Below are 115343 nucleotides of genomic sequence, written 5' to 3'. Positions count from 1 at the left end.
GGTCGCGATCGTGCCCTTCGAACTGACCAGCTGCGACAGTCCGGGCACGACCACGATCGGCCACTCCAGGCCCTTGGAGGCGTGCACGGTCATCAGCTTGACGCTGTTGCTCTCGCCGACCCGCCCGGCCTCCAGCCCGAACTCCTCGCTCTCGGCCGCCTGCAGGTAGGCCAGGAACGCGCCGAGCGTCGGATCCTCCGCGTCCCCGGCGAACCTGGCGGCCGCGTCCTGGAAGGCGTCGAGGTCGGCCCTGGCGGCGAAGGCGCTGACCGTGCCGCCTCGGGCCGCCACCTCGATGTCGAGGCCCAGCCGCCGCTCCACCTCCGTGATCAGGTCGGGGAGCGGCTGGGCGGTGTGCGCCCTGAGCTGCCGCAACTCCTGGGCCAGCGCGACGAGCCTGGTCCTGGCCAGCGGCGAGAACGCCTCCAGCCACGCCTCCCTGTCGGGCAGCTCGTCGAGCGCGTCGACCAGGCTGCCGCGCTCCTCCGCCAGGTCGGCGACCACCTGCTCCAGAGGATCCTGCTCGCGGCGCGTCTCGCGGGCCTCGCGGGTCAGCTCCCTCGCGTACTCGCCCAGCACCCGCATGTCGGCGGGACCGACCCGCCAGCGCGGTCCGGCCAGCAGCCGGGCCAGGGCGTCACCGGCGGTCGGGTCGTAGAGGACCCTGAGTGTGGCGACGATGTCGTTGACCTCGGGCACGGTCAGCAACCCGCCGAGACCGACCACTTCGACCGGGATGTCGCGCTCTTCGAGCGCTCTGCGCAGCGCGGGGAACTGCGACCGCTTACGGGCGAGGATCGCCACATCCTGGGGTTGTACGGCGAGCGTCTTCTTGCGTTCCTTCTCACCCCAGGGCAGGCCGTCGGGCGCGACCTCCTGGCCGAGGATCTTGTGGATGCCGTCGGCGATCCACTTCGCCTCGTCCTCCGCGCTCTCGTGGAAGGCGCAGGTGACGCGCCCCCGGTCGACGCGGTTGGCGCCGGGGACGAGGACCGGCACCTCGCGGGCCTCCATGCGCAGCGGCAGCTGGACGCGGGCGGCGACGTCGAGGACCCGGTCGCCGTTGCGGAAGCTGACGCTGAGCTGGCGTACCGGGGCCAGGTCGCCGGTGCTCGTCCTGAAGTCCTGGGCGAAGCGCCGCAGGTTGCCCGCCGAGGCGCCGCGCCAGCCGTAGATGGACTGGCAGGGGTCGCCCACCGCGGTGACCGGGTGGCCGTTGCCGTACAGGGATCGGAGCAGGACGAGCTGGGCGTGGCTGGTGTCCTGGTATTCGTCGAGCAGCACCACCGAGAAGCGGGACCGCTCGATCTCGCCCACCTCCCGGTGGCCGGCGGCGATCCTGGCGGCCAGCGACATCTGGTCGCCGTAGTCGATGACCTCCCGGCCGCGCTTGAGCCGCTCGTACGCCTCGACCAGGGGCAGGAGCTGCCTCCGCGCGGCCTGGACGTTGATCGGCTTGCGCTGGGCCACGGTCGTCCGGCCGGTCAGCGCGGCGTACCTCTCATCGAGCCAGTCGCCGATCCGCCGCACGTCGGAGGAGGTGCGCAGGTGCTCGGACAGCTCGCCGGCCAGCTCCAGGACGGCGGCCGTGACGGACGGCGGGCCGAGCTCGATCTTGTCCATCGGCCCGTCGTACATCGCCACCACCCTGGACGCCAGCTGCCACGAGACAGCGGGCGTGACCAGGCGCATGGTGGGTTCGAGGGCCTCGCGCAGGGCGTGGTCGGTGACCAGGCGGGCGGCGTAGGCGTGGTAGGTGGAGACGGTCGGCTCGTTGTCGAGCAGCCCCGGCTCGACCAGACCGGCCTCGGCCAGGCCGTTGAGCCGTTCTCTGACGCGGGTGGCCAGCTCGGCGGCGGCCTTGCGGGTGAAGGTCAGGCCGAGCACGTTCTCGGGCTTGACCAGGCCGTTGGCCACCAGCCAGACCACGCGCCCGGCCATGGTCTCGCTCTTGCCCGAGCCCGCTCCGGCCATGACGACCATGGGTTCGAGCGGGGCCTCGATGACGCGGGACTGTTCGGGGGTGGGGGGCAGGATGCCGAGCTTCTCGGCCAGCTCGACCGGGTTCAGCACACCTGTCCCCCGTTGTCGTTGACGGGGCAGCTGGACCTGGCCGCGCAGGTGCGGCAGCCGTCGTTCACCTTGGCCTGGAAGAAGGGGCCCGACATGCCGATCGCCACGGTGTCGACCAGGTCCTTGGCCCAGCCGGGGTTCTTGTCGTCGGCCAGCGCGCCCTGCGTCTGCTCCAAGGCGTCGTTCTTGCCCGCCGCCTTGCCGACCTGGACCAGCGCGGCGCCGCCCGGCTCGGTCATGCCGTGCCGGGCGAACGCGCCGAGGAGCGCGGCGAGCTGGTAGACGCCGAGCTGCGGATGACGGTCGAGCTCGCCCGCCTTGGGCTTCGCGCTGCCGGTCTTGAGGTCGATGATCACCGCGCGGTTCTCCGCGTCGCGTTCGACGCGGTCCACCCGGCCCTTGATCTGTACGCCGTCGGAGACCGTGGCGGTGAACGCCTCTTCGAGGGCGACCAGCTCGCGTGGGTTGTCCTGGTGCCAGCGCCAGAACTTGGTGATCATCTGCTCGGCCACCTGGCGCTGCTTGCGGTTGAACCAGACACCGCCGAAGTCCAGCTCGTTCCAGATCTCGTCCAGGCGCTTGCCGAGCAGGTCCTCGCTGGGCAGGTCGGTGGCGGCGAGCACGGCCAGCGCGTGGATGACGGTGCCGAGGCCCTGGGCCGAGCTGGTGCCGGCGGCGCCGACGGCCGTCTCCAGCAGCCATCTCAGGCCGCACTTGGTGAAGCTCTCGACCGCCGAGGGCGAGATCCTGACGATGTCGTCGGGCCAGCTCAGGGGGCGGTCGTCGGTCATGGAGGTGAGGGCGTACCAGTCGTTGGGGTGTGCGCCCTGGACTCCGGCCGCGGCCAGGCGGGCGAGCTGGATGGCGGCCTTGTGCCGGATTTTTGCCGATTTAGTGGGATCGGTTACTGCGCTGCGGAGGTCCGCCACGAGCGCGGACATGTTCAGCCACCGCGCCCGGTCGTCCACCGTGGCGGCCTCGACGGCGCCCGGCATGAGCTCGCTGAGGAACCTCGACGGCCGCTCGTCGGTGTCCTCCCCGCCGACGGCCGTGACGACCAGCCTGCGGCGGGCGCGGGTGACGGCCACGTAGAACAGCCGCCGCTCCTCGGCCAGCAGCTTGGAGGCCAGCGACGCGGCGTTGGGCTTGCCACCCTCGACCAGATCGACGAGATCCTCCACGCCCAGTATCGTGCCGCGCAGCCGCAGATCGGGCCAGACGCCCTCCTGCACACCCGCGACCACCACCACGTCCCACTCCAGGCCCTTGGACCGGTGGGCGGTCAGCACCCGGACGGCGTCACCGTCGGGCGCCCGCTCGGCCAGCGTGTCACCCGGGATCTCCTGGGAGGCCAGATCGTCCAGGAACACCTCGGGGCCCGCCTTGGGCATCCTGTCCACGAACCTGGCGGCGTGGTCGAACAGGGCGACCACGGCGTCGAGATCCCGGTCGGCCTGCGCCCCTCTGGCGCCGCCCGACAGGCTGAGCTCGGTCCACCGCTCGGCCAGGCCGCTCTCGTGCCAGACGGCCCACAGCACCTCCTCGGCGCCGGCGTGGTCGCGCACGGCCTGACGTGCGGCGGCGAGCAGCTTGGCGACACGTTCGGCGGGCAGGGCCACGTGGGGCTCGATCCGGGTCAGCTCTCGCGCGTCCTTCACGGCCGCGACCAGCAGCTCTCCGGAGGTACGCGCTTGCGTGACCCCTTTCGCGGGCTCGCTCTCGGAGTCGGCAACCGTTGCCTCGCTCTCGGGCTCGGCGGCCAGTGCCTCGTTTTCGGCGATCTTCAATGCCCGCCGCAGCCGCCGTACACCGATCATGTCGGTGCCGCCGAGGGGCCCGGTCAGCAGTTCCTCGGCCACCCCCTCGTCGAGCTCGCCCGCGTCGAGGGCGATCCTGAGCATCGTCAGCAGCGGGCGTACCCCGGGCTCCTGCGCGATCGGCACCTCGTCACCGGCCACCATCGTCGGCACGCCCGCGCTGACCAGCGCGCGCCGCAGCAACGGCACCTGACGGGCCGCCGACCGCACGAGCACCGCCATCCGATGCCACGGCACGCCGTCGATCAGGTGGGCCCGCCGCAGCGTGTCGGCGACGACGGCCGCCTCCTGGCTGGTGCTGTCGGCCAGCAGCACGCGTACGTCGCCGCCCTCCATCTCGGGCAGCGACAGCAACTCACGATGCCCGTGGGAACGTCCGGCGGGTACGACATCCGGCATCGGCGCCGCGGGCAGCCGGTCGGCCACCCGCCTGGACGCCGCCAGCAGCTCGGCCCCGCTCCGGCGGCACATCCGCAGGGCCACCACCGGCGCGTCCCGCCCGTCACGGGCCGGAAACCGCTGCGGGAACCCCAGGATCCCCCGCACATCGGCCCCCCGGAACCCGTAGATCGACTGGTCCGGATCGCCCACCGCGATCAGGTCACGCCCGTCACCGGCCAGCTGCCGCAGCAGGAACTCCTGCGCCGGGTCGGTGTCCTGATATTCGTCCACGAAGACCACATCGTGCGCCGCCCGCTCCCTCCGGCGCACCTCCGGGTCGGCGAGCACGCCCGCCGCCGCCCTGATCAACTCGGCGTAGTCGAGCGACGGTTCGGGATCGAGGTCGAACCGCACTTCGTACCGCTCAAGGAACCGACCGGCCGCCACCCAGTCCGGCTTGCCGTACTGCCTGCCGAGTTCCTTCAGCCGTGGACCGCCGAGCCCGCGCTCGCCCGCGCGCGACAGGAAGTCGCGCAACTCCTCCGCGAACCCGCGCGTCTTGAGCGGCTCGCGCAACGCGACCGGCCAATCGCGCGCGCCGTCCTCCAGCTCGCCGTGCAGCAGCCGCCGGATCTCCAGCAGTTGCTCGGGCCCGGTGAGCAGCCGCGGCGGCGCCTCACCCGCCAGCACCGCCTCCCGCCGCAGCAGCGCGTAGGCGTAGCTGTGGAAGGTGAGCGCCAGGGGCGTCCTGGTCGTGCGGCGCAACCGCCCGGTGACCCGTTCCCGCAGCTCACCGGCCGCCTTGCGGCTGTACGTCAGGATGAGGACGCGTTCGGGGTCCACCCCGCGCCGCTCGATCCGGTCGACCACGCTCTCGACGATCGTCGTGGTCTTGCCGGTGCCGGGACCGGCGAGCACGAGCAACGGCCCGCTCCGGTGCTGAACCACGGCACGCTGGTGCTCATCGAGCACAGGGGCCGCAACAGGTCCCCCGCTCCCACGTCGCACCAACCGCCAGGTCTGAGCACTCACAACACTAGATTCCACCAGACCACAGGGGTAGATCGTGCCGAGTTGACCTCTCTACCGCGCGATCGGCCAACGCTACCGGCGGAAATGTCACCGCACCCACCGACACGCCGAGCCGGGCCCGATGCCCACTTTCGCGACATATCTTGACTTGACCCTGATGCGATATATCGTGACTTGAATCACCAGCAGCGCCTGGCAGAGGGGAACGACACGTCATGACCAGAACCGACAAGGGCTACAAGGGCGTCGGCATGGAAGGCACGATCGCCCGCTGGTACGCGAAGAACACCGGCAAGGACCGGTCGAGGTTCACGGAGCAGGCCCAATTGGCGCTGGAACACGCCCCGGCGAGCGGCGACGTCCTGGAGGTGGCCCCCGGCCCCGGCTACCTCGCCATCAAACTGGCCAGAACCGGCGACTACCAGGTCACCGGCCTCGACGTCAGCACCTCCTTCGTCCAGATCGCCCGCCAGAAGGCCGCCGAGGCAGGCGTCCAGGTCGACTTCCGCCACGGAAACGCCTCGGCCATGCCCTTCGACGACGAGAGCTTCGACTTCATCGTCTGCTGCGCCGCCTTCAAGAACTTCTCCGACCCGGTCGGCGCCTTACGCGAGATGCACCGCGTCCTACGCCCCGGCGGCTCGGCCTACATCAACGACCTACGCCGCGACGTCTCCAAGAAGGCGGTCGACGAGGACGTCGCCCGCATGGGCGTCGGCCCGGTCAACGCCGCCATCATCCGCTACGCGCTCCGCTCGGTCCTTCCCAGGCGGGCGTACGACAAGAAGCAGTTCGCGGCCATCATCGCCCACACGAGCTTCCGGACGTTCAACATCAAGGAGACACCGATGTCTCTCCTTGTCGACCTGCGCAAGTAACCCCGCCCGGGCGAGATACGAGGCATCGATCCGGCCGTGTGCGATAATGGCACAATGATGGAGGAGCAAGGGTGGCGCGAGGTCGGCAGGCGCGTGGCGGACGCCCGCAAGACGCGCGGGCTCAGTCAAGACGAGCTCGCCGGGCAACTGGGCCTGGAGCGCACGGCCGTAACCAAGATCGAGACCGGCCGCAGGCACATCAACTCCCTTGAGCTCGTGCGGCTCGCCGAGGTCCTCGACCGCCCTTTGCATTGGTTCGTCGCCACTCCTCCGGCTGCGATCATCAGCCGTCGCGCGGCCACCGCCGATCAACGCTGCGACCCGAACAGCGATTATGCGATCGAAGACATCGCCTACGACTTGTCCGTTCTCGTCGGCGCCAGAGCGCTCGGACCGAACCCGGCCAAGGGCGCGTTGAGCTCGGTCGGACCAGGTAGCGAGGATTGGGTTGTCGAGGCGGTCGCGACCGAGGCCAGACGGCTACTGGGAGCGGACGCGGGCTCACCCTTGTACGATCTCGCCGACCTCGTGGAAGGCGTCGGCCTGTTCTGTTATTCGCTTTCCCTGGGCAAGGCCGCCGCCGATGGCGCCTACGCCGAAGTGGACGGCCTCGGGGTAGCGGTGATCAACGGCGATCTCGAAGCCGGAAGAAGGCGCTCCACTCTCGCCCACGAACTCGGCCACCATCTCTTCGGAGACGCCTACTCCGCCGGCTGGGGCACAGACACCAGCGCCATCGAGAAGGCAATCGACTGCTTCGCCGTCAACCTGCTGTTTCCCCGCAAGGGCGTCACTCAGCAATGGCGATCCCTCCGGGAGGCACACGACCTACGGTCGGCGGCCATCATCATCAGCGCGCATTATCGAATCAGCTGGACGGCGGCGCTACGGCAGCTCAAGACCTTTGAGCTGATCTCGAAGGACGACTACAGGGCCCTCGATTCGCGCTCACCGACACGCGCAGATTATCTGGAGTGCAATCTGCGCATCACCGAGGAGCTCGAGCCGCCCTATGTCGCAACGGGGATATCCGCGGCGGCCATTCGCGCATATCGCAGCCACAAGCTGTCGGCCGAACGGGTCATCGAGATGCTGCGTGGTCAGATCGAAATCGATGACCTGCCGGCCCGCGACGAGATTCCCCTGGACGCGCTCCGAGGTGAGCTGCGTTGAGCAACGAGCAACTGGTCATCGACAGCTCACCTCTGAACTACTTCGCCCGCTCGAACCAGCTGCCCCTTCTGGGAAAGCTGCTGCCGGCCTCACGTGCCTGATCGTGCGCGCTGTGGAAGAAGAGCTGCTGAACGGCGGATCAAAGCACGCGCAGCTTTACCAGGTGTCCATGCAGCCATGGCTGACCACGGTGGACGCGACCACGCTCGACTACCTCAGCCTGTTCTCCGAATATCACGGCCGTCTTGGGCGCGGATCGCGCAACATCGGCGAAGCGGCCACGCTGGCATACGCGGAGCTGCACAACGCCACAGCGATGATCGACGATCGGGCCGGCCGTCGGCATGGCCTGGAAAGAGGCGTGTAACCGGCACGCTTGAGATCCTTTGTACGGGAGTTCGCGAGGGTGTAGTAGAGGAACAGGAGGTGGTCGCGGTGGTCGACCTGCTCCGCGATCATGAAGCCTTCCTTCCCTGCGATGGCGTCGGCTTCTTCGCGTGGGCACGCGCCGAAGGACTCCTGAACTGATCCGCCCCTTCAGGAGGAGGGGCGCCGCCAAAGTGGTCTTCTGCTTTCCTCGGGGAGTGGGCGTGTCACAGCGGTCCACTCGTTTCATAGATTGTGACCTCGGCCCTGTCTCGCCCGAAGTGCTCATGAAGAAGGTCCCGTGATCGACGTCCGCAAGCTCCGCCCGCCTGACAGAGCGGCTTGGGAGAGCCTGTTCCGCGCCTACATCGACTTCTACCAGCGAGTCGAGCCGGACCTGATGTACGACAGGGCATGGGAGGAATTCCAGGCGGACACGCGTCTACACGCCCTCGGTGCGACACTGGATGGCAGGCTCATAGGGATCACACATTTCCTCACCCATCCGAGCACCTCGGCACCGGATACTGACGTCTGCTATTTGCAGGACCTGTTCACGGCTGAGGATGTGCGTGGGCTGGGTGTGGGCCGTACGTTGATCGAGAGCGTGGTCGACTGGGCCCGGGATCGTGGTTGTGATCGCGTCTACTGGAACACCCATGAGTCGAACACCACCGCCCGGCGCCTTTACGACAAGGTGGCCGTGAACCGGGGCTTCATCAGATATCAGATCGATCTGCCGCGATAAGGATCGATCGATCCTGGGTTCTCGACGCCCATGCCGAAAGCGCCGTGAGTTCCGCGGGTATTCGGCTTCCGCAGCCGGTCGCGTCGCGTGACGGGCACTGGAATCTACAGGGCCGGGACAGCCTGCGCGATATTCCAGTGGCCCCGGCCCTCTCGTGGCTACCCGCCCCTTATGTCCGCTCTCCACCCCCTCATATTCAGCCAAAGGGGCGGCGAAGCGTTTGAAAGGGACGCCCGAGCGGAGCGAGGACCCCCACGGGGTCGGCGCGGGCGCCGACTGGAGAGGCGTCTGAGCCCATTGCGCGAAGCGCCCGCGGTGAAGCCCTTTTGCGAGCAGACGGCCACCCGCCCAGATGGGTGGGTGGCCGATCGGCTAGGAGAAGAGGTGGTCCACGACTCGGGCGGTGGCCTTGCCGTCGTCCCTGGGGGCGAAGGTGGCGCGGAAGGCGTCGTAGCGGTCCGCGTGGGCCGCGGCCACCGAGTCGATCGAGCGTAGTGCGTCGATCACCTCCGCCGACGTCGACAGCACCGGCCCTGGCGCCTGCTCCGGAAGGTCGATGTAGAGACCGCGCTTCGACGAGTATTTCGCCAGGTCGTACCCGTAGAAGACGATCGGGCGGCCGGTGGCCGCGAAGTCGAACATGACCGAGGAGTAGTCCGTGACCAGAACGTCCGTCACGAGCAACAAATCCGCCATGTCGGGATAAGTCGTGACGTCGTGGGCGATGTCGGGGACGGCGGGCATGGCTTGCATGGGGTGGGCTCTGACCAGGAGTTCGTGGTCCGCGCCCAGTGCTTCGCGGGCCTTCGCCAGGTCGAACTTCACCATCGCGTTCTTGCGGTCATAGTCCCGCCACGTCGGCGCGTACAGCACCACGCGCTTGCCCTCGACCAAACCCAGCCGCTCCCGCACCGCGGCGGCCAGCGAGTCGCGGTCCGGCGAGGTGAGCACGTCGTTGCGAGGCAGCCCGCTCTCCAGGATCTCCCCCTGGTAGCCGAACGCGCGCCGCAGCACCGGCGTGGCCCAGGGCGACTGCGACAGCAGCACGTCCCAGCCGCGCACCTCGGCCGCCTGCCGGTGCCAGATCGGCGGGCGGGGGTCGCGGGTCATGTGCGGCTGGTCGTTGCCGATGCGCTTGGCCGGCGTGCCGTTCCAGGTCTGCAGGACGACCTGGTCCTCGCGCGAGCGGAACCAAACCGGCAGGAACGCATTTGTCACGATAAATCGGGACCGGGCTAGCGCAGCGTGGTGCTCACGGCTGCCGGCACGTACCGAGGTCGTGCCCGGAGGCGGCGTGAACGCGCCGTCCTTGACGATCCAGATGTGCTCGCGGTCATCACCCCGCCGCACCCGCTCCTCGTAGATGGCCCGGACGCTGTCGGCGTAGAGGCGGCCGTCGTTGACCACGTAGACGGTCGCGTCGGTCAGCGGCTCGGTGCGCTGCGCCGGATAGAAGACCCGCCGCAGCACGTGGGTGCCCGCGACGCCCTTCTCGTCGGCCGGCCGCTCCTCTTCCACGGCCACCACCGGCACGTCGAAGCGCGTCGAGAGCATCCGGAAGGATCGCCCCTCGGACGCGCGCGGCGCCTCGTCGAGGCCCGGCAGCGCCGCGTGGTCCATGCGGACGGGGACGATCTCCCCGGACGGGTGCCGGAGCGACATGTTCCAGTTGCCGGACGACAGCGGCACCACCTCGCCGAAACGGTCCATCGACGCGGGCTCGACACGTACGGAGAACTGATCGCCCGTACGCTCCATCGGCACGTGGTAGGACAGCCCCGACCGGTGGCGCAGCGTCAGCGCGCGCGGCCCGGCCGCGTCGGGGTAGTCGCCACGCAGCACCAGCGTGAGCCCCTCCCACACCGCCGAGGTGATCACCGGGCGGATGCGGTGGGCGGAGACGAGCACGCGGTCGCGCCGGTCGCCCAGCACGGTGATCTCGCGGTCTCCGGAAGGCGTCCTGGTCTCCACCAGGTCGGCGAGCATGACGGACGCGGCGGGATCGCCCTTCGGCTCGACCCAGAGCCGCCGCCCGTCCTTCTCCTGCAACAGGGCGGACACGGCCTGGCTGACCAGCACCTCGGTGCCGTTGGCCACCGGCGTGAACTCGGCGGCCATGCGGTGGCCGCCCAGCCGGGCATGGCCCTTGGTCACCGTACGGCCGGCCAGGAAGATCTTCAGCTCCAGGCGATCGCCCTCGACGGAGACCCCGGCGAGCTCGGCGCGGTTGGGCTGGAGCACGACCTGCAGCGCCCGGTCGGAGGTCCACACCGGCCTGGCCCACCAGCCCGACCGCAGCTTGAGCCCGGCGGGACGCTCGGTGCGGCCAGGTGACGCGCCGCGCAGCAGGCCCGTCGCCCGCGCGCCGCGGCTGTAGAAGACGATCTCGGCCCGCCACGTCGTGGTGTCGTGGACGGCGGGCCGGTGGCGCATCCGCCTGCGTACGGCGTGCACGAGGCCGCGCACGGCGCCGCGCCAGCGCAGGGACCACGGGCTGAGGTCGGCGGTGAATCCGGACCAGTCGTAGTTGCAACCGGGCTCGCGCGCGCCGTGCGTGGCCTCGGGGGCCAGCACCCGGCGCGTGCGCAGGCGCACCGGAGGCAGCCAGCGCGGCCCGCGCAGCACCACGGTCGCCCAGTTGAACCGGCGGCTGCGTACGGACAGGCCCGCCAGGTAGGCGAAGCCGGTGACGCGCAGCTTGCCGTTGACCCACGCGATGTCGTCGATGTGGGTCACGGGCACCAGGTCGGCGCGCCGCAGCCGGTAGAGATCGGCGGGCAGCTCGTCACGGAAGGGCAGGTCGGCGTACCAGCGCAGACCCGCGCGGATCCGCTTGGACGGCTCGGCCGCCGCCGCCACGACCTTGGTGAGCGTGTCGCCGTCGACGAGCTCGTCGTCCGGGCGATGCTCGATGAGGTGGCAGATCAGGCGTCGCGCGGCCGGCAGGTCGCGCTTGACGCCCGCGTCCACGGCCGCCAGGTAGGGGCGCAGCAAGGTGATGAGCTCGCGCCTGCGCGCCGCGCCGCGTTTGACCGCCAGGTCCATCCGCGCGCCCAGCGGCCCGCTGAGCGCCTCGGTGTCGAACGCCGAGTCGCGACCGCCCGGTCCGACGGCCCGCATGACCGCGTCGAGCGGCTCACCCCGGTCGCAGAGATCCTGGACAGCCTTCAGGCGATCGGCGATCGGATCGCCGCCCTGACTCAGGGCTGTGACGCCGGTTGCCATCGGTAAGGCACCGCCTTTCGAACCGCCATCACTGGTTCTAGCCATCGTAAGGGGAGTCACGTGCGGCGGATTCGCCCAACGAGCGAATCCGCTGGTCAAGCTCGTTTCTGAGAATCGGCTGAACGACCGTCCCAGCGGGCCCGGCGCATGTCGACACGCTCGCCGCGAAGCGCCGTGCCCTCTTCGCGCCAGTGCTCCAGACAGCGTCGCACGTGGTCAGGGGCCGCGCCGGTGCCGTCGGAGTGCACCACGCGCCACCACGGCACGCCGCCGCCCCAGGTCGACATGACCTGCCCGACCTGACGGGGCCCGCCCTCGCCGAGATATTCGGCGATGTCGCCGTAGGACATCACCATGCCCGGCGGGATGGACTCCACCACCTCGAGGACCCGTTCGGCGAACGGGTTCATGGAGTCCATGCGTCGGGCCCCGCCTCGATCATCTCGTGGAACTTGCCGATCTCGACCACTGAACCACCGGCCACCAGTTCCACGATGCCGTCGCGCAGCGTGTAGCTCTCGCCGTCTTCGCCGACGAGCCTGGCGCCGAGGGCGGCCGCCAGCAGGACGAGCTGCGCCACTTGCCAGTCGGAGCCCGGCTCGCCGATCACCTGATCGCGCCAGTGCCCCACGACGTGCGTGTCACCGGCGTGTCCGGTGACGATCTCGTCCGGCCCGCGCAGTCCGAAACCGGCCGGCGCGATCGCCTTCGCGAGCTCGGAAAACGCCAGGGGCGCCTCACGAACCACGCGCAGCTCGTATCCCATGACGCGCGACCATAGCGGATCTTTACTCGCTACGCTGATTGAGCACGATGATGGCCCCGCAGAACATCACCAGCGCCAGCAGCACGCCTCCTCCGTAGAGCCACAGCCGCCACGGATCGGGCCCCGGGCGCGACGGCCCGGGCGAGTCCTCGCCGACGCCGAAGTGCCGGTCGTCGGGCACGGCGACCTCGCGCCGCTCCCCGGCCAGCCGTTCGGCCGCGTTGAGCGCGGCACCGGCGTCGACCACCCCGAACCCGGTCTTGTCGTCATAACCGGCGGCGGGCCGTCCCCGGGCGCTCGCGGCCAGGGCCTGCGCGACCTGCTCGGGCGCCATGGCGGGGTAGCGCGACTTGACCAGCGCGGCCACCCCGGCCACGAGCGCGCTGGCCGAACTGGTGCCCTCCGACAGCTCGTAGCCGCCCTTGCGCTTGGCGACGGGCACGCCCACCCCCGGCGCGGAGACGAGGACGGACAGGTTGTCGCTGCTGAACGTCGCGCCCTTGCCCTGCTTGTCGACGGCCGCCACGCCGATGACGCCCGAATAGCCCGCGGGGAAGCTCCAGAACGAGGTGCCGTTGTCCTTGGCGTACTTGGTCTGGCCATCGTTGCCGACGGCGGCGACCAGCACGACACCCTTGCCGAGCGCGTAGGAGACGGCCTCGCGCTCGGACTTGAGCGGCCCGTAGGAGCCGATCGACATGCTGATGACCTTGGCGTCGTGGTTGGCGGCGTAGCGGATGGCGCGGGCCAGCGGGCTCTCCAGCGCGCTCTGCTCCTCCTGCTGGGGGTCGATGGTGCCGGCGCCGGGATCCTCGTCGACGGCCAGGGCCAGGGAGAGGATGCCCGACTCGGGTGCCACGCCGATCAACCCGTCGTCGGCCCCGGACCCGGCGATGAGGGCGGCCATCGCGGTGCCGTGCTTGCCGGGCTTGGCCTGGCGCTGGACGGTGGCCTCGGTCATGTCGGGACCGGCGGTCACGCGGCCGCGCAGCTCCTTGAGCCGGCCGTCGACGCCGCTGTCGACCACGGCCACGGTGACGCCCTTGCCCTTGGTGACCGTCCACGCCTGCTCGACGTTGAGCGCGTCGAGCACCCACTGCTGCTGGTCCCTGACGGGTGCGGCCGCCGGGGCGTGCAGCATGACCAGGGCGGCGGTCAGCGCGCGTAGGGCGGTCAGCACACGTTCCCCTGAGTGCAGGGCGGAACCTTCGGCGGGTCCGCCAGGAAGTAGGCGATCTGGTTGCCGATCGACTTGGCCGCCGGCCACAGCTCACTGTGGAGCATCTCCTCGGGCGGAATGGCCGCCCGGGTCCTGCCGTCGGCATAGCCCGCCGTCGAGAACACGATGTACGGTCCGGCGCCCACCCAGCCCGTACGCTGGCGCTGGTCCGCCCCGAACCGCTCGGTCACCGTGCCGGGGAAGGCCACGGGCAGCACGCCGACCCGGTCGTCCTGGGTGAGCTGCTCCGTCGCCGAGAGCCTGGAGTCCTCGTCCTTCAGTACGGCCACGCCGACCGTGAAGACGAACATGGCCGTCTGGTCCACGTAGGTGGCGCGGAGCAGGGTCAGGCATCCGTGGTCGTCGAGGACGCCCGCCACGGACGGGTCGACGCCCTTGCCGCACTCGGTCTCGGGTGCGATGCCCACGCGCCGGGCGTACTGCTGGGCCTTGTCGAGCCCGGCGTACTTGACCTCGTCGGGGAAGACGTCCGTGGCGGGCCACGCCTGCCAGCGCCTGGCGATCTCCTCTTGTTTGTACTGGTTCTGCTCGGCGGCGGTCAGCGGGCGGGACCGGGTCTCCTCGAGCAGCCCGATCGTGCCGAGGAGCACGAGGACGGCCGACGCGACCACGATGGTGCCGACCAGCGTCACGAACAGGCGGCGGAAGCGCACACCCTGCTGGAGCACGGCCTGCTCCAGCCGCTCCTTGCCCGCCGCCCTGCCGCGGCCGGTGGCCGCCGGCCAGGAGCGCACGCGAGAACGACGGCCGGCTGGAGCACCGAGCGGGTTTCTTCGTCCCGATGTGGCTCCCCCGGCGCGCGGCAACCCTGAGGTGGACCTACGTGCCTTCACCACCGCCTCGTTCCCAGGCTCGGTTCGTGTCTATTTCGTCCCCCTTAGCAGGCGGATCATGCGTCTTGCCCGCTCTGAGCGCGACGCATGCGCCTGACCAGGGCGAATATCGCCCACACGGAGGAGAGCGCGCCGAGGGCGGCCGCCAAGGCGATCGCCCCATAGACCTTTACGCGCGCTTGGTCCCTGCTGACGACCTCGATCCGGCCCGCCGATCCGCCGGCGAGCGGCCGGGCGGGGTCCTGCGCCTGCGCCCCCACGGCCGTCTCGGTGTGCTTGGCGAGCCGGGCCGCCTCGGCGAGCGCCTTGGCGGCGTTGACCACGCCGAAGCCGGTGCCGGTGTCGTAGCCGCCAGGTGGCCGGTCGGTCGCGCTCGCCGTCATGGCCTGCGCGACCAGCGGCGGCGACATCGCCGGATATTTGGCTTTAATGAGGGCGGCCACGCCGGACACCAGCGCGGTGGCCTGGGAGGTGCCCCTGCCGACCCAGTACTCGTCGTCGGGGCCCGCGCCCATGATGTCGACGCCGGGCGCGGCCACCAGCACCGATGAGTTCCAGTTGGAGAACGTCGCCCGCCGCAGCCGCCGGTCCGTCGCGCCCACGGAGACGACACCGGGAAAAGCGGCCGGATAGGAAAAGGGGGCGAATCCCGTCTCATCGGGCTTGCCCGCGCCGTCATTGCCCGCGGCGGCCACCAGCACGACGCCCTTGGAGATCGCGTAACGCACGGCCGCCCGCTCCTCCTCGGTCGCCAGATCCTTGGAGATCGACATGTTGATCACGCGCGCCCCCCGATCGACCGCGTAGCGAATGCCCCTGGCCACCACGTTCTCGAAGCGCACGGCGGTGTTGAACTCCCTGAACCCCGGCTCCTCGTCTTCCAGTATCACCCGGACCGACAGCAGCCGCGCCTTCGGAGCCACGCCGATCACGCCGAGCCTGCCCCCGCGTCCGTGGCCATGCCCGGCGATCAGCGAGGCCATGTACGTGCCGTGCAGGCGACGCGGTGGCACGTCCGGCGGGTTGGCGCCCTCGGTGAAGTCCTTGCCGACGGTCACGGAGCCGTCCAGGTCGCGGTGGCCGGGATCGACGCCCGAGTCGAGCACGGCCACGGTGACGCCCGCGCCCTTGCTGATCCGCCACGCCTTCTTCAGCTCCAGCGTGCTGATCACCGGCTGCTGACCGCCGCGCACATCATCTGCCAGCGCGGGCGCGGCGTTGAAGAGCCCCAGCGCGGGCCCGGCGCTCAAGAGCCCCAGCGCGGGCCCGGCGCTCAAGAGCCCGAGTGCGGGCCCGGCGCTGAAGAGGAGCGTCGCCGTGATGAGCGCGGCCGCGCGGGTCAGCACCGCCACTCCTGGGAGGCGCAGTCGGGCATCCGCGGCGTGCTCAGGTCGGCCAGGATTCGCTCGGAGATCTCGCCGGCGAAGGCGAAGATGGCCGGCCGCTGCTCACCGACCGCGCGTGCCGGCCGGCCGTCGACCTGGCCGGCCGTGGTCAGCACGAGGTACGGGCCGGCCTGGCGTACCGAGCCGGCCTGACGTACGGCAGGGGTGAAACGGTCGGAGACCGTGTCCCGGAAGGCCACGGGCCGCAGGCCGGGCACGGGAGCGCCGGCGACGGAGAAGGCGGACTTGGCGCGTACGGCCTGGGGCTCGTCGGGCAGGGCCACGACGCCGACGGTGACGAGCACGCCCCGCAGGGCGTCGATGTAGGTCGCGCGCAGCACTCCCAGGCAGCCCGCCTTGCGCAGGGCCTTGGCGGCTTTGGCGTCGACGGAGTCGGCGCAGGTGATGGCCGGTGAGATGCCGATCCGGCTGGCGCGTTCGCGGCCGCCCTGCTCGGCGGAGTAGGGCAGGCTGGCGGGGAAGACACGCCCGCTCGCCCAGGTGCGCCACCGCTCGGCGACCTCGCGCCTGGCCGCCGAGTGGAGTTCGGCCGCGCTCGGGCCGCGTGACAGCTCCGCGCCCGCCGCACTGGCCGAGACTCCGGCGGCGACCGCGCAGACCATCGTCAGCACGGAGGCCGCCACGAGAGCGGGCCAGGGGCGAGCGTCGTCCACGGCATCGACCTTAATGCGGGCGACCGGGCGCCATCCGCAGAAACCAGACCCCAGTGGACGGAGTCAAGAAATGGGTATCAGTAGGAGGGCAGGCTGGGGTCGACGGTCGCGACCCAGCTGAGCACCCCGCCGCCGACGTGCACCGCGTCGGAGAACCCGGCGTTCTTGACGATCGCCAGCGCCTCCGCCGAGCGCGCGCCCGACTTGCAGTGCAGCACGATGCGCTTGTCCTGCGGCAGCTTCTCCAGGGCCGAGCCGTTGAGGAACTCGCCCTTGGGGATCAGCGTGGCGCCGGGGATGGAGACGATCTCGTACTCGTTGATCTCGCGGACGTCGACGAGGAAGATGTCGTCGCCGTTGTCCTGCATGGCCTTGAGCTCGCGGGCGGTGATCGTGGAGCCCGTCGCGGCCTCGGCGGCCTCGTCGGAGATCGCGCCGCAGAACGCCTCGTAGTCGTCGAGCAGCTGGGTGACCGTCGGGTTCTTGCCGCACAGCACGCACTCGGGGTCCTTGCGGACCTTGACGTCGCGGTACTTCATCTCCAGGGCGTCATAGATCATCAACCGCCCGACCAGCGGGTCGCCGATGCCGGTGAGCAGCTTGATCGCCTCGTTGACCTGAATGGAGCCGATCGAGGCGCACAGCACGCCCAGCACGCCGCCCTCGGCGCACGAGGGCACCATGCCGGGAGGCGGGGGCTCGGGGTAGAGGCAGCGGTAGCAGGGGCCGTGCTCGGCCCAGAACACGCTGGCCTGGCCGTCGAAGCGGTAGATCGAGCCCCAGACGTACGGCTTGCCGAGCAGCACCGCGGCGTCGTTCACCATGTAGCGCGTGGCGAAGTTGTCGGTGCCGTCGACGATGAGGTCGTAGCCGGAGAAGATCTCCATCACGTTGTCGTTGGTCAGCGCCGTGTTGTGGACGACGACATCGACCAGCGGGTTGATCTCGCGGACCGTGGCCGCGGCGCTCTCTGCCTTCGGCCGGCCCACGTCGGACTGGCCATGGATGATCTGGCGCTGCAGGTTGGACTCGTCGACGATGTCGAAGTCGATGACCCCCAGCGTGCCCACGCCCGCCGCCGCGAGATACATCAGCGCGGGCGAACCCAGGCCTCCGGCGCCCACACAGAGCACCTTGGCGTTCTTCAGCCGCTTCTGCCCGGCCATCCCCACGTCGGGAATGATCAGGTGGCGCGAGTAACGGCGCACTTCGTCGACGGTCAGCTCGGCGGCCGGCTCGACCAGCGGTGGCAACGACACTTTCTACGCTCCCGTTCGAGGGGGACCTATCCCATCCACCTGTGAAACCTAGTTGGCGAGTGGGGCATTCCCCAAGCGTGTCTCACCGATCAGACGGCGGGCCTCCGCGGCGACCACGCGGGGGGTCTCCATCATCGCCACGTGCCCGGCACGCGGCAGGAGTACCAGTCTGACCTGCCGGAACGTACGGGCGGCCTTGGCGGCCATGGCGGGGCGCACCAGGCGGTCGTGCCTGCCGTGGATGATCAGGGTGGGCGCCTCGATCAGGGCGGCCTGGCGCCACAGGTTCGCCTCGCCGCGGCGGAAGTACTCGGCCACGATGCCCCGGGCCGAGCCGATCATCGCGGCGGCGGCGTAGGCCAGCCCGTCACGCCTGCGCTGCTCCTCGATCGCGTCGCGGAGCCGTAGCGGATGGACCGCGGCGACGTCGGCCCAGACCATGGCGAAGGAGGACTTGATCCGCTGCTCGGCGGGGATCAGCCGGAGCTTGCCCGCCACCCACTCGCCCAGCCGGGGCAGCGACGCGGCGGCCACGCGTATCGGGCCGTACCTGGGCAGCAGGTCGGGCAGCGCCGGCGAGATGAGGACGAGCGAGCGCACCAGGTCGGGCCGGGTGGCGGCCACCCTGACGGCGACCGCGCCGCCCATCGAGTTGCCGAACAGGTGGGCCGGACCGGTCTCCTCCAGCAGGCCGATCACCGCGCGGGCGTGCGCGGCGATGGTGTAGTCGCCGTCCGCGGGTTCGGGCGAGAACCCCGCGCCGGGCAGGTCGATGGCGTAGCCGGTGACGAGGTCTTTCAGCTCGTCCATCAGGTCGGTCCAATTGGTGGCCGCGCCGGCCAGGCCGTGCACGAAGACCGCCTTATCGGGGGCGGTATCGGGGGTCTCCCGTACGTACACCGACCCGAACATCCGTCCTGGCCAGTGCGGGATCGGTGCTTCTGCCATGCGTCCTCCTCGCTGTCATCCAACGATAGCCGCCGTCGCCTCTATCCTACATTTCGGATAAATGCTCCTTTATTGGTATTTATCGGTACGCGATTCGCGGCGTTTGGTCGGATTTCTCGGTGGCGCCGGGCTTCCGGCATCACCGCCGCGAGCCGGGACGAGGGCGACCGTATCGCGGACCGCCCACCCCCATAAAGCGGACAAATCATTTCATTTCATTTCATAAATGCTTAATGAGAGCAATGAGAGAGTTAGCGTATAGCAAAACACAACTACGGCCGTTTATCCCGCCCGACGTCGGAAATAAATCAGCACGGATGACGCATTAGATGTCATCCCAGATATTTACCGTTCACTCCGGCAAATATCTGGAACAGGGCAACCGATCCTTTAGGGGGGAATTCAATGCCCAAGTTCAAGAGTGTCATCGCAGGGCTTGTGATCAGCACGGGTATGTCCGGCGGCCTCATCAGCCTCGGCGCCCTGACCACCGCCACCTCCGCCAGCGCCACGACCGCCTCCGCCAGCACCAGCGCCTCCACCTTCTCGTGGGGCTGTGGCCGCCGCTGCGGCGGCTGGGGCGGCTGGGGCGGCTGGGGCCGTCGCAACCACGGCCGCAGTGGCCGGGTCAAGGTCCACATCCACCTGCACAACAACAACCAGAACACCGTGCGCACGGACTCTGACGCCGACGCCAACGCTCGCTCGTTCAACTTCGAGCGTGAGGAAGAGGAGCGCGCTCGTCGCGAGGCGCTCCAGTAACAAGGCGGAGACGGCCGATCCGGTCGCGGAGATGACCATGCAACCGGTTATGCGGTTGAGGTGAGCTCCGGACGCGCCGCCGAGTGCCTGTGTTCTCGATAACGGACACAGGCACTCGGAAAAGTCACCACGCCAATGCGTCCGGGCTCGGCGGGAATTAATCCCATGGCATTTCAGGGGGAGCGGCGAAGCGGAATTCCTCCGACCAAGCATCCCTCTCCGATAAATGCGAGGCGCCTTCGACATTACTGCCGAAGGCGCCTCTGCATTTGTGCGCGCCGCCCGATATGCCTTCGGCGCGCACCACACGCTCGGCCTTCGGCGCGCACCACACGCTCGGCCTTGTGCGCGCACCACACGCTCGGCCTTGTGCGCGCACCACACGCTCGGCCTTGTGCGCGCACCACACGACCAGCTTTGTGAGCTAACTGCCGGATCAGGCGGATTTGCGGGCCTTGCGCTTGGGGGCGGCCTTCTCCCCCGCGTCCTTTTCCCCCGCGTCCTTCTCACCCGCGTCCTTTGACGCCTTGGTGGCCCTCTTAGGCTTGGCGGACTCGCCGGAACGCTCGCGCTTGGCCGCATCGACGCTCGCCCGCAGCGCGGCCATGAGGTCGACGGCGGGACCCGCCTCCTCCTCGCCCTCCGGCGGCGCGATGACCTCCCTGCCCTCCACCTTGGCCTCGATCACCTGCTGCAGCGCCTCGCGGTAGGCGTCGTGGTGCTCGGTGGCGTCGAAGTCCGCCTTCATCGTGGTGATGAGCGACTCGGCCATCTTGAGCTCCTGGGGCCGCACCTCGATGTCCTCTTCGAGGAACCCGAAGTCGGGCACGCGGATCTCGTCCGGCCAGTACATGGTCTCCAGCACGAACACCCCGTCACGCACCCTGAGCGTGGCCAGCGACTCCCGCTGCCGCAGCGCCACCTTGACGACCGCGACCTGCCCCGAGCTCTCCAGGGCGTTGCGCAGCAGCACGTACGGCTTGTCGCCCTGGCCGTCCGGTTCGAGGTAGTACGACTTGGCGAAGTAGATCGGGTCGATCTGGTCGGCCGGCGTGAACTGGAGGACGTCGATCCTGCGCGAGGTGCTGAGCGGCAGATCCTCGAAGTCCTCGTCCGTCAGGACCACGATCTCTCCGGTGGCCAGCTCGTAGCCCTTGGCGATGTCGGAGTAGGGGACCTCTTCACCGTCGACCGTGCACACGCGCTTGTAGCGGATCCTGCCGCCGTCCTCGCGGTGTACCTGGTGGAAGGTCACGTCCTTCTGCTCGGTCGCCGAGTAGAGCTTCACCGGGATCGTGACGAGGCCGAAGGAGATCGCCCCTTTCCAGATGCTGCGCATGGGCACTCCTCAGCTCTAGCGGGCTCGCCCTATGGGCACATACCCGGCATGGTGCAACCAATGCCATACCCCATCGAACCAATGCTCGCCGTACCGGCCGCGCACCCGCTCGCCGTGGTGGATCAAGGTGAAGCGGTGTGGCGTGGGCTGCGCCCGGACAAGCTCCCTTCGGAGGTGACGTTGTGAGCCCAGCGAAGGTCCCGGTGCGGGTCGACGGGCGGCAGCTGGTGCTGACCAACCTGGACAAGGTGCTCTATCCCGAGGCCGGCTTCACCAAGGCCGAGGTGATCGATTACTACAGCCGCGTCGCCCCCGCGCTCCTGCCGCACCTGGAAGGCCGGCCACTCACCGTCAAGCGCTACCCGAACGGGGTGACCGGCCAGTCCTTCTTTGAGAAGAACGCCCCCGACCACACCCCGGACTGGGTCAGGAGGGCCACCCTGCCCGTGCCGGGCAGCACCAAGAACCGCGAGGAGATCGACTTCGCCGTGATCGAGGGCCTGCCCTCGCTCGTCTACTACGCCAACCTGGCGGCCCTGGAGCTGCACGTGCCCCAGTGGCGGGTGTCCGACGACGGCAAGGCGCTGCCGCCCGACACCCTCGTGTTCGACCTCGACCCCGGGGCTCCGGCGACCATCGTCGAGTGCTGCCGGGTGGCCCTCATCCTGCGCGAGGTGCTGCGCGCCGACGGCCTCACCGCCCGCCCGAAGACCAGCGGCAACAAGGGCATGCAGCTGTACGCGGACTGGGACGGACGCGAGGAGCCCTCGGCGTACGCCAAGAGGCTGGCCCAGGTGCTGGAGAAGGCCCACCGCGACCAGGTGGTCAGCGTGATGGCCAAGAAGGCCCGCCCCGGCAAGGTGTTCATCGACTGGAGCCAGAACAACCCGGCCAAGACCACCGTCGCCCCCTATTCCCTGCGCGCCGGGCCGCGGCCCACGGTCTCGACACCGCTGCTGTGGAAGGAGGTCGAGGGCTGCGAGCACCCGGAGGACCTGGTGTTCACGACACACGACGTACTGGCCAGAGTCGAGGAACACGGCGACCTTTTCGCTCAGGCGTAGTCTGGTTCCGTCCGCACCTAAGAAGGGGACTGCAATGTCGGAGATGGACGTACGTGGGGACGACCTCCCCTTCGACGAGATGGAAGAGCTGTCGATCGAGGCCCCCGAGGCCGACGCCGCCGAGCAGCACCGTGATGTGCGCGACGCGGCGGGCGGGACTCCCCGCGAGACCCCGCTGGAGGTCGATCCGGCCGACGCCGCCGAGCAGTATCGCGAGGTGGACCTCGATGATGACGACTATCGCTGATGACGACTACCGCGATGAGTCGTTGAGTCGCACGTAGGATGTCCGAACAGCCGACTCGGAGCCCCATGGAGACCAGCGTGACCGCAACCCCGGACGCCAAGCCCCGGGGCACTCGGCTGCCCCGACTAGCCCGCCGTCGGCAGCTGCTCAGCGCCGCGCAGGAAGTGTTCGTGGAGAACGGCTATCACGCGGCCGCCATGGACGAGATCGCCGATCGGGCCGGGGTCAGCAAACCCGTCCTGTACCAGCACTTCCCCGGCAAGCTGGAGCTCTACCTCGCGCTGCTCGACCTGCACGTGGACGACATGGTCAACCGCTGCCGCGAGGCGCTGGCCTCCACGCACGAGAACAAACTCCGTGTCCAGGCCACGTTCAGCGCGTTCTACTCCTTCGTCTCCACCCAGGGCGAGGCGTTCCGGCTCGTCTTCGAGTCCGACCTGCGCAACGTGGCGCCGGTGCGTCAGCGGGTGGAGCGCTCCCTGCGCGAATGCGCCGAGATGGTCAGCGCGGTGATCCAGGAGGACACCGGCTGCACCAGCGACGAGGCCCACCTGCTCGGCGTCGGACTGGTCGGCATGGCCGAGGTGAGCGCCCGCTACTGGGTGACCACGCAGGGCTCCATCCCGAAGGACGCCGCCGAACAGCTCATGGCCCGGCTGGCCTGGCGGGGCATCAGCGGTTTTCCGCGTACGGCTTAAACCCGTTCGCTGGGCGCGATCACCGGCGTTTCCCGGCCCACCAGCGGCGACGATGGGGGGAGCCAGCCCCGTCGAAAGGGAGCATGATGGAAGTCAAGATCGGCGTACGCTCCGTACACCGCGAACTCGTTGTCGAGACCGAGCTGTCGTCCGAGCAGGTCGAAGAGGAGATCAGAAAGGCGCTGGCCGCTGATCGCGGTGTCTTCTCCATCACCGACGCGAAGGGGCGGCGGGTGATCGTGCCGGTCGCGTCGATCGGCTTCATCGAGATCGGCGAGGACGAGTCGAGGCCCGTCGGCTTCGGCGGCACCCTCTAGCGACTGTCCAGCGACTCAAGAGCGGCTCAAGCGGGGTGCGGCGGCACACGCCGTACCCTCGCTCGAGCGGCGCGCCCGCACGGGGCGCGTCAGAGGCCGAGGGCGGCCATCCGCTTGCCGTGCTCCTCGGTCAGCTTGGCGAACAGGCGAGAGATCTGCGTCTGGTCCTCGGCCGCCGAGCCGACCACCAGCAGCGCCAGCTCCGGCCGGGCCGCCGCGACCTGCTGCCCCTGGCTGAGCGCCTCGCCGACGAGCCGCCGCGCCCACAGCGCCAGCCGGCCGCTCACCGCCGGGTCGGCCGCGACCCCGGCCCTGACCCGCTCCACCACGAACTCCGAGCGGCCCTCGTCCACGAGCACCTCGTCGACCAGCTTCGCGATCGACGGTTCGAGGTGCCTGGCCGCCTCCCGGTAGAAGTCGAGCGCGATGCCCACGCCCACGTACGCCTTGACCAACGCCTGCAGCCAGTCGGCCGGGGCCGTCTGGGTGTGCCAGGCGTCCAGCGCCTCGACGAACGGCGACATCGACTGCTCGGGATCGGCGCCAAGCTCGGTCAGCCGGTCGTGCAGGAGACGGAAGTGGGCATATTCGGCTACGGCCAGCTCGCTGAGCGCGGCCTGATCGGCCAAGGAGGGGGCCAGGGAGGCCGCGTCCTCGGTCATCCGCGCGAAGGCGCTGAGCTCGGCATAGGCCAGCACACCGAGCAGATCGACGACTCCTGGAGACTCGTTCATGGAAGGCAGCGTACTTCGGGAACATTCGGAAACTCGGCCAACGTTGTGGTATCGAGTACACTGCTCTGTGAAAGTGCGACCGCACTGTGTTAATTCGGGGGAATTCCCCGTTAACCCCCCGCTTCCGGGCTGCGGTCGCGATGACGCGAGAGGGCTGGCTCTACCGCGAGGACCCAGGCACGGGATTTGTTTTCCGCCCGTCGGTCCCGGCAGGCCCGCCTTCATTTGAGACTGAGGCAGGCCACGCTGACGACTTTCCGAGACCTCGGAGTCACACCAGAGATCGCTGATGCCCTCGAGACCGAGGGCATCACCACACCGTTCCCCATCCAAGAGATGGCACTCCCGCTCGCGCTGAGCGGCCAGGACCTGATCGGTCAGGCACGCACAGGCACGGGAAAGACCTACGCGTTCGGCATCGCGATGCTCCAGGGCATCGGCAAACCGCGTAAGAACCGTAAGAAGCCACGCGGGCTGGTCGTCGTGCCGACCCGCGAGCTGGCCGTACAGGTCAGCGAAGACCTGGTCACCGCGGCCGGCAAGCTCGGCTCGCGGGTCCTGACCGTCTACGGCGGCCGGGCGTACGAGCCGCAGGTCGAAGCGCTCAAGGCCGGCGTCGACGTCATCGTCGGCACCCCCGGTCGTCTGCTCGACCTGGTCAAGCAGAAGCACCTCGACCTCAGCCAGATCACCTCGCTGGTGCTCGACGAGGCCGACCGCATGCTCGATCTGGGCTTCCTGCCCGACATCGAGCGGATCTTCAAGCTGATCCCCGCCGAGCGGCAGACCATGCTTTTCTCGGCGACCATGCCCGGCGAGATCGTCGCGCTGTCGCGCAAATACCTCAACCGGCCCACGCACGTGCGGGCCGAGCACGAGAACGGCGAGGGCGGCGAGGGCATCCCGCACCCGCAGGTACGCCAGATCGTCTGGCGCGTCCACCGGATGGACAAGATCGAGATCGTCGCCCGGCTGCTCCAGGCCGAGGGCCGCGGGCTCACCATGGTCTTCTGTGAGACCAAGCGGGCCTGCGACATGGTCGCGGAGCAGCTCGAGACGCGCGGCTTCGCGGTCGCGGCCGTCCACGGCGACCTCGGCCAGGGCCAGCGCGAGCAGGCCCTGCGCGCGTTCCGCGCCGGCAAGATCGACGTGCTGGTCGCCACCGACGTGGCGGCGCGTGGCATCGACATCGACGACGTCACCCACGTGGTCAACTACGACTGCCCCACCGAGGACAAGACGTACGTGCACCGCACCGGCCGCACCGGCCGGGCCGGGCGCACGGGCATCGCGGTCACGTTCGTGGAGTGGGAGGAGATGACCCGCTGGAAGATGATCAACCAGATGCTCGGGCTCGACTTCGCCGAGCCCGAGGAGACCTACTCCACCTCGCCGCACGTCTTCACCGAGCTCAACATCCCTGAGGGCACCAAGGGCGTCCTGCCGCATGCCAGCCGTTCGCGGGCGGGCCTGTCGGCGGAGCGCATCGAGGACCTCGGCGAGACCGGCAGGACCCGCACGCGTAACGGCGGCCGCCGCCGTGACGAGCGGGAGGGTCGCCGCGACGAGCGGGAGGAGCGTCCGCCGCGCACGCCGCGCCAGCGCCGCCGCACCCGCGGTGGCATGCCCACGGAAGAGGGCACCGCACCCGTCGAGACGCCCGAGGTCGAGCCTGTGCCCAGTCGCTCCAGCAAGGCGAGCGCCCGAAAGACGGAGGAGACACCCGCCATCATCTCAGCGGACGAGATCGAGGCGGCCGCCGAGCCGCGGCGCGGTCGTACTCGCAGGGGGGCCGCGACGGCCGCCATCGAGAACGCCCTCGCCGAGGCCCCGGAGGCCCCGCTCGCTGACCGTGAGCCGGTCACCGAGCAGAAGCCGGCCCGCAGAGCCCGCGCGTCGGCCCGTGCGTCGACCCGTGAGCCGGTCGCCGAGCAGGCCACTGAGCAGGCCGTTGAGCAGGCTCAGGTCAGCGAGCGCAGGCCGGCCCGTGCACGCAAGCCCGCCGCCGAGCGCGGGCAGGTCGTCGAGCAGGCTCCCACCGTGGAGCGGATTGTGGAGAAGCAGATCGCGAAGGAGCAGGTCGTGGAGGAGCGGGTCATGGAGCGTGCACCGATCGCCGAGACGAGCTTCCTGTCCACGCCGCAGCCTGCGGCGCGCCAGGAGCCGGAGCGCATCGTGCCGGCCAGCCCGTTCATGGTGATCTTCCAGTCACCCGACCTGGCCACGGACGACGACGACATCGCCCCGTCCGCGGCCACGGAGCGCAAGCAGCAGCGCCGCCAGCCGCGTGGCGGTAACAACGGCGGCGGTGGCAACCGCCGTCGCACCGGCTAAGAGCTGTTTCTAGCTGACAGGCGCAGGCGCGCACCGCATCCCGCGGTGCGCGCCTGCGCCGTTTTGCACCAGCGTAGTGAGTATGCCGGTGTCGAGGCGCTGACCTCTGGGTATTGTTGCCTCACGTGAGTACGCCGCGCTTCCTCGACCTGCCTCCTGGCGTTGCACCACAAAAGATAGAAACGTCCCAGGGCACCTTCGCGGCCCTTGAGGCGCTTCCGGTCAGTGGTGTGGTGGAGCGCTGGCCCGCGCTCCTGGTCCCCGGGCTGACCGGCAGCAAGGAAGACTTCATCGCGATCCTGCAGACCCTGGCCCAGTCGGGCCGCCGGGTGGTGGCCGTCGACCTGCGTGGGCAGTACGAGACGCCCGGCCCCGACGATCCCGCCGCCTACTCCTTCGCCGCGCTCGGCGCCGACGTCGACCTGCTGGCCCAGACGCTCAGCGGGGCCGAGCCGATGCACCTGGTCGGGCACTCCTTCGGCGGCCTGGTCGCGCGCGAGGCGGTCATCGACGGCCGGACGAAGTTCGCCTCGTTCACGCTGATGAGCTCGGGGCCGTCCGGCATCGTGGGCGAGCGGGCGCGCAGTGGCAAGACGATCATGAAGGAGCTCCCCACCCTGGGGCTCGAACAGCTCTGGTCCACGAGGTTCGAGCCCGAGGCGCTGGCCAACGGCGTGCCCGACGAGATCATCGCCTTTCTTCACAAGCGCCTGCTCGCCAACTCCCCCACCGCCCTGTCACGCATGGCCGAGCAGGTGCTGGGCGCGCCCGACCGTACCGACGAGCTCAGGCAGATCGAGGTGCCCACGCTGGTCCTCTACGGCGAGCGCGACGACGGCTGGCCGGCCGAGCTGCAGTCGGAGATGGCGGCCCGGCTGGAGGCGGAGTGCATGGTGCTGCCCGGCGCGGCCCACTCGCCGGCCGTGGAGGCTCCGGAGACCACGGCCACCGCGCTGGTCCGGTTCTGGAACGCCGCGGAGCATCGGCAATTGGACATCCGATCCAATGATCTGTAACCATGTACTTACTATGACGAGCATCGAAGAGATCGTCGTCCAGCCGCCGCACAGCGTGACCTGGCTGGTGCACCTCGACCGAGCCATGTGGGTCGGCGGCGTGCGCGGACTGATGCTCCAGGCGCTGCATCCCCTCGCGATGCGCGGCGTCTGGCAGAACTCCAATTTCCAGGAGGACCCGTTCGGCCGTCTGCGCCGCACCGCCGACTTCGTGGGCCGCACGACGTTCGGCAGTCCGGTCGAGGCCGACGAGATCGGCCGGCGGGTGCGCGGGATCCACAAGAGCCTGCGCATCAGCGACCCCGACACCGGCCGGACGCATCGGGTGGACGATCCCGAGCTGCTGCTCTGGGTGCACTGCGCGGAGGTCTCGTCCTACCTGGAGGTGGCCAGGCGCGGCGGGCTGGGGCTCACCGAGCGCCAGGCCGACGCCTACCTGCGGGAGCAGCGCAAGAGCGCCTCCTACGTCGGCCTGCACCCCGAGGACGTGCCCGGCTCGTGCGCGGAGATGGACGCCTACTTCAAGCGGGTACGTCCCGCGCTGCGCATCACCGAGGAGGCCGCCGCGACCGTACGGTTCCTGCTGTGGCCGAGGCTGCCGCAGGAGTTGCGGGCGCTCACGCCGGGCAAACCCGCCTATTTCCCGTTCGGCGCGCTGTGCTACTACTCGCTGCCGGAGTGGGCCAGGCGGATGTACGGCGTGCTGCCGACGGTGCCGCGGGCCACGGTGACGGCCGGGCTGAGAGCGTTCCGGCTGGCCATGAACTCCTTGCCCGAGCCGCTGCACGACCACGCGTTCATGCCGGCGACCAGGGAGATGTTGCGGGCCGCCCGCGAGCGGCTCGCCGCGGCCGGTTACGACACGGGCAAGGGGCTCAGGGGGTTGACCGATCCGCGCCGCCGGCCGAAAGCGCTGGCCGCCTGACGTTGCCCCTGCCGCCATCGGCCGAAGGCGCCCTGAAGGTCTCCGTGTCGGCGGCCACCGTGGGCGCCGGTCGCCTGAAGGTCCACCTGCCGCCGCCGGCCAGCTCGTCCAGAAGATGGTGGTCGGGTGACAGCCGGCAGGCCGGGTCGGTGCGGCTCGCGTCGCCGGTGAGCGCGTACGCCTGGCAGCGGCAGCCGCCGAAGTCGAGCTCCTTGCGCGGGCAGCTCGCGCAGGGCTCGCGCATCCAGGCGGTGCCCCGGTAGGCGTTGAAGGCGGGTGAGTGCTCCCAGATCCAGCCGATCGAGTGGTCACGGACGTTCGGCAGCTCCAGGGGCAGGGCGTAGGCCGCCGGGCAGGGCAGCACCCGGCCGTCGGGCGCGACGGTGATCGAGATCGCGCCCCAGCCGCCCATGCAGGGCTTCGGCACGCCGTCGAAGTAATCGGGGATCACCCAGATCAGCTCAACATCCGTCTTTTCCCGATATTTCGTGACTGTGGCCTCGGCGCGGGCGAGTTGCTCCCTGGCGGGCAGCAGCGCGGTCCTGTTGAGCATCCCCCACCCGTAGAACTGGGTGTTGGCCAGCTCGATGCGCTCCACGCCCCACGCCAGCCCGAGCTCGATGATCTCGCCGACGGCGTCGAGATTCTCCGGGTGCAGCACCACGTTGAGCCCGAACGGCAGCCCGCTCGCCGCCACGGCGTCGGCGGCCCGCTCCTTCCACGCGAACGAGGCGACTCCGGCGATCCGATCCGACTCCGCGCTCGTCGCCGACTGGACCGAGAGCTGCACGCTGCGCAGTCCCGCCGCGGCGAGTTCGCCGAGCCGTCGTTCCGTGAGCCCGACGCCGCTGGTGACCAGCTGGGTGTAGACGCCCTCCCCCGCGGCCGCCGCCACGATCGCCGCCAGATCCGGCCTGAGCAGCGGCTCGCCACCGGACAGGTGGGCGTGCACCACGCCGAGCGCCGCCGACTCGGCGAACACCCGCTGCCACTCGCCGGTGCTCAGCTCGCTCGATCTGGCCGCCAGCTCGGTCGGGTTGGAGCAGTACGGGCAGCGCAGCGGGCACGCGTGCGTGAGCTCGGCCAGCATGGCCCAAGGAGCGCTCACCGCAGCCACCCCTCCGCGCGCACCCGGTCCAGGAACTCCACCACGTCGGCCGCCACGCCCTCGGGTAGCTCGGCGACGATGTCGGCCACGGTCCGCTCGCCGTCGCAGAGGCCGACGATGGCCGCCGCCTCCTCGTTCAGCACGACGATCCGCTCGGGGACGATCAGCAGGTCGGCCTGCCGTACCGGATCGTGGCGCAGCATGGCCGCGCGGGACAGCACCGGGCGCCAGGGCGGCCTGGTCGTCGGCCCAGTTGTCGGCTCGGTCATCGGTAGGCCCCGTCCACCGCGTCGAGCAACGCCCACAGCACGTCGCACTTGTAGCCGAGCGCCGCAATGGCCCTCTCCTGGTCCGTACGGGTCGTCGCCCACTCCTGGACCAGGGCCAGTGCTTCGCCGCTGTCCTGGCGGCCCTGAGAGACGCGTACGCGGAAGTAACGCAGCCCCTCGGGGTCGATCCACGGGTAGTGCCGCTCGAAGGCGGCGATCCGGGTGCGCATCAGGTCCGGCGCGAACAGCTCCGTCAACGAGGCGGCCACGGCTTCCAGCGTGGAGCCGTTGCGGCACAGGTTCACGTAGCCGTCGACGGCCATCCGTACACCCGGCAGCACGCCCTCGCCCGACAGCAGCAGGGCCCGCTCCAGTCCGGCCGCCTCGCCGAGCCGCAGCCACCGCTCGATGCCGCCCTCGCCCGGCGTGGTGCCGTCGTGGTCCTGGATGCGGCGCAGCCACGTCCTGCGCAGCTCGGGCGTGGCCAGCTTGGCGAGGATGAACGCGTCCTTGATCGGGATGTGCCGCTGGTAGTGGAAGCGGTTGAGTATCCAGCCCCGCAGCTCCTCACGGGTCAGCTCGCCCGCGTGCATGCGCTGGTTGAAGGGGTGCAGGTGGTGGTAGCGCTTCTCCGGTACGGCACGCAGCTCGGCCTCGAAGCCGTTCACAGGTCGATCACCATCCCGTCGGCGGCCACCTCGATCCCCAACTCGGCGAGCACCTTGTGCTGCTGCGCCGCCGGGTCCACGAGGGGGTTGGTGTTGTTGAGGTGGGTGTACAGGCGGCGGCCCGGCAGCCGGGACAGGCGCTCCATGGTCGCCTCTATCGGGAGGTGACCCATCTGGGTGGCGGTCTTCGCCGAGATCCCGCTGCGGCGGGGCTCCTCGTCGTCCCAGAACGTGCCGTCGATGATGACGCAGTCGGCCTCGTCCAGTGCTTCGGGCCACACGCCCATGGCGGGCGCGTACACCACGGCTCTCCCCATGAGGCGCAGGGCCGACACCCAGTCCGGTGCCTCCGGGGAGTCGGCGTACCGGGGTCTCTTCGCCGATATCGGGATGAGGTCGGCGTCGGCCCAGGAGAGCCGCACGTACGGGCGGAGGATGTCGGCGACGGGCCGTAGCGCCTGCCGTACCACCGGGGTGCAGCGGACCTCCAGCTCGTCCGCCTCCCTGAGCCTGAGCAGGCCGATCGTGTGGTCGAGCTCGGCGTCGGTGAGGATCACGCCCTTCAGCGGCGATTCGCGCTGTCCCGGCCCCGGCCGCAGCCACGCGCACGCCTCGATCTGCTCGGCGATGTCGGGCGTGGCGTTGACGACGTAACACCCGTCGTCCAGTTGTACGGCCAGGCTGGCGTGGCGTCTGCGGCGGCCCGGATGAGCGCGTGCCCCGGAGCAGCCAGGGCACGCGCAGTTCCACTGGGGCACGCCGCCACCGGCCGCGGTGCCGAGCACCTGCAGTCGCATGGCGGTGCCCGGTTACCTGGTGGCCAGGAAGTACGCGGTCATCTCCATCGACGCCTCGACGACCTGGTAGTCGGGCTTGTGCCAGGTCATCTCCTCGCCGCGGGCCCTGACCTTCTTCTCATGGATCCTGCGTGGTCGCGTCTTGCCCTGTTCCTTCGGCTGGGACATGCGTACCTGCCTTCCATAGGGGTTACACCCCGATATGACCGCTATGGAAGCTTGGCGTCAATGGCTTAGATCGGAGCTATGTTCTTGAATTTCGCCCCATTTTTGGTTTTTAGCTCTTTTGGCGGGATTCTTCATCCGATGTCTCGACGGGGATGATAAATCCGGCGAGCAGGATGAGCGTCGAGGCCGTGACCATGACCCAGCGCATAACCGGATGTCTCACCATGGTCACCTGGCCACCCGGCCGGGGCGCTGTACGGCCACCGACCTGGTGCCAGGTTGTCGGTGTTATTCGGCCAGGCCGTCCCAGGGGCGGCGCTCGGGTGCGGCGGCCAAGCCTTCGGGGCAGTGGCGCCGGAAGTCGCACCAGCCGCAGATCGGGCCGGGGGTGGGGGCGAACATCGCATCCAGCTCGGCTGACACGGCCGGGGGCCCGACGTGCGGCCGCTCCCTGGGACCGCTCGCCGCCTCCGAGACAGTCCCGCCCGCGTCACGGCCACTCTTGCCATCCGCGGTGTCGGCGGGTGCCGCGCGGGAGGAGCGGGCGCGTACCGGGCCCGGTGCGCCCATCACCTCGCGGTAGCGTTCGTCGGCGGTGGCGGCCTCGACCGCGACCTCCTCCGCCCGCCCCAGGTGACGGCCGAGGGACTCGTCCGTGTGGCGCCATTCGACGATCTCGCCGGTCGGCAGGTGGTGCAGCTCGACCGAGTGGCAAGGCGTACGCATCATCCTGGAGGCCGCGATCGCGTAGATGGCCAGCGCGAGCGAGGACCGCGCGTCGTCCTGGGTGAGGGGCCGCCGCCCGGTCTTGTAGTCGACCACGACCAGCTCGTCGCCCCGCCGATCGAGCCGGTCGATGCGGCCGGACACGGCGATGACCTTGGTGCGGGTGGCCACCGTACGCTCGACGCCGACCGGATCATCCGACGGATCCAGTGTGCCGACATATCCGGACACGAGGTCGCGGGCGCGCCCGAGCCACTGCGCCGACTGCTCGGCGTCCCTGAACCCCTCGGTGATCCACCCGTTACTCAGCAGGATGGCCGCCGTCAGCGGCGTCCGCCGCTCATAGGGCTCGCGCCACCAGGCCGCCAGCGCGTTGTGCACGCTGGCCCCGACGCTGTTGTGCGCCCACCCCGGCCCCTTGGACGGCTGCGGCCGGTCCAGATAGGTGAACCGGTAGCGGCGACGGCAGTCGAGCCAGGCGTTCAGCCGCGACGGCGTACACGAATAGAGCCGTCGCGGCATCCCTTCCAGCGGCAGCTGGTCATACACCTCGGCCGTCATTCGGGTCGAGCCTGATCCCGGCGGCCTTCGTGCCGTCGGTCAGCGGGCCCTCGTCCGCGTCGTCCGGCTCGATGATGCGCCAGTCGCCGAAGTGCGGCTCCAGGTCGCCGACCGTCACCTCGTCGCCGTGGGCGGCCAGCACCCGCGTCTCGGGGGGCAGCGTGAACAGCCGCGCCCCGATCGCGTTGAGCTGGAAGTTGAGGTCGGGGTATTCGCCACCGATCTTGCCGGGCCCGTCGGCCTGCAGCGTCTCGCCGCTGAACACCACCCCGAGCGCCTCGCAGTAGAGCGAGACTCCGCCGGGCGTGACGCCGGGCGTCTCCATGACGTCGAGCCGGACGTCGGCCACCTCGAAGATGCCGTCGTCCTCCATGTCGATGTCGGGCCAGGTCTGCGACCAGGTCTCCCGCCAGAGCGGCTTGTCCTTGGGGTGGAGGGCGATCACCGCCTCGTCCCTGCTGGCCACCTCGATGGCCGCGCCGACGTGGTCAGGCAGACCGTGGGTGCAGATCACGGCGAGCACCTCTCGCTCGCCGACCTTCTCCAGGATCTTGTCGGCGTCACGCGCCGGGTCGATCACGATCACCTCTTCGTCGTCGCCGACGATCCAGATGTTGTTCTCGACCTTGTGCTCGATGCCGTCGACGTCGACGACACCCTCGCTCACCACTCGCTCGATACGCGCTGTCACGCCTCCGCACTCTAGTCCGTCTGAGTGACGACGCGAATCGCGTAGACCGTGCCACGTTCGAGAAGCGTCCGTACGGACTACCTCAGCCTCGGCGAGAAGGCGCCGAAAGGCAGGTCGAGCTCGAGGTCGCGCAGGTCGTGGAGGCTCAGCTCGGCCAGCGCGATGAGGCACCCGGCCTCGGCGGGCCAGGCGATCGTCCACAGCCAGTTTCCCATCGCCTCGCCGGCGTAGACGGCCCGGTCGGCGCCCGCGCCCACGTACCACAGCGCGGTCGGATGTCCGAGCACCACGATCTTCGCGTTCGGCGGCCCGGTGTCGAACCCCTCGCCGGGATCGGGCCCGTCCAGCCCCGCGAACGCGGCCCCCAGCCCGACGCCGGGCTCCTCGGCGATGACCAGCAGGTCGGCGGGCCCCCGCGTCAGCGAAGGGCCGCACAGCGCGACCACGCTGGCGCGACCCCCCGTACGCTCGTCGCCCGCCTCCGCGAACCCGGTGACGAGCCAGCCGGACGGCAAGGGCCACGGCAGCCAGACGGGCACCATCGAGCTCTTCCGCATCGCCTCCACCCCCCCGGCGGTCGGGGGCCAAGGCGGCTGGTAGGGCAGGACATCACCGTGCGCGTCACATCGCCACGCGCTCGACCACGCACTTGGCTCGTGAAGCGCGCCAAAACACCGTGGGCAGGTAGGTACCGCTCTCACAGCTACTCACGCTGCGTCCTCGGGCACCACCCCGTCAAGGCCGCATCCTGTTGTCCAGCCGTAATCTTGACCATGTGCGCGTAAATTGCGTGGGCGCCATCATCGGCGACGCCTCAGGCCGGCTCCTGCTGATCAAGCGCGGCCGGCCGCCGGGCGCGGGCCTGTGGTCGATCCCGGGCGGGCGGGTGGAGCCCGCCGAGACGGACGCCGCCGCCCTGCGCCGCGAGATCCTGGAGGAAACCGGTCTGCACGTCACGATCGGCCCTCTCGTGGGCACCGTGGACCGCCCGGGCCCCGGCGGAGTGACGTACGAGATCCGCGACTACCGCGCCACCGTCACGGACGGCACGCTCGCGGCGGGCGACGACGCCGCCGACGCCCGCTGGTGCTCACGGGAGGACCTGGTACGGCTCCCGCTCACGGACGGCCTGCTGGAGGCGCTCACGTCCTGGGACGCGCTGCCTGGGCAGGTGTCCAGAGCCGATCCATCGGCATGACGTAGAGCCGGTCGTCATGGCGGAACGACTGTTGTCCACGAGGGCGTCCGGATCCATCACTCTGCCCTCCTGACCTGGCATAACTCTGGACTGTCCCTTGTTTTATATCAGGATCGTCCCCACTTTTATGCGGGATCTGTCCCCGGTTTTATGCGGGATCTGTCCCTGCCCGGTCAGCCGCGCAGTTCCTCTCGGTGGTCGTTCCCGCGCAGGCCGGCCAGTGCCACGGCGCTGACGACGCAGGCCGCCACGACGTAGTAGGCCGGGATGTCCACGTCCTTGGTCGTCTTGATCAGCTCGGTGATGATCAGCCCCGCCGACCCGGAGAAGACCGCGTTCGACAGCGAGTACGCCAGCCCCAGCCCCGTGTAGCGGACCGTGGTCGGGAACATCTCCGCCAGCATCGCGGGCCCCGGCCCCGCCATCAGGCCGACAGCCACCCCGGCCACCAGTACGGCCAGCCCCTTGGCCCAGCTCGGGGCGCCAGGGTCCTGGAGCAGGTTCAGCAGGGGGAAGGCGAGCACGATGACCGAGATCGCCCCCGTCAGCATGACCGGCCGCCTGCCGACCCGGTCGCTCAGCACGCCCGCCGGGATGATCGCCAGCGCGAACCCCAGGTTGGCCAGCACCGTGGCCACCAGCGCCTGCTGGAAAGTGGCGTTCAGCGTGGTCTGGAGGTAGGAGGGCATGACGACCAGGAACGTGTACCCGGCGGCCGACCAGCCCATGAGCCGTCCGATGCCGAGCACAATCGCCTTGGTCACTTCACCGGCGCTCGGCTTCGTGAGCGGCCCCGCCGTACGCGCCCGCTCGAACGACGGCGTCTCCTCAAGCCGCAGCCGCAGCCAGAGCGCCACGAGACCGAGCGGGAGGGCCAGCAGGAACGGCACCCGCCATCCCCAGTCCGCCAGGTCCTGCGCCGGCAGCGCGGTCGCGAGCACGGCCGCCGCGCCGGCTCCTCCGAGCAGCCCCAGCGCCACGGTGAACGACTGCCACGACCCGTACAGCCCCCGCCTGCCACGCGGCGCGAACTCCGTCATGACCGAAACCGCGCCCCCGAACTCCCCTCCGGCCGACAGCCCCTGCACGATGCGGACCAGCGTCAGCAGCCACGGGGCCGCCGCGCCGATCGTGGCGTACGTCGGGAGCACGCCGATGAGCGTCGTGGCGCCCGACATGAGCAGGACGACCAGGATGAGCAGGGGCTTACGGCCGATCCGGTCACCGAGCCGGCCGAAGAGCGCGGCGCCGAGCGGGCGGAAGAAGAACGCCAGGGCGAACGAGGCGTACGTCTTGACCAGCGCTTCCATGTCGCTCGCGCCGTCTGGGGTGAAGAAGTTGGCGGCGATGATGGTGGCGAAATAGCCGTAGACGCCGAACTCGTACCACTCGATGAAGTTGCCGACCGAGCCGGCGATGAGGGCCCGGCGGGAGCGGGCGGGGTCGGTGTGCTGGGGGTCGGGGGCCGTCGCCGTCATGTGGTGCCCTTTCGGCTGTCCGATATGACGACAAGCTTCATAGATGCCTATGAGTGTGTCAATTACCTTCAGTGGGCTGCCTAAAGCGGTTGCGATCAGGACGTTCGGGGCGACAGGCTGCCCGGATGATCGAATCGCAGGAGCTGTCGGCCGATGACTGGGCCCTCTGGCGAGAGCTTCGGCTCGTCGCGCTGGAGGAGGCGCCGTACGCGTTCGGAGTCCCGCTCGCGGAGTGGCAGGGCGACGGCGACCGGGAGGAGCGGTGGCGGGACCGCCTGAGCATCCCCGGCTCGCGGAACCTGATCGCCCTGCTCGACGGCAAGCCCGCGGGGATGGCCAGCGGCATCCCGGGCGAACGGGACGGTGTGACCGAACTGATCTCGATGTGGGTCGTTCCGGAAGCGCGGGGGCACGGGGTCGGCGATCACCTGATGCGCGCCGTGGAGGCGTGGGCCGTGGAGGTGGGGGCCGAGGTCCTGGAGCTGGCGGTCGCGCCGGGCAACGAGAAGGCGATCGCGCTGTATCGGCGGCACGGGTTCGAGGACACTTCGCAGCTCGGTGACGAGCTGCCGAACGGGCTGCGGGAGCTGGTGATGGCGAAGAAGCTGCCCGTCTGAGACGACGCTGTCGCAGGATGACTTCAGGCATCCGTAACCGGCTGCCCTTCTCAGCGTCTTTTAGGCCAACCGAATGGCCGGACGACTCCACGCCGGGTGCCGAAGGCATGCCCGCCTCGACACTCGGCGTGGAGACTGTTCACCGCTGAGGCAGGTCCACCGTCATGGCGCGGTAGCGGGCTGTCTCCTGCTCAGTGCTCCACCGCTCGAAACCGGCCTTTTCCAGCACCCGGATCGAGGGCGGGTTCGACAGTTCCACGTTGGCGTACACGGTGTGCACACCTGGTGCGGTGAGAGCGTGCGCCGTCATGGCCCGGGTGGCCTCGGGGGCGTAGCCGCGGCCACGCCGGGAGGCCACGATGCCGTACCCGAGCTCAAGAGTTCCGTCGCTGGGCGGCCAGAACAGGCCGATCGAGCCGACCACCAGGCCGCTTTCGCGCTCGATGACCTGCCGGTGGCCGTACTCGCCCAGCCAGGCGGGATGCTCGGCGAAGAGGCCGACGATGACGCTGTCGCCCTCGGCGGGGAAGTCCGCGGCCCAGTGCGCCTGCCGGGTGCCGTCCAGGACGGCGGCGGCCTCGCCGTCGGTCCACGCCCGCAGGATGAGGCGGGCCGTGGTCAGATCGGGGTGGGTCGCTGAAGGGGAAGATGACACGTGAGGCTCCTGGTCGTTTCGTACGACCCGGACCGCGCTAGCTTCGCGCGGGCCGGACAAGGGCATGCTGATGAGAGCTGCTGGCAGCCATATTCATCAACCTCCCTCGTCACACGGCGATCACGCGTCCCTCGCGCAGGCGCGATGCTATCGACGTGTGGACGGGTCGGGCAAATCGTTGTTTCGCCAGAATTCGTCCGCTCACGATGTCGAACCGGGTCGCTCGGCCTCGACGTCCCTGACACATGGAGGTCGTGATGAGCGAGCACTGCTTTCGCTCTCCACGTGTACTCCTCGTCCTCATAGGCGTCACGCTCGAAGACGTCGCGAAGGGAGACTTCGATGTCTGAACTGCGTACCTGGCTCACCGGCCTCGGGCTGCTGGAGTCGCCGCGCTGGTACGACGGCCGCCTGTACTTCTCCGACTGGACCGCGCACGAGGTGATCGCGCTGGACCTCGACGGCAAGCACGAGGTCGTGGCCCGGGTGGAGTCGATACCCCTCTGCACGGCCTGGCGGCCTGACGGGCGGCTGGTGATCGTCGACTCCGCGCGGGCCCTGCTGCTGCGCATGGAACCCGACGGCTCGCTGGTGACCCACGCCGACCTGAGCGGCGTCGGGCAGGGCTGGAACGACATCGTCATCGACGGCCGCGGCAACATCTACGTCGACCGCGCGGGCTTCGACATGCTCAGCGGCGCCGAGTTCGCTCCCGGGGCGGTCACGCACGTCGGCCCCGACGGCCTGGCACGTGACGTGGCCGACGGCATCTCGTTCCCCAATGGGCTGGCCGTGACGCCGGACAACGCAACACTGATCGTCGCCGACTCCTACGGCAAGAGGCTCATGGGCTACGACATCGGGCCCGACGGCAGCCTCGCGAACGGCCGGGTCTGGGCCGACCTCGGTGACGGCGTACCCGACGGGATCTGCGTCGACGCCGAGAACGCCGTCTGGTACGCCGACGTACCCAACCGGCAGTGCGTACGCGTCCGCGAAGGCGGAGAGAAGGTGCGGACCATCCAGCTCGACCGCGGCGCCTTCGCCTGCGAGCTCGGCGGCGAGAACCGCTCGACGCTCTTCATCGTGGCCGCGGAATGGCGCGGCATGCCGGAAATGGTGCCGCCCGGAACCGGCCAAGTCCTCTCCACCGAGGTGGAGGTCCCCGGCGCCGGCTGGCCGTAAAGCGGTGTCCGGCGCCGGATCGCCGCGTATGTCGAGCGATCATTGCCTGAGGGGTCTACCGCACTCCCTCACTCACCTGCCGGCCGCCGGAACAGGGCGGCCAGGAGGAAGGGAACGCCGAAGACGGGCGCGTCGGGGGCCTGCTCCTCCATGGGCCGCAGCTCGATCTCGGTGTAGTCCGAGAAGATCCAGCGCAGCGCCTCAGGCGTATAGGCCAGCCCTCCGTCCAGACGGCCCTGACGATAGAACTCCTCGTCCGGCAGCTCGGAGCCCATGACACCGGCGGCGAAACAGGTGAGGCCAAGATGACCGCCGGGGGCGAGCAGACGCTCCAGCAGGCTCAGATAACTCACCCGCCGATGCGGCGGCAGGTGGTGGAGGCAGCCGGAGTCATAGACCAGGTCGTAGTGCCCAGGCGGCAGGTCGACGGAGAAGATGTCGCCGCAGTGGAAGCGGACCTCGACGCCCGCCTCGCGGGCCCGCTCCTGACCCCAGGTGACGGCGGCCGGAGAAAGATCGACGGCGTCCACCTCGAACCCGAGCGAGGCGAGGTGAACGGCGTTGCGCCCTGGTCCACAGCCGAGGTCCAGGGCTCGGCCCGGGGTGAGCAGGCCGCGATCGAGGTAGGACACCAGGCTCTCGTCCGGCTTGTCGACGAAGAAGGGGATCGGCGTGGAGCGGTCGGAGTAGAACGCGTCCCACCAGGAGGAGGCGTTCGGCGTCCATCGGTCGGCATCGGCGGCGAAAAGGCGGTCCAACATGGACAGGACGTCGTCCATCGTACGGATATCCCGGTTCACTCACAGCCTCCTCAGACCCCCGCCGCCCATGCGACCGGGTCCTTGAATTTTAGCCGCCATGGGCCGCATTTGCCCACGTCAGAGGCCATTTTCGAGATCATCCGGCAGCGCCCCAAGCGACGACAGAGCGACGTGGGGAGCCCGCCGTTCCTCTCCCTTGGAGAGGGCTGTCCTTGCCCGGCAACGCCCGCGTCAGAGGCGCCCATGGGGCTTCTGAGCGTCACGCCAAGACCCCGTTCTACGGCAGCGGTCGAATTTCTTCGCACAGACCGCCGGCGAGGCGCCCTTGTCGTCCCGGGTGCGGCACCGGGCGACGGGGTAAGGGCACCTGGTCCGCCCTTACCCCGCGCCCGTTGGAGCCGGCAGCTCCAGGTAGCTCCCGTGACGCCGTGACGCCCGTGCGGTCGCGGTGATCAGGCGGCCTCGCCGCGGGCGATGTAGAGGTTCATGTCGGTGAAGTCGACGGTGATGTTGTAGGGCTTCCAGAAGCAGTGGGAGAACCAGCCCATCGCGTCGAACCCTGTCCCATAGGGCCAGGGCACGTTGATCTGCGAGTTGGGGTTGGTGTAGCAGTAGACCTCCTTGGCGACGGCGTTGCCGAGGCGGATCTCCTTGGGGTAGCAGGGGTAGACGACGGCCGGATGGCTGTTGCCGAAGGTTCCGATCTCGCGGTCGTAGTCGCTGCGGATTCCCAACTGCTCGCCAGTTTTTCCGCGTATGCCCGCGGCGATCTCGCTGGTCCCGCCGAAGTTGACGCCCACCACGCCGGTGCGGGAGCCGGTGGCGCCGGCGAAGCTGCCCGTGCTGTGCAGGTATTGCTCACGGGCCAGCCACATCGGCAGGGGTTGTGCGCCCGCCGATGTGGCGGCGGCGCGTGCCTCCTTGGCCGCTTCGGGAGTGCGGCGGCGCAGGATCAGCGACCGGCCCGCATAGTCGAAGGTGGTCAGCAGGTGGTAGAAGACCCACGTGCCGATCAGCCCGTCGCTGTCGGTGCCGACATCTTCGCCCGACTCCGTCGCCGACCAGCCCACCCGGACGTTGCGCAGTTCGATGCCGCCCAGTTTGAAGGAGTCCAGTATCCCGTAGTGCGCCCAGATGGGGATGCCCTCGTAATCGGTCTTCTGACTGGCGACGGGGCTCAGCCCGGCCTCCTTGGCCACCGACGCGCGCATGCTCAGATTCGGGGCGCCGGTGTAGAACATGAACCGCTTCGTCGGTCCGCCGTTGACCGAGACCTCGACCAGCGGTATCGGGTCCATCTGCTGGATGGGCACCCGCGCGCTCTCGCCGTGGATCTGGTAGGCCTCGCCACTGACCGCCGCGAACCACTTGGCGTAGCTTTCTTCGCCGGCCGCTTGCCAGTGTGGTGCGGACAGGGCGAACTTGTCCTGCCGGATGTAGCAGTCGCCCAGGAGCTGGTTGGTCTCCTTGTCGTCGGGCGCCAGGTTCAAGGCCATCTTGAGGTATTTCTCGGCGTCGGGGAACTTGTTGGCCAGCAGCCCGACATAGCCGCGCTGGCGGGCCGCCTGAAGGCTCTTGGGGTCCTTCTTGAGGATCTCCTCGTACGCGCGGCCGGCCTGCTCGAACTTGCCGGCTTTGAACAGCGCGTCCGCGTCACCGCTGCCGGCCAGCGCCGTGGCCGCACCGCCCAGCAACGGAGCGGCCGCGGCGGCACCGGTCAGCACGGCGGCGCCCCGCAGCAGCGAACGCCGGTCCCATTGCCTGTCATCAGCCACGCCTTCTCCTTTTCATGATCACCTTCGCCATGACCTTCTGTCCGACGGACGGGCACAACAGCTCCGGCCGGTTCCTCTCGCCCTGCTTGAAGAGGGCGACGCCGTGGTGCCGGGGCCATCCGGGCCGTACAGCGCCGTCCCGGCGCGGGCGGCCGGATCGCCTCACAGCGCGCTCCGTACTCGCCCGCCGGCCGTCCCCGTCCACTGTCGGCCAGCCCTATCCCCGCCTCGTCCGCGCCTTGTCATGGTCGTGTCACAGCCGGAAGCGACGGTGGCAACCGTCGACGAACCGAGACATGCGGCCGACAGCTGCGGCGGTTCCTCGGCTTCGCCGACGGGCCGTGGGCCGCTAGCCGGACCCGGGCATCCCGATCCGGCTAGCCCTGGCTGGTTTGTGGTCCTACACCCAGTGCAGCGTGGCCTCACCGGTATAGGTCTGGGTGCCGGACGGTTGCCAGACAGGCCGGACCCCTGGGTCCGGCCCGATCGCGCCGCTCCGGCGCGGATCGTCCCGGGCGTGCCTGGTGTGCCTGGTGTGCCTGGTGTGCCTGGTGTGCGGCGGCGGGTTCATCCGCGGCCGGCACGCTCCCCATCAGGGCCCGAAGGTCTCCGGCTCGCCGACCGTCCCGGTGCCGCCCCGTACTTCGCCGCCGGCGGCGGCCTCGATGCCGTCGAGCAGCCAGGCGAGACCCAGCGTGAAGCCCGAATCCCAGTCGTCGCCCGCCACCATCGGACCGTGCTCCGCGAGGCTCGGGTAACTGTCCCGGCTGGTGCGCAAGTGTTCGCGAGCGGCCTGCCTGATGTCCGGGTCGGCGTTCGTCTGCCAGGTCGCCTGCATCAGGGCGGAGCCGATGATGTAGTTGGACAGGCCGTACGCCGCGGCGGTGAGGGATGGCCCGCCGACCCCCGCCTTGATCAGCGTGGAGTACAGGAACTCGCTGCGTGCCAGCACGTTGGGGCCCAGCATCGGCCGGCCCAGCAGCACGGCCGACCAGGGATGCTTCAGCAGGACGGAACGCCACCGGCCGGCCAGTGTGGTGACGGCGGCCCGCCAGCCCTCGTCCTCATCAGGGATCTCGATCTCCCCGAAGATCATGTCGAGGGTCAGATCCAGGACGTCTTCCTTGGTCTTGACGTGCCAGTAGAGGGTGGTGGAGCCGGTGCCGAGGCGCTCGGCGAGCCTGCGCATGGTCAGCCGGTCGACGCCCTCCCCGTCCAGCAGGGCCAGGGCCTCGGCGGCGATGCGCTCCCGGGTGAGCGGTGGCCCTTCGCGGCCCGCCCGCGTGGCCGGCCGCAGCCACACGTCTCCGGCCGCTCCCTTGGTGGTTGGTCCCGCCTTGCTCATGTCCACGGACACAAGCCTAATATGGTGATCGGGTTCTGGATCGCTGATCCTGTTCTAGACCAATGATCGAGTACTCCTGAGGAGGAGCGGCCGTGGCGGGACATGTGGAGGTGGACGGACTGACCTACGTGCTGCCCGACGGGCGGCTGCTGCTGAACGAGGTCTCGTTCCGCGTCGGTGACGGAGCCAAGGCCGGTCTCGTGGGACCCAACGGCGCGGGCAAGACCACGCTGCTGCGCCTGATCGCCGGGGACCTCCAGCCGGAGGCCGGTCGCGTGGTCTCCTCGGGCGGCCTGGGCGTGATGCGGCAGTTCATCGGCAGCATCCGCGATGACCGCACCGTGCACGACCTGCTGCTGTCCATCGCGCCTGAGCGGATCCGCGCCGGGGCGGCGGCTCTGGCGCGGGCGGAAGAGGCGATGGCCGCGCACGACGACGAGGCGGTCCAACTCGCCTACGCGCAGGCCACCGCGGACTACGCCGATCTCGGCGGCTACGACATGGAGGTCGTCTGGGACGTCTGCGTCACCGAGTCCATGGGCCTGACCTACGACGCGATCCGCGACCGCCCGGTGACCACCCTGTCGGGCGGAGAGCAGAAACGCCTGGTTCTGGAGGCGCTGCTACGGGGCCCCGACGAGGTCCTGCTGCTGGACGAGCCCGACAACTACCTCGACGTGGCCGGCAAGCAGTGGCTGGAGAGTCGGTTGCGAGCGGCGTCCAAGACCGTGCTGCTGATCTCCCACGACCGCCAGCTTCTGGCCAACGCCGCCGACCGGATCGTCACCGTGGAGGACCGCGGCGTCTGGACGCACGGGGGCGGCTTCGCCACGTACGCCAAGGCCCGCGAGGAGCGCGTCAACCGGCTGGAGGAGCGGCGCCGCCGCTGGAACGAAGAGCACGCCAGGCTGCGGCAGATGGTCAGCACTCTGCGGCAGACCGCGGCCAACAACGACGCGCTGGCCTCGTCCTACCGGGCCGCCCGCACCCGGCTGATCCGCTTCGAGGAGGCCGGCCCGCCGCAGCGCCCGCCCAAGCGGCAGAACGTGCGGATACGGCTGCGCGGCGGCCGTACCGGCAAACGCGCCGTCATCTGCGCGAACCTGGAGATCACCGGTCTGACTCGGCCGTTCGGCACCGAGATCTGGTACGGCGAACGCGTCGGCGTGCTCGGCTCGAACGGCACGGGCAAGTCCCACTTCCTGCAGATACTGGAACAGGCCGCGGACGGCGCGGTGCCCGCGATGAGCCACAGCGGTACGGTGCGGCTGGGCGCGCGGGTGGTGCCCGGCCGGTTCGTGCAGACCCACGCCCGTCCGGACCTGCACGGCCGCACCCCGGTCGAGCTGATCATGACCGGCCACCCCCCGTCCTGAACGAGTCGATGGCGGCGCTGGCCCGCTACGAGCTCGCTCCCGCCGCGAACCAGAAATTCGACACCCTCTCCGGCGGCCAGCAGGCCCGGCTGCAGATCCTGCTGCTGGAGCTGTCCGGTGCAACCCTGCTGCTGCTGGACGAGCCCACCGACAACCTCGACCTGGCGAGTGCGGAGGCCCTGCAACAGGGGCTCAATGATTTTTCCGGCACGGTGCTGGCGGTCACCCACGACCGGTGGTTCGCCGCCGACTTCGACAGGTTCCTCATATTCGGCGCCGACGGCACGATCCAGGAGAGCGACGAGCCCGTCTGGCACGAGGGGCGCGGCGAGCGCGCCCCCGGAAGGCGAGCCGCCGACCTGGGCTGACGCAGAAGATATTGCAGGGTGAGCCGCGTGACGGCCATGCGTAGCCGCCCTCGACCGACGTTCCCTCGTCTCGCTAAGCAATCGACTCACGAAGCGGCCTGTCCGGTGTCGAAGCAATCACGTTCCTCCACCTGATCGGTTGGGCGATTCGGGTTCCGTCCCGGCGAAGCGGGGCGCGGGCGGAGCCCGCGCTGGGAAGGCGTCCGAGCGGAGCGAGGTCCTCCAGGGGCCGGGGCTTTGGCCCGGCTGGGGGGAACGTCTGAGCGCCCACGCGCGGAGCGCCCAGGGCGAAGCCCGTTGTGCGCCGGAGGCGCCCCCAGAAGAGCGCCCGGAGCGGAGCGGAGGCCCTTTGGCTCAGCGGTCAGAGGACAGGGAAGACGTCCAAAGGATCATGTGGTCGGCGTTATAGGTCGTTGAACGGCCCAATGCCACCACCTCCGATCCCATCACCGTCACCGCCGCCAGCCACTGCATCCCCGCCCCCGCCAGCCGCCCCTTCGTCAGGTCCACCCGGTTCCAGGACAAACCATCCTCAGACAGCCAGACCGCGCTGTCCCCCTCCCCCGGTGTGCCGTGCCAGCCGACCGCCACCAGCCCCTGGTCGGCCGCCGAGAGGTCGTACACGGCCGCCGCCTGGTCGGCCGGCAGCCAGGCCGTACGCCAGGTCGTACCATCGTCTTCCGAGACCGCGGCGAAGGCGCGGCGCGAGCCGGGTGTCTGGGCTGTCCCGATCGCGATGATCTTGTCCTGGTACGCCACCACCTCCCGCAATCCGGCAGAGCCGGCCTCCGGTGGCGAGACGCGGTTGCGGGACTTCCAGTTGACGCCGTCCTCCGAGAACCAGACCACGGCGCTCTCCCGGTCGCCGCTGTCTGAGCCGCCGATGGCGACATATCCGGATGGTGTGGCGGCCACGTCGTACACGCGCACACCGGAGCCCCCCTGCGGCAGCTTCTTCGACCGGGTGAACTTGCGCAGGTCAGGCGTGAACCAGAGCGCGGCGCCCGAAATGCCCGCCGCGTTGCGGTCCTCGCCGGCGAGCACGTAGCCCGACTCGCCGGCGGCCACGACGTGGAGGGCCAGGTACGGATGATCCTGGGTACGGGCCAGGTCACCGGAGGCCGTCATCTTCTTCCAGGTGCGGCCGTCCTCGGAGGACACCAGGAGCGGCTCGGTGACCGACGTGTCCGCCTGGGTACTGCCGACGGCCAGCCAGCCGCGGCGGCCGTGGGCGACGTCGTCGAGGGTCTGCTGGTTCGTCCCGCCGAGGCTCATGGAGGTCCAGGACTGCCAGTTCAGGCTGGTCCAGATGCCGGCGTCGCCGGAGGCCGAGCCGACCGCGACGTACCGGCCGTCGAAACCGGCCAGGCGGTTGGTCTGGCGGGCGATCCGTGACAGGCCGTCGACGCCGGCCAGCCGTACGCGCGTCGCGTCGCCGCGCGGGGGCGCGGTCATGAGGACGAGCTGGTTCTCGACGTCCGCCGTGGCCTGGTCGCCGCCCGCGAACAGGGTGCCCGAGTCGGAGATCGTGAAGCCGCGCAGCGTGGCGCCCGGCAGGTTGCCGAGGTCGGTCCGCTTGGCCCAGCCGCGCCCGTCGGCGCTGGTCAGGATGGAGTACTTGCCGAGGTCCGCCTGGCTGACCGCGGCGATCCCCGACGGGTAGCTGATCAGCGAGTCGATGCCGGGGCTCGTACCGCTCAGGCCGCGGATCGAGCCGCACTGCGCCCACTGCGCGCCGGTCGGCGAGCAGTAGACGCGGACGTCGCCGGTGATCGTTCGCTGCCTGGTGGGGACGAGGACGAACTGCTTGGGCAGTACGGCCAGCGACGACCCGGTTCTCGCCTCGGGCAACTGGAACCCGGTGGCCTGGTAGGTGGCGCCGCCGTCGCTCGACCGGATCACCCTTGAGCCGTCGCCCGGGGCGGACTCGGCGATGGCCACGACGGTGTTCCCCTTGGCCACGACCGCCTTGAGCTCGCGTACGTTCAGCCCGCCCGTGTCCACGCGCTCCCACGCGCGCCCGTCCGGCGACTGCCAGGCCGCGGGTCCCGTTCCGCCGCCGTTGAGCGTCGTACGGCCGACCGCCACGAATCCCGACGACGTCCTGGCTATGCCGGAGATCAGGTCGCCGTTCCTGAACGCGGACAGACCGCTCTGCTCCACGGCCGCCCAGGTGAACCCGTCGCTGCTCGTCCACAGGCCGCGCTCGGCGCCCACCCCGTCGCCGCCGCTGGCCAGCCAGCGCCCGTCGCCGCCCACGACCCGCTGGACCGTCGGCGTGGTCGACCCGTTGACCTGGCCGAGCTGCCACGTCTTCCCGCTGTCCGGCGAGAACAGGAACAGCGGCCGCGGCGTCGGGCTCGTCGTGTCGCTGCCGACGGCCACCACGGCACGGCCCACGGAGGTCATGTCGTTGAGCTTCTGATCGGAGCCGTCACCGGCCGACGGCACCGTGAACAGCTCGTCGCCCGAGCGTTCCGTGCCCTCGGACAGCGCCAGTCCGGGCTTGTCGGAGGAGCGCCACTGCCACACGAGCACGCCTCCGGCCACGAGCAGCACCAGCGCCAGGGCGATGGCCATCGGCGCGGCCAGGCTGCGCCGCCGTACCGGACTCGACCGGCGGACCGCCGACGGCGCGGGGCCGCGGTGGTGCCTGCCGCTGGAGCCGCCGGGACGCGGCGGGCCCGACGCGACGAGGCGGTCCGGTCTGGTGGGGCGGCCGGCGGGCGGGCGCCCGACGCGCCGCACCTCGGGCTCGTCGAGGTCCTCGGGGTCGTCTTCCGGGTCGTCCGGCGTGCTGTACGGGGCCTCGTATTGGGGCTCGTATTGGGGCCCGTCCTCGTGCCGAGGCCGGTCCTCATGCGAGGGCTGGTCCTCGTACGGGGGCTGATCCTCGTACGGGGGCTGATCCTCGTACGGGGGCTGATCCTCGTACGGGGGCTGATCCTCGTGCTGCGGCTGGTCCTCTGTCTCGAACCAGGATCGGGGTGTGATCTCAGGGGGCTCATGCTCGGCCTGGGGCTCGGCCTCAGACCGGGGTGGGCCGCCGGCCACGAGCTTGTCGGGATGGTTCACGACCCGGCGGGGGCGGCGGCGCGGCTCCGTCTCGGGTTCCGCGGTCGGGGAGCTGTACGGCCGGCGCCCCTTCGGCGGGTCAGGAGGCTCGTCCTCAGGGACCGGGGAGGAGAACGGCGGCATACCCCACGGTGAGGCCACAGGCAGGCCACGAGCCCGATCGTCGGTGGGGCCCGGCGGGGAGTGCCGGATCCGGGGCTCGTTGTCGGCATGGGGGTCGGCGGCTCCCTCGGGCCGCGGGTCGTCATCACCCGGCGGTCGCCGTGGCGGGTCGCTGGGGCCGGAGGCCACGCGTCGCACCTCCTAGTACGTACTGATCGAACTGAGCGAACGACCCGGTAGAGAGAGGTATGCCGAATCGTTCCAGGGCAGCCTGTCCACGTTTATGCGTTTATTTCGTTTTTTATGGCACTGCAGCTTGAAATATCGCACATGAGTGCTAGTTACCCTGTCTCGCCGAGATGATCACCTCCCGGAATCCTCGCCCACCCACTGGATCCAGAGCAACACGACTGAGCCCGAATGGCGAGACCTCTCTAGCGAGATTCCTGGCACCAGCTAGCTATTTATCCTGAAACATCGCTAACTGACCGTTTTTTAGCCAAGTACAACACCCCAACCGCGTACGTCCCCAACTGCACCACGGTTCCCGCCAACGCCTGCCAGGGCACCTCCCCCTGCTGCAGCGCCTTCTCCAGATGCCCGGCGGCCGCGCTGATCCCGAACGCCAGAATGTTGTTCGTCACGTGCAGGGCGATCGGGGCCTCCAGCCCTCCGGTCCGTACCGCCAGCCACGCCATGAGGGCGCCGAAGCAGAAGACGTCGATGAGCCCGATCCACGAATACCCGTGCAGGGACGCGAACAGCGCCGAACCCAGCACGATCCCCCATATCGGGCTCCGCAGATGCGCTCCGAACGCCTGCATGATCCAGCCGCGGAAGATGTACTCCTCGGTGGCGGCCTGAAGCGGCACGAGCAGCACGATCGCGATCAGCGGGGGAAGGAACGCGCTCCACCCGGCCCAGCCGAACATGTTCGCGACCGGCTCCCTGGTCACCATCATCGCGGCGGTCTGGGCGGCCTGCCCCAGCACCAGGGCAATGACCGCCACTGCCAGGCAGCGCAGCAGCCACCCCCACCGCAGCCGCCCGGCGACCGAGGAGAGCGACCCGGGGCGCCGCCGCTGGATGAGCGCGGCCGTACCGAACACCGCCGGGAGCACGGCCGCGATCGAGAGCAGCAGCACCACCAGCGAGAACACCGGATCGCTGAACAGTTCCCCGGTCGTCAGCGACGAGCGAATGCCGAGGATCGTCGCCAGCAGCACGCCGACGCCTATGACCACCGCCCCGACGACGAAGAACGCGACGCCCACCATGATCGTCCCGACGATCTCCGGCCAGGCACCGCGATCACCCACTCGGGCCAGGTAGTCGTACCGCGCGCCTCTGGGCATCGGCCGGAACCACGGCTCCCGCGCGGGTGCGGGCGGCGGCTGGTACGGGTAGGCCGGCCGGCCCGGCGGCTGTGTCCCGTACGGAAGCTGGGGTCCAGGATTTTCCTGCATCTCTACATTCTGTCTGGGAGATGAGCATTAGTTCACAGACGATCCGTTAGTTTGAGCGGATGCTCGGTGGAGTAAGCATTTCGACCCTGGGAGCAGTTCATGTCAAGGCTGGGACCTGTCATCACCCTGACAGCGGGCGCCGCGCTCGCCGTCGGGCTGGGTGTCGCCAGCATCACCGCGACACCGGCGGCGAACTCAACGGCTGCCGCCACCTCCAACGAACCCTCCGCGACCGAGACCACCGCCGCGGCTGAACCTTCGGCGGAACCCGCCGCCACCGCCGCCACCGTTACCCCCGAACCCACCGAAACCGCCGAAGCCGCCCCGAAGACCATCGACAAAGCGGACTACGGAGGCTACGTACGGGGCAAGGGCGGCCTGATCGCCATCTCCACCCGCGACGGCAAGACCATCGGCTACTTCTGTGACGGCAAGTCCGAGGCCTGGTTCAAGGGCAACGAGAAAGACGGAAAGATCACCCTGCGGGGCTTCGGCGCCGCGGCCGTCGGCGGCACCCTCGGCGGTGGCAAAGCCACCGGCTGGCTGAAGATCGGCGGCAAGAAGTGGACCTTCGCCGCGAACACCGTCGTCAAGCCCTCCGGCCTCTACCGGGCGACCGCCCAGGTAAGGGGCGCCAAGCTACGAGCCGGCTGGATCGTACTGAAGCGCCCGCAAGGCGGCTTCACGCAGGTCGGCGCCGCGTTCGCGGACGAGAAGCAGCTGCAGATCCCGCAGCTGAACGCCTACCAGCCGACCGAGCCGGTACCGCTCGACGACGACACCACCCTCTACCCGAAGGACGTCGACGGCTTCATTCAGGAGATGCAATGAGCGTCACCGCGCACCGGCCGACCAGCTCCTTTCCCCTGTTAGTGCCGCTGCTGATCGGCGGACTGGTGGTGATGGCCCTCGGCGTCTTCGGGCGCGTCCACGCCCCCACCGGCTTCGCGGTCGGCCCCGCCGGTTTCTCCGCCGCGCTGCCGATGAAGGCGTGGCTGACGACGGGCGCGCTCGTGCTCGCCGCCGTCCAGGTCGTCTCCGCCCTGTCGATGTGGGGCAAGCTCGGGGTCTCCATTCCGCCGGCCGTCCATCGCTGGTCGGGCCGGCTGGCCTTCCTGCTGACCATCCCCGTCGCCTTCCACTGCCTGTACGCCCTGGGGCTGCAGTACGACGTGCCCAGGGTACTCGCGCACTCGCTGCTCGGCTGCTTCTTCTACGGGTTGTTCACGGCCAAGATGCTGGCCCTGCCCAAGCGGGGCACGCCCGGCTGGACACTGCCCTTGATCGGCGGGCTCGCGTTCACCGCGCTGGTCGGACTCTGGCTCACGTCGTCGTTCTGGTTCTTCACCACGATCGGCTTCAAGATCTGACGGCTCCAACACCTTGACGGCTCCAAGACCTTGACGACCTGACGGCTCTAGCTCTCCGGGCTGAACGTCTTCGTACGGCTCAGCCCGGCAGCCCGCCCCTTCGCCACCACGACGAGCGCCATCTTGCGCGAGGCCTCGTCGATCATCTCGTCCCCCAGCATGACCGCGCCGCGCTTCTCCACGGTCGTGTAGTAGTCGTACGCCTCCAGGATGAGCTCGGCGTGGTCGTAGTCCTGCTGCGTCGGCGAGAACACCTCATTGGCCGCCTCCACCTGCGACGGATGGAGCACCCACTTCCCGTCGAACCCGAGCGCCGCCGCCCGCCCGGCCACCCGCTTGAACCCCTCGACGTCCCGGATCTGCAGGTACGGCCCATCGACCACCTGCAGATCGTGCATCCGCGCCGCCATCAGCAGACGCATCAGGATGTAGTGGTACGCGTCGCCCTCGGTGTATCCCGGTGGCTGCTCCCCCACGACCATCGTGCGCATGTTCACCGACGCCATGAAGTCGGCCGGCCCGAACACCAGCGCCTCCAGCCGCCTGGACGCCCCCGCGATGGCGTCCACATTGACCAGCCCGCGCGCGTTCTCGATCTGCGCCTCGATACCGATCCGCCCTACCCCCAGCCCCATCGTCTTCTCGATCTGGGTGAGCAACGTGTCGAGCCAGACGACCTCGGTCGAATCCTGCACCTTGGGCAGAATCAGGCAGTCGAGTTTGTCCCCCGCACCCTCCACCACCTCGATGACGTCACGATAGGTCCACTGCGTGGACAGATCATTCACGCGTACGACCCGCGTCTTCCCCGTCCAGTCACCCTCCCGCAACGCGGTCACGACGTTCTTACGAGCCTCATCCTTGACCAGAGGCGCGACAGAATCCTCCAGATCGAGAAACACCTCATCGACCGGCAGACTCTGAGCCTTCTCGAGGAACCTCGGGCTACTACCCGGGACGGCGAGAACGGATCGACGTGAACGCATGCGCACACGCTAGCCCCCTCGCCTCCACCCTTTCGCACCCCCACCCACCGCGCCCCCACCCGTTACCCACTTACCGGCTTGACCGCCTGATGCCCGCCCCTCCACAAAGGCCTTCCCATTGGGCGCTTCGCGCACTGGGCTCAGACGCTTCTCCCAGTCGGGCTAAGGCCCGACCCCTGCAGGCCCTCGCTCCGCTCGGACGCCCCATCGGCGCGGGCTCCGCCCGCGCACTCTCCGGCTCCTCGGCCATCTGCTTCGAAAGGCCGCTGTGGCCAGGAGGAGTGGCGTAGACCATGTTTCATTGTTCGATGCAATCCAACATCGTGAGCGATTGAATCCAACAATGCGTCACGCGGTAGCACCCTTGACCCGTCGCTCCCACCCGCACGCACCGCTCGAGGAGCCTTAGGGCCTGCCCTGCGGATCACGTGACTTCTAGGCAGCGACGATAGACCGCCTAACCGACGTGCCCGAGAGCTTCGCCCAGCCTGCGGATCGGGACCAGGTGAATGACTACGACGGTTTCGCCGAGGCGTACTCGGCGGAGAATGAGCACAACCTCGTGAACGCGTACTACGAGCGGACCGCGATGTTAGCCTCGCCGGAGACGTGGCCGGCCGTCGGATCCTGGATGCCTGTTGCGGCTCGGAACCCCTGTCCCCCGCGCTACGCGACCGCAGTGCGGTCGTCACCCTATACGCCCGAGGCAATCCCTTTTCTGAAGGGCGACACCGCCACGCGGAAGGCACCCGCACGGCTCGCTCCCAGGCTGAAGAAGCGACCACCGACCCGGCGAACCTATGCGGTCACAACCCGGAAGTCCTTCAGGGCGTTGATGGTCCGCTCCACTTCGTTCCTGTGCTTGTAGATCCTCTTGTCGAAGTGCGTGAGGGATGGACCGCTGAGTTCGGTTCGATAGACGTGGCGTTCCCGGGCTGGGCCGACCATCGGTGAGCTACGCACGTTATCGGCGCCTGACGTGGCCGAGCACAGGTAGCCGACCGGGAAGTCTACCCACCCCGCACGTCCAAACCCTGGCAATATCCGCAGGATGGAAGATCCCACCGCTCGGACCACCGCCAGCCGTCGAAGCCAGTAGGGGGTTCCATGTCTCTGCGTCGATACGTCGGCAGTCTGAGCATTCACGATTGGCTTGTGGTGCCGAGCATCCACAGCGATGACATGGGCAAGGCTCTCAGCCTCTCGCCGAACGACAAGCTCTGTTCGCCGGTATACAGGACGAATCCCGCCCGAAACCGTCCTCCGAGCCGGTCGGCCAAATGGCGCAGTCCTCGGAAGTCATCACCGCGTACGGTTTCCGCGGCTTTGACTTCCAGGCCGATCACTTCGCCGGAGGCGTGCTCCAGGACCATGTCCACCTCGATTTGGTCGCGGTCCCGGTAGTGGAACAGCTGGACGGATTCGTCGGCCCAGGTGAGCTGACGGGCTACCTCGCCGATCGCGAAATTCTCCAGCAGCGGGCCGATGGGCGCTGTGACATCCCTGGCGCGCTCAGGCGACATGCCGATGAGCCGACCGCCGAGCCCGCTGTCTGTGACGATCAGTTTGGGGGTGGAGATGGCGCGCCTGGTGAGATTCGACGACCAGGCCGGTATGCGCTTGATGACGAAGATCAATTCCAGAAGATCCAGATAGCGCGCAAGCGTCACTCTGGGGAGCCCAACGTCGCCGGCAATCGACTGGACCACGGCCAACCCGCTCATCCGGGCCCCGATGACGCTGAGCAGCCTGCGCATCTCCGCTGGACGTTCGATGTCGGAGATCTGGCGCACATCACGAGTGACCAGGTCGGTGATGTAGGAATCGAAGAACCTGTTGCGCCTGCGTCCGGGATCCCTCCGGACGGCCTCCGGGTAACCGCCGCGCAGTGCCCGGTCCACGTAGTCAGGCTTGCGGAGTGGGGAGGGGCTCATGGTGACATCGGCGCCATGCGTAAAGACATGGTCCACGAATCCGTCCGGAGTGCTGTCGATCTCTCCTTGGGACAGTGGCCACAACTCGATGGTCTCCGTCCTCCCGGGCAGAGCGTCCGGGAGATCGCGTAGGCCCAATAGGCGCGCGGAACCGGTGAGGAGAAAGCGGCCCGCACGTGGATGCCGATCAACCTCGTGTTTGATCGGCAGAAGCAGCTGCGGGGTGCGCTGAATCTCATCGATCATCAGAAGTCCGTCGTGCTGGATGAAGGCAACGGGGTCCTCCTCGGCCGCAGCCAGGGTCGCTGGATCATCCAGATAGAGCTGGCGGGCATTGTCCGCCCGCGTGGCGATCAAGCTCGCCAGCGTGCTCTTGCCCACTTGCCGAGCGCCGTTCACGACGACGACTCGCGTGTCCGCCAGCGCTTCGAGTGCCATTGCCTCGGCACGTCGCGGGAACAGAGACGGATCCATCACGCGATGCACGTTACCGCAGTTGAATGCGGTTGTGTGGGCGTTCTGCCGGAGGGTCCATGGGCGTTCTGCCGCAAAGAGCGTGGGCGTTCTGCCGCCGGGTCTGCGGGCGGTCTGCCGCAAGGAGCGTGGGCGTTCTGCCGGGGGGTCCGTGGGCGTTCTGAGCGAGGTGGTGGCTCGCGCCACCGGCATCCTGCACCGGTCGCGCGGGAAGCGGAAGTTGCCTTTGGGAGGAACCGAAACAAACCAGATGATTTGCTGACCCAGGAGCCGCCACAATCTCCGCATGACGATCACCCGCCTGAACCCCGACGGACTGCACAAGACTCCCGGCTACAGCCATGTCACCGTGGTCGAGGCCGGGCGGACAGCGTTCCTGGCCGGACAGTGTCCGCTGGATGCGACCGGCGCCCTGGTCGGCGACGGAGACGTGAACGCCCAGGTGGACCAGATCGTCGCCAACGCCCTGATCGCGCTCGCGGCCGTGAATGCCCGCCCGGAGCAGGTGGTCCGCTCGGTCATCTACGTGGTGAGCCAGGACACCACTCCGCTCGGGGGAGTATGGCAGCGCCTGCTCGACTCGCCTCTCGCCGCCGCCTTCACCACCGCGAGCACGTTGCTGGGGGTTGCCCGGCTCGGCTTCACCGGTCAACTCGTCGAACTCGACCTGACCGTCGCCCTCGGCGCGTACAGCCCCGGTACAGTCGAGGCGTGAGCGACATTTCCGCGGCCATCGAAGAGGGCGCGAAGAAGTCCGGTGTCCTCTGGCTCACCCTCGATCGCCCGCGCCTGGCCTGGCATGCCTGGCACGAGGGTGCCATCTACCTTGTCACGGGCGGCGGCGAGCAGCAGTTGCCGGGTATCGAGGGGCTCGACACCGTCCAGGTCATCCTGCGCAGCAAGGACAACGGCGCCAGGCTGGCCGACTTCGAGGCCGATGTCCGGGTGGTGGACCAGGCGGCGGAGCCCGAGGCCGTGGCCGCGCTGGCCAAGGAGCGGCTCAACGCCACTGACAGCGAGCATCTGACCGACCGCTGGGCGCGCGAGTCGACCGTACTGAAGCTCACCCGCCGCTGAAGCTCGCACGGCGCCAAACCAAAGCTCACTCCACTCTGGCCGACCAGAAACTCACATCACACCGACCGGAAACTCACACCACGCCGACCGGCTGCTCGAGATCGTCCGGGCTGGGCTTTGTGCCAGGCTCCGGCCGTTGTTCGGTTGCGGTCTGGGCGAGCAGGGCGCCGGTGAGGACGATCAGGCCGCCCACGATCTGGAACACGCCCAGCGTCTCCCCCACCAGCGCCCATGCGACCACCGCGCCGCCGATGACCTCCAGTGAGGCCACCGTGGCGCCCACCGCCGCCGACAGTCGGCGGACCGCGTTCACACCCAGGATGTACGCCGCGACCGTGGCGATCAGGACCATCCACAGATACGCCCCGAGCACCGGCAGCGTGTGCGCGCCCGCCGAGGGAGAGACGGTACGGGTGAAGGCGTCCCACGGGATGTTCCACGGGCGGGCGAAGGGCACCAGGATCACGGCCGACCCGATCAGGCCCCAGCCGATCAGGCCGAGGGGGTCGACGTCGTCGCCGAAGCTGTCGCTCATCAGGAAGTAGCCCGCGCAGCAGGCTCCGGCGAGCAGGCCGAGGAGCAGGCCCAGGGCATCGAGTCGCAGGCCCTGCCAGGCCTCCACGACGATCGCGAGGCCGGCCACGGCGGTTACGGCGCCGACGAAGGCCGCGCGGGCCAGGCGTACCCGGCGGACGAAACGTACCCAGAGCACCACCATCACCGGCGCCATGAACTCCAGCAGCAACGCGATCCCCACCGGCAACCGCGTGATGGCCACGAAGTACAGCGACTGAACCGCCGCCACCGCCACGATCGCGTACATGGCGAAGAACGGCAGCCGCGCGCGCGGGATCCGCAGGGCGCGCGGCTTGACCAGGGCCAATACGATCACCATGAGCACGCCCGCGCCCGCCATGCGCGTCCAGACCGCCTCGATCGGGGCCAGCCCGGCGGCGATCAGGTACTTGGCCATCGGGCCCGAGAACGCGAAACAGCACGAGGACACGAAAGCCAGCGCGAGCCCTGGGTACTTCACGATCAACCTCAAATTCGTAATCACCGTAATATACGTTTGATACTGACACGTCAGGCGTCCGGAGCGCAATGGAAGGGCACTGTTAGCCTGCTGACGTGAAGATCTTCGTGGCCCGCCTGGCGGGGACCCCGGTCTTCGACCCCGCGGGCGATCAGATCGGCCGCATCAGAGACGTCGTGGTCGGGCCGCACGACGGCAATCCGCCGAGCGTGCATGGCATGGTGGTCGAGATCCAGCCGCGGCGCCGGGTCTTCCTGCCCCTCACCAGGGTGCGCGGCATCGAAGCGGGCGCGGTGGTCTTCACGGGCCGGCTGAACATGCGCAGGTTCGAGCAGCGCGACACCGAGACGCTGGTCATCGCCCAGATGCTCGACCTCACCGTGCAACTCGGCGGCGAGCCGGTCACCGTCTACGACGTGGCGATGGAGGAGACCAAGCCGTCGTTCTGGCAGATCACCAAGGTGGCCGTCTACCGGGGCAGGCGGCGGCGCGAGACGAGGATCGTCGACTGGAGCGAGGTGTCGGGGTTCGGCGTCCTGCAGAAGGACCAAGGGGCCGCCGGGCTGATCGCCGCCTTCGAGTCGATGCGGGCCGCCGACCTGGCCAGTGCCCTGCACGACCTGCCGGACAAGCGCAAGATCGAGATCGCCCGCGCCCTCGACGACGACCGGCTCGCCGACACCTTGCAGGAGCTGCCGCCCAACGACCAGATCGCCATCCTGCGGTCACTGGAGGTGGAGCGGGCGGCCGACGTACTGGAGGCGATGGACCCCGACGACGCCGCCGACCTGCTGCACGATCTGCCCAGCGAGCAGGCCACCCAGCTGCTCGCGCTGATGGAGCCCCAGGAGGCGGCGCCCGTACGGCGGCTGCTCACCTATGCCGACGACACCGCGGGCGGCATGATGACCAGCGAGCCGCTGATCCTGCCGCCCACCGCCACGGTCGCGGAGGCGCTGGCCCACATGCGGCAGAAGGATCTGACGCCCGCCGTCGCGGCGCAGGTCTACGTGACCAGGCCGCCCACCGAGACGCCGACGGGCGCCTACCTGGGGATGGCCCACTTCCAGCGGCTGCTGCGCGAACCGCCGTCCACGCTGCTCGGCTCGGTCATCGACCCTTCGGTCGACCCGATCAGGCCGGAGCTGACCGTGCACGAGGTCGCCTCCTACCTGGCGAACTACAACCTGCTGGCGGCTCCGGTCGTGAACGAGCTGGGCAGGCTCGTCGGCGCGGTGACGGTCGACGACGTACTCGACCACATGCTTCCCAAGGACTGGCGCGAGAGGGCACACCGTGACGACTGAACGCCTCGACCAGCCACGCGCGCTGCGCCGCTCGCTGCGCCCGCACTACGACCCCGAGGCGTTCGGCCGCCTGTCGGAGCAGATCGCCCGCTTCCTCGGCACGGCCAGGTTCCTCGTCTACATGACGGGGTTCGTCGCGATCTGGGTGGCCTGGAACATCCTCGCGCCCGCCGGCCTGCAGTTCGACCCCTATCCGTTCATCTTCCTCACGCTCATCCTGTCCCTGCAGGCGTCGTACGCCGCGCCGCTGATCCTGCTGGCCCAGAACCGGCAGGACGACAGGGACCGCGTCCAGTACGAGCAGGACCGGGCGGCGGCCGACCGCAACCAGGCCGACGTCGAATATCTGACCCGCGAGATCGCCGGGCTCCGGCTGGCGATCGGCGAGGTGGCCACCCGGGACTATCTCCGCTCGGAGCTGCAGCGACTGGCGGAGGAGCTCAACTCAAGGAACGGCAGTGAGCACGGCGGCGCTTAAGGACGCTTAAGGACGCTTGAGAAAAGGAACGGCGGTGAGCGCGGCGGCGCTTAAGGAGCGGCGGTGATGGGCAGTTTGGCGAGCATCTCGCGGACCAGGCGGATCTCGCCGGGCCCCAGCAGGTCGAGGAACTCGGATCTGATTCCGCGCAGGTAGGTGGGGGTGGCCTCGGTCAGCCGGGCCGCGCCCTGATCCGTCAGCACCGCGAACAGCCCCCGCGCGTCGCTCGCGCATGCCTCGCGCGCCACCAGGCCGTCACGCTGGAGCCGGTCGATGAGCCTGGTCAGGCCGCTGCGGGAGAGCAGCACCCGGCCGGCCAGGTCGTTCATCCGCAGTCGCCGGTCCGGCGCCTCGGCCAGCTGCGTCAGTACGTCATAGGAGGCCAGCGGCAGTCCGTGGGCCACGAGCAGCTCTGCCTCCAGGTGGCGGGTGATGTGTACCTGAGCCCGCTGCAGCATCCGCCAGACCGCCAGCTCTTCGGTGGTGAGGGCGGTGGTGAGGCCGGGGGTGCGGCCGGGGGTGCGGCCCTCGTCGCGCAGAAGAGTCACGGAGTAACCTTAGAACGTTGCACGGACACCTAAACAGCACGGATTATCCGCACGGGGTCCCTGGTTCATACGATGGAGGGGCATCCTCACCGGCGTGCAGCGCCAGGTCACACATATACGACTAAGGAGGGACGGCACTCCCTCGTGCCGAGACTTAGATGGCACCAACACAGGAACAGGTGACGGCCGCTCTCGCCACCGTCATCGACCCCGAGATCCGTCGCCCGATCACCGATCTCGGTATGGTCAAGAGCATCGATATCGGTGCCGACGGTGTCGTTCGCGTGGGTGTCTACCTCACCGTGGCCGGATGTCCGATGAAGGACACGATCCGCCGCGACGTCGCCACTTCGGTGACCAAACTTGAGGGTGTCACGGGCGTCGAGATCGAGCTCGACGTGATGAGCACCGAGCAGCGCAAGACGCTCCAGACCACGTTGCGCGGCGATCGGGGTCCCGAGAAGGAGATCCCCTTCAACCAGCCGGGCTCGCTGACCCGCGTGTTCGCGGTGGCCAGCGGTAAGGGCGGGGTCGGCAAGTCGTCCGTCACCGTCAACCTGGCCGCCTCCATGGCCGCCAGTGGGCTCAAGGTCGGCATCGTCGACGCCGACATCTACGGGCACAGCGTCCCGCGCATGCTCGGCGCCTCGGAGCGCCCCACCAAGGTCGAAGACATGATCATGCCGCCGATGGCGCATGACATCAAGGTCATCTCGGTGGGCATGTTCAAGCCCGAGGGCAACAGCGCGGTGGTCTGGCGCGGGCCGATGCTCGACCGCGCGCTCCACCAGTTCCTCGCGGACGTCTACTGGGGCGACCTCGACGTCCTGCTGCTCGACCTGCCGCCGGGCACCGGCGACATCGCCATCTCGGTGGCGCAGCGGCTGCCGTCGGCCGAACTCCTCATCGTCACCACCCCGCAGATGGCCGCCGCCGAGGTGGCCGAGCGGGCGGGCTCGATCGCCGCGCAGACGCACCAGCAGATCGCCGGCGTCATCGAGAACATGGCCTGGCTGCCGTGCCCGCACTGCGACGAGCGCATCTCGGTCTTCGGGGAGGGCGGCGGCCAGACGGTGGCCGACGCCCTGACCCGGACGCTGGGCACTCGGGTGCCCCTCCTGGGGCAGGTACCCATCGACCTGCGCCTCCGCGAGGGCGGGGACGAGGGCAAGCCGCTGGTCCTGACCGACCCCGACTCTCCGGCCGCGGCCGAGCTCCGCACGATCGCCGCCGGTCTGAGCAAGCGTTCCAGCAGCCTGAAGGGCCTCCAGCTGGGCCTGTCCCCCAACCGCTGACGTCCGACATCCACAGGGGCCCGCTCTCCAGAGCGGGCCCCTATAAGCGACGGCGGATTTCGGGGAAGCCCCAACCGTTCACCCCCTGCCGGGCGTCTTGTCTATATGACGGATTCCGAGGCGTTCGAGGCCTTCGTCGCCGCCTGGCACCCGCGGCTGCTGCGTGCCGCCATCCTCATCAGCGGTGACAGGCATCTGGCCGAGGATGTACTTCAGGACGCCCTGATCAAACTGGCGCGCCGCTGGTCGAACGTGCATACCGATCCCGTCAATTACGTGCGTACCACCCTGTACAGGGACGTGGCGTCCACGTGGCGGAGGCGGCGGGAATTCGCCTACGGGGAGCCGCCCGACCAGGCGGACCATGACACCTCGGGAGCGTCGGACCTGAAGGTGGTGTTCGCCCGCGCGCTGGCCAGGCTGCCGGTGAAGCAGCGGGCGGTGCTGGTGCTGCGCTTCTACGAGGATCTGCCGGTCGGGGAGGTCGCCGCGATCCTCCGGGTCTCGCCGGGGACGGTGAAGAGCCAGACGCACGCGGCACTGAAGCGGTTGCGCGAGGTCGCTCCCGAGCTGGAAGAGGTGTTGATATGACGGACCAGGGGCTGCGGGAGCTCTTCAACGATCTGGCCGAGACGCTGCCTGAGGGGTCGTCCCGCGCGGGCGAGCTGTGGCGGCGGGGCACGCGGAGCCGTATCCGCCGCCGCCGGTGGGCGGTGGTCGCGGTGGCCGCAGCGGCCGCGACCGTCACCGTGCTCGTCGTGGTGGGGATCGTCGTGTCCCCGGAGCCGGTCGAGCGCGGCGTCACCGTGCATTCCAGCGTCACACCCACGCCTACGGTTCCGCCGACGGCCGCCATGGACACAGCGCCACCGCCCAGCGGTGAGGCGGGGCTGCCCACGCTGGCGACCGCGCTGCCGGAGAAGTGGGCCGACATCCCCGTCGTGACCGCGGTTTCCGGCCCTGTCCTGGCGCTGGCCGAGTTCGGCGACGGGCGGATCTACATGATGAAATCCGGCGGTCGCCTCCCTCTCGATGTGAAGCTGGAGGATTCCGTCGACTCGGCCGGTCACGGCGGGACGCCGCTGAAGCCCAACTCGCTCGCCCCCGACGGGACGATGGCCGCCTTCCCGCAGAAGGACGAGGTGGTGGTCGTCGACCTCGTGATCGGCCAGATCAGGCGCTACCCGGTGCCGGGGGTCAACGAGATGGTGCTCTGGCGGGGCGAGCAACTCCTCGTCGAGCAGGAGAAGGCGAACTACCTGCTCGACCTGGCCACGGGGAAGGCGCGGCGGCAGCCGTACAAGGGCTTCACGGGTGTCGCGGGCTACCGCGATCTCAGGATCGTCTCGCCCGACCAAGGCGGCTGGACGGTCATCCAGGAGGGCGGGTCGGAGGTGGCGCTGAACCTCCAGTACATCACCAGCAAGGGCGGCATGCCCGTGGGCAACCTGGGCAACCACGGATGGCAGCGTGACGGTCTTGTCGCCAGGTCCGCGTTCGCCCACCACGATCAGGCGAAGGAGGCCGACGTGGTCGTCGTGGCCGACATCGCCACGGGACGGGTGGTCAGGACGCTGCTCCTGCCCTGGGGCGATTCCCCTGACAGGAGGTGCGGGAAGGGCGGCTGTCCCGTGCGCGGCTGGATCGGCCAGGACACGGTGATCGTCGAGAGCGCGGACAGGCTGCTCGGCTGGAACATCAATACCGGCGCGCTGTCACGCGTCGCCGACCTGCCCAAGGGTGTGACCGCTTACTCCCTGCGCAGTGGATGAGCCGCCAGATAAATGGCACGTGTCTTACCAGGGGCTTTGTTGCGCCTGGAATTCCCCTCCAGTCAGATCGGAAATAGCACCAATTCGCGCATTCTTATCACTGAATGCACTCAGACAATCACATACCTTCCTTAACTCGCATGATGTGATTAAACTCACGTTGATGACGACGCATCCAGTCCGTTACCTCACACCGATGGAAGACAGCTCCCGGTGGGACGCGTTCGAATTCCGGCCCGGCGATATTGTCATTAATTCGCCGGCGAAATGCGGCACCACCTGGACCCAGACGATCTGCGCGCTCCTGATCTTTCAGACGCCCCAACTACCCGCGCCACTGTCGAGCCTCTCACCGTGGATCGACATGCTCGTGCGTCCGAAACAGGAGGTTTGGGACAACCTGGCCGCGCAGAAACACCGCCGTTTCATCAAAACCCACATCCCGCTCGACGGCATCCCGGTCGATCCGCAGGTCACCTACATCACGGTGGGACGGGACCCGCGCGATGTCGCCATCTCCCTGCGCAGCCACGGCAAGAATCTCAAGCGTGACGTGATTCGTCGATTGATTCATCAGGCCGCCCACCCCGGCAACGCGGCGGCCGAAGTCCAGGTCGACGATCATGACGAGAGGGACTTCCTCGACGAACGGGAGTACTTATTACGTTGGGTGGACAACGACGACTCGCCCTACGACAATCTCGACTCACTGCGTGCGCTGGTCTGGACGCAGAGCCGCGCATGGGTTCGCCGCGCGGAGCCGAACGTCATCCTGCTGCACTACGCCGACCTCTCCAACGACCTCGCCGGCCAGATGCGACGGCTCGCCGCACGGCTCGACATCGAGATCGACGAGAGCAAGTGGCCGGAACTGGTCGAGGCCGCCACGTTCCAGCAGATGCGCAATCGCGCGGATGAGCTCGCACCCGACGAGCAGCTGGGCTACATCCGCGATCACAAACGCTTTTTCCGCAGTGGTAAGTCGGGCCAATGGCAGCAGTTCCTCACCGATGAGGATCGAGCACACTACGACCGTCGGATAGCCGAGCTCGCGGAGCCAGACTTGCGCGAATGGCTCCATCACGGGGCCAGGTGAGCGCATGACTGCCGGGTTTCGATGAAGCATCAGGAAATTCCAGAAATGTCGCCAGATGCGGCAGGACGGCTCGTGACGGTCGAGCGTGTCCCCTCGTTGGACGACGTTGCCGGGTATGCGTGGAATGACGTCGCCGACCCGCAGGACATGTTCCAGAGCCGTGCGTGGCTGCGGGCTCTCGAGCAATCCGGCGACGGACCCGTCACGTATCTGATCGCCCGAGAACCCGGGCACCCTCGCATCCTCGGTGCCCTTCCCCTCTATGACTCGCTCCCCAGTCGTGGTGACTACCTGTACTGGCCGGAGCTCCACTTCCAGGACCTGCTGCACGCCGCGAGTTCGCTCGATGGCCGGCTGGGATTGCTGGCCGGGTCCTGTGCGGGATTCAGTACGCGGCTCATCGTGGACCGCACTCTGCCGACTTCGACCAGGACAGTGGTCCTGCACGCACTTAGGGATGCCGCCTGCGCCGTCGCGGTCGAGCGCGGGCTCCCGTACACCTTCTTCTTGTTCCTCGATGCCGCCGCGTGGAGAGACCTCGCTCCGATCGTCGGCGACGGAGATCAGCACCGATTGGCGAGCGTCGCACAGACCGAGCTGGAGCTCCCCGGTGGGGACTTCGAGGATTATCTGGCGACGCTGCCACGGAACACACGCACCAGCGCCCGCAGGGAGGTGGGGCTCTTCGCCAAGGAGTGCGCGACCGAGACCGTACCTCTCCGTGAGGCCATCACGACCATCGCGCCGATGATCGTGAACGTGCGGGCCAAGTACGGAATGGCGTACAGCGTGGACGCGGTCACGCGACGCCTCTCGGCGTACTCGTCCGCACTGGGAAACGCCTCGTCGGTGGCCCTGCTGTGCCGCGTGCGGGGTCGTCTCGTCGGGACCGGAGTCATGTGCCGCTGGCATGACCGGCTGTACGTGACGGACTTCGGGCGTCTCGATGACGAAGAGGACGAAGCGCCGGACCCGTTCGTGTACTTCAACGCGGCGATCTACGAGCCCATCAAGTACGCCTATTCGGTGGGGCTGTCGACAGTCGTCACCGGCGCCGGGGCGGAGCTGGGCAAGGCCCGGCGTGGTTCGGCCGTGCTCCCGCTGGTGCACCTGGCGTGGGCGGCGGCCGGAGGTAGCCCCAACGGCCAGATCGACACCACAGCGGCGGAGAACCGAAGGCAGCACTGGCACAAGCTACGCAGCGTTCACCCCAGGTACTTTCACTCGGCGTGGGATGAGCTGCTGGGACGCGACATCGAACGACGGGCTGGACATCATGCCCGCGAGGGAGGTTAGCGTGAGCCGAGGGGACGAGCCGACTGGCCCCGTCCATGACACGACCAGCACCGCGACCAACACCACAATCAACACCGCGACCAGCACCGCGACCAGCACTGCCCCGCCGGGGTTTCTCGGACGGGTGCCTCGTGACCTGAACAGGGTCGCCCTGGTCCACGAGGATCGTGAGATCTCCTTCGGCGACGTTGCCGCACTCAGCGAGGACGTCAGCGTCGTCGTGCGGGATCACCGCCTGGAGCGCCGCGTGGTGGGTGTGCCGGCGGACCGGAGCCCGGAGTTCGTCGCGCGGATCGTGGGGCTCTGGAGCGCGGGCGCCGTTCCGGCGATCTTGGGAGACTGGGGCGCTGAGCGGGTACGCGGAGCATTGATGGCCACCGGCGCCGTGGCGGCCTTCGGGCCGTCTGGTCTGGAGCTTCTGAACACCGTCGGGAATGACGGTGTGCCGTCACCCTCGCGCCTCGACGGACTCGACGGACTCGACGGGCTCGACGTGCTCGGTGGAGAGGGCGGGCTCGGTGGAGAGGGCGGGCTCGGTGGAGAGGGCGGGCTCGGTGGAGAGGGCGGGCTCGGTGGAGAGGGCGTGGGAGGAGTCAGTCATATCCTCTTCACGTCCGGCACGACGGGCAGGCCCAAGGGGATCGTCGTCGGGCGAGCGGCCTTCGAGGCCGCCGGTGTGGCGTTCTTCAAGGAACTGCCCATGGACGAATCCGATCGGGTCGCCTTTCTCAGCAGACCCGGCCACGACCCGAGCCTGCGGGAGCTGATCGCGCCCTGGCTCACCGGTGCGACGTTGTTCATTCCCGACAGTCGCACGGCCGCGGATCCCCGGCTGATGGCGGCCTGGCTGTCGAAGCATTCCATCACCGTGCTCCAGGGCTCGCCGGTCCTCCTCCAGCTCATGGCGGGCACGTCGCGGCTTCCCGTCGACAGCCTGCGGCTGGTCTGCTCGGTGGGGGCCCGGCTCACGGCCGCGGCGCTGCGGTCGACCGCACGGTTCGCCCCCTATGCCACCATCGCCAACTGCTACGGCGCGTCGGAGACCCCGCAGGTCGTGTGCGTGCACCAGGTACCGCCCGGTAAGGGGGTCGCGAGCGAGGACCCGATTCCCATCGGACGCGCGCTCGGCCATGCCGTTGTCAAGATCGTTCCCGTCAACGCGTCCGACGGTGAAAGTCCGGAGGGCCGGCTGCACGTGGAGGCCGCTGCCTGCGCACTCGGCTACACGGACGGAACCCCGCTACTGAATCCCGACCATGACCGCCCTAACGGCCGACGCTGGTACGACACCGGCGACATCGTCCGTCGATTACCGGACGGCTCGATGTGCTTCGTACGGCGGGCCGACCGGCAGGTCCAGGTCAACGGCACGCGTGTGGAGCTGGACGAGATCGAGGGCGCGGCCGCCCTGGTCGCCGGCGTCGCCGGCTCGGTGGCGACGTTCGTCGAAGACAGCAGCGGAGTCGGATCCGTACGCCTGACCGTCGTCCGGAGTTCCACGACGGCGCTCGACAGCGACGAGCTTCGTGCGGTGCTCCACGAGCATCTGGACCCCGCGGTGGTGCCCTCAAGCATTGAGGTGCGTGACTCATCGCCGGAGAACAACGGGGGAAAGCCGGCCCAATCGGCGGTCGTGGACGCCGCGCAGGATGAGGACCGGGCGGCGGCGCTGTGGGAGGTGCTTCACGAGAGCGCGCGGTCCGCTCTCGGCCGAGGCCGCAGCGACGGCCGGGTCGACCCTGACGGCGGCTTCTTCGAGGCCGGCTTCACCTCGATGTCCCTCATGCGCTTCGTGTCGGAGGTCTCCGTGCAGCTCGGAACGGAGATCTCTCCCCTACTGGTCTTTCGCTATCCCACCCTGAATGCCTTTGCCAATTACCTGCGGGAGAACCTGGACGACTTGTCCTGACCCGCGACGGCTCGCTCCCCGTACGGAGCGGCAGCAAGCGAATCGAAGGGTGGACGATATGGGCAACCTCGTTGAGCCGATCGCGATCATCGGGATGGCCGGTCGTTTCCCAGGAGCGGTCGACACCCAGCAGCTCTGGAAGAACCTCGTGGCCGGGGAGGAGTCGGTGCGCTTCCCGTCCGAGGACGAGCTCCGGTCGAGCGGCGTGTCGCGTGAGGCGCTGGACGACCAGGCTTACGTGCGGGCGGTGGCGGAGCCTGAGGGCATCGATCTGTTCGACGCCGGGTTCTTCGGCCTGAACCGGCGTGAGGCCGAGGCGTGCGACCCGCAGCTACGGCTGTACCTGGAGACCTCGCACGCCGCCATCGAGAACGCCGGCTATGACGCCTTGAGACTCGGCAGAGCAGGCGTGTTCTCGTCCGTCGCCGCGAACCGCTACGGGATCGGCCGCGTCGTCGGAAACCTTGAGGCACTCCGGAGCGCCACCGGCATGGCGGCCGGCATGTGGAACAACCCCGACAGCGCGTCCACACTGGTCTCGTACAAGCTGAACCTGCACGGCCCCAGCATGACCGTGCAGACCGCGTGTTCGAGCTCGCTCGTGGCCGTACATCTCGCCGTGAACGCGCTCCGCCTCCACGAGTGCGACGTCGCTCTGGCCGGTGGTGCCGACGTCGAGTTCCCCGTCGGTCACGGGTACTGGTGGGCCCAGGACGGCCCGCTGAGCCGGGACGGCCACTGCCGCCCCTTCGACGCGGCGGCCAGCGGCACGATCTTCGGCAGCGGCGTCGGCGTCGTGGTGCTCAAGCGGCTCGCCGACGCCATGGCCGACGGCGATCGGATCACCGCGGTGATCCGGGCCGTGGCCGTCAACAACGACGGCGCGAACAAGGTCGGCTTCACCGCGCCCAGTGCCGATCAGCAGGCGGAGGTCGTGCTGAGCGCCATGGAGGCCGCCGGCGTGGGTCCCGAGGACATCGGGTACGTGGAGGCACACGCCACCGCCACTCGACTGGGTGACGCCATCGAGATCGCGGCGCTGAGAAAGGCGTTCAGCGCTCGGGCAACGTCGGGACTCGCACCCGGGCGGTGTCCCATCGGATCGATCAAGGGAAATGTGGGCCACCTGGGTCACGCGTCAGGGATCACCTCGCTGATCAAGGCCGCTCTGTCGCTGGGCCATGAGCAGATCCCCGCGAGCGTCAACTTCACGGAGGTCAACCCGTTCCTCGAACTCGCGGACTCACCGTTCTTCGTCAACGACACGCTGCGGCCCTGGCCTCGATCGGCCGGTCACCGACGCCTGGCCGGGGTCAGCTCCTTCGGAATCGGTGGCACGAACGCGCACGCGATCCTCGAAGAGGCGCCGACCCGCGCGGTCGACCCGGCTCCGGAGCCCACGCAGCTGATCATGTGGTCAGGACGGACGCCGGCCGCGGCCGAGGCGTACCCGGAGCGGCTTGCCCGATCCTTCAAGGAGAGCGCGGACTCGCTCTCCAGCGTCTCGTTCACGCTGCGAATGGGGCGCACGCCGCACCCGGTCCGAGGCGCTGTGGTGGTCGAGAGCATGTCCGACGCGGCCGCCGCCGTGCGTGACCACGGCAGGCGAGTCGTCACCCCGGAAGAGCGGGCAGAGCGAAGCACCGTGTTCCTGTTCCCGGGAGAAGGGGCGCAGCACGCCCACATGGCGGCGGAGCTCTATCGCACCGAACCGGCGTTCAGCGAGGCACTCGACGAGTGCTTCGCCCTCTTCGATGCCTGCGGCCTGCCACAGCGACAGATCTGGGAGCGGGCGCCGGAAGAGCCGGCGCTCTTCAGCGTCGAGTACGCGCTGGGGCGGCTGTGGCTGGCGCTGGGCATCGAGCCCGACGCGCTGCTCGGCGACGGCATCGGGGAGTTCGCGGCCGCCACGCTCGCCGAGGTGTTCACCCTCCCGGAAGCAGTACGGCTGGTGAGCGCCCGAACCCGAGCGATGGGCGAGTCACCCAGAGGCACGCAGTTCCGGCTGGCCTTCGACGGCATCGCATTACGTCGTCCTCGGTGGAAGATCTACTCCGCGTCCACAGGTGGCCTCGTGGATGCGGCACAGGTGAGCAGCGTGGACTTCTGGCAGCTCACCCGGCCCGTCCTGGTCAAGCAGGCGCTCGAGGCCGTGCTGTCCGACGGTGACCGCGTACTGATGGAGGTGGGCCCCGGGCGGACGCTCACCACCCTGGCACGCGCACATCCCCAGGTGCGCGCCAAGCGGCACCTGACGGTGCCGACGCTCCCGAGCGGGCCGTCGAAGGGCGCCACCGAACGCACCTCGTTCCTTCATGCGCTGGCCCGGCTGTGGACCCTGGGCGCCGAGGTGAACTGGTCGGCGCTGGCCGCGACGGGTGAACGCGTACCTCTGCCGGGCTACCCGTACCAGCGCGAGCGGTACTGGATCGAGTCTCCGAGCGGCCCCGCGCCCGTCCGCGAGGCGGGGGAACCAGCGGGTCGTGCGGTGTTCCGTCTGCCCACGTGGGTGGAGGCCGCGCCGGCCGGGCAGCGCGACACCGACGTGCGGGACCGGTCGCTGGTGTTCCTGCCCGACGATGCGCGACGAGCCGGCGAGCTGGTCGCCCTGCTCGGCAGGGCTGGGTGGGACGATGCGTTGCTGGTGCGGCACGGTTCCTCCTATTCGGGTTCGGGAGCTCGGAGCTCGGAGTTCGTGATCCGCCCCCGGCACTCGGCGGACGTCGTTCGGCTGCTGGACGAGCTGAGAGACTCGCGGCGATACCCGGAGCTCATCATCGACGCGACGCAGCTCGGCGGCCTGGCCGAACCTGACCTGAGCGACATCGACCACCAGCTCGACGCCGGTTTCCAGCGAATCGTCGAGCTGCTGCAGGAAGCGGCGCGACGGGCGCCCGACAAGCGCGCTCGCGGCGTCCTGGTCGTCACCGAGCTGTCCGCGGACGTGACGGGCGGCGAGACCGTGCACCCGGTGCGGGCCATGCTGCTCGGGCTTGTGCGGAGCTACATGCTCGAGAACCCGCGCGCCATGTGCAAGCTGGTCGACGTCCAGGGCGGCGTGACCGACGATCGGCTGGTCGCGGAGCTACGCGGCCGGAAGCGATCCGAGATCGTCGCCCTGCGAGGGGATCGGCGTTGGGTCCCCGGCGAGCGGGAGCTCGTCCCTGACGGTGTGGGCCCTGTCGACCTGCGTCACAGGGGTGCCTACGTCATCACCGGCGGGCTCGGTGGCCTCGGTCTGGCCGTGGCGCGTGGCCTGGCGGACACCGGCCGGCAACCACGGTTGCTGCTGCTGGGTCGTCATGCGGCAGACAGGCACGACGCCGAGCTCGCCGAAATCCGGGCTCTCGGCGCCGAGTGCCGCATCGAGGCATGCGACGTGACCGACGTGGACGCGCTGCGGCGCGTGATCGACCAGGCGTCGGACTCCTTCGGGGGCATCAACGGGGTCTTCCACCTCGCCGGCGTGGCGGGAGGGGGCATGCTCCAGTTCCGGACGCGGGAGCAGGTGTCGCGAACCCTCGCGCCGAAGGTCCACGGCACGTTGGCGCTGGTCGAGGTGCTGCGGGGCCGGGCGGACCTCGACTTCTTCGTGGCCTTCTCCAGCCGCGCGGCGCTCAGGGGCTTGGTGGGCAGTGCTGACTACGCCGCGGCGAACGCCTTCCTCGACGCGGTGGTGCGGCGGCAGCCCTTGGCAGGCTGCGCCTCGATGGCCATCAACTGGCCGTCCTGGGCCGAGGTCGGCATGGCCGCCCGCCAAGGGCGGTCGCCGCAAGCCGGGCGCGCCGAATCGGGGGCGGATGTGCGTTGGTGGTCGACTCCGCTGTCGGCCGAGAACTATCCGATCCTGGACGAACACCGTATGGACGGCGTCCCGGTACTGCCGGGCACGGCCCAGGTCGACTTCGTCCTGCGCGCCTTCCACGAGGCGATCGATCGCCCGAACGGAGGGTCCGCGCAGCTGCGCCACATGGTCTTCCGGAAGCCGATCACCACCCCGGAGCCTGTGTCGCTCGAGGTCGGCTTCGAACCGCACGAGGACCTCTGGCGATTCACCGTTCGCACCACACCGCTCTCCCCAGGCTCCCCTGACGGCCACCGCGTGCACACCACGGGTGAGATCCGGCTGGTGGACGACAGGGCGGACACGGTGGACCTGGACGGGCTGCGCGCGTCGCTGCCCGAGCGGCGGATACCCGTGAACGACGCTGACAACCGGCTGTTCACCATCGGTCCACGATGGCCGGGAGAGGAGATCTGGACCTCCGGGGAGGACATCAGCACGAAGCTCGCCGTACTCACCTTTCCCGAAGCGTTCGACCATGAGCTCGACGAGCACGCGCTGCATCCCACCCTCCTGGACGCGGCGGTGTCACTGGCGCGGGACCCTGATCATGAGCCTCCGCACGCACCCTTCGCGTACCAGTCGATCGTCGTGCACCGCTCGATACCGGGTCTCGCGTACAGCCACATCCGCCGGCGCCCGAGCGGGTCGGACACGATCGTGGCGGACATCGACGTGCTGACGGCCGGCGGTGACGTCGCCGTCGAGGTCAGGGGCTTCACGATGCGCCGCGTCGACGAGTCCATGGTCGCCCCCGAGACCTCTGGTGAACAGCGAGGCACCGATGCCGGGTCGTCGCCCGACGACGGGATCACGCCCGCGACCGGGGTCAGCATGTTGCTGCGCCTCCTGGGCCGGCCCGGTCACAGGCAAGTGGCGATCACCGTGTCGGGGGAGGACGCGGTCCTGAAGAACTCCCCCGAGGACATGCCCCATGACGTCGGCGCCGACGCCGAGCAGCCGGGCGCGTCGGCCATGGCACGTGCGCGGCCCGGTTCACCTGGGCGGGTCTCGGGTGGAGCGCCATCGGACGAGGCGTCGCTCGAGGCTCGGTTGACGGAGATGTGGTGCGCCGAATTCGGGGTGGAGTCGGTCCGCCCCGACGAGGACTTCTTCGAGCTGGGCGGCGACTCCTTCGCCGCGGTGGGTCTGGTCGAGGAGATCCGCAGGGCTTTCAGCGTGGACGTCGGCATCGCGGTGATCTTCGACCACCCGACGGTGGCCGAGCTGGCCGCCGAGCTGCGACGGCTGACCGAGTGACGCGCCGGTCGGGTGGTGTTCAGCCACGGCTGGTGTTCAGCCACGGGTGGTGTTCAGCCACGTGATGGTGTTCAGCCACGGACCTTCCTGACCCATTCGTGAAGAGTCTCGGGGGGCATTTGCTCGACGATCTGGTGGCCGCCGTCGACCAGGTGAACCGACAGCCACTCGGTCGTGTACTGGCTCCAGTCATTGAGGCATTCGGTGTTCCAGGAGCTCGCGTCATTCGTGGCGCCGACCGCGATTATCGGCGCATTGAGCATGGGGCGCGGATCTGCCTCCAGATAGCGATTGAGCAGCTGATATTCAGAGCGCCAAAGACGTGCGTACTCGGGGAGGGCCGCCGTGTCCATGATGTGTGACGGCGCCTCGAGCTCCTCGGCCAATGCCCGGTCCGGCAGCTCCGCCAGAGGTGAGAGCGGCGTGCGATGCGGCGGGTACTGACACATGATGACGGTGCCGCGAAGCTGTCGCTCCAGGTGCTTGGCCGCCTCCAGGCAGACCAGACCACCCATGCTGTGGCCCACGAGCACGACATCCGTGGCACCAGAGTCCGCGACGAGGGCCGCGAGCGCCGCGCCACGCTCGTCAACGGAGGGCACATTCATCGGCTCGCTCCAGTTGGCCCGGCGGATGACAGGTTCCCGGCCCGGCTCGTTCCACCGCTCCACGAACTTCGTCCGGCCGCCCAGACCGGGAACGAAGATGACAGCCTGGTCACCATCGAGTGCCGGGCTGACAATGTAGCTCGCAGGCTCCTGACCACCCATTTCATTCACTCCTATTGACAATCGACGAAGTGCGAGAGCAAGCCTCACCAACTATTTACCGACGCCTAACTAGCCGATCCCTGACAGTCTCCATATACCGCCGCACCAACCGCCAGAGGCAAATTTTCTGAGAATACTGGTTCATTTCAGTAGATCATGGCAAAGTGTGGCAGGTGTCCACGCTGCTAGCTGCCGCCGTGATTATCCTGATCGCTTCAACAGTGCACGCGGTGACCGGATTCGGGTACGCCCTCGTCGCCACTCCGCTGCTGGCCTTCACAGTCGACCCTCATACTGCGGTGGTCGCCACCACGATGTCCGCCCTGGCCATGACCGTCACGATCGCCGTGCGTCAGCGTCACCACGCCGAGTGGAAGGTGGCCATGATCGCCATGGCCGGCATTGTGCTGGGCATGCCGCTCGGCCTCTGGGTGTACGGAGTGACGTCTGAGCGGGTGCTCACGGCACTCATCGGGGTCGGAGTCCTGGGCTGCACCCTGATGGTGTGGCGGCGCGTGAAGGTGCCCGGGAATGTTCCCGTGCTGGTGGGCGTCGGCTTCATCTCCGGCGCACTCTCCACCTCAACCGGCACCAATGGGCCGCCGATGGTCGCCGCCTTCCAGGGCATGGGCTATGACCCGACCAAGTTCCGCGCCACCCTCTCGGTGGTGTTCGCCGGCACCAGCGTGCTCAGCCTGGTCGGATTCGCCGTGGCCGGCGAGGTGAACACCCAGTCGATCTGGATCGGGGTGGTGGGCCTGCCGATCGTGCAGCTGGGGTGGTTCGCCGGCAACGCGGTCTTCCGCCGCATCGATCCGGAACGCTTCCGCAAGGTGGTGCTGGCGGCCCTCCTCGTCAGCGCGGTGGTAACCCTCTCCGCCGCACTGAACGGCTGATGTCGGCCAGGCCCGTGCGACGAGACGGCGAGACCGCGTTACGGCTTTTCTATCCTTTACGGCAGGCACGGTGGGCCCCAACCACCGCACGGGGTCGGGGTCTGTCCAGGGGGACGCTCCTCCGGTGGAGGTGGCCGGCCGCCGCGACGAGACGGTGAGACCGCCCGCGTGCACTCCCCGGCCCATCTGGCCTCCGAGTGGCCGGGAGGCAACTCCCCCGGCTCAGGCGCTTCCACGCCGTAGGAAGGCTACTTGCCTGGCCCAGGTGCTTCCACGCCGTAGCAAGGCTCTCCCCCGGGCTCAGGCGGCTTCCAGGCCGTAGCAAGGCAGCTCCCGGCTCAAGCGGCGCGTCGCCGGGAGGTGGGTCCCCGGCTCAGATCGCTTCCGCGTCGGCCGGGGAGGTAGTGGATCGCGATGGCGCGGCCGGGTGAACCCGTGTCCAGCGTCTGGCGCCAAGGCGTCAGTGGCTGCCACCCGCCAGGTTGAGACCGACAACGCCGAGGAGGATCAGCGCGATGGAGGCGATCTTGATGAGGGACACGCCTTCTCCCAGCACGATCATGCCGAGAGCGGCCGTGCCGACGGCACCGATGCCGGTCCAGACCGCGTAGGCCGTACCGACCTCGAGGGTCTTGAGCGCCAATGCCAGAAGGCCGAAGCTGAGCCCGGCGAAGACGACGAAGCCGATGCTCGGCAGCAGTACGGAGAATCCGTTGCTGTGCTTGAGCGAGTAGGCCATGGCGACCTCGAACAGACCGGCGACAATGATCATAAGCCAGGCCATGACGGCCCCTTTCTTTCAAGGAGCGTCGTCTTCGCAGGCCGGGTACGGCGCGTCTCGTCCGGGCGGGACCCGATCGGCCCCGCACCCCTGACAACGGCCTCGACCACGTGCGGATTCCCGGCCACTCTCGGCCTTCGCGCAGGCTGAGGGCGCGGGCCGGCTCACGTGGTCATCGGCCTGGGCCGCCTGATCGGCTGGACCAACATCGCCGCCGCCACCAACCACTCACTACCGCAGCCCCTGGTCGCCTGGCGGCGCATAGGAACCCTGGTCAACTCGTGCTGGGTTCGTAAGAGGACGCCGAATGCGTCTGGGGGCCGCCGACGGCGAGGAGGCGGTGCAGGACTCGTTGTCCCGGACCCTGCGGTTCGCGGGCTACACCGTCTTCGTCGGTGCCCTCAACCGCCGGGTCTCACCGAGCCCGTGGATCACCGGCGCCTTCGACAACAGCTCTGCCCGCAGCCACTCATCGACCGCTCAGGTCGCTTCCGCGTCGTAGGGAGGCAACTCGCCGTAGCTCAGGTCGCTTCCGCGTCGTAGGGAGGCAACTCGCCGTAGCTCAGGTCGCTTCCGCGTCGTAGGGAGGCAACTCGCCGTAGCTCAGCTCGTCGACCGGCTCAGGATCGTAAGAAGTGGTGACGGATTCGAGCTGCTGGGGCTTGTTGTTCCAGTCGTCGTCGTCCTCCAGCAGGTGCTTGCGGACGAAGTTTTTGGGGTTGAGGTCGCTGGGGTCGAAGTTGGAGAACTCCGGGCCCAGGCCCGCCCGCAGGTCATCGCGCGCGCTGTTGGCCATCCGGCGCAGGTTGCGCAGCGTCTTACCAGCCTGCGAAGCCGCCTGAGGCAGCTTGTCGGGACCGAAGACGAGCAGCGCGATGACGACCAGCGCGCAGATCTCCATCCACCCGAGTCCGAACACCGTTTGCTCCTACCGCAGTCCAACCAAACCGGGGACAACCCGGCTCCTCAAGACTAAGGCCAAACCACCCCGGGCAGGTCGCCAGCCCCCGTCTCGGTTCAGCAAGACCTCGCGGGCGGTCTCACCGTCTCGTCGCGGCGGCCTGCCCCGCATCACCGGAGGAGCGTCCCCCTGGACAGACCCCGGCCCCGCACGGTGGGTGGGGCCCACCGTGCCTGCCGTAAGGGCGGTGAAAGAAAAGCTTGTGGAGACGTCAGGACGGCGTCGGAGCCGGGGTCTCATCGGCAGTAACCGTAAGGGTGGCGGTGCGGTCCTGGCCGGCGCGTTGGTATTTGATGGTGATCTTGGATCCAGGAGACTTGCTGCGGATCAGGGCGATCAGCTCGTTGCCGTCCTGCAGCATCAGCCCGTCGATCTCCATGATCACGTCGCCCGCCTTGAGGCCCGCCTTGGCGGCGGGGCCGCCCGCGTCGACCGGCTGCCGGCCCTCGGTCGGGCCCGAGGCGATGCGTACGCCCTGACCCTTGTAGTCCTTGTCGAGGACGATGCCGATCTTCGGGCGCTTGGCCTTGCCGGTTGTGATGATCTCCTCGGCGACGCGGCGCGCCTGGTTGACCGGGATGGCGAAGCCGAGGCCGATGCTGCCGCCCTGGCTGCTCATGGAGCGGCTCAAGGTGGCGATCGCGGAGTTGACGCCCACGACCTCGCCCTTGCCGTTGACCAGCGGGCCGCCCGAGTTGCCGGGATTGATCGCGGCGTCGGTCTGGATCGCGCTGATGTAGGCGGGCTCCTCGGTGCTGGTGCCGCTCTCGTCGCCCGCGATGACCGGGCGGTTCAGGGAGCTGACGATGCCGGTCGTCACCGTGCCGGTGAGGCCCAGCGGGGAGCCGATCGCGATGACCGGGTCGCCCACGACCACCTGGTCGGAGTTGCCAAGGGTGATCTCGGGCGTGCCGAACGTCTCCTCCGGCTTGACCACGGCCAGGTCGGAGCCCGGGTCACGGCCGACGATGCGGCCCTTCGTGGTCTTGCGGTTGTTGAACATGATCTGGATGTCGCCGCCCTTGGCGGCCGGGGCGACCACGTGGTTGTTGGTGACCACGTAGCCGTCCTTGATCAGGAAGCCGGAGCCCGACACGCCCTCGGCGCTGTTGGCGTTGACCTCCAGCGAGACCACGCTGGAGCGGGCGCGGGCGGCCACTCCGGCGACGGAGTCGGGGGCCCGGTTCGTGGCGCCGCTCGGGATGGGACCGAGGCTGTAGGAAGGGTCGGTGCCGCTGCTGCTCGATCGGGTCAGCAGGTAGGTGCCGACGCTGCCCAGGCCCGAGGCGACCAGGGCGATGACGACGGCCAGGACGATCAGGACGCCGGTGCCGGGACCGCGTCTGAGAGCGGGTGCCGACCCCAGGCCGCCGGGCGGCGGGGCCCAGCCCGCGCCCATGCCGAGCGCGTTGGGCGGCGGGGGCGGGCGCTTGTCGCCCCCGAACGGCGGCGGGCCCGCCGAGTTGCCGAAGAACGGGCTCTCGTAGGAGCGGGTGCTGTTGGGCGGCGGCGGCTCCTCAGCCGGTGCCTGGCCCGAGGCCGGAGCCGCGTACGAGGCCGGAGCCGGGTAGGAGGGGCTGCCATAGGACGCGGTGTCTCCAGGACGGCCTGACGGGTCACCCCACCGGCCGCTCTCGAAAGAGGCCGTCTCGGACCGCCATCCAGACTGTTCGGCCTGGTCGTCGGCCGGCAGGAACTCCGGCCGCCCCTGTGGCTCAGGGAAGTCCGACGGCATGCGTCCTTCTGGTGGGCGCGTCTCGTCGGTCATCTAGATCTCACCACTCCTTGCCTCGGACACCGCAATCCTGGCGTGAACGGCATACGAGAGTCGTAAAGCAATTGTCAGGCAATGAGCCAACATATGTGGACACCTGACAGATTCCCGAACTCAAATCGTATGCCCCAGACGCCGTCGACTACGCCACTCGAGTATCCCAGGCATTCCTGAGAGCGGGCGTTAGATCAGGGCGTGGCGGTGGGCAGAGTAGTGGTGGGCGATGAGGTGGGTGTGTGCCGCGCCTGCTCGAACAGCTCGACCGGTGGCGCCTGAGCGCTCTGGCCGACCCCCGAGACGGCGAAGAAGGTGCCGAGCGCGACGGCCGCGGAGACCACGCCGACCGCCACGTACGCGCCGCGCCGCCTACCCCCGCGGCCAGGGCCCGAACCGCCACCAGTTGCGTCCCTGCGCGGGCGGTTGTCCAGCGGAGCGATGCTGTGCGGCCCAGGGATGGGCACTCCGCCGAACGTCCGGGTAGGGAAAGGCCGCTCCCTGGGGGGCAACGGGCCACCGGGCTCGGACATCCGCAGCAACGACATGGTGAGATCGGCCGGCATCACCGGTCCGTCGAGCGAGCGCAGGCGCGACTTCAGCGCCCGCATCGACTCGACCTCCCGCCTGCAGTCGCCACAGAAGGTCAGATGAGCTAGAGCGCGGTCGCGTTCGGTGTGATTCAACTCACCGTCCACGAGCGCGGAAACGCGTTCTCCAAGATGCGACATATCAGACTTCCTCCCCACGGGTACCCGACGGGAATGATGGCGGGGGAAGTTGGGAATTACGGGGGGCCCGGTGATCGAGCGCCTCCCGCAACTGCGCCCGGCCACGGTGAATACGGCTTCGGACCGTACCCAGCTTGACGCCGAGCGTGGCCGCGATCTCCTCGTACGACAGACCTTCGATGTCACACAGCACGATCGCGGCCCGGAACTCCGGTGCGAGCGCGTCGAGCGCGGCCTGGATGTCCGGCTCAAGGTGAGCGTCGTCGAACGCCTGCGCCGGTGACGGCTCGCGCCCGCGCAGCCGTTCGGCCGCGTCGTCGGCGAGCCCCTCGAACCGGATGCGCTGCTTGCGCCGCGCCATGTCGAGGAACAGGTTCGTCGTGATCCGGTGCAGCCAGCCCTCGAACGTTCCGGGGGTGTAACTCGACAGGGACCTGAAGACCCGCACGAAGACCTCTTGGGTGAGATCTTCGGCATCGTGGACATTGCCGGTCAGGCGATACGCCAGCCGGTATACACGTGCGGAATGAGTCCGCACCACTTCCTCCCAGGTGGGAGGCGTCCAGTCAGACACGGGAGTATCGGCCTGGTGGTCACTTTCGTCCACCAGAACTCCTCTCATTGGGACCACCGCTACCGCCATAGTGCCTGGTTTCGTCCCTTCGTGCGTACTGCCTACCCTCCGGACCGGCAAAGCCCGTTTAAACCTGCAACGCCTCACGGTCGTCTTGAGTTCCCGTCCCGGCGTGTCTCCCCTAGGCTGCGATCGGTGACCAATCGCACGAAAGTGGGGGGAGGAGGCCGATGACCAGTCCGGTAGAGGCCACTCTGGCCTATGCGGAGCAGTTCCATCATGAGGATGAGATCCTGCACGCGGCGCGCCTGCGCGGCCTGGAAATGGGCGCCACGCCCATCCTTCCCGGGGGCGGGGCGGCACTCTGCTTCCTCGCCACGGCCGTCAACGCCAAGTCGGTCGTCGAGATCGGCACGGGCTGCGGCGTCTCCGGTCTGTGGATGCTGCGCGGCATGCGCCCCGACGGAACGCTGACCAGCGTCGACGTGGAGCCGGAGCACCAGCGGCTGGCCAGGCAGGCCTTCGCCGAAGCCGGGTTCTCCGGCGGGCGGGTGCGGCTGATCACCGGCCGGGCCCTCGACGTGCTGCCCCGGCTCTCCGACGGCGGCTATGACATGGTCTTCGCCGACGGGGCCAAGCAGGAGTACGCCGACTACCTGGCCGAGGCCGTCAGGCTGCTGCGCGTGGGCGGCATCGTCGCCTTCGACAACGTCCTGTGGCACAACCGCGTGGCCGACCCGGCGCAACGCGACCCCGACACGGTCGCGCTGCGCGAAGTGGGCAAGCTGGTGCAGTCCGACGACCGCCTGCGCTCGCTGCTGATGCCCCTGGGCGACGGGCTGCTCGCCGCCGTCAAGATCGCCTCATAGCGCCGAGCCTGCGGCGCGTACTCCAGGCGCGTCAGCCACGCCCGCGGCACGCGTACTCCTAGCGCGTCAGCCACGCCCGCGGCACGCGTACTCCTAGCGCGTCAGCCACGCCCGCGGCACGCGTACTCCTAGCGCGTCAGCCACTCCAGCAGCACGCGCACCCCGAACCCGGTCGCGCCCTTGGTGAGCACGCCCTCGTTCACGGTGCTGCGTCCGACGCCCGCGATGTCCAGGTGCGCCCACGACCGCTTGCCCGCGAACTCCCTCAGAAACAGCGCCGCCGTGATCGACCCGGCCCCGTAGGTGGAACCGCTCTCGACGTTGGCCAGGTCCGCGATCGAGGACTCCAGCGCCGGCGCGTAGTCGTCGATCAGCGGCATCCGCCACAGCCGGTCGTCACTGGCCTGCCCCGCCTCGACCAGCCGCTGGGCGAGGTCGTCGTCGGTGGCGTAGACGGCGCCATAGCCGCGGCCGAGCGCGACGGTGATCGCCCCGGTGAGCGTGGCGATGTCCACCACCTCATCCGGGTCGAGCTCGGCGTCGGCGTAGGCGAGCGCGTCGGCCAGCACCAGCCGCCCCTCCGCGTCGGTGTTGAGCACCTCCACCGTGCGGCCGCCGTAGTGCTTGATGACGTCGCTGGGCCGCTGGGCCGTACCGGAAGGCATGTTCTCGGCCGCCGCGATCAGGCCGGTCACCCGCACAGGCGCGCCCAGCCGGGCGAGCGCGGAGATGACCGCGATCACCACGGCGCCGCCCGCCATGTCGGTCTTCTGGGTCTTCATGTTCTCGTTCGGCTTGAGCGACAGGCCGCCCGAGTCGAACGTGATGCCCTTGCCCACCAGCACGACATGCCGGTCGCTCGGCTCGGGCGGGGTGTAGGAGAGCTGGATGAGGCGGGGCGGGTTGGCCGAGCCCCGGCCGACGGCCAGGATGCCGCCGAAGCCGCCCGCCTGCAGTTGCTCCTCGTCCCAGACGCGTACCGGCACGTCCTGCTCGGCCGCGCGCTCGGCCAGCCAGAGCGGGTTCTTGACCGACGCGGGCGTGTTGGTCAGGTCGCGGGCCAGCGCCACCGCCTGGGCGACGGTCTGGCCGCGCCGCACCGCGTCCTCGTCGGCGCCGACGAATGTCAGCGCCCGCACGGACGGCTTGCCCGGCTCACCGATCTTGAAGGTGTACGCCGCCAGCAACGCGGCCTCGGTGAAGGCCGTCACGTCGCCCGCCGGCGTCACCACGACCAGCGCCTGCCTGCCCTTGGCCTTGCGGGTGAGCGCGGCCGCGGCCTTGCGCAACGCGCGCGGCGAGCCGTCGCCGACCCCGTACAGGAGCACCCGGCCGACCCCGTCGGCCCGCGCGACCGGGATTTCCACCACCTCACCCGCCTCTCCCTTGGCGTCGTAGTGCGCCAGCAGGGCGGCCGTCGGCACGTGCAGATCCAGCTCGACGGCGGGAGCGAGCTCCGCGTCATAGGGCACGGCGAGCAGCTCGACGTCGGCTGGGACGTCGGCCACCACCGACGTCGTGGTCTCAATGGGCACGGAAATCCCCCTCAAACGTCAGCGGCCCTGGCGCGGACGCACGCCAGGGCCGTGGAACGACCTGTATCTCGGGAGCTCTCAGCCGACGACGTTCTTCAACGCTTCGCCGAGCGCCTTTGCCTCGTCGGCGGAAATCTCCACGACGAGCCGGCCGCCACCCTCCAGGGGGACCCGCATGACAATGCCGCGCCCTTCCTTGGTGACTTCCAGCGGACCATCGCCGGTCCGCGGCTTCATCGCCGCCATGCGTGCATCCCTTCCTGCCTTGGGCTCCCGCGGCCCGCGGTTTCCGGCCGCCCCTGAGGATGGCCGACGCATTCACGTCATCTGTGATGTCCTATTCTCCCGCATCGAGAGCGCTCATGGGTAACGATCTCCTCCCAGAATGCGTTGTCCATGCTGGCGAAGGCGGCCAAACTGGACTTCGTGCATGCTCGCGCCGCTCTGTTCGACCTCTATGGAGACCACCTGCGCTCGCGCGGTGGACAGGCATCCGTGGCCGCGCTCGTACGGCTCATGAAGCCCCTCGAAATCGCCGCCCCAGCCGTGCGGACGGCCGTTTCCCGCATGGTGCGGCAAGGCTGGTTGCAGCCCGTCAGGCTGCCCCAAGGCGCCGGTTACGGACTTACGCCGAAGTGCGTCAGACGTCTGGACGAAGCCGCCTTGAGAATTTACCGAGCCGGAACTTTGAGCTGGCGTGGCCGGTGGCACCTGATCGTCTTCGGGCCGGTCAAGGACCGTCCGCGCAGGGAACGGCTCCGCGCCGACCTCACCTTCCTGGGGTACGCCGCGCTGTCGGAGACGACCTGGATCGGCCCGCGTTCGTCGATCGAGCTGGACAACCTGCTGGAGGGTGAGGGCGTGCGCGCCGACAGGTTCGACGCGGCGCTCGAGGGCGATCCGCGCGAGCTGGTGGCCCGCGCCTGGGATCTGACCGCCATCGGCGCGGCGTACGAGCACTGGCTGTCGGAAGCTGTCACTCTGGTCGGCGCGCTGCCCGGCGGCGCCCCGGCGGATCAGGTGTTCGCGACCAGGAGCAGACTCGTGCACGGATGGCGCAACTTCCTGTTCCGGGACCCCGGCCTCCCCCCGGAGCTGCTGCCAACCGCCTGGCCGGGCGAGAAGGCCAGGGCCTACTTCGAGCAGGAGGCGGTCCGCCTGCTGCCCGCGGCCGCCGCGTTCGTCGACAGGGAGCTGCCTTGATCCGCTATGACGTGACCGATGCCGTCGCCACCATCACCCTCGACCGGCCCGACGCGATGAACTCGCTGACGGCCGAGGTGAAGGCGGCCCTGCTCGACGCGCTGCGCCGCGCCGCCGCCGATCCCGAGGTCCGCGCGGTGCTGCTCACCGGCTCGGGACGGGCCTTCTGCGCGGGACAGGACCTGCGCGAGCACGCCGACAACCTGGAGGCCGGCCGTGGCCTGGCCGACACGGTCCGCGCGCACTACAACCCCATCGTCGAGCTGATCACCACGATGGCCAAGCCGGTCGTGGCGGCGGTCAACGGCGTGGCCGCCGGGGCGGGCGCCTCACTGGCCTTCGCCTGCGACCTGCGGGTGGCTTCGGACAAGGCGAAGTTCGCGATGGCGTTCGCCGGGGTGGGCCTGGCGCCCGACTCGGGCGCGTCGTGGACGCTGGCCCGTCTGGTGGGTCTGGGCCGGGCGACCGAGCTGCTGCTGCTCGGCGAGCCGCTCACCGCGGCCCGCGCGCTCGAACTGGGCGTGGTCACGCGCGTCGTGCCCGCCGAGGACGTGCTCAAGACCGCCCATGAGCTGGCCGTACGGCTGGCGGCGGGGCCCACCAAGGCGTTCGCGGCCACGAAGCGGGCGGTGGCCTACGCCGCGACGCACTCGCTGCCCGAGACGCTGGCTGTGGAGGCCGACCTGCAGGACGAGTGCGTGGCCACCCAGGACCACCTCGACGCCACGCGGGCCTTCCTGGTCAAGCAGGCACCGACGTTCCACGGCCGCTGAATGCGCCCTGCTACGGCTGTGCCTGCCGGGCGACGCAGCCCTCGATGTGGTCGTTGACCAGGCCGATGGCCTGCATGAGGGCGTACGCGGTGGTCGGGCCGACGAATCTGAAGCCGCGCTTCTTGAGGTCCTTGGCCAGGGCCTTGGAGGCCGGCGTGATGGCCGGGACGTCGGTCATCGACCGGTAGACCGGGGACTCGGCGTCGGCGTACTGCCAGACCAGGTCGGACAGACCGCCGGGCAGGTCCAGTGCGACCCGCGCGTTGGCGATGGTCGCCTCCACCTTGGCGCGGTTGCGTACGATGCCGGGGTCGCCGAGGAGGCGGGTCACGTCCTGCTCGGTGTACGCGGCGACCTTGGGGATGGAGAACTGGTCGAAGGCGGCGCGGAAGTTCTCCCGCTTGCGCAGGATGGTCAGCCACGACAGGCCCGACTGGAAGGCTTCGAGGGAGACCCGCTCGAAGACACCGTCGTCGCCCCGGACCGGGCGGCCCCACTCCTCGTCGTGGTAGGTGGTGTAGATCGGGTCCGCCATCCCCGGCCAGCTACAGCGGATCACTTCGGCCACTTGCGTCACTTGCGTTCGTCCCTGTCCTCGCCCGGCGCGACCCGCACCGGCTCACTCTCGCGCTCCAGCCCCTTGTCGCTCGACTGGGCCGGGATCGGCTCCCCGTCACGGACCGGGTCACCGTCGCGGTCCTGCTCGTCTTCCGTCGCCGCGGCCGAAGCGTCGAACGCGGCCGTGTGATCGGCCGGCGCCTCGGATGGCGTGGCGTCGTCTTCCGGCTCCGCCACGACGTCCGGCTCCACCACGACGTCCGGCTCCACCACGACGTCCGGCTCCACCACCGCGTCCGGCTGGCCGGCCACCGCCTCCGGCTGGCCGGGCACCGCCTCCGGCTGGTCGGGGACCGCCGCCGCGTCCTCAGGCTCGTCCGTGGACGGCTCAGCGTGCTGGTCTCCCAGGGCGTGCGGCTCGGCTGCCGAGTCCCCCTCCTGAGAGAGGTCCCAGGGGGCGGCCGGTGGCTCGTGGTCGGTGCGCAGGCCGGCGCCCGGAGCCGCGTAGACCTCCTGGCGCGCGTACAGCCGACTCGACAGCAGCTCGGAGACCCGCTGTTCGAGCACCGCGATCCTGGTGTCCCGAGCGCTGATCGCCGTCGCCGCCCTGCGCAGGGTCTCGTCGACACTCTGCGTGTGATAGCCGACCAGGTTGACCGGCAGCTGCAGCGCCATGAAGTCCACCGCCGTGAGCTGCCCAGGCTCCGGCAGGTCGAGAGGCGGCACATCCGGCGGGAACTCGGTCAGCTCCCCGCCCCTTCCGAGGGAGACCAGGACCACGCAGGCCAGAATGGCGAGCGCGGCTATGGCGAGTACGACCAGCACATTGGCATCGTACTCATACGATCGAGGCACGAGTCCCGCACTTGCCGCGCCTGTTACGTCTTGGGACTCCCCGGGACGGGTCAGCCGGTGGACTCGCCGAGCTCCTCCACGCTGGGCCGAACCGGCGTGCTAGCGGCCTCCAGGTGCGCGAACGCCTCCTCGACCGTGCTGGTCCAGGAGATGGCGTCGAAGATGTTGGCCCGGGTGAAGCCCGCCTCGTACATGTTCTCGATGAGCTGTCGCAGCGGCGTGTACAGGCCCCACGGGTCGAGGATCACCAGCGGACGGTCGTGGATGCCGAGGACGCGGGCCGTCCAGATCTCGAAGAGCTCCTCCAGCGTGCCGATGCCGCCGGGCAGGACGAGGAAGGCGTCGGAGCGCTCGTCCATGGCGGCCTTGCGCTCGCGCATGCCGGTGGTGACGATCAGCTCGTCGGAGTTCGTGTCGGCGACCTCGATGTCGACCAGGACCTGGGGGATCACGCCGATGGTCCGCCCGCCGGAGGCGCGGGTGGCGGCGGTGACAGCGCCCATGCACGAGACGGTGGCGCCGCCGCTCACCAGCGTGTGACCACGCTGGGCGAGCTCGGCGCCGACCTCTGTGGCGAGTTGGAGGTACTTCTCGTCAATCTTCTGACTGGACGCGCAAAACACGCAGATATTCACGCATTTGAGCTTATTGGGGTTCGGCCGGCTGGGCGGCGACGGCCTTCTGCTCCTCCCGGAGCTGCTCGGACCGCTTGAGGTCGGCGTCGACGATGATGCGCACGGCCTCCTCGACGTCGTCGGTCACGGTGATGAGGTCGAGATCCTGCTCAGCGATCTTGCCGGAGTCCAGGAGCGTGCCCTTGATCCAGTCCATCAGGCCGCCCCAGAACTCCGAGCCCATCAGCACGACGGGAAAGGACGTCACCTTCTGCGTCTGCACCAGCGTGAGCGCCTCGAACAGCTCGTCGAGCGTGCCGAACCCACCGGGCAGCGCGATGAAGCCGCACGAGTATTTGACGAACATCGTCTTGCGGACGAAGAAGTAGCGGAACTCGATGCCGAGGTCCACGTAGTCGTTCATCCGCTGCTCGAAGGGCAGCTCGATGCCGAGCCCCACCGACACGGCGCCCTCGACGTCCAGGGCTCCCCGGTTGGCCGCCTCCATGATCCCGGGGCCGCCGCCGGTGATCACCGCGTATCCGGCCTGGGCCAGCGCACGGCCGAGCGCGCGGCCCACGCCGTAGTCGGCGGAGTCCTTGGGCGTGCGGGCGGAGCCGAAGACGGTGACCGCCGGGGGCAGCTCGGCCAGCTGCCCGAAACCCTCCACGAACTCCGCCTGGATGCGCAGTACCCGCCACGGATCCATGTGCACCCAGTCGGCGGGGCCCTGGCGGTCGAGCAGCCGCTGATCATGGGTGGTTTGCAGCGCGAGACTGCCGCGGACCACGGCCTGCCCCTGACGGCGTTCCGGACGTGTCTGTTCCATGCGGTCACGCTAGCCCAACGCCGGGCGCCCTCGCGCACAACGAGGACTAGTCACCCGTTAGAGGCACTCTGCGGCAAATGCCCTGGTAGATGGCGCTAAGAACCCGCGTAAAAAATCTTGGAAGAAGCAGGAACCAGATTTCGACCTGCCTGCGTCTAACTGCCGAGGGTGCTGCTCGGGACTGAAAGTGGCTTTCCCCGCCAAATGGCCGGCGAGGAAAGCCACTTTCACTTTGTCAGCCAGTCCAGCAGGGCCCGCTCGCTCTCCACGATCTTCGGAAGCGACACGTACTCCCCCTGCTGATGCGCCAGGTTCGGGTCACCGGGACCGTAGTTCACGGCCGGCACCCCCAGTGTGGAGAAGCGCGCGACATCCGTCCAGCCCAGTTTGGCCCGCGGCGTGCCACCGACCGCGGCGGTGAAGGCCGCCGCCACCGGGTGGGTGAGGCCGGGCCGCGCGGCCGGGGCCCCGTCGGTGAAGCGGACCTCGAACCCGTCGAACACCTCGCGTACGTGCGCCTGCGCATCCTCGATCGACAGGTCGGGCGCGAACCGGTAGTTGACCGTGACCACGCACTCGTCCGGGATCACGTTGCCCGCCACGCCGCCGCGTACGCCGACCGCGTTGAGTCCCTCGTGGTAGGCGAGCCCGTCGACCACGGGCTGCCGGGCCTCGTAGGCGTTGAGCCGGGCCAGGACCGGCTCGATGCCGTGAATGGCGTTGACCCCGAGCCACGACCTGGCACTGTGCGCGCGCTTGCCGGCCACGGTGATCTCGGCCCGCAGGGTGCCCTGGCAGCCGCCCTCGATCACCCCGTCGGTGGGCTCCATGAGCACCGCGAAGTCGGCCGCCAGCCAGTCGGGGTGCTCGCGCGCCACCCTCGTCAGCCCGTTGCGCTCGGCCTCGATCTCCTCGCAGTCGTAGAAGACGTAGGTGACGTCGCGGTTGGGCGCGGGCACGGTGGCCGCCAGTTTGAGCGCGACCGCCACCCCCGCCTTCATGTCCGACGTGCCGCAGCCGAAGAGCAGGTCGCCTTCGACGCGGCTGGGCAGGTTGCCGGCGACCGGCACTGTGTCGAGGTGCCCGGCGATCAGCACCCGCTCGCCGCGGCCCAGTTCCGTGCGCGCGACGAGCGTCTCGCCCGATCTGTCGACCTTGAGGTACGGCAACGCCACCAGCGCCTGCTCGACCGCGTCGGTCAGCGCCCGCTCGTCGCCGCTCACCGACTCGATGTCCACGATGGCCGCGGTCAGCGTCCGTACGTCCTGCGTCAGGTCCAGCATCAGGTGTTCACTCCGTGTTCGCGCAGCACCTCGTTGAGCGCTGCCTTGTCATGACGCTGCCCCGGCTCCAGGCGCTTGATCACCAGCACGCAGGGCAATCCGAACGTGCCGCCGGGGAACTCCTTCTGGCGGGTGCCGCCGACGGCGACGCACCAGTCGGGTACGCGGCCGCGGGCCAGCTCCTCGCCGGTCCGCACATCGATCACCGGGATGGAGGCCGACAGGATCGTGCCCGCCCCGATGACGGCGCCGCGTCCCACCCGGGCGCCTTCGACCAGCATCGCACGGCTGCCGATGAGCGCGTCGTCCTCCACGACCACCGGCACGGCGTTGGGCGGCTCCAGCACCCCGCCGATCCCGACGCCGCCCGACAAATGAACATTTTTTCCGATCTGGGCACAGGAACCGACCGTGGCCCAGGTGTCGACCATCGTGCCTTCGCCGACGTACGCGCCGATGTTCGTGAACGACGGCATCAGCACCACACCGGGCGCCAGATAGGAACCCCAGCGCGCGATCGCTCCCGGAACCACCCGCACCCCGTCGAGCGTGGTCTTGAGCGGATGCCGGTCGTGGTGCTGGAAGTCGCCCACCTGCGACCTGGCCAGGCCGAGCACCTGGAAACTGAGCAGGATCGCCCGTTTGGCCCGCTCGTCCACGACCACCTCGCCGTCCGACAACCGGGCGGCCCGCGCCTGTCCCCTGTCGAGCAGGTCGATCGCGCTCACCACCACGTTGCGCGCGTCGAGGTCGCGGGGTGACAGCTCCCCGCGACGCGCCCACAGCTCGTCCACCGCGGATACGATCGGTGACACACCGCTCACGTGCCTCATGGGCACGGAGCTTATCTGGCCGGGTAGGTTTCTCAGGGTGCGCCTGCGCTTCTCCCGCGGAGTCATCACCATCGCGGTCATCGTTCTGCTGCTCGCGGTGGGGATCTCCGTCGGCCTCTATCACCTGCTCAAAAAGACCGAGCCGCTGGCCGTTCCCGAAGCCCACTGCAGCGTCAAGACCCCCGTGGGCGACCGGGATCTCGACATCGAGCAGGCCCAGATATCGGCCACCATCGCGGCCGTCGCGGAGCGCCGCAAGCTGCCCGAACGGGCGGTGGTGATCGCCTACGCGACCGCGCTGCAGGAGTCGAAGCTCTACAACCTGAGCTACGGCGACCGCGACTCCGTCGGCGTGTTCCAGCAGCGCCAGTCGCAGGGGTGGGGCAAGCGCAAGCAGCTCCTCGACCCCGTCTACGCGACCAACCGGTTCTTCGCCGCGCTGGTCAAGGTCAAGAACTACCGGAAGCTCCCGCTGGAGGAGGCCGCCCAGGCCGTGCAGCGCTCGGCGGGCGGCTACGCCTACGCCCAGCACGAGGAGGACGCCAAGATCCTCGCGGCGGCGTTCACCGGCCGTGTCCCGAAGGCCGTGCACTGCTGGTACCCACCGCCCAAGGCGAGCACGCCCGCCCCCCAGGCCAAGACCGCCGAGGCGCGGCGCCAGCTCGCCCGGGCGCTCGGCGACCCGTCCATCTCGACGCGGAAGCGCGGCTGGCTGATCGCCGCCTGGTCGGTGGCCCACGCGCAGAAGTACGGACTCAAGCACGTCGGCTTCAACGGCGCCACCTGGACCAACGACGTGAACCTGGAGGGCTGGCAGTCGGGCGGCAAGGCGACCGACAGCAAGGTGGACATCTCCTAGACGGACACGCCTTACGACGTGGCGCGGCTGACGATGCTGATCGAGCCGGGCGGCAGCGGCCGGGCGTAGCTGGCCGTCCATCTGCCGCCCTGGATCCGTTCGAAGGAGAGCAGCCGCCCGTCGGAGGCGCGGTAGTCGGCGAAGTCGAGCAGGCCCCGCTCGGCGTTGCCGGTGTTGCCCTCCGACCTGAACGCGGCCGTGCCCCGCTCGATCGGGTGGAACTCGACGCCCTCCATGATCAGCATGCTCTTGGCCGGCACCATGCCCTCGGTGGGCACCTCGGTCCAGATGAGCACCTCCAGGTGCGACGCCTCGCCCTCGGCCTGCCGAACCTGCACCGACAGCCACTGCGTGCGACGGGAGCCGTCACGCAGCCGGTATTCGACCCACTGCATGCCCTGCCACGAGATGTACATGGCACCGAGCACTCGCGCGGGCGATCCGTGCACCTCTATCCGGTCACCGACCTTGATGGTGCGGGGATCGACATAGTCGGATCCCGCGTACCCGGGCATGCTCACCGGTGCCGGCAGCGGGGCCTCGGTGGCCGCGATCTCGACCGGCTGTGCGGTCGCGCGACCCTTCCTTTCCTGGCGCATGGTGGCCAGGAAGGCACCCAGCAGCAGGAGGACGGTGGCGATGCTCAGCCCGAGTACGACCACGAAGGTCATGCTCATCGATCAGCTCGCTCCACTCGCGGTCTGCCTCAGCAAACGCCGTTATCAACTTATGTGTGCCCTGCTTCGCGGGGGATCCTACTGGAGGCGGCGAACCGCCGCACTGATGCGTTCATCAGTGGCGGTCATGGCGATACGGATATGCCGTCCACCTGCCGATCCGTAGAATTCCCCCGGAGCAACCAAAATACCGATTTCGGAGAGCTTACTGACCTGTTCCCAAGAACTGGTCCCGTCCGTCGCCCAGAAATACAGGCCGGCGGTCGAGTGCTCGATGCTCCAGCCCGCCTTCTCCAGCACCGGCCGCAGCAGGACGCGCCGCCTGGCGTAGCGCTCGCGCTGCTCCTCGGCGTGCGCGTCGTCGCCCAGCGCGGCCGTCATGGCGGCCTGTACGGGGGCCGGCATGAGCATCCCCGCGTGCTTGCGGATCTCCAGGAGCCGCTTGACCAGAGCCGGGTCGCCGGTCACGAACCCGGCGCGGTAACCGGCCAGGTTGGAGCGCTTGGACAGCGAGTGGACCGCGAGCAGCCCCTCATGGGAGCCCTCGCAGACGTCGGGATGCAGGATGGAGACGGGTCGCTCCTCCCAGCCCAGCTCGATGTAGCACTCGTCGGAGGCGACGACCGCGCCGCGCTCGCGTGCCCAGGCCACCACCTTGCGCAGGTGCTCGACGGGCAGCACCCGGCCCGTGGGATTGCCGGGCGAGTTGACCCAGACGAGGTCCACGTGCTGGGGTCCCAGCGCGAGCAGGCCGTCGGAGGCCGTCGCCTCCGCTCCGGCCAGCCGGGCGCCCACGTCGTAGGTGGGATAGGCCAGCTCGGGGAAGACGACCCGCCGGGCGCCCAGGTAGCTGGGCAGCCAGGCGACGAACTCCTTCGAGCCGATCAGCGGCAGCACGTCGCGCGGCTCGACGGTGACCTCGTGCCTGCGGCGCAGCCAGCCGGCGGCGGCCTCGCGCAGCGCCTTCGTCCCATGGGTGAGCGGGTAGCCGGGGCTGTTGGCGGCCTCGACGAGCGCGCTCTGGACGAGCGGCGGCACCGGGTCGACGGGCGTGCCGACCGACAGGTCGACGATGCCGTCGGGGTGCGCCAGCGCACGCGCCTTGTACGGCTCCAGCCGGTCCCAAGGGAAGTCGGGCAGGTTGTTCACGGTTCTCCAGGTATCAGGCGTGCACGTCTCCAGCCATCAGACACGCGCGCCGTACGCCCGGCAGCGGGGCCCGCCGTTCGGGCGCCCCGCTGCGGGGTACGGGCTAGTGCTCTTCGGCCTGCGGCGGCAGCGCGGCGACGACCGGGTGATCCTTGTCGATCTTGCCGACCTTGGAGGCGCCACCGGGCGAGCCCAGGTCCTCGAAGAAGTCGACGTTCGCCTTGTAGTAGTCCTTCCACTGCTCGGGAAGGTCGTCTTCGTAGAAAATGGCCTCGACGGGGCACACTGGCTCACAAGCGCCGCAGTCCACGCACTCGTCGGGGTGGATGTAAAGCATGCGCTCGCCCTCGTAGATGCAATCAACGGGGCACTCCTCGATGCACGCCTTGTCCAGGACGTCCACGCAAGGCTGCGCGATGACGTAGGTCACCTCGAGCTCCTTCTTCTCCGCACCATGGCATGACTCTGACGGCGGTCTGCTAGCCCTAGTATTGCCGTGCTTGCCAACTGGCCGAAACGGAGGGTGGCAAACTCGTGGCCGCTCGCCTGGTGATCGCGATCACAACCGCGGACGTCGGCGCCCGGATCACCACCCGCAGGCGGGTTCCGGAAGGCTTCCGTGACGCCGTCGGGATTCTCGAATCCTGGGACGACGGCGTGTTGCGCGTCCGCAAGAGGGACGGCACTCTGGTGGAGATCTCCGAAGAGACACTGGTGGCGGCCAAGGTCGTTCCGGCCGCGCCTCCTCGACCTGAACGATAGTAGCGGCGAGTATTCCTCATGTGACCGTACGTACCTGCGCCGCCGTAGCCGCCCTGATCGCCAGCGCCGGATGCGGCGCGTCATCGTCCCCGGCCGAGAAGCCGCTTCCGCCGGTGAACGTCAAGGCCGCCTCCATGAAGCAGGGTTTCACGACCCTCGACAACCTCGCCGCGACCGCCAAGCGGGAAGGCTCGCTCACCGTGATCGGGCTTCCCCGCGACTGGGTCAACTACGGCGCGATCATCGACACCTTTACCGACAAATACGGCATCAAGGTCAACGAACTCGAACCCGGCGCCAGCAGCCGGCGCGAGATCGAGGCCGCCGCCCAGCTCAAGCCCGATGTGTTCGACCTCACCCTCGACGTCGCGGTGGCCGACGCCGCCAAGTTCGCCCCGTACAAGGTGCAGGGCTGGCAGGACCTGCCCGATCACATCAAGGACCCGGCCGGCGCCTGGTACGGCGTCTACGGCGCCTACATGTCGCTCGGCTACGACCCGCGCAAGGTCCCCGCCCCCGCCTCCTTCGCCGATCTGGCCGCCAAGCCGGGCTACCTGGTCGCGCTCGACGGCGATCCGCTGCACTCGGCGGCGGCCTTCGACGGCGTGATGGCCGCCTCGCTGGTCTCGGGCGCGCCACAGCCGCAGCGCGGCGTCGAGCTGTTCGCCAAGCTCAGGCAGGCGGGCCGGCTCACGGACCCGGCCAAGGCCAACGTGATCGTGGACTGGGACCACCTCAACGCCGCCCGCAGCGCCCGCGACGCGGCGGCGTGGAAGGTGACGATCCCGCGTGACGCGCCGCTGGGCGACTACCACGTGCAGGCGATCAGCAAGGACGCGCCGCATCCCGCCGCGGCCCGTCTCTGGCAGGAGTTCCTGTTCTCCGACGAGGGCCAGAACCTGCTGCAGAAGGGCTGGGCCCGCCCCGCCCGCGGGGAGGCGATGCTGATGCGCGGCACGCTCGACACGGAGCAGGCCGCCAAGATGCCCGTCGCCCCGGGGCCGCCGGTGCTGCTCACGATTCCGCAGACAGATGCCGGAAAGTCCTACCTCAAGAAGCGATGGACGCAAAGTGTGCGATGAGACCATTGTGACTTGATATGTCGCGGAGACAATCAACCTCTAAAGTGAACAGACAGCACGGCCGCAGGGGGCCCGATGTCTGACGAATGAGAGCTGATCGTCTTGCGATACGACACACCGAGCTTGGAGCGGTGGAGCAGTCGCGCCTACGACGGCAGTTTCGGCTACGTCTCGACGCAAGGCGCGCCTCTGGTGGACCTGCTGGATCCGCGGCCGGGAGAGCGCGTGCTCGATCTCGGCTGCGGCACCGGTGTGCTGACCGCCCAGATCGCCTCGCGGGGCGCCGACGTCCTTGGGATAGACGGCTCCCCCGCCATGATCGAGAAGGCCCTGGCCCTGTATCCCGGTGTCGACTTCATCGTCGGCGACGGGCACGACTTCAGCGTGGCACTGGCCTATGACGCCGTCTTCTCCAACGCCGCGCTGCACTGGATGAGCCGCGACCCCATCTCCGTCATCGCCAACGTGCATGAGGCGCTCACGCCCGGCGGCCGGTTCGTGGCCGAGATGGGCGGCGCGGGCAACTGCGCGGAACTCACCGCCGCCATGCACACCGCCTGGCGGGAGTACGGTCTGCGCGAGCCCGACCTGCCCTGGTACTTCCCCACGCCGGCCGAGTACGCCCGCCGGCTTGAGCAGGAGGGCTTCGTGGTCCGGCTGCTCGAGTACTTCGACCGGCCGACGCCGCTCGAGGAGTGCCCGCAGGGGGCCGCCGACTGGGTACGCATGTTCGCGTCCTCGGTCATCGAAGGGCTGCCGCCGGACATCGTCGAGCCGCTGCTCCAGCGGGTCAACGAGCTCGCCGCACCCGCTCTGCGCAGGGAGACGGGCTGGATGGCCGACTACGTCCGTCTACGCTTCGCCGCCGTCCGGCGCTGATACGTAGTGGATGATGCGTAGGGGAGTTTTGCCGGACTATGGTCTGTTCGTGGGCGGCGGAAAGAGTGGCGGAGAGAGTAAGGCTGCACCGCTGACGAAGTTGGGGAGCCTTGCGACGACACGGCGGCGTGAGGGGCTGGTGAACGGAACGGGATGAATTTCTGCCTGAGCGACCTCGTACCACCGTTGAGGTGGAGCGACGCGTCCACGATCACGCTGCTCACCGGGCAGCCGGAGCTTCCGGACGCCTGGTGGCGCAGCCTGCCCATGCCTCTCGTGCTCGCGGCCATCGGCCCCGAGTCGCTGGCCGAGTTGCTCACGGAGATCGCGCTTGAGCACTGGCCGGCCGCCGCCGTGGGCGACGTGCTGCCGGCGCTGCACGTCCTGGACCCGGACGAGGCCGACGAGCCGCAGGTGGCCATCGCGCTCGACCGCGCCGGGTCGTGGTCGGGGCTGCTCGCGCTGACCGGCAGAGAGCTGGTGGACCAGCCGTTCATCCAGGCGCGTCCGGTGCTCAACACGCTGTTCTCCGCGGCCCTGGTACACCTCGCACCCCAGCTCCACCGCCCGTCCGCGGCGGTATCCGCCCCTGCCCTCGCGTACGAGGCCGCGCCGGTCGCGCTGCCCGTAGAGGCGCCGCCGAGCGCCGAGCAGGCCCGCGTCGCCGAGCAGGCCCGCGTCGCTGAGCAGGCCCGCGTCGCTGAGCAGGCCCGCGTCACTGAGGAAGCGCCGGACGCCGAAGAGGCAGTGGCCGCCGAAGAGGCGATGGAGCCCCGAGAGGCCGTGGCGGACGAGGACGCGGCGGGGGCCGAGGAGCCGGTGCTCGACGCCGACGACGAGCCCGCCATCGAGGAGGCCGCCGAGCCGGAGGCCGAGCCCGAGCCCGTCCTGGACGCCGACGACGAGCCCGCGCCGGAGCCCGCCGCCGAGGAGGCCGCCGCGCTCCAAGCCGAGGGCGCGGAGCCGGAGGCGGTGCCCGAACCGCAGGACGCCGAAGCCGTACCAGAAGCCGAGGCCGCTCCCGAAGAGGCGAAACCCAAGTACGACACCCCGGACTTCGAGGCGGCCGAGTCAGAGGACCCGGAGCCGGAGGAGCCCGCGGGGCATGAGCTGCCCGAGCTGATCGAGGCCGCGTTCGCCGGTCTGGACGACAAGAGCTGGGCCGTCGCCCAGAACCGGGTCTTCACCGACCAGCCGTCCGCCGTGGACCAGCTCGCCAAGCTGTTCGCCGTGCCCCCCGCCGACATCTCCGCCACCGAGACCGAGCTGCGGGCCCGCCTCGGCCAGTGGCTGGCCAGCGAGGAGGCGGCGCCGTACCGGGCGCATCTGGACGAGCTGCGCCGGACGATCGGCCCGGCCGCGCCCAAGGAGCAGCTGATCGGCGCGGCCGACTGGCACGCCCAGGAGATCCGCGCGCTGGAGGTCCCCGCCTGGCAGTTCGTGCTGGCCACGCTGCCGTCGGAGGCGCCCGCCGTGCCGCCGGAGCCGCCGGCTCCGGAGCCGCAGGTCGTGGAGGTTGCCGAGCGGCCGGCCTCCGCGTTCGCCCAGGTGCCGCCGATCCCGTCGCCGCCGCCGGGGACGCCGCAGTTCCAGGCGTTCGCTCCGGCCGAGGTCATGGTGGGCGAGGGCAACGGGGCGTCGAACGAACCGGCCAAGCCGTACCAGCCGCTGAAGGACGTCTCGCAGACCAGGCGGTGCTTCCGCCAGCCGGACGGCCGGTGGTGGCTGCGGATCGACGTGACGGCCGAGCAGCTCGGCGGCGGCGAGTGCGCGCTGCCCACGGGGTTCGCCACGTACCTCGGACTGTCGCCAGGGGAGAGCAGGACCGTGCGGAGCGCGGCCGGCGAGCTGACCATGGTCTGGCATGGCAGGCCGGTGCTCGAATCCGTCGAGCGGCTGCTCGCGGACGTCGGCGCGAAGGAGGGCGGGCACCTGTTCCTCACGCTGTCGGACGAGGGCGTGTTGCGGGCCAGGCACCTGCCGGTGGCCGCGCAGGGGGCCGAGAAGATCACCAAGGCGCTGCGCCTGGTCGGTTACACCGCCCCCGGCGGGACCCGCGACCAAGCCGCCAGGGTGATCGCCACCAGGATCGGGATGACCGGACCTGTCGGACTGCCCGACCTGCTCACCAGGCTCCGCGAACGCGGGGACCGCGACCTGCTGCAACTCTTGGACTGAGCCGTGCCGCGGCTGGCGATCGCCCCGGACTTCCCCCGGGACCTCAGCGCACTGGCACAGCCGGTGCGCAGGGACGCCGTGGTCGCACTCCGCCGCCTGCTGCTGAACGTCTCGGGCGCCCCGCATCCCGAGCGGGTCAGGGGCGCCAGGGACCCGCGGGTCGCGACGCTCCGCCTCACCTCGGGCCATCGGGGGGTGGTGGTGCGTCAGCGGGACGTGTACTGGCTGCGTACCGTGCTCCCGGATCCCGAGGCGTGGTCGTACGCGCAGCGCCACCGCTACGGGATCAACCCGGTGATCGGCGTCGTCGAGGAGTGGGACGCCGAGGCGCTCGAACGGGTCGAGCCGGCGTTACGGCGTTCGGCGAGTGTCTCGGGGTTGTTCGCCGCGATCTGCGATGGTGATCTGCTCGCGCTGGGCATCGACGTGCACGCGCTGCCGCTGGTGCGGCTCATCAGCAACGAGGCCGACGTGGAGGCGCTCGAACCGCTGCTCCCCCCGTCCCAGCACGCGCCGCTCGCGGTGCTGGCCCGGGGCGGCACGCTCACCGAGGCTTGGCGGGAGCTGGACGCCTGCCGAGCCAAAGACGCGGACGCCGACCTGATCGATGTAAACGACTTCCACGCGGCGCTGCGGCGCAGCCCGGACCGGGCGGTGTTCGTCGCCGACAAGGTGGAGCTGGAACGGATCCTCGACGCGCCGGAATGGTGCGTGTTCCCGCGTCCGGAACAGCACCGGCTGGCCCGCGCCGCGCGCTACGAGCACCCGGTGCTGGTGATCGGCGGGCCGGGCACCGGCAAGACGATCATCGCGCTGCACCGGGCGGCCCATCTGGCCGCGCACGGGAGCGGGCCGGTGCTGCTGGTGACGTACTCGCAGGGGCTGGGCGAGGACCTGTCCGCCCGGCTCGACCAGTTGATCGACGACGGGGTGACGCGCAAGCGGGTCGACGTGGACAACGCCGAGCGGCTGGCGATGCGCGTCGTGGCCAGCGCGGAGGGTCAGCGCCCGGCGCTGATCGGCCCAGGCGCGCGCACGCTGGCCGAGCTGACCGACGAGGCGCTCCGGCAGTTGTCGAGGGCCACCGGCGACCTGCTCGACGACATCGAGCCGGGCCGCAAGCCGTACCGGCACGTCGTGGTGGACGAGGCGCAGGACATCAGCGCGTCGCAGTGGCAGCTACTGCGGGCGGTGGCGCCGCGGGCGCACAACGACCTGTTCATCGTCGGCGACCCGCACCAGCGGATCACCGACACGCGCGTGACGCTCGGCTCGGTGGGCATCCCGGCGCTGCAGCACACGCTCAAGGTGTCCTACCGGCTGCCGCATGAGCTGCTGTCGTTCGCGGTCCGGCTGCGCGGCGGCGGGCCCGTCGACGGACTGGTCAGGGGCATGTCCCCGCTGTACGGACTGCGCGCGCTGCGCAACGGCGAGCGGCCGGTGCTCAGGGCGTACGACTCGCCGGAGGCGGAGCTGGCCGGGCTGGTGGCCACGGTCGTCTCCTGGCTGGAGGACGGTGTCCCTGCCGGTGAGATCGCCGTCGGCGCGCGCACGCCGAAGCTGGTCCGTGAGGCGCGCAAGGCGCTCGGGCGGGCGGACGTGCGGGTGTCGGCGTTCCAGAATCTGAAGGGGCTGGAGTTCGAGCGGGTCGCGCTCATCGGCGTGGCGGAGGGCGTGGTGCCCGAACCGCCGCCCGACGAACCGGGCGCCCGGGCGAGAGCGCTGCAACGGGAACGGAGCATGCTGTACGTGGCCTGCACGCGGGCCCGATCCATGCTCTATATCTCCCATTCAGGAAGAGGTAGCCCCTTTCTGTCGCTCTGATCACATAGTCTGAACTGCGGATATATTCCCATTGCCGGTTGGACCTCAATGAACCTCAGCCTGAGCGACCTCGCGCCACCGCTGCGCTGGACTTCTCCTGTGCAGATAGCGCCGATCGTGGAGGAGCCCCAGCTGCCCGAGGCTTGGTGGCAGACGATCCCCCTCGACCGCGCGTGCGCCGTCATCACCACGCAGACCGTGGCGGGTCATCTCGCCGATCTCGCCGTGGCCTGCTGGGGGCACCTGCTGGTCGGCGACATCCTGCCGCTGCTGCGTTTCTCCGACCCCGCCGAGGCCGAGCGTACGCCGGAGATGCTGGGCAAGGACGTGGTGCAGAAGCTGTTCTGCGGGGTGTTCGAGCGGCTGCTCGAACCTCCGTCGGAGGCGGTCGTCACGCCCGTGGCACGGCCGGACAAGCCACTGCCCGAATCGATCGACGCCCTGTTCGCGGCGCTGGACGAGCGGCAGCGGGCGATCGCCCGCGACCGCCTGTACGCCTCGCAGCGGGCCACACTTGACGAGCTGGCGCAGCGCTTCTCGGTCACCCGAGAGCGGATCCGGCAGATCGAACGCGACCTGCGCGACCATGTCGAAGCCTGGCTCGGCGGCCCGGAGGCGGTCTCGCTCGTCGCGCACGTCACCTGGCTGCGCGGCCGGCTCGGCTCGGCCGTACCCGCCGACGACCTGGCCGCGGCCGTGCCATGGCACCGCGGCGAGCTGCGCACGCTGGGCATCCCCGTCTGGCGGTTCGTCCGCACCCTGCTGACCGGGTACGAGCAGGCCGACGGCTGGCTGATCGCGGGCGCGGACGAGCTGAGGGAGAAGACGCGCCAGCTGTTCACCGACGGGCCGCGGCCGCTCGGCGAGGCCGTCACCATGGTCACGCAGCTCGGCATCCGCGAGGACGTGGCCGAGCGGTGGATCCTGGCCGTGCCGCAGCTGCGGGTGCTGGACCAGCACGTGGTGCCGTGGCCGCGCAGCATCAACGAGAAGGCGGAGGCGGTCCTGGCGGTGGCCGGGCGGCCGTTGACGCCGGAGGAGATCCAGGAGCGCATCGGCGAGGACTACAGCCTGGTCGGCATCCGCAACCAGCTCACCGCCGACGAACGGTTCCGCCGCGTGGACCGGAACAAGTACGGGCTGACCAGATGGGGCGGCGACGAATACCTGGGGATCAGGGAGATGATCGCCAGGGAGATCGAGCGCGCCGGCGGCGAGGCGTCGGTCAGCACGATCGTCTCGAACCTGACCTCCCGCTACGACGTCAGCGAGAGCTCGGTGCGCGCCTACTCGGGCGGTCCCGGGTTCGAGCGGACACAGCGGGGCTGGATCCGGGTGGCGGGCACCTCGCCGACCGGTGACGCCGAGCCGTACCAGCCGCGCAGGGACGTGTCGGAGACCCGGCGCAGCTTCCGCAGCCGCGACGGCCGCTGGTGGCACCGCGTCGACGTCAACGCCGAGCACCTGCGCGGGTCGGGGTCGCCGCTGCCGACGGGGTTCGCGGCGTACCTGGGAATGGCTCCCGGCGGGCAGCTCACGGCCGCGACGCCGTCCGGGGACGTGGTGGTCAGCTGGCACAACCAGCCGACCATGGGGTCCATCAGGAACGTGCTGGCGGACTTCAAGGCCGGGGAGGGCGACCACGTCTTCCTCACCGTGTCCGACGGGGGCGAGCTGCTGACCCGCTACCTGCCCGCCGCGGCTCCGGGGATACCGCCGTTGAACCGGGCGCTCTATCTGATCGGTTACACCGCTCCGGTCACCTCGGAGATGGAGGGGCTGCGGCTGATCGGGGCGCGCATCGGGTTGCCGGACACTGCGACGCGCGAAGAGGTGCTGGCGCGGCTGCGGGAGCGGGGGGACCGGGACATCGTCGGCTTCCTGGGCGGCTGACGTCTGAGCGTCTCTTTGGGCGTCTGGGCGTTGGGCGTCTCTTTGGGCGTCTGGGCGTCAGTTTGAGCATCTGGGCGCCAGTTTGGGCGTCTGGGGTTCCTCGGAGGCCTTCCCTGGAGGTCGGAGGCTAGGCTCGGGGGATGTTGCGGATCTACGACACGCGCGCCAGGCAGGTCGAGGAGATCGCCCCCGCCCGCGCCATGCGCATGTACTCCTGCGGGCCGACGGTCTACCGCCATGCGCACGTCGGCAACCTGCGCTCCCAGCTGCTGTCCGACCTGATCCGGCGGGTCCTGGAGCGGCAGCGGGTCCGCATGGTGGTCTGCCAGAACATCACCGATGTGGGCCATCTGGCCGACGACTCGGAGGCCGGCGAGGACAAGGTGCTCATGCGGGCGCAAGCCGAGGGACGCTCGCCGCGTGACCTGGCCCGCTACTACGAGGACGCTTTCAAGCGGGACACCGCCGCCCTGAACATGCGGCCGCCGGAGCACATGCCCCGCGCGAGCGAGACGATCGACCTGATGATCGAGCTGATCGCCAAGCTGATCGAGCGGGGACACGCGTACGCGCTGCCGGACGGGGCGGTGTACTTCGACGCCACGTCCTTCCCAACTTACGGTGAAATTTCCGGCAACCGCCTCGACTCCCTCCGTCCCGAGGCCACCGACCCCCGCAAGCGCTTCCACGCCGACTGGGCCCTCTGGAAGCCCTCCGACGGCGAACTGTCCTGGGAGGCCCCCTGGGGCCGCGGCTTCCCCGGCTGGCACATCGAGTGCTCGGCCATGTCGCTGCACTTCCTCGGCGAGCGCATCGACCTCCACACTGCCGGCATCGACCTGCGCTTCCCCCACCACGAGGACGAGCGGGCCCAGTCGAACGCGGCGGTCGGCCACGAGGTGGTGCGTCATTGGGTGCACGGGGAGCACCTGCTGTTCGATGGCCGGAAGATGGCCAAGTCCACCGGCAACGTGGTGCTCCTGTCGGACGTGACCGAGGCGGGCCTCGACCCGCTGGCCGTACGCCTGGCGTTCCTGGAACACCGTTACCGGCAGCAACTCAACCTCACTTGGGACACCCTGCACGCGGCCGACAGGACCGTACGGCGGTGGCGGGCACGGGTGGCGGAGTGGTCGGAGTCGCCCAGCGCGCCGATGGCGGCCGACCACGTGCGGCGGGCGGAGTCGGCCTTCGACGACGACCTCGACACGCCGACCGCGCTGCGTGCGCTGCGGGAGCTGGAGCGGGACGAGTCGGTGGCGCCGGGGGCGAAGCTGGAGTCGTTCCTGCATCTGGACCAGGTGCTGGGGCTGGACCTGGCCGTCGAGATCGGGCGGTCTCGACGGTCGGCGTTGCCGGCGGGGGCGGCGGAGCTGCTGGCCGAACGGGCGCGGGCCCGGGAGGCCGGGGATTGGGCGGCGTCGGACCGGCTGCGCGAGTCCCTTGTAGGGATGGGTGTCCGGGTTTCCGATACGCCCTCCGGACAGGTGTGGGAGTAGTCGGCCCTTCGTTCCCCCTGTCTGACTGTCCTCATGTGCTGGAACCCCGTAGGCGCCGGTGTTTCAGGTGGGGCTCGTGGGGCGGGAGTAGTGATCGTGGGCTGTCAGACTTGAGGGGCTGCGCGAGAGATGGAGGTCTTAGTGAGGTTGCGGCCCTACGCCTGGATGCCCTGGCCGTTCCGGTGGGTGGCGCGCGCACTGACCGTGGTCCTCGTCCTCGCGCTGGTGCTCGCCGGGGTGCTCGTGTACACGGCGCGACGGTCGTTCCCTCAGATGGACGGAGCCGTACGGCTACCCGGTCTAACCGGGAATGTGGAGATTTATCGTGATAAAGCGGGAATTCCACAAATCTACGCGGATACGGCCGATGACCTGTTCATGGCACAGGGGTTCGTCCACGCGCAGGACCGGTTCTGGGAGATGGACTTCCGGCGGCACGTGACCTCAGGGCGGCTGTCGGAGCTGTTCGGCAAGGCGACGCTCGACAACGACAAGGCCATCCGGACCATGGGCTGGCGCAAGGTGGCCGAGCAGGAGCTGCCCGAGCTGAGCGAGAGTACCCGCCGCTACCTCGACGCGTACGCCAAGGGCGTCAACGCCTGGCTCCAGGCCAACCCCAACGCCTCCGACCGGAGCCTCGAATACTCGGTGCTCAAGGTGCAGAACGGGTCCTACCAGCCCGAACCGTGGACCGCGCTCGACTCCGTCGCCTGGCTCAAGGCCATGGCCTGGGACCTGCGTTCCAACATGGAAGACGAGATCGACCGCGCCTTGGCGCTTACGAAGCTGCCTCGGGCTCGGGTCGAGCAGCTGTACCCGGATTACCCGTACGACAGCCATATGCCGATCGTCACCCAGGGCACGATCGCCGACGACCGCTTCGACCAGCGCGACCGCCTGCCCGCACGCGACACCACCGGCACTGCTCCACGCGGGACCACCGGCACCACTCCACGCGGGACCACTCCGCGCGGGACCACTCCACGCGGCCAAGGTGCCGCCAGGGCGCTCGCCCAAGCCGCGAAGACGCTCGACGCGGTGCCCGGCACGATGAGCACCGCGGACCGCGAGGGCATCGGGTCGAACTCGTGGGTGGTCTCCGGCGAGCACACGGCCAGCGGCAAGCCCTTGCTGGCGAACGACCCGCACCTGTTGGCGCAGATGCCGTCCGTCTGGTACCAGGTCGGGCTGCACTGCCGGAAGATCACGGAATCCTGCGCCTATGACGTGACCGGGTTCAGCTTCTCCGGCGTCCCCGGCGTGGTCATCGGCCACACCGACAAGATCGCCTGGGGCTTCACCAACCTGGGCCCCGACGTGGCCGACCTGTTCCTGGAGCGGGTGAAGGGCGACACGTACCTGTACAAGGGCGAGTCGGTGAAGCTGGAGACCAGGCAGGAAAAGATCAAGGTGGCCGGCGGCGCCACGGTCACGCTGAACGTCAGGAGCACCCGGCACGGCCCACTGATCAACGAGGTGATGGGCGACGTCAAACCGAGCGACGGCGCGAACGCCGTGGCTCTCCAGTGGACCGCTCTGACGCCCGGCACCACGGTCGACGCGATCTTCGCACTGAACGCGGCCACCGACTGGCAGGAATTCCGCGCCGCGGCCTCGCTCTTCGACGTGCCCGCGCAGAACCTGGTGTACGCCGACACCGAGGGCCACATCGGCTACCAGGCGCCCGGCCGGATCCCCGTACGCGAGAAGGGCGACGGCACGTGGCCGGTCCCCGGCTGGACCGGCGAGTACGACTGGCGCACGGCCCCCATCCCCTACGACCAGCTGCCCTCCATGGAGGACCCCGCCGACGGCTACATCGTGACGGCCAACAACGCCGTCATCGACCCCAGGCAGTACCGGCCGCTGCTGACCAAGGACTGGGCGTACGGCTATCGCTCCCAGCGCATCATCGACCGGCTCAACCAGGAGATCGAGAAGGGCAAGGTCGACGCCGCGACCATGTCCAAGATCCAGCAGGACACCCAGAACGGCCTGGCCAAGACCCTGGTCCCCGCCCTGATGCGGGTGCCACTGGCGGGGCCGGCCGTACAGGCCAGGCAGCTGCTGAAGGACTGGGACGGCTCGCAGGGCGTCGACTCGGCTCCCGCGGCGTACTTCAACGCGGTCTGGCGGCAGCTGCTCAAGCTGACGTTCGACGACGACCTGCCCGCCGGTGCCAGGCCGAACGGCGGCGACCGCTGGTACGAGGTGACCAAGCGGCTGCTCGAAAGCCCCGACGACCCCTTCTGGGACGACACCATGACCAAGGGCCGTACCGAGACCCGCGACGACATCGTCCAGCAGGCGCTGGCCTCGGCCTACCAGGAGGTGTCCGACCGGCTCGGCACAGACGTCACGGCCTGGCGCTGGGGCGACCTGCACCAGCTGACACTCACCAACGGCTCGCTCGGCACATCGGGCATCGCGCCCATCGAGGCGCTCTTCAACCGGGGCCCGTTCGAGGTGCCGGGCAGCAAGGACGCCCCGAACGCCACCGGCTGGAACGCGCAGCGCGACTACACGGTGACTTCGGTGCCGTCGATGCGGATGATCGTCGATCTAGGCGATCTGGACAAGTCTGGGTGGATCAACCTGACGGGGGCTTCGGGGCACGCGTTCCACGACAACTACTGGGACCAGGCGCCGCTGTGGGCAAAGGGAGAATTACTCCCGATGTACTCGAAACCGGCAACCGTCAAGAAGGCCGCCGTCCACACGTTGCGCCTCACTCCTTGACCCTGGCCTGGCTCCTCTCCCGCGTCCACCCGTCCGAACAGACCCGCCTGCGTGTCGTACGACTGGCGATCTGGACGTACATCACCGTCTCCGCGATCATCTCGGCCCTGGCCCGCCCACCGGCGCGAAGCCCACAACCATCAGGAGAGGAAGGAGCGTGACTCCCCGATCGCCAGATCCCATAGACCCTCTCGTGGCAAGCTCTGGGCACGCCAAGCGGACCGTGCGGCCTCGATCGGCGCCAGCAGCGGCTCTCCCGACAGCACGAACGTGCCCCAGTGCATGGTGGCCATCCGTCGCGCCCCGACGTCCAGACAGCCCCGCACAGCCTCCTCGGGATTGACGTGCGCGGCCTTCATGAACCAGTGCGGCTCATACGCCCCCACCGGCATGAGCGCCAGGTCCAGCCCACCGAACCTGTCCCCGATCTGCGCCAGCCGGTCCCCATAGCCGGTGTCGCCCGCGAAGTAGACCGAGCCGTCGATCACCCACCCACCCCAAAGCGTCTTGCACGTGTCCCAGACGGTCCGCCGACTCCAGTGGTGGGCGGGTACGAAGTCGAACGTGACATCGCCGATCGACGTGGACTCCCACCAGTCCAACTCCGTCACCCGGGTGAAGCCGCGCCGGTCGAACCAGGCCTTCAGCCGGGCGGGCACGAGGATCGGCGTGTCCCTCGGCAGCTTGCGCATGGTGGGCGCGTCCAGGTGGTCGTAGTGGTTGTGGCTGATCACCACGGCGTCGATCCTCGGCAGGTCGCTCCAGGCGACACCCGGAGGCGTCAGCCGCTGCCGTACCCCGGGAATCCTGCGCGACCACACCGGATCGGTCAGGATCGTCAACCCTCTGATCTGCAGGACGAATGTGGAGTGACCCACCCAGGTGACCATGGTCTCGCCGGTGGCGGCCCGAGGAAGACCGCCGTTGCGCAGCACCGGAATCTGGTCGGCGTCACCGATGTCCGGACGGAACGCGCCGTGCCAGGTGACGCTCAGCAGCTCACGAAACTCGGGGAGGGGGGCGGTGAGGCGGTCCTTGAAGCTGTCCGGCCAGTGCGGGACTTCGATCGTCTGCGTCATACGCGTCGCTCTGCCCTACGTAGCGGATCAGTCACTCCCACCAGTCCCGACCTGCACCCCTTCCCCACCAGAGGGGTACACGGATCACCCAGACCCACCGCGACCCGCGCCCCTTCTCCACCAGAGGGGTGCGCGTGGGTATCCACCGTCGTCGAGTCCGGCCAGCCGTTCGAAGACGTTGTACGAGGCCTGGTGCCCACAGACCACTACGGACATGAGCATGGCAACCAAGTAGAGCGGAAGCATCGGCAGGCCGGCGCACCAGGCCCACTGGGTGGCGTGCCGGCCCTCGTGCCGGATGAGCTGGTCTTCGAGCGAGTCGCGCCTGGTCAGGACGACATTTCCGACGGTGAAGGCCCCGGCGATGGGGAAGCGGTAGCGGTAGCCGAACGCGAGAACGAGGCCGTTGGGCCCACTCTGCCTCGTGGCACCGCCCACGACGGAGATCAGCAGGCCGAGCGGGGTGGAGAGGTTGACGTAGTTCACCGCCCGCCGGAACCGATAGCGCCTGTTCATGCGTTTCAGCCTTGACCAATCTTGACAAGACGGAATAATGATCCGCGTCCTGAAATCTCCCCCAAGAGCAGGATTATGAGATTCACCATCGTGGGCGCGCTGCTCGGCACCATGGCCTTGGCCGGAGCCGGCGGAGTCGCGATCACCCAGACGTCAGCGTCCGATCCCCTCAATTCCACTGGCCCTCCTCTCCGCGTAGAGGTGGCGTTACCCGCCGCCGCCCCGACGACGACCCCCACCCCTAAGGTCGGGAAGTACACCGCGAAGACGAAGGTCGTCAAGAAGAAGGGCGTCTCGTATCTGGATGTCTCCATCAAGTACGACGGAGCGGCCAGGTTCAGCGTGAAACAGAAGGTCTGCAAGGGCAAGTCGTGCAAGACGACGGCCACCGACCTCCCCGTGACCACCGGCGCCGGCCAGACCAGCAAGAAGATCGGCAAGGGTAGCTACAAGGTCAAGGGCAAAGCCGGCATCAAGGTCAAGGTCCTGCCCTGGCCCACCCGCACCGTGACAGCCAGCCCAACGGCGACGGCCACGGCGACGATCACCGGCACCCCTGGCACCAGCGATTCGGCAACAAATACGGCGACCGCGACAGTGACCGAAACGGCCACGGCGACTACCACGGTCACCCAGCAGGCCACGGTCACGGTCACTGAAGCCGCCCCAGCGGCCACTGTCACCGCCACGGCCACCTTCACCTGCCAACCCAGCACCGCAGAACCGTTGGCCCCTACCGAAACCCCGACAACCCCAGAAACCCCGACAGACTCGCCAATCCCGACAACCTCGGCAACCCCGGAACCCACCCCGACCCCGACCCCGACCCCGCCGGTCACGGCGTCGAACACGACGTCTGAGACAGCGGCCGAGACAGCGGCCGAGACAGCGGCCGAGACAGCGGCCGAGACAGCGGCCGAGACTGCGCCGAGCACGGCGCCCGAGACGGCGCCCGAGACGGCGCCCGAGACGGCGGCATCGACCGAGTCCGCTGCAGACCCGGTCCCCACGTGCCCGCCAGCAGCGGAAACGCCGTCGGCAACCCCCACGGCGGAAACACCGGCGCCCACGGACACAGCGTCCGAAACACCGGCGCCAACGGGCACGACCCCAACAACCGAGGCCCAATAACCCCGACCCGCCGACCCGGCTCCCCCTCCGGCGCCGGGTCGGCGGTGCTCCTACAGGTGCTAACGCAATGCAGCGTTGGTTTGCCGCCGGCCAGCCCGGTCGGATAGGAAGCTCGCATGCTAAAGGGGAGCAAAGTCGGGCTCAGGGCCCGGCACGCGGACGACATCCCGATCCTGCAGGTCGAGCTCTACGACGACGTGGTGACCCACTCGCGGGCCCAAGGACGGCCGTGGCGGCCGATCACGCCCGGCTCAAGGGACTCGCCGCTCGTGGTGGACGACAAGGAGCAGGGGCACGTCCCGTTCTCCGTGGTGGAGCTGGACGGCGGCACGCTGGTCGGCACCGCGGTGCTGTGGGGCATCGACAACCACAACCGGTCCGCGCACATCGGGCTGGGGCTGCTGCCGTCCTCCCGCGGCAAGGGCTACGGCACCGACGTGGTCGCGGTGCTGTGCCACTACGGTTTCGTCGTGCGCGGCCTGCAGCGGCTGCAGATCGAGACGCTCTCGGACAACGCCGCGATGCTGCGTTCCGCCGAGCGCAACGGCTTCGTCCGCGAGGGCGTGCTGCGCTCTTCGGCCTGGGTGATGGGCGAGTTCCTGGACGAGGTGCTGCTCGGGCTCCTCGTCCAGGACTGGAAGCCGGACTCGAAGGGCTAGGCTTCCGCCTCGCCCACGTACGGACTGGCAAGCGGGCAAGCGGGCAAGCGGGCAGGCGGGCAGGCGGGCAGGCGGGCAGGCGAAATGATCATCCTTGAGCCCCCGCTGGATTATTCATTTCAAATGGAGTTGAGCGTAATGCAGGTGTACTACCCCAAGCTCATCGCGCCGCTACGGAGAGTGGGGAGGCGTGAATTCGATCTGGCGCGACACATAGTCGTGATGGGAATCGTGAATCGCACGCCGAACTCGGGCCTGGATCCGAATCGTTCGATGGAGCTTGGTGCGGCGATCACGACGGCGGAGCGGGCGCTACGGGATGGCGCGGAATGGCTTGACGTAGGGGGTCGGGCGTTCCGCTCTGATCAGCCACCGCTGTCGGGAGCGGAAGAGATGGACCGAGTGGTGCCCGTGATCAAAGGCATCCGGGAGAAGAGCGACGCCGTGATCAGCGTGGACACTCACCTCCCGGAGGTCGCGGAGGCGGCTTACAGAGCGGGTGCCGATGTGATCAATGACACGAACGGGCTCCGTTCGCCGGGGATGGCGAGCCTTATTGCCGAGACGGGGATGAGCGTTGTCATTACACACAGCATCGGAGGGCCGGGGGAGGTAGTAGCGGGTCCCCAATATGGGGATATCGTCAGCGAGGTGACGGAATTCCTGCGTCAACGGGCGGACGCCGCGGTTGGGCACGGCATCAAGCCGGAGAAAATCTTCATCGACCCGGGTCACGACCTGAACAAGACCACCGAGCACTCGAACACGATGACCCGCCGCCTGGGAGAGATCGCGGCGATTGGCTATCCCGTACTAGTGGCCTGCAGCAATAAGCACTTCATTCGGGAAAGCCTCGGGGTAGGGCGAGATAGCGAAGCACTGAAGGCAGGGACGATCGCGGCGAACACGATGTGCGTTCATCAGGGCGCGCGGGTCGTACGGGTCCATGATGTTGCCGGGAATGTCGCCGCGATGAGAGCGGCGGAATCACTGCTCGGTTTGGCGTAAATCTGTGCCGTGGAAGCCAAGCCGGCCGCCAAAGGCGTAGCACCCGAAGGGCGGGCGTTGAGCGAGTTGGACCGGCGGTTTGGCGGACATCTTCTGACATGCGCGGCCGGTACGTCATAAGGTCTTGTAGCGGCCCTGGTGGTAAAGCAGCGGACGGCCGTCGGCCCGCGCGCCGAGCGCGGTAACCGCACCCACCACGATCGAGTGGTCGCCGCCCTCATGGACGGAGGTCGTCCGGACCTCCAGCGTCGCCACGGCGTCGGTGAAGAGCGCCACGCCCGATTCGCCCCGATGATGCGCCCAGCGTGCCAGTTGCCCGTCGAGCTCCCGCCCCCGGTGCGCGAAGAACCGCGACGCGTCCTCCATGGAGGCCGGTAGCACCGACACCCCCCACACACCCGCCTCCACCACGGCGTCGTGGAACCGGGCGACCTTCTCCGCGCAGAACAGTACGAGCAACGGGTCCAGTGACACGGACGTGAACGAGTTCACGGTCATCGCGTGATCGATCCCGTCGAGCCTGGTCGTGACGATCGCGACGCCGGTGGCGAACCGGCCGACCACCTTGCGGTAGCTGTCCCGATCGACGTGCTGCTCTGTGGAACCATGGTGCACGATCGCTACTTTATGCCTCTAAGTCGGGTTCCTTGGCTGCTGGCCATGCAACAACCAGGAACCGCCGCCCGACGAGGGCGCCAGCCAGAAGGCCACGAGCACCGCCGCCATGCCTCCATAGAGGTAGACGAACCCGGCGGGGCCGTTACCGGAGATCACCAGGTCGCCCTGCGACAGCTTGAGCGAGAAGGGCATGGACACCAGCAGCCACCCGAGCGCCGTCACCGACACTCCGAGGCGCGAACCCATGAGCTTGCCCGCCCCGAGGCAGACACCGAAGAGCGCGAGCATCCAGCCGATCGCCGAACCCGGGATCAGCCCGACGAACGGGACAGGACCGACGTGCCATATCGCCTGCGTGAATCCGCCCACGATGCCCATGACCAGCCCCAACACGAACAGCATGCCGTAGGCGGCCCCACCCAACGCCGACTCGGCCTGGCTGCGTTGCTCCATGAAGAACGAGGTTAGTGGATGCCTGCAAAGAGATCGTTCTCGCGGGTGTGCGGCGCTCCCATCCCGCCCGCCTCGATCGGCGCGCCGGGCATCGCGTGGCCAGGCGTGCCGAGCGCCAGGATGTAGTGCTCGACGCCCTGCGCCTCCTGGCCGATGTTGTTCGAGAGCGCGAACCACGGGTCGTCCACACTGATCTGCGTGGCGTGCGCGCGCATGGCGTCCAGCTTGTTGCCGACCCACGGCCGCGCGTCGATCTCCGTGGTGATCACCTCGTCGGGGCTGGCGAACGGCATGTCGTCGACGTCCTCGACGAGAAAGCCGACGTCGGCCGCGCGCAGCGCCTCAGCCATACGGCGCATCACCGACCTGGCGGCGGCCGTGTGGTAGAACTTCGTGATCCGCCACGGCGCGCCCTCCCCGAAGCGCGGGTCGGCGGCGAGTTCGTACGCCCGCCGCGAAACGCGATGTGCCTGGATGTGGTCGGGGTGCCCATAGAAGCCGTTGTCGTCATAAGTGACCAGCACCTGGGGCCGTACCTCGCGGATGACCTTGACCAGCTCGCCCGCCGCCTCGTCGAGGTCGGCCTGCCAGAACGCGTTGGGCCGGTCATTGGAGGCGACGCCCATCATGCCCGAATCGCGCCAGCGGCCCGGCGCGCCCAGGAAGCGGTGGTCCTCGACGCCGAGCGCCTTGCAGGCCATCGCGAGTTCGGCGATGCGGTGCGTGCCCAGCGTGTCCTCGCGGTCGGCGGCCAGGTGGGCGAGCTCCGCGGGGATGACCTCCCCCTCCTCGCCGAGCGTGCAGGTCACGAGCGTGACGTGCGCGCCCTCCGCCGCGTACTTGGCCATCGTCGCGCCGGTGCCGATCGACTCGTCGTCGGGGTGGGCGTGCACCAGCAGCAGCCGTCGGTCCGTCATGCGTTCGAGCGTACTGGCAGGATTAGGGCATGAGTGAGAGCTTCCCGCGCCTGTCGGCCAGGACCCGCAGGTTCACCCTCGGAGTGCCCAGGGGCTTCACGATCTCCCCCGACGGCGGCAAAGTCGTGTTCCTGCGTACGAAGTCCGGCACCGACCCCGTGACGTGCCTATGGGAACTCGACACCGAGACTCACGTCGAGCGCCTCGTGGTCGACCCGCGCACGCTCGACGCCGACGACGGCGACCTCCCGCCCGAGGAACGCGCCCGGCGCGAGCGCAGCCGCGAGCAGGCGGGCGGCGTGGTCGGCTACAGCACCGACTCCTCGGTGACCCGGGCCGCCTTCGCACTGGCCGGCGGCCTGTACGTCACCGACCTGCCCACCGGCGGGACCCGGCGGCTGGAGACGCCGGGCGCGGTCATCGACCCTCGCATCTCCCCCGACGGCCGGCGGGTCGCGTACGTCAGCGGGGGCGCCCTACGGGTGCACGACCTGGCGACGGATGACGACCGCGCCCTCGCGGAGCCCGAGTCGCCGACCGTCACGTACGGCCTGGCCGAGTTCATCGCCGCCGAGGAGATGGACCGGATGCGCGGCCACTGGTGGTCGCCGTCGAGCGACGCGCTCCTGGTCGAACGGGCCGATGAGGCGCCGGTCCACACCTGGCACATCGCCGACCCGGCCAACCCGGACCGGCCCGCGACGGCCCAGCGCTATCCGGCCGCCGGCACGCCGAACGCGGTGACCCAGTTGTTCGTGCTCGGAGTCGACGGGTCGCGCGTGGCGGTGCCGTACGAGGACGAATACCTCACGACGGCCGCCTGGAGCTCCCATGCGCTGTCGATCGTGACCATGTCGCGTGATCAGAAGAGGCTGCGCCTGTTCGCGGTCGATCCGGCGACGGGCGTGTCCACGCTGGTCCGCGAGGACACCGATCCGGCGTGGGTCGACGTCGTCACCGGCGTGCCCGCGCACCTCGACGACGGCTCGCTGGTCTGGGTGGCCACCGCCGACGGCGGCAATCGCCTGTTCGTGGGTGACCGCGCCGTCACCCCGCCCACTCTGCAGGTACGCGCGGTGCTCGACGTCGACCACGACAGCGTGCTGTTCAGCGCGAGCGGCGACCCCACCGAGATCCAGCTGTGGACCTGGGACGGCCACTCGCTGTTGCCCGTGTCGACCCGGTCCGGCGTGTTCTCTGGGCGGATGTCCGGCGGCGTCGGCGTACTGACCGAGCAGAGCCTCGACGCCGAGGGCGTGTCCACCACGGTCGTACGGCGTGACGGCATGGCCGTCCCGATCCCCTCGCTGGCCGAGCGCCCCGGCCTCGACCTGCGGGTCTCACTCGGCCGCTCCGGCCGCCGCGACCTCTCCACCGCCGTGGTACTGCCCTCCTGGCACGAGCAGGGCTCGCGGAAGCTGCCGGTCCTGATGGATCCGTACGGCGGGCCGCACGCGCAGCGGGTGCTCAACCGTCGCGGCGGCTACCTGGAGAGCCAGTGGTTCGCCGAGCAGGGCTTCGCCGTCATCGTGGCCGACGGCCGCGGCACCCCGGGCAGGGGCCCCGCCTTCGAACGCGCCGTACTGAACGACCTGGCCACGCCGCCGCTGGAGGACCAGATCGACGCCCTGCAAGGGGTGGCCGAGCAATACCCCGATGACCTCGACCTGACGAAGGTGGCCATCAGGGGCTGGTCGTTCGGCGGCTTCCTGGCGGCACTGGCCGTGCTGCGCCGGCCCGATGTGTTCCACGCCGCGGTGGCGGGGGCGCCGGTGACGGACTGGCGGTTGTACGACACGTGTTACACGGAGCGGTACCTGGGGCATCCGGACGAGCAGGCTGACGTGTACGACAACTCCTCGTTGTTCGGCGATGCGGCCAAGCTGGAGCGGCCGCTGCTGCTGATCCACGGGCTGGCCGACGACAACGTCGTGGCCGCGCACACGCTTCGCTTGTCGTCGGCGCTCCTGGCGGCGGGGCGGCAGCACAGCGTGCTCCCACTGTCGGGCGTCACCCATATGACGCCGCAGGAGGTCGTGGCGGAGAACTTGCTGCTGCTGCAGGTGGAGTTCCTGAAGAGGTCCTTGGGCGTGTGACCGCCTGGGGAGGGCCGTGGCCCGAACTCCTGTGCTGTAGGTGAAGCTCGTCGGTCGACCACTTCGAGTAGGCCACGTCTCAGGTGTCGTCAGCCCGTGGCATGACATGCCACGGGCTGATCCGCCCCCTCCCAGATCAGCCCGTGGTCCGATGTGCCCGAAACCCCCTCTGCGGGATCGTCGTGCGCATGCTCAAGCACTTCTCCCTCTCCATCGCCATCGCCCTCCTCGGCTCCGGCGTCCAGTCCCAGCAGGCGGCCACCCTCGACTGGACCGCCTGCCCCACCGACAAGGCCGGGATGACCTGCGCCGACCTCCAGGTCCCCGCCGACTGGCAGAAACCCGACGGCCGCAAGATCACCCTCAAGCTGGGCCGGCTGAAGGCCACCGGCACCACCTCCGAAGGGTCGGTCCTGGTGGCCTACGGCGGCCCCGGCGGCCCCGGCATCGCTTTGACCCAGACCTACGCGGACCTCTGGACCAAGCTGCGCGAACGCATGGACGTCATCACCTGGGACACCCGCGGCTACGGCGCGCAGTTCGGCGGCCTCAGCACCGGGCTGGCCTGCACCTGGACCCGAGTCCCGCTGCCCGACTTCCCCAAAGACGACGCCGACTTCGGACGGCTCTCCGACACCAACCGCGGCTACGCGGAGGCCTGCCGCAACAAGGACCCCGAGCTGTTCGCCAACATGAGCTCGGCCGACAACGCCAGAGACATGGAGGCCATCAGAAAGGCCCTGGGCGACGGCAAGCTCAACTTCTACGGCGCCTCCTACGCCGGGATCTACGCGCAGGACTACGCCCGGCTCTTCCCCGGCCAGGTGCGCACCATGGTGATCGACGGCACGATCAGTCACAGCGGCACCGACTGGACCGCTGACATGGTCGAGATGGCCAAGGACAATGAGACGTCCTTCAGCCGCTTCTTCACCTGGTGCGCCGGTGCGGGCAAGTGCCGAGAGCTGTCCACCCAGTGGCGCGGCCTGGTTGCCAAGGCCGACCGCTCCCCGGTGCCCGCCAAGTCGGCAGGCATCGCCTATACGGGCCGCGACCTGCAATCCCTCGCCTTGGGATTCGCCCAGCAGGGCCCCGACAGCTATCCCAAGCTGGCGGAGGCCCTCCGCAAGACCGTAGGCGGCGACGCCTCCGGCTTCGTCCCCGCCCGCGGCTCCCGCTACCCCGACCAGTCGACCGGGGTCACCGAATGCACCGACTGGCCACGCCCCTCCAGCCGCGCCGAGCTCGACAAGACGATCACCCGGCTCCGCAAGATCGCCCCCAACGCGGGCGCGGCCAACACTTTGGCGACGGGCACGCTCGGCTGCATCGGCTGGCCGGTATCAGTGACCAACCCGCCCGCACCTCTCCCCAAGGGCCTGCCGCCGATGCTCGGCGCTGGTGCCTGGCGCGAGTCCGACGCGGTCGCCCGGATTCTCACGCAGGTACCGGGCAGCGCCACCATCCGTCATGAAGGCCCAGGACACACGCTCTTCGCCTTCAACGAGTGCGCCCGCAACCACATGATCCGCTACTTCACGGACCGCACCTTGCCGTCCCCTGACACGAAGTGCTGACCACCCCCGGAAACCGACTCATCGACGGCCAAAGAGTGGCCCATCAAAAGCCGATGACCGAGAGCCATCGACCAGAACCGAGATCAAGTGTCGGTGACCGGGACTAGACGGTCAGGAATGCTGTGCCAGCCACTCTGCCGACTCGTCTGTGGCCAGGGGGCGGGTGGTGGCCGGAGTCCCGTGCCAGCTACTCCACAGGGCCGCGTACGAGCCGCCCTCAGCCACCAGCTCATCGTGCGACCCGAGCTCGGTGATCCGTCCGTCCTCGACCACCGCCACCCGGTCCGCGTCGTGCGCCGTGTAGAGGCGGTGGGCGATGGCGATCACCGTGCGACCGTCGAGCACCGCCGCCAGCGACCGCTCCAGGTGCCGGGCGGCTCGGGGGTCGATGAGCGAGGTGGCCTCGTCCAGCACCAGCGTGTGCGGGTCCGCCAGCACCAGGCGGGCCAGCGCCAGCTGCTGGGCGTGGGCAGGAGAGACGGTCATCCCACCGGACCCGACGACCGTGTCGAGTCCGTCGGGCAGGGCGAGCACCCAGTCGAGCGAGTCGACCGCCGCGAGGGCCGCGCGCACGGCGGTGTCGTCGGCGTCCGGGCGGGCGATCAGCAGGTTGTCGCGGAGCGTGCCCTTGAAGACGTGGTGTTCCTGGGTGACCAGCGCGACGTGGCCGCGCAGGTCGTCGAGGGGCAGGTCGACCAGGGGCACACCGCCCACCGACACCGCGCCCGTACGCGGGCCGTGGATACCCGCCAGCAGCCTGCCGAGCGTCGACTTGCCCGCGCCGGAAGGGCCGACCATGGCCAGCCGCTCTCCCGGCCGGACGGTCAGCGACACGCCGTGCAGCACGTCGCGGCCTTCACGGTAGGCGTAACGGACGTCGTCGGCCTCCAGCAGTTCGCCCGTGGGCCGTGCGGTGGAGGCGGTCCGGTCGTCGGGCACGTTCGCCACGCCGAGCAGCCGGGCCATGGCGGCCCCGCCCACCTGCAACTCCTCGATCCACATGAGAAAGCGGTCGAGCGGGTCGATGAGCTGCTGCGCGTACAGGATGGCGGCGGTGACCTGGGCCAGCGACACCCAGCCGTTGGTGTAGAACAGGCCGCCGATGAGCAGGGTCGAGGCGACCGGGATCACATAGCCCAGCTCGACGGCGGGATACCAGATCGTGCGCAGCCACAGCGTGTAGCGTTCGGCGGCGAACGAGCCGCGGATGTCGTTCGCGGTCCGCGCCTCCCGCCGGCGCTGGAGGCCGAGCGCCTCCACGGCCCTGGCGCCCTCGACGGTCTCGGCCAGTCCCTCGGTCATGTCCGCGTAGGCGGCGTTCTCGCGCAGGTAGCCGTCGCGGGCCCGGTTGAGGTACCAGCGGGTGGAGATCCAGAGCAGTGGCACCGCGATCAGCATCGGCAGCATGAGCAGCGGGCTGACCAGCACCACCGCACCCACGGTGATCGTGAACGTGACGCTCGCGATCAGCGTCTCGGGCACGGCGTGCCGGACGGTCTGGGAGAGGGAGTCGACGTCGCGGGAGGTCCTGGTGATCAGGTCGCCGGAGCCGGCCCGCTCCACCGTCGACAGCGGCAGGCCGAGCACCCGGTCGACGAACTCCTCACGCAGCTCGGCGAGGACTTTCTCGCCGAGCTTGGCCGAGGCGAGCACCGCGTAACGCACCAGAGCGCCCTGCCCGAACAGGAACGCGCCGATGCCGGCGGCGAAGAGCAGCACGTTGACGTGGCCGTTGTCCTGGACGTTCTGCACCAGCTTGCCGAGTTGCCAGGGCACGGCCAGGCCCACGATCGCCGCGAGCCCGTGCAGGGCCAGCACGACGGTGAGCTGGCGCGGATACTTGAGCGTCAGCCGCCTGGCGTAGGCGCGCACCTGTCTCTGGTCGGCGACCGGCAGGATCTCGCGGGCCATCGTCAGTCCTCCCCTCTCGTCACGGTCGTGGTGTATTCCGGCGAGGTCGCCAGCAGGTCGCGGTGCGTGCCTTCGGCGAGCACCCTGCCGTTCTCGACGTAGAGCACGTGGTCGGCGCGGTCGAGCACCAGCGGGCTGGTCGTGCAGACCAGCGTGGTCTTGCCGACGCGGGCCTTGGCCAACCGCTCGCCGATGCGGGCCTCGCTGTGGGCGTCCACCGCGCTGGTCGGCTCGACCAGGATGAGCACCTCCGGATCGGCGAGCAGCGCCCTGACCAGTCGGAGTCGCTGCTGCTGCCCGCCGGAGAACTCCCGGCCGGCCTCGGCCACCAGGGCGTCGAGCCCGTCGGGCAGGGCCTCGACGATGTCCTCGGCGCAGGCGGCGTACAGCGCCTGCTCCACCCGCTCGCCGGAAGCGTCGCCGCGGACGTCGAGCTCGTCGCGGAGCCTGCCGGTGAACAGGCGGGCGCCGTTGTCGGCGACCAGGATGCGCTCACGGATCTCGGCCATCGGCAGCCTCGCCAGGTCTGCCCCGCCAAAAGTGACGTCGCCGTCCGCGTAGCGGCCCAGCCGGTCGGCGATGGCGATGGCGTCCTCCGGCAGAGCGGCCGCGATCGCGGTCAGGATGCCCGGCTGGACGGTGACGCCGCTGTAGGAGTCGCGCAGCACTCCGCCATCACTGGTGCCGGTGCCCCCTGACACCTCGGGTTCGATGGACAGGATGCGCACCACGCGGCGGGCCGCCACATGGCCCTTGGTCACCTTGTCGGCGACCTCGGTGAGCGTACGCATCGGGCCGATCAGGAAGACCGCGTAGCCGTAGAAGGCGACGAGCTGACCCGTGGTGATCTCGCCGCCGATGGCGAACGAGGCGCCTATCCCGGTGACGACCGCGATGAGCACTCCGGGCAGCAGGATCTGCGCGCCTTCGAGCAGCGATTCGATCTTGGAAACGTTGACGCCCGCGTGTCGTACGCCCTGGGACTCCTCGCGGTAGCGCGCGGCGAACACCTGCTCGCCGCCGATGCCGCGCAGCACCCGCAGGCCCGCCACGATGTCGGCCGACCTGGTGGACAGCTCGCCCATCAGGTCGCGCTGGGCCTTCTGCCGCCTGTGCAGCGGCTTGAGCAGCGGCCCGATCGCGACGGCCATCAGCGGCACGCCGAACATCACCAGCAGGCCCAACGGCAGCGAAGTGGAGATGAGGATCACGGTGACCGCGATGATCGCCACGACGGAGCCGGTGCCACGCGGCAGGACCTCCATCGAGTTGCCGATGTGGGAGATATCGGAGTTGCCGACGCTGACGACCTCGCCGGTCGAGACCCGCTTGGGCAGCGTGGCACCGAGCCGCGCGGCCTGCCGGGCGGTCACTTGTACGGTGCGGTAGGCGGCGGCCAGCCAGTTGTAGACCGCCATCCGGTGCCGCATGATCCCGGTGAACGCCTGCAGCATGCCGATCACAAGCATGATCGCCGACCAGGTCAGCAGCGCGTCGGTGTCCTTGGCCGTGACGGCGTCGATGCCCTTGCCGAGCACGGCGGGGACCAGCGCCTGCAAGAGCCACCAGGCGGTGGCGAAACCGATGCCGCCCAGCAATGCCGGAGCCTGGGCACGCGCGTTCCACCACAGGTACCGGAGCGGGCTGCGGATGTCGGGCATGCCGAAATCGGCTTCTGGAAGGGATCGCATAGCTCATC

Annotated in this window: 105 protein-coding genes, 2 pseudogenes and 1 riboswitch (1 of these 108 only partly in view); of the genes and pseudogenes, 50 read left to right on the top strand and 57 right to left on the bottom strand. The window is 69.3% G+C overall.

The annotated features are described in order from the left end of the window. Positions 1–2073 carry the 5' portion of an ATP-dependent DNA helicase gene (locus AB0H88_RS34745; protein WP_357652029.1) on the bottom strand. The gene continues 1182 nt to the left of window position 1, outside the view, so 2073 of the gene's 3255 nt are visible here — the first part of the coding sequence; the start codon lies at positions 2071–2073; its stop codon lies off the left edge, out of view. After that, positions 2067–5303 carry an ATP-dependent DNA helicase gene (locus AB0H88_RS34740; RefSeq protein WP_357652028.1) on the bottom strand — a complete coding sequence of 1079 codons (3237 nt, stop codon included), beginning with the start codon at positions 5301–5303 and terminating at the stop codon, positions 2067–2069. The genes AB0H88_RS34745 and AB0H88_RS34740 overlap by 7 nt, the downstream gene beginning before the upstream one ends. Before the next feature lie 215 nt (positions 5304–5518). Here AB0H88_RS34740 and AB0H88_RS34735 point away from each other — a divergent pair, with 215 nt between their 5' ends. From AB0H88_RS34735 to AB0H88_RS34720, 4 genes are all read left to right on the top strand, one after another. Then, a complete protein-coding gene (locus tag AB0H88_RS34735) occupies positions 5519–6181 on the top strand; it encodes a methyltransferase domain-containing protein (RefSeq protein ID WP_357652026.1) in 663 nt (220 codons plus the stop codon). Between the two features lie 54 nt (positions 6182–6235). After that, positions 6236–7354 (top strand): XRE family transcriptional regulator, encoded by a 1119-nt coding sequence (locus tag AB0H88_RS34730; protein ID WP_357652024.1) that lies wholly within the window; start codon positions 6236–6238, stop codon positions 7352–7354. Positions 7355–7466: 112 nt separating this feature from the next. Beyond that, positions 7467–7721 carry a hypothetical protein gene (locus AB0H88_RS34725; RefSeq protein WP_357652022.1) on the top strand — a complete coding sequence of 85 codons (255 nt, stop codon included), beginning with the start codon at positions 7467–7469 and terminating at the stop codon, positions 7719–7721. A gap of 300 nt (positions 7722–8021) precedes the next feature. After that, the gene (locus tag AB0H88_RS34720; RefSeq protein ID WP_357652020.1) at positions 8022–8468 is read left to right on the top strand and encodes a GNAT family N-acetyltransferase; all 447 of its coding nucleotides are present in this window, start codon (positions 8022–8024) and stop codon (positions 8466–8468) included. Positions 8469–8840: 372 nt separating this feature from the next. Here the strand turns inward: AB0H88_RS34720 and AB0H88_RS34715 are convergent, their stop codons facing one another. From AB0H88_RS34715 to AB0H88_RS34675, 9 genes are all read right to left on the bottom strand, one after another. Next, entirely contained in the window at positions 8841–11693 is a 2853-nt protein-coding gene (locus tag AB0H88_RS34715; protein ID WP_357652018.1) for a CDP-glycerol glycerophosphotransferase family protein, read from the bottom strand. Between the two features lie 95 nt (positions 11694–11788). Next, entirely contained in the window at positions 11789–12112 is a 324-nt protein-coding gene (locus tag AB0H88_RS34710) for an MGMT family protein (RefSeq protein ID WP_357652016.1), read from the bottom strand. Continuing rightward, the gene (locus tag AB0H88_RS34705; protein WP_357652015.1) at positions 12100–12459 is read right to left on the bottom strand and encodes a hypothetical protein; all 360 of its coding nucleotides are present in this window, start codon (positions 12457–12459) and stop codon (positions 12100–12102) included. The genes AB0H88_RS34710 and AB0H88_RS34705 overlap by 13 nt, the downstream gene beginning before the upstream one ends. Positions 12460–12481: 22 nt before the next feature. Then, complete coding sequence (locus AB0H88_RS34700) at positions 12482–13639, bottom strand: S8 family serine peptidase (RefSeq protein ID WP_357652013.1); 1158 nt, start codon at positions 13637–13639, stop codon at positions 12482–12484. After that, the gene (locus AB0H88_RS34695; protein ID WP_357652011.1) at positions 13633–14433 is read right to left on the bottom strand and encodes a hypothetical protein; all 801 of its coding nucleotides are present in this window, start codon (positions 14431–14433) and stop codon (positions 13633–13635) included. Before AB0H88_RS34695 ends, AB0H88_RS34700 begins: the two co-directional genes overlap by 7 nt. A 155-nt stretch (positions 14434–14588) precedes the next feature. Next, positions 14589–15878, bottom strand: coding sequence for a S8 family serine peptidase (locus AB0H88_RS34690; RefSeq protein WP_357652009.1), 1290 nt, complete (start codon positions 15876–15878; stop codon positions 14589–14591). After that, positions 15872–16591: a hypothetical protein gene (locus AB0H88_RS34685; RefSeq protein WP_357652007.1), complete on the bottom strand. Its 720-nt coding sequence runs from the start codon at positions 16589–16591 to the stop codon at positions 15872–15874. Before AB0H88_RS34685 ends, AB0H88_RS34690 begins: the two co-directional genes overlap by 7 nt. Before the next feature lie 77 nt (positions 16592–16668). Next, complete coding sequence (gene moeZ, locus AB0H88_RS34680; protein ID WP_357652006.1) at positions 16669–17850, bottom strand: adenylyltransferase/sulfurtransferase MoeZ; 1182 nt, start codon at positions 17848–17850, stop codon at positions 16669–16671. A gap of 48 nt (positions 17851–17898) precedes the next feature. Beyond that, positions 17899–18798: an alpha/beta hydrolase gene (locus AB0H88_RS34675; protein WP_357652004.1), complete on the bottom strand. Its 900-nt coding sequence runs from the start codon at positions 18796–18798 to the stop codon at positions 17899–17901. Positions 18799–19203: 405 nt separating this feature from the next. Between AB0H88_RS34675 and AB0H88_RS34670 the strand changes: the two genes are divergently transcribed. After that, complete coding sequence (locus AB0H88_RS34670) at positions 19204–19560, top strand: hypothetical protein (RefSeq protein ID WP_357652003.1); 357 nt, start codon at positions 19204–19206, stop codon at positions 19558–19560. A 436-nt stretch (positions 19561–19996) separates the two neighbouring features. Here AB0H88_RS34670 and AB0H88_RS34665 read toward each other — a convergent pair whose 3' ends face one another. Further along, positions 19997–20899 (bottom strand): Ku protein, encoded by a 903-nt coding sequence (locus AB0H88_RS34665; protein WP_357652001.1) that lies wholly within the window; start codon positions 20897–20899, stop codon positions 19997–19999. Positions 20900–20959: 60 nt separating this feature from the next. Here AB0H88_RS34665 and AB0H88_RS34660 point away from each other — a divergent pair, with 60 nt between their 5' ends. The 5 genes from AB0H88_RS34660 to AB0H88_RS34640 all read left to right on the top strand — a co-directional run bounded on the left by AB0H88_RS34660 (position 20960) and on the right by AB0H88_RS34640 (position 23225). Next, positions 20960–21085 carry a hypothetical protein gene (locus tag AB0H88_RS34660; RefSeq protein ID WP_357651999.1) on the top strand — a complete coding sequence of 42 codons (126 nt, stop codon included), beginning with the start codon at positions 20960–20962 and terminating at the stop codon, positions 21083–21085. Further along, entirely contained in the window at positions 21082–21963 is an 882-nt protein-coding gene (gene ligD / locus AB0H88_RS34655) for a non-homologous end-joining DNA ligase (RefSeq protein ID WP_357651997.1), read from the top strand. Before AB0H88_RS34660 ends, ligD begins: the two co-directional genes overlap by 4 nt. A gap of 34 nt (positions 21964–21997) precedes the next feature. Next, positions 21998–22210: a hypothetical protein gene (locus AB0H88_RS34650; protein ID WP_357651995.1), complete on the top strand. Its 213-nt coding sequence runs from the start codon at positions 21998–22000 to the stop codon at positions 22208–22210. Positions 22211–22287: 77 nt separating this feature from the next. Next, complete coding sequence (locus AB0H88_RS34645) at positions 22288–22908, top strand: TetR/AcrR family transcriptional regulator (RefSeq protein WP_225300629.1); 621 nt, start codon at positions 22288–22290, stop codon at positions 22906–22908. An 83-nt stretch (positions 22909–22991) separates the two neighbouring features. After that, complete coding sequence (locus tag AB0H88_RS34640) at positions 22992–23225, top strand: DUF3107 domain-containing protein (RefSeq protein WP_357651993.1); 234 nt, start codon at positions 22992–22994, stop codon at positions 23223–23225. Between the two features lie 89 nt (positions 23226–23314). Here the strand turns inward: AB0H88_RS34640 and AB0H88_RS34635 are convergent, their stop codons facing one another. Then, positions 23315–23959, bottom strand: coding sequence for a ferritin-like fold-containing protein (locus tag AB0H88_RS34635; protein ID WP_357651991.1), 645 nt, complete (start codon positions 23957–23959; stop codon positions 23315–23317). A gap of 336 nt (positions 23960–24295) precedes the next feature. On the opposite strand from AB0H88_RS34635, the gene AB0H88_RS34630 reads away from it, so the two are divergent. The 3 genes from AB0H88_RS34630 to AB0H88_RS34620 all read left to right on the top strand — a co-directional run bounded on the left by AB0H88_RS34630 (position 24296) and on the right by AB0H88_RS34620 (position 28234). Beyond that, entirely contained in the window at positions 24296–26293 is a 1998-nt protein-coding gene (locus AB0H88_RS34630; RefSeq protein WP_357651989.1) for a DEAD/DEAH box helicase, read from the top strand. A gap of 125 nt (positions 26294–26418) precedes the next feature. Then, a complete protein-coding gene (locus AB0H88_RS34625; protein WP_357651987.1) occupies positions 26419–27309 on the top strand; it encodes an alpha/beta hydrolase in 891 nt (296 codons plus the stop codon). 13 nt (positions 27310–27322) lie between these two features. Further along, complete coding sequence (locus AB0H88_RS34620) at positions 27323–28234, top strand: oxygenase MpaB family protein (RefSeq protein ID WP_357651985.1); 912 nt, start codon at positions 27323–27325, stop codon at positions 28232–28234. Here the strand turns inward: AB0H88_RS34620 and pqqE are convergent. From pqqE to AB0H88_RS34580, 8 genes are all read right to left on the bottom strand, one after another. Then, entirely contained in the window at positions 28185–29342 is a 1158-nt protein-coding gene (gene pqqE, locus AB0H88_RS34615) for a pyrroloquinoline quinone biosynthesis protein PqqE (RefSeq protein WP_357651983.1), read from the bottom strand. The two genes, AB0H88_RS34620 and pqqE, sit on opposite strands and share 50 nt — an antisense overlap. After that, the gene (gene pqqD, locus AB0H88_RS34610) at positions 29339–29611 is read right to left on the bottom strand and encodes a pyrroloquinoline quinone biosynthesis peptide chaperone PqqD (RefSeq protein ID WP_357651982.1); all 273 of its coding nucleotides are present in this window, start codon (positions 29609–29611) and stop codon (positions 29339–29341) included. The genes pqqE and pqqD overlap by 4 nt, the downstream gene beginning before the upstream one ends. Further along, on the bottom strand, positions 29608–30279 hold the full coding sequence (pqqC, locus tag AB0H88_RS34605) for a pyrroloquinoline-quinone synthase PqqC (RefSeq protein WP_357651980.1): 672 nt from the start codon (positions 30277–30279) through the stop codon (positions 29608–29610). The genes pqqD and pqqC overlap by 4 nt, the downstream gene beginning before the upstream one ends. Beyond that, the gene (locus AB0H88_RS34600; RefSeq protein WP_357651978.1) at positions 30276–31076 is read right to left on the bottom strand and encodes an MBL fold metallo-hydrolase; all 801 of its coding nucleotides are present in this window, start codon (positions 31074–31076) and stop codon (positions 30276–30278) included. The genes pqqC and AB0H88_RS34600 overlap by 4 nt, the downstream gene beginning before the upstream one ends. A 12-nt stretch (positions 31077–31088) precedes the next feature. Continuing rightward, positions 31089–31244 (bottom strand): pyrroloquinoline quinone precursor peptide PqqA, encoded by a 156-nt coding sequence (gene pqqA, locus AB0H88_RS34595; RefSeq protein WP_357651976.1) that lies wholly within the window; start codon positions 31242–31244, stop codon positions 31089–31091. A 288-nt stretch (positions 31245–31532) separates the two neighbouring features. Further along, positions 31533–32531, bottom strand: coding sequence for a PD-(D/E)XK nuclease family protein (locus AB0H88_RS34590; RefSeq protein WP_357651974.1), 999 nt, complete (start codon positions 32529–32531; stop codon positions 31533–31535). Further along, positions 32512–33222 carry an MBL fold metallo-hydrolase gene (locus AB0H88_RS34585; protein WP_357651972.1) on the bottom strand — a complete coding sequence of 237 codons (711 nt, stop codon included), beginning with the start codon at positions 33220–33222 and terminating at the stop codon, positions 32512–32514. The genes AB0H88_RS34590 and AB0H88_RS34585 overlap by 20 nt, the downstream gene beginning before the upstream one ends. A 77-nt stretch (positions 33223–33299) precedes the next feature. Next, on the bottom strand, positions 33300–33923 hold the full coding sequence (locus AB0H88_RS34580; RefSeq protein ID WP_357651970.1) for a DUF6758 family protein: 624 nt from the start codon (positions 33921–33923) through the stop codon (positions 33300–33302). A 74-nt stretch (positions 33924–33997) separates the two neighbouring features. Between AB0H88_RS34580 and AB0H88_RS34575 the strand changes: the two genes are divergently transcribed. Beyond that, on the top strand, positions 33998–34420 hold the full coding sequence (locus tag AB0H88_RS34575; protein ID WP_357651968.1) for an NUDIX domain-containing protein: 423 nt from the start codon (positions 33998–34000) through the stop codon (positions 34418–34420). A 173-nt stretch (positions 34421–34593) separates the two neighbouring features. Here the strand turns inward: AB0H88_RS34575 and AB0H88_RS34570 are convergent, their stop codons facing one another. Then, on the bottom strand, positions 34594–35898 hold the full coding sequence (locus AB0H88_RS34570; RefSeq protein WP_357651967.1) for an MFS transporter: 1305 nt from the start codon (positions 35896–35898) through the stop codon (positions 34594–34596). 125 nt (positions 35899–36023) lie between these two features. On the opposite strand from AB0H88_RS34570, the gene AB0H88_RS34565 reads away from it, so the two are divergent. Further along, positions 36024–36515, top strand: coding sequence for a GNAT family N-acetyltransferase (locus AB0H88_RS34565; protein WP_357651965.1), 492 nt, complete (start codon positions 36024–36026; stop codon positions 36513–36515). A gap of 139 nt (positions 36516–36654) precedes the next feature. Here AB0H88_RS34565 and AB0H88_RS34560 read toward each other — a convergent pair whose 3' ends face one another. Further along, entirely contained in the window at positions 36655–37170 is a 516-nt protein-coding gene (locus AB0H88_RS34560) for a GNAT family N-acetyltransferase (protein WP_357651963.1), read from the bottom strand. A 342-nt stretch (positions 37171–37512) separates the two neighbouring features. Between AB0H88_RS34560 and AB0H88_RS34555 the strand changes: the two genes are divergently transcribed. After that, complete coding sequence (locus AB0H88_RS34555) at positions 37513–38355, top strand: SMP-30/gluconolactonase/LRE family protein (protein WP_357651961.1); 843 nt, start codon at positions 37513–37515, stop codon at positions 38353–38355. 68 nt (positions 38356–38423) lie between these two features. Here AB0H88_RS34555 and AB0H88_RS34550 read toward each other — a convergent pair whose 3' ends face one another. The 4 genes from AB0H88_RS34550 to AB0H88_RS34535 all read right to left on the bottom strand — a co-directional run bounded on the left by AB0H88_RS34550 (position 38424) and on the right by AB0H88_RS34535 (position 42236). Next, a complete protein-coding gene (locus AB0H88_RS34550) occupies positions 38424–39155 on the bottom strand; it encodes a class I SAM-dependent methyltransferase (protein ID WP_357651960.1) in 732 nt (243 codons plus the stop codon). A 413-nt stretch (positions 39156–39568) separates the two neighbouring features. Further along, positions 39569–40891 (bottom strand): aspartyl protease family protein, encoded by a 1323-nt coding sequence (locus AB0H88_RS34545; protein ID WP_357651958.1) that lies wholly within the window; start codon positions 40889–40891, stop codon positions 39569–39571. Positions 40892–41291: 400 nt separating this feature from the next. Next, positions 41292–41462, bottom strand: coding sequence for a hypothetical protein (locus tag AB0H88_RS34540; protein WP_357651956.1), 171 nt, complete (start codon positions 41460–41462; stop codon positions 41292–41294). Positions 41463–41483: 21 nt separating this feature from the next. Next, the gene (locus AB0H88_RS34535; protein WP_357652108.1) at positions 41484–42236 is read right to left on the bottom strand and encodes a TetR/AcrR family transcriptional regulator; all 753 of its coding nucleotides are present in this window, start codon (positions 42234–42236) and stop codon (positions 41484–41486) included. A gap of 92 nt (positions 42237–42328) precedes the next feature. On the opposite strand from AB0H88_RS34535, the pseudogene AB0H88_RS34530 reads away from it, so the two are divergent. Further along, positions 42329–43980 (top strand): annotated as a pseudogene (locus tag AB0H88_RS34530) (ATP-binding cassette domain-containing protein). Between the two features lie 354 nt (positions 43981–44334). Here AB0H88_RS34530 and AB0H88_RS34525 read toward each other — a convergent pair. Further along, a complete protein-coding gene (locus tag AB0H88_RS34525; protein ID WP_357651954.1) occupies positions 44335–47346 on the bottom strand; it encodes a hypothetical protein in 3012 nt (1003 codons plus the stop codon). A 275-nt stretch (positions 47347–47621) separates the two neighbouring features. After that, positions 47622–48623 (bottom strand): CPBP family intramembrane glutamic endopeptidase, encoded by a 1002-nt coding sequence (locus AB0H88_RS34520; protein ID WP_357651952.1) that lies wholly within the window; start codon positions 48621–48623, stop codon positions 47622–47624. Positions 48624–48722: 99 nt separating this feature from the next. Between AB0H88_RS34520 and AB0H88_RS34515 the strand changes: the two genes are divergently transcribed. Both AB0H88_RS34515 and AB0H88_RS34510 read left to right on the top strand, forming a co-directional pair. Then, a complete protein-coding gene (locus tag AB0H88_RS34515; RefSeq protein ID WP_357651951.1) occupies positions 48723–49454 on the top strand; it encodes a hypothetical protein in 732 nt (243 codons plus the stop codon). Continuing rightward, on the top strand, positions 49451–49993 hold the full coding sequence (locus AB0H88_RS34510) for a DUF6529 family protein (RefSeq protein ID WP_357651949.1): 543 nt from the start codon (positions 49451–49453) through the stop codon (positions 49991–49993). Before AB0H88_RS34515 ends, AB0H88_RS34510 begins: the two co-directional genes overlap by 4 nt. A gap of 47 nt (positions 49994–50040) precedes the next feature. Here the strand turns inward: AB0H88_RS34510 and AB0H88_RS34505 are convergent, their stop codons facing one another. Further along, complete coding sequence (locus AB0H88_RS34505; protein WP_357651947.1) at positions 50041–50979, bottom strand: CoA ester lyase; 939 nt, start codon at positions 50977–50979, stop codon at positions 50041–50043. A gap of 448 nt (positions 50980–51427) precedes the next feature. On the opposite strand from AB0H88_RS34505, the pseudogene AB0H88_RS34500 reads away from it, so the two are divergent. After that, a pseudogene (locus AB0H88_RS34500) lies at positions 51428–51672 on the top strand (SAM-dependent methyltransferase); the annotation flags it as partial. Positions 51673–52121: 449 nt separating this feature from the next. Here AB0H88_RS34500 and AB0H88_RS34495 read toward each other — a convergent pair. Further along, positions 52122–53387: an ATP-binding protein gene (locus tag AB0H88_RS34495; protein ID WP_357652106.1), complete on the bottom strand. Its 1266-nt coding sequence runs from the start codon at positions 53385–53387 to the stop codon at positions 52122–52124. 286 nt (positions 53388–53673) lie between these two features. Here AB0H88_RS34495 and AB0H88_RS34490 point away from each other — a divergent pair, with 286 nt between their 5' ends. Next, a complete protein-coding gene (locus AB0H88_RS34490; protein ID WP_357651945.1) occupies positions 53674–54102 on the top strand; it encodes a RidA family protein in 429 nt (142 codons plus the stop codon). Continuing rightward, a complete protein-coding gene (locus tag AB0H88_RS34485) occupies positions 54099–54464 on the top strand; it encodes a hypothetical protein (RefSeq protein ID WP_357651943.1) in 366 nt (121 codons plus the stop codon). The genes AB0H88_RS34490 and AB0H88_RS34485 overlap by 4 nt, the downstream gene beginning before the upstream one ends. A 73-nt stretch (positions 54465–54537) precedes the next feature. Here AB0H88_RS34485 and AB0H88_RS34480 read toward each other — a convergent pair whose 3' ends face one another. Further along, positions 54538–55500, bottom strand: a complete 963-nt coding sequence (locus tag AB0H88_RS34480; RefSeq protein ID WP_357651941.1) for an EamA family transporter — start codon at positions 55498–55500, stop codon at positions 54538–54540. 95 nt (positions 55501–55595) lie between these two features. Between AB0H88_RS34480 and AB0H88_RS34475 the strand changes: the two genes are divergently transcribed. Both AB0H88_RS34475 and AB0H88_RS34470 read left to right on the top strand, forming a co-directional pair. Then, complete coding sequence (locus AB0H88_RS34475) at positions 55596–56807, top strand: CBS domain-containing protein (protein ID WP_357651939.1); 1212 nt, start codon at positions 55596–55598, stop codon at positions 56805–56807. Then, positions 56797–57285 carry a DUF1003 domain-containing protein gene (locus tag AB0H88_RS34470; RefSeq protein ID WP_357651937.1) on the top strand — a complete coding sequence of 163 codons (489 nt, stop codon included), beginning with the start codon at positions 56797–56799 and terminating at the stop codon, positions 57283–57285. Before AB0H88_RS34475 ends, AB0H88_RS34470 begins: the two co-directional genes overlap by 11 nt. A 50-nt stretch (positions 57286–57335) precedes the next feature. Here the strand turns inward: AB0H88_RS34470 and AB0H88_RS34465 are convergent, their stop codons facing one another. After that, positions 57336–57833: a MarR family transcriptional regulator gene (locus tag AB0H88_RS34465; protein WP_357651935.1), complete on the bottom strand. Its 498-nt coding sequence runs from the start codon at positions 57831–57833 to the stop codon at positions 57336–57338. A 158-nt stretch (positions 57834–57991) separates the two neighbouring features. On the opposite strand from AB0H88_RS34465, the gene AB0H88_RS34460 reads away from it, so the two are divergent. From AB0H88_RS34460 to AB0H88_RS34430, 7 genes are all read left to right on the top strand, one after another. Beyond that, the gene (locus AB0H88_RS34460) at positions 57992–59128 is read left to right on the top strand and encodes an Mrp/NBP35 family ATP-binding protein (protein WP_357651933.1); all 1137 of its coding nucleotides are present in this window, start codon (positions 57992–57994) and stop codon (positions 59126–59128) included. A gap of 105 nt (positions 59129–59233) precedes the next feature. After that, positions 59234–59719, top strand: a complete 486-nt coding sequence (locus AB0H88_RS34455) for a SigE family RNA polymerase sigma factor (protein WP_357651931.1) — start codon at positions 59234–59236, stop codon at positions 59717–59719. Continuing rightward, positions 59716–60900, top strand: a complete 1185-nt coding sequence (locus tag AB0H88_RS34450; protein WP_357651929.1) for a hypothetical protein — start codon at positions 59716–59718, stop codon at positions 60898–60900. The genes AB0H88_RS34455 and AB0H88_RS34450 overlap by 4 nt, the downstream gene beginning before the upstream one ends. Before the next feature lie 163 nt (positions 60901–61063). Then, positions 61064–61996, top strand: a complete 933-nt coding sequence (locus tag AB0H88_RS34445; protein ID WP_357651927.1) for a sulfotransferase domain-containing protein — start codon at positions 61064–61066, stop codon at positions 61994–61996. Between the two features lie 72 nt (positions 61997–62068). Next, positions 62069–63292: a peptidogalycan biosysnthesis protein gene (locus AB0H88_RS34440; RefSeq protein ID WP_357651925.1), complete on the top strand. Its 1224-nt coding sequence runs from the start codon at positions 62069–62071 to the stop codon at positions 63290–63292. 1 nt (position 63293) lies between these two features. Continuing rightward, positions 63294–65201: an AMP-binding protein gene (locus AB0H88_RS34435; RefSeq protein ID WP_357651923.1), complete on the top strand. Its 1908-nt coding sequence runs from the start codon at positions 63294–63296 to the stop codon at positions 65199–65201. A 58-nt stretch (positions 65202–65259) separates the two neighbouring features. Next, a complete protein-coding gene (locus tag AB0H88_RS34430; protein ID WP_357651922.1) occupies positions 65260–70305 on the top strand; it encodes a type I polyketide synthase in 5046 nt (1681 codons plus the stop codon). A 71-nt stretch (positions 70306–70376) separates the two neighbouring features. Here AB0H88_RS34430 and AB0H88_RS34425 read toward each other — a convergent pair whose 3' ends face one another. Beyond that, the gene (locus tag AB0H88_RS34425) at positions 70377–71075 is read right to left on the bottom strand and encodes an alpha/beta fold hydrolase (protein ID WP_357651920.1); all 699 of its coding nucleotides are present in this window, start codon (positions 71073–71075) and stop codon (positions 70377–70379) included. A gap of 164 nt (positions 71076–71239) precedes the next feature. Here AB0H88_RS34425 and AB0H88_RS34420 point away from each other — a divergent pair, with 164 nt between their 5' ends. Beyond that, on the top strand, positions 71240–71971 hold the full coding sequence (locus AB0H88_RS34420; RefSeq protein WP_357651918.1) for a sulfite exporter TauE/SafE family protein: 732 nt from the start codon (positions 71240–71242) through the stop codon (positions 71969–71971). 460 nt (positions 71972–72431) lie between these two features. Here the strand turns inward: AB0H88_RS34420 and AB0H88_RS34415 are convergent, their stop codons facing one another. Continuing rightward, the gene (locus tag AB0H88_RS34415) at positions 72432–72755 is read right to left on the bottom strand and encodes a multidrug efflux SMR transporter (protein WP_357651917.1); all 324 of its coding nucleotides are present in this window, start codon (positions 72753–72755) and stop codon (positions 72432–72434) included. A gap of 19 nt (positions 72756–72774) precedes the next feature. Further along, positions 72775–72840: riboswitch (guanidine-III (ykkC-III) riboswitch) on the bottom strand. Positions 72841–73059: 219 nt separating this feature from the next. Here AB0H88_RS34415 and AB0H88_RS34410 point away from each other — a divergent pair. Next, on the top strand, positions 73060–73254 hold the full coding sequence (locus AB0H88_RS34410) for a hypothetical protein (protein ID WP_357651915.1): 195 nt from the start codon (positions 73060–73062) through the stop codon (positions 73252–73254). Positions 73255–73314: 60 nt separating this feature from the next. Here AB0H88_RS34410 and AB0H88_RS34405 read toward each other — a convergent pair whose 3' ends face one another. The 4 genes from AB0H88_RS34405 to sigE form a co-directional block, all read right to left on the bottom strand. Then, positions 73315–73671, bottom strand: a complete 357-nt coding sequence (locus AB0H88_RS34405; protein ID WP_357651913.1) for a sec-independent translocase — start codon at positions 73669–73671, stop codon at positions 73315–73317. A gap of 253 nt (positions 73672–73924) precedes the next feature. Continuing rightward, on the bottom strand, positions 73925–75481 hold the full coding sequence (locus AB0H88_RS34400) for a trypsin-like peptidase domain-containing protein (RefSeq protein WP_357651911.1): 1557 nt from the start codon (positions 75479–75481) through the stop codon (positions 73925–73927). Between the two features lie 194 nt (positions 75482–75675). Continuing rightward, the gene (locus AB0H88_RS34395; RefSeq protein ID WP_357651909.1) at positions 75676–76212 is read right to left on the bottom strand and encodes a zf-HC2 domain-containing protein; all 537 of its coding nucleotides are present in this window, start codon (positions 76210–76212) and stop codon (positions 75676–75678) included. Between the two features lies 1 nt (position 76213). Further along, positions 76214–76855, bottom strand: a complete 642-nt coding sequence (gene sigE, locus AB0H88_RS34390; protein ID WP_214639755.1) for an RNA polymerase sigma factor SigE — start codon at positions 76853–76855, stop codon at positions 76214–76216. Between the two features lie 161 nt (positions 76856–77016). Here sigE and AB0H88_RS34385 point away from each other — a divergent pair, with 161 nt between their 5' ends. After that, the gene (locus AB0H88_RS34385) at positions 77017–77655 is read left to right on the top strand and encodes an O-methyltransferase (protein ID WP_357651907.1); all 639 of its coding nucleotides are present in this window, start codon (positions 77017–77019) and stop codon (positions 77653–77655) included. Positions 77656–77783: 128 nt separating this feature from the next. On the opposite strand, the gene AB0H88_RS34380 is transcribed toward AB0H88_RS34385, so the two are convergent. Both AB0H88_RS34380 and AB0H88_RS34375 read right to left on the bottom strand, forming a co-directional pair. Continuing rightward, complete coding sequence (locus tag AB0H88_RS34380; RefSeq protein WP_357651905.1) at positions 77784–79190, bottom strand: leucyl aminopeptidase; 1407 nt, start codon at positions 79188–79190, stop codon at positions 77784–77786. Between the two features lie 78 nt (positions 79191–79268). Next, positions 79269–79436: a DUF3117 domain-containing protein gene (locus AB0H88_RS34375; protein ID WP_020545024.1), complete on the bottom strand. Its 168-nt coding sequence runs from the start codon at positions 79434–79436 to the stop codon at positions 79269–79271. A gap of 150 nt (positions 79437–79586) precedes the next feature. On the opposite strand from AB0H88_RS34375, the gene AB0H88_RS34370 reads away from it, so the two are divergent. Together AB0H88_RS34370 and AB0H88_RS34365 are read left to right on the top strand one after the other, a co-directional pair. Continuing rightward, on the top strand, positions 79587–80393 hold the full coding sequence (locus AB0H88_RS34370; RefSeq protein ID WP_357651903.1) for a PaaX family transcriptional regulator C-terminal domain-containing protein: 807 nt from the start codon (positions 79587–79589) through the stop codon (positions 80391–80393). Then, positions 80390–81166, top strand: a complete 777-nt coding sequence (locus AB0H88_RS34365; RefSeq protein ID WP_357651901.1) for an enoyl-CoA hydratase-related protein — start codon at positions 80390–80392, stop codon at positions 81164–81166. Before AB0H88_RS34370 ends, AB0H88_RS34365 begins: the two co-directional genes overlap by 4 nt. Before the next feature lie 10 nt (positions 81167–81176). Here AB0H88_RS34365 and AB0H88_RS34360 read toward each other — a convergent pair whose 3' ends face one another. The 6 genes from AB0H88_RS34360 to AB0H88_RS34335 form a co-directional block, all read right to left on the bottom strand. Next, entirely contained in the window at positions 81177–81734 is a 558-nt protein-coding gene (locus AB0H88_RS34360) for a DNA-3-methyladenine glycosylase I (protein ID WP_357652104.1), read from the bottom strand. 5 nt (positions 81735–81739) lie between these two features. Continuing rightward, a complete protein-coding gene (locus tag AB0H88_RS34355) occupies positions 81740–82549 on the bottom strand; it encodes a hypothetical protein (RefSeq protein WP_357651899.1) in 810 nt (269 codons plus the stop codon). Positions 82550–82629: 80 nt separating this feature from the next. Next, entirely contained in the window at positions 82630–83214 is a 585-nt protein-coding gene (locus AB0H88_RS34350; RefSeq protein ID WP_357651897.1) for a TIGR00730 family Rossman fold protein, read from the bottom strand. A gap of 10 nt (positions 83215–83224) precedes the next feature. Continuing rightward, positions 83225–84022, bottom strand: a complete 798-nt coding sequence (locus tag AB0H88_RS34345; protein ID WP_357651895.1) for a TIGR00730 family Rossman fold protein — start codon at positions 84020–84022, stop codon at positions 83225–83227. A 227-nt stretch (positions 84023–84249) separates the two neighbouring features. Next, complete coding sequence (dapE, locus tag AB0H88_RS34340) at positions 84250–85305, bottom strand: succinyl-diaminopimelate desuccinylase (protein WP_357651893.1); 1056 nt, start codon at positions 85303–85305, stop codon at positions 84250–84252. Further along, on the bottom strand, positions 85305–86138 hold the full coding sequence (locus tag AB0H88_RS34335) for a 2,3,4,5-tetrahydropyridine-2,6-dicarboxylate N-succinyltransferase (RefSeq protein ID WP_357651891.1): 834 nt from the start codon (positions 86136–86138) through the stop codon (positions 85305–85307). The genes dapE and AB0H88_RS34335 overlap by 1 nt, the downstream gene beginning before the upstream one ends. Before the next feature lie 37 nt (positions 86139–86175). Here AB0H88_RS34335 and AB0H88_RS34330 point away from each other — a divergent pair, with 37 nt between their 5' ends. Next, positions 86176–86997 carry a hypothetical protein gene (locus tag AB0H88_RS34330; protein ID WP_357651889.1) on the top strand — a complete coding sequence of 274 codons (822 nt, stop codon included), beginning with the start codon at positions 86176–86178 and terminating at the stop codon, positions 86995–86997. Between the two features lie 11 nt (positions 86998–87008). On the opposite strand, the gene AB0H88_RS34325 is transcribed toward AB0H88_RS34330, so the two are convergent. The 3 genes from AB0H88_RS34325 to fdxA all read right to left on the bottom strand — a co-directional run bounded on the left by AB0H88_RS34325 (position 87009) and on the right by fdxA (position 89253). After that, positions 87009–87674: a DUF4178 domain-containing protein gene (locus AB0H88_RS34325; RefSeq protein ID WP_357651887.1), complete on the bottom strand. Its 666-nt coding sequence runs from the start codon at positions 87672–87674 to the stop codon at positions 87009–87011. 78 nt (positions 87675–87752) lie between these two features. After that, positions 87753–88823, bottom strand: a complete 1071-nt coding sequence (gene dapC, locus AB0H88_RS34320; protein WP_357651885.1) for a succinyldiaminopimelate transaminase — start codon at positions 88821–88823, stop codon at positions 87753–87755. 103 nt (positions 88824–88926) lie between these two features. Next, complete coding sequence (gene fdxA, locus AB0H88_RS34315; protein WP_225300709.1) at positions 88927–89253, bottom strand: ferredoxin; 327 nt, start codon at positions 89251–89253, stop codon at positions 88927–88929. A gap of 104 nt (positions 89254–89357) precedes the next feature. Here fdxA and AB0H88_RS34310 point away from each other — a divergent pair, with 104 nt between their 5' ends. The 8 genes from AB0H88_RS34310 to AB0H88_RS34275 all read left to right on the top strand — a co-directional run bounded on the left by AB0H88_RS34310 (position 89358) and on the right by AB0H88_RS34275 (position 101679). Beyond that, positions 89358–89585 carry a hypothetical protein gene (locus AB0H88_RS34310; RefSeq protein ID WP_357651883.1) on the top strand — a complete coding sequence of 76 codons (228 nt, stop codon included), beginning with the start codon at positions 89358–89360 and terminating at the stop codon, positions 89583–89585. Positions 89586–89605: 20 nt separating this feature from the next. Then, positions 89606–90667: an ABC transporter substrate-binding protein gene (locus AB0H88_RS34305; RefSeq protein WP_357651882.1), complete on the top strand. Its 1062-nt coding sequence runs from the start codon at positions 89606–89608 to the stop codon at positions 90665–90667. 102 nt (positions 90668–90769) lie between these two features. Next, on the top strand, positions 90770–91546 hold the full coding sequence (locus tag AB0H88_RS34300; RefSeq protein WP_357651880.1) for a class I SAM-dependent methyltransferase: 777 nt from the start codon (positions 90770–90772) through the stop codon (positions 91544–91546). Between the two features lie 153 nt (positions 91547–91699). Next, positions 91700–93724 (top strand): hypothetical protein, encoded by a 2025-nt coding sequence (locus tag AB0H88_RS34295; RefSeq protein WP_357651878.1) that lies wholly within the window; start codon positions 91700–91702, stop codon positions 93722–93724. A gap of 3 nt (positions 93725–93727) precedes the next feature. Next, entirely contained in the window at positions 93728–95548 is a 1821-nt protein-coding gene (locus tag AB0H88_RS34290) for a UvrD-helicase domain-containing protein (protein WP_357651876.1), read from the top strand. 48 nt (positions 95549–95596) lie between these two features. Then, positions 95597–97441, top strand: a complete 1845-nt coding sequence (locus AB0H88_RS34285) for a sigma factor-like helix-turn-helix DNA-binding protein (RefSeq protein ID WP_357651874.1) — start codon at positions 95597–95599, stop codon at positions 97439–97441. Between the two features lie 140 nt (positions 97442–97581). Beyond that, positions 97582–98940, top strand: a complete 1359-nt coding sequence (gene cysS, locus AB0H88_RS34280; protein ID WP_357651872.1) for a cysteine--tRNA ligase — start codon at positions 97582–97584, stop codon at positions 98938–98940. A 141-nt stretch (positions 98941–99081) separates the two neighbouring features. Then, complete coding sequence (locus AB0H88_RS34275; RefSeq protein WP_357651870.1) at positions 99082–101679, top strand: penicillin acylase family protein; 2598 nt, start codon at positions 99082–99084, stop codon at positions 101677–101679. A gap of 140 nt (positions 101680–101819) precedes the next feature. On the opposite strand, the gene AB0H88_RS34270 is transcribed toward AB0H88_RS34275, so the two are convergent. Continuing rightward, positions 101820–102758, bottom strand: a complete 939-nt coding sequence (locus AB0H88_RS34270; RefSeq protein WP_357651868.1) for an MBL fold metallo-hydrolase — start codon at positions 102756–102758, stop codon at positions 101820–101822. Positions 102759–102842: 84 nt separating this feature from the next. Beyond that, positions 102843–103274 (bottom strand): hypothetical protein, encoded by a 432-nt coding sequence (locus AB0H88_RS34265; RefSeq protein WP_357651867.1) that lies wholly within the window; start codon positions 103272–103274, stop codon positions 102843–102845. Positions 103275–103349: 75 nt separating this feature from the next. Between AB0H88_RS34265 and AB0H88_RS34260 the strand changes: the two genes are divergently transcribed. The 3 genes from AB0H88_RS34260 (at position 103350) to folP (ending at position 106072) form a co-directional block, all read left to right on the top strand. Beyond that, on the top strand, positions 103350–104405 hold the full coding sequence (locus AB0H88_RS34260) for a hypothetical protein (protein ID WP_357651865.1): 1056 nt from the start codon (positions 103350–103352) through the stop codon (positions 104403–104405). A gap of 116 nt (positions 104406–104521) precedes the next feature. Then, on the top strand, positions 104522–105064 hold the full coding sequence (locus AB0H88_RS34255; RefSeq protein ID WP_357651863.1) for a GNAT family protein: 543 nt from the start codon (positions 104522–104524) through the stop codon (positions 105062–105064). 84 nt (positions 105065–105148) lie between these two features. Continuing rightward, positions 105149–106072 (top strand): dihydropteroate synthase, encoded by a 924-nt coding sequence (gene folP, locus AB0H88_RS34250; RefSeq protein ID WP_357651861.1) that lies wholly within the window; start codon positions 105149–105151, stop codon positions 106070–106072. Between the two features lie 114 nt (positions 106073–106186). On the opposite strand, the gene AB0H88_RS34245 is transcribed toward folP, so the two are convergent. From AB0H88_RS34245 to mshB, 3 genes are read right to left on the bottom strand one after another with little or no spacing between them, the layout of a single operon-like run. Further along, positions 106187–106687 (bottom strand): flavin reductase family protein, encoded by a 501-nt coding sequence (locus tag AB0H88_RS34245; protein ID WP_357651859.1) that lies wholly within the window; start codon positions 106685–106687, stop codon positions 106187–106189. Between the two features lie 18 nt (positions 106688–106705). Beyond that, the gene (locus AB0H88_RS34240; protein WP_357651857.1) at positions 106706–107143 is read right to left on the bottom strand and encodes a DUF6113 family protein; all 438 of its coding nucleotides are present in this window, start codon (positions 107141–107143) and stop codon (positions 106706–106708) included. 11 nt (positions 107144–107154) lie between these two features. Continuing rightward, positions 107155–108060 carry an N-acetyl-1-D-myo-inositol-2-amino-2-deoxy-alpha-D-glucopyranoside deacetylase gene (gene mshB, locus AB0H88_RS34235; RefSeq protein ID WP_357651855.1) on the bottom strand — a complete coding sequence of 302 codons (906 nt, stop codon included), beginning with the start codon at positions 108058–108060 and terminating at the stop codon, positions 107155–107157. Positions 108061–108089: 29 nt separating this feature from the next. Between mshB and AB0H88_RS34230 the strand changes: the two genes are divergently transcribed. Together AB0H88_RS34230 and AB0H88_RS34225 are read left to right on the top strand one after the other, a co-directional pair. Beyond that, positions 108090–110156 (top strand): DPP IV N-terminal domain-containing protein, encoded by a 2067-nt coding sequence (locus AB0H88_RS34230; RefSeq protein ID WP_357651853.1) that lies wholly within the window; start codon positions 108090–108092, stop codon positions 110154–110156. Positions 110157–110344: 188 nt separating this feature from the next. Then, complete coding sequence (locus tag AB0H88_RS34225) at positions 110345–111733, top strand: alpha/beta fold hydrolase (RefSeq protein WP_357651851.1); 1389 nt, start codon at positions 110345–110347, stop codon at positions 111731–111733. 111 nt (positions 111734–111844) lie between these two features. Here AB0H88_RS34225 and AB0H88_RS34220 read toward each other — a convergent pair whose 3' ends face one another. Then, positions 111845–113644, bottom strand: coding sequence for an ABC transporter ATP-binding protein (locus AB0H88_RS34220; protein WP_357651849.1), 1800 nt, complete (start codon positions 113642–113644; stop codon positions 111845–111847). Between the two features lie 2 nt (positions 113645–113646). Then, positions 113647–115335: an ABC transporter ATP-binding protein gene (locus AB0H88_RS34215; protein ID WP_357651847.1), complete on the bottom strand. Its 1689-nt coding sequence runs from the start codon at positions 115333–115335 to the stop codon at positions 113647–113649. Between the last annotated feature and the right edge of the window lie 8 nt (positions 115336–115343).

The organism is Nonomuraea sp. NPDC050680, from assembly GCF_040654555.1.
In the GTDB taxonomy this organism is placed as follows: domain Bacteria; phylum Actinomycetota; class Actinomycetes; order Streptosporangiales; family Streptosporangiaceae; genus Nonomuraea.
The sequence above is the reverse complement of the archived record's forward strand: the minus strand, read 5'-3'. Positions and strand labels throughout refer to the sequence as shown.

Bases quoted from the DNA above. Each gene is read 5' to 3' on its own strand.
- AB0H88_RS34735 (WP_357652026.1), top strand. From the start codon at position 5,519: ATGACCAGAACCGACAAGGGCTACAAGGGCGTCGGCATGGAAGGCACG.
- AB0H88_RS34730 (WP_357652024.1), top strand. From the start codon at position 6,236: ATGATGGAGGAGCAAGGGTGGCGCGAGGTCGGCAGGCGCGTGGCGGAC.
- AB0H88_RS34715 (WP_357652018.1), bottom strand. From the start codon at position 11,693: ATGGCAACCGGCGTCACAGCCCTGAGTCAGGGCGGCGATCCGATCGCC.
- AB0H88_RS34710 (WP_357652016.1), bottom strand. From the start codon at position 12,112: ATGGACTCCATGAACCCGTTCGCCGAACGGGTCCTCGAGGTGGTGGAG.
- AB0H88_RS34705 (WP_357652015.1), bottom strand. From the start codon at position 12,459: ATGGGATACGAGCTGCGCGTGGTTCGTGAGGCGCCCCTGGCGTTTTCC.
- AB0H88_RS34675 (WP_357652004.1), bottom strand. From the start codon at position 18,798: ATGGCAGAAGCACCGATCCCGCACTGGCCAGGACGGATGTTCGGGTCG.
- AB0H88_RS34670 (WP_357652003.1), top strand. From the start codon at position 19,204: ATGCCCAAGTTCAAGAGTGTCATCGCAGGGCTTGTGATCAGCACGGGT.
- AB0H88_RS34665 (WP_357652001.1), bottom strand. From the start codon at position 20,899: ATGCGCAGCATCTGGAAAGGGGCGATCTCCTTCGGCCTCGTCACGATC.
- AB0H88_RS34660 (WP_357651999.1), top strand. From the start codon at position 20,960: ATGCCATACCCCATCGAACCAATGCTCGCCGTACCGGCCGCGCACCCG.
- AB0H88_RS34650 (WP_357651995.1), top strand. From the start codon at position 21,998: ATGTCGGAGATGGACGTACGTGGGGACGACCTCCCCTTCGACGAGATG.
- AB0H88_RS34640 (WP_357651993.1), top strand. From the start codon at position 22,992: ATGATGGAAGTCAAGATCGGCGTACGCTCCGTACACCGCGAACTCGTT.
- AB0H88_RS34635 (WP_357651991.1), bottom strand. From the start codon at position 23,959: ATGAACGAGTCTCCAGGAGTCGTCGATCTGCTCGGTGTGCTGGCCTAT.
- AB0H88_RS34630 (WP_357651989.1), top strand. From the start codon at position 24,296: ATGGCACTCCCGCTCGCGCTGAGCGGCCAGGACCTGATCGGTCAGGCA.
- AB0H88_RS34620 (WP_357651985.1), top strand. From the start codon at position 27,323: ATGACGAGCATCGAAGAGATCGTCGTCCAGCCGCCGCACAGCGTGACC.
- pqqD (WP_357651982.1), bottom strand. From the start codon at position 29,611: ATGACCGAGCCGACAACTGGGCCGACGACCAGGCCGCCCTGGCGCCCG.
- AB0H88_RS34600 (WP_357651978.1), bottom strand. From the start codon at position 31,076: ATGCGACTGCAGGTGCTCGGCACCGCGGCCGGTGGCGGCGTGCCCCAG.
- pqqA (WP_357651976.1), bottom strand. From the start codon at position 31,244: ATGTCCCAGCCGAAGGAACAGGGCAAGACGCGACCACGCAGGATCCAT.
- AB0H88_RS34590 (WP_357651974.1), bottom strand. From the start codon at position 32,531: ATGACGGCCGAGGTGTATGACCAGCTGCCGCTGGAAGGGATGCCGCGA.
- AB0H88_RS34570 (WP_357651967.1), bottom strand. From the start codon at position 35,898: ATGACGGCGACGGCCCCCGACCCCCAGCACACCGACCCCGCCCGCTCC.
- AB0H88_RS34565 (WP_357651965.1), top strand. From the start codon at position 36,024: ATGATCGAATCGCAGGAGCTGTCGGCCGATGACTGGGCCCTCTGGCGA.
- AB0H88_RS34555 (WP_357651961.1), top strand. From the start codon at position 37,513: ATGTCTGAACTGCGTACCTGGCTCACCGGCCTCGGGCTGCTGGAGTCG.
- AB0H88_RS34540 (WP_357651956.1), bottom strand. From the start codon at position 41,462: ATGAACCCGCCGCCGCACACCAGGCACACCAGGCACACCAGGCACACC.
- AB0H88_RS34535 (WP_357652108.1), bottom strand. From the start codon at position 42,236: ATGAGCAAGGCGGGACCAACCACCAAGGGAGCGGCCGGAGACGTGTGG.
- AB0H88_RS34520 (WP_357651952.1), bottom strand. From the start codon at position 48,623: ATGCAGGAAAATCCTGGACCCCAGCTTCCGTACGGGACACAGCCGCCG.
- AB0H88_RS34515 (WP_357651951.1), top strand. From the start codon at position 48,723: ATGTCAAGGCTGGGACCTGTCATCACCCTGACAGCGGGCGCCGCGCTC.
- AB0H88_RS34510 (WP_357651949.1), top strand. From the start codon at position 49,451: ATGAGCGTCACCGCGCACCGGCCGACCAGCTCCTTTCCCCTGTTAGTG.
- AB0H88_RS34505 (WP_357651947.1), bottom strand. From the start codon at position 50,979: ATGCGTTCACGTCGATCCGTTCTCGCCGTCCCGGGTAGTAGCCCGAGG.
- AB0H88_RS34495 (WP_357652106.1), bottom strand. From the start codon at position 53,387: ATGGATCCGTCTCTGTTCCCGCGACGTGCCGAGGCAATGGCACTCGAA.
- AB0H88_RS34490 (WP_357651945.1), top strand. From the start codon at position 53,674: ATGACGATCACCCGCCTGAACCCCGACGGACTGCACAAGACTCCCGGC.
- AB0H88_RS34460 (WP_357651933.1), top strand. From the start codon at position 57,992: ATGGCACCAACACAGGAACAGGTGACGGCCGCTCTCGCCACCGTCATC.
- AB0H88_RS34455 (WP_357651931.1), top strand. From the start codon at position 59,234: ATGACGGATTCCGAGGCGTTCGAGGCCTTCGTCGCCGCCTGGCACCCG.
- AB0H88_RS34450 (WP_357651929.1), top strand. From the start codon at position 59,716: ATGACGGACCAGGGGCTGCGGGAGCTCTTCAACGATCTGGCCGAGACG.
- AB0H88_RS34445 (WP_357651927.1), top strand. From the start codon at position 61,064: ATGACGACGCATCCAGTCCGTTACCTCACACCGATGGAAGACAGCTCC.
- AB0H88_RS34430 (WP_357651922.1), top strand. From the start codon at position 65,260: ATGGGCAACCTCGTTGAGCCGATCGCGATCATCGGGATGGCCGGTCGT.
- AB0H88_RS34425 (WP_357651920.1), bottom strand. From the start codon at position 71,075: ATGGGTGGTCAGGAGCCTGCGAGCTACATTGTCAGCCCGGCACTCGAT.
- AB0H88_RS34415 (WP_357651917.1), bottom strand. From the start codon at position 72,755: ATGGCCTGGCTTATGATCATTGTCGCCGGTCTGTTCGAGGTCGCCATG.
- AB0H88_RS34410 (WP_357651915.1), top strand. From the start codon at position 73,060: ATGCGTCTGGGGGCCGCCGACGGCGAGGAGGCGGTGCAGGACTCGTTG.
- AB0H88_RS34400 (WP_357651911.1), bottom strand. From the start codon at position 75,481: ATGACCGACGAGACGCGCCCACCAGAAGGACGCATGCCGTCGGACTTC.
- AB0H88_RS34395 (WP_357651909.1), bottom strand. From the start codon at position 76,212: ATGTCGCATCTTGGAGAACGCGTTTCCGCGCTCGTGGACGGTGAGTTG.
- sigE (WP_214639755.1), bottom strand. From the start codon at position 76,855: ATGGCGGTAGCGGTGGTCCCAATGAGAGGAGTTCTGGTGGACGAAAGT.
- AB0H88_RS34385 (WP_357651907.1), top strand. From the start codon at position 77,017: ATGACCAGTCCGGTAGAGGCCACTCTGGCCTATGCGGAGCAGTTCCAT.
- AB0H88_RS34375 (WP_020545024.1), bottom strand. From the start codon at position 79,436: ATGGCGGCGATGAAGCCGCGGACCGGCGATGGTCCGCTGGAAGTCACC.
- AB0H88_RS34370 (WP_357651903.1), top strand. From the start codon at position 79,587: ATGCTGGCGAAGGCGGCCAAACTGGACTTCGTGCATGCTCGCGCCGCT.
- AB0H88_RS34345 (WP_357651895.1), bottom strand. From the start codon at position 84,022: ATGGAACAGACACGTCCGGAACGCCGTCAGGGGCAGGCCGTGGTCCGC.
- dapE (WP_357651893.1), bottom strand. From the start codon at position 85,305: ATGCTGGACCTGACGCAGGACGTACGGACGCTGACCGCGGCCATCGTG.
- AB0H88_RS34335 (WP_357651891.1), bottom strand. From the start codon at position 86,138: ATGAGGCACGTGAGCGGTGTGTCACCGATCGTATCCGCGGTGGACGAG.
- AB0H88_RS34325 (WP_357651887.1), bottom strand. From the start codon at position 87,674: ATGAGCATGACCTTCGTGGTCGTACTCGGGCTGAGCATCGCCACCGTC.
- AB0H88_RS34295 (WP_357651878.1), top strand. From the start codon at position 91,700: ATGAATTTCTGCCTGAGCGACCTCGTACCACCGTTGAGGTGGAGCGAC.
- AB0H88_RS34285 (WP_357651874.1), top strand. From the start codon at position 95,597: ATGAACCTCAGCCTGAGCGACCTCGCGCCACCGCTGCGCTGGACTTCT.
- cysS (WP_357651872.1), top strand. From the start codon at position 97,582: ATGTTGCGGATCTACGACACGCGCGCCAGGCAGGTCGAGGAGATCGCC.
- AB0H88_RS34270 (WP_357651868.1), bottom strand. From the start codon at position 102,758: ATGACGCAGACGATCGAAGTCCCGCACTGGCCGGACAGCTTCAAGGAC.
- AB0H88_RS34265 (WP_357651867.1), bottom strand. From the start codon at position 103,274: ATGAACAGGCGCTATCGGTTCCGGCGGGCGGTGAACTACGTCAACCTC.
- AB0H88_RS34260 (WP_357651865.1), top strand. From the start codon at position 103,350: ATGAGATTCACCATCGTGGGCGCGCTGCTCGGCACCATGGCCTTGGCC.
- AB0H88_RS34255 (WP_357651863.1), top strand. From the start codon at position 104,522: ATGCTAAAGGGGAGCAAAGTCGGGCTCAGGGCCCGGCACGCGGACGAC.
- folP (WP_357651861.1), top strand. From the start codon at position 105,149: ATGATCATCCTTGAGCCCCCGCTGGATTATTCATTTCAAATGGAGTTG.
- AB0H88_RS34240 (WP_357651857.1), bottom strand. From the start codon at position 107,143: ATGGAGCAACGCAGCCAGGCCGAGTCGGCGTTGGGTGGGGCCGCCTAC.
- mshB (WP_357651855.1), bottom strand. From the start codon at position 108,060: ATGACGGACCGACGGCTGCTGCTGGTGCACGCCCACCCCGACGACGAG.
- AB0H88_RS34230 (WP_357651853.1), top strand. From the start codon at position 108,090: ATGAGTGAGAGCTTCCCGCGCCTGTCGGCCAGGACCCGCAGGTTCACC.
- AB0H88_RS34225 (WP_357651851.1), top strand. From the start codon at position 110,345: ATGCTCAAGCACTTCTCCCTCTCCATCGCCATCGCCCTCCTCGGCTCC.
- AB0H88_RS34220 (WP_357651849.1), bottom strand. From the start codon at position 113,644: ATGGCCCGCGAGATCCTGCCGGTCGCCGACCAGAGACAGGTGCGCGCC.
- AB0H88_RS34215 (WP_357651847.1), bottom strand. From the start codon at position 115,335: ATGCGATCCCTTCCAGAAGCCGATTTCGGCATGCCCGACATCCGCAGC.